108 protein-coding genes and 7 tRNA genes (2 of these 115 only partly in view) are annotated in these 115343 nt (G+C 53.9%); 48 read left to right on the top strand and 67 right to left on the bottom strand.

All coding sequences use genetic code 11. The features are described 5' to 3' along the window. Positions 1-937 carry the 3' portion of a long-chain fatty acid transporter FadL gene (gene fadL / locus G163CM_RS01555; RefSeq protein ID WP_015963593.1) on the top strand. 383 nt of this gene lie to the left of the window's left edge, so only the last 937 of its 1320 coding nucleotides appear in the window; its start codon lies off the left edge, out of view; the stop codon is at positions 935-937. Positions 938-999: 62 nt separating this feature from the next. Here the strand turns inward: fadL and mlaA are convergent, their stop codons facing one another. Further along, the gene (gene mlaA, locus G163CM_RS01550; protein ID WP_231826616.1) at positions 1000-1755 is read right to left on the bottom strand and encodes a phospholipid-binding lipoprotein MlaA; all 756 of its coding nucleotides are present in this window, start codon (positions 1753-1755) and stop codon (positions 1000-1002) included. A 288-nt stretch (positions 1756-2043) separates the two neighbouring features. Here mlaA and G163CM_RS01545 point away from each other — a divergent pair, with 288 nt between their 5' ends. Together G163CM_RS01545 and G163CM_RS01540 are read left to right on the top strand one after the other, a co-directional pair. After that, a complete protein-coding gene (locus G163CM_RS01545; protein WP_015963591.1) occupies positions 2044-2973 on the top strand; it encodes a formate/nitrite transporter family protein in 930 nt (309 codons plus the stop codon). Between the two features lie 75 nt (positions 2974-3048). Then, positions 3049-3123 (top strand) — tRNA-Arg (locus G163CM_RS01540). Between the two features lie 32 nt (positions 3124-3155). On the opposite strand, the gene pgtA is transcribed toward G163CM_RS01540, so the two are convergent. The 3 genes from pgtA to pgtC are packed head-to-tail and all read right to left on the bottom strand — an operon-like array spanning position 3156 to position 7610. Continuing rightward, entirely contained in the window at positions 3156-4403 is a 1248-nt protein-coding gene (gene pgtA / locus G163CM_RS01535) for a two-component system response regulator PgtA (protein WP_231828310.1), read from the bottom strand. Beyond that, positions 4393-6402 carry a two-component system sensor histidine kinase PgtB gene (gene pgtB, locus G163CM_RS01530; protein WP_231826615.1) on the bottom strand — a complete coding sequence of 670 codons (2010 nt, stop codon included), beginning with the start codon at positions 6400-6402 and terminating at the stop codon, positions 4393-4395. Before pgtB ends, pgtA begins: the two co-directional genes overlap by 11 nt. After that, a complete protein-coding gene (gene pgtC / locus G163CM_RS01525) occupies positions 6399-7610 on the bottom strand; it encodes a phosphoglycerate transport regulator PgtC (protein WP_231828309.1) in 1212 nt (403 codons plus the stop codon). Before pgtC ends, pgtB begins: the two co-directional genes overlap by 4 nt. Before the next feature lie 413 nt (positions 7611-8023). On the opposite strand from pgtC, the gene pgtP reads away from it, so the two are divergent. Both pgtP and G163CM_RS01515 read left to right on the top strand, forming a co-directional pair. Then, a complete protein-coding gene (gene pgtP / locus G163CM_RS01520) occupies positions 8024-9412 on the top strand; it encodes a phosphoglycerate transporter PgtP (protein ID WP_231826614.1) in 1389 nt (462 codons plus the stop codon). A gap of 269 nt (positions 9413-9681) precedes the next feature. Then, positions 9682-12087 carry a membrane-bound PQQ-dependent dehydrogenase, glucose/quinate/shikimate family gene (locus tag G163CM_RS01515; protein ID WP_231826613.1) on the top strand — a complete coding sequence of 802 codons (2406 nt, stop codon included), beginning with the start codon at positions 9682-9684 and terminating at the stop codon, positions 12085-12087. 93 nt (positions 12088-12180) lie between these two features. Here G163CM_RS01515 and catA read toward each other — a convergent pair whose 3' ends face one another. The 12 genes from catA to G163CM_RS01455 form a co-directional block, all read right to left on the bottom strand. Continuing rightward, complete coding sequence (catA, locus tag G163CM_RS01510; protein WP_015963584.1) at positions 12181-13107, bottom strand: catechol 1,2-dioxygenase; 927 nt, start codon at positions 13105-13107, stop codon at positions 12181-12183. A 3-nt stretch (positions 13108-13110) separates the two neighbouring features. Beyond that, a complete protein-coding gene (locus G163CM_RS01505) occupies positions 13111-14439 on the bottom strand; it encodes an MFS transporter (RefSeq protein ID WP_231826612.1) in 1329 nt (442 codons plus the stop codon). 20 nt (positions 14440-14459) lie between these two features. Next, entirely contained in the window at positions 14460-14960 is a 501-nt protein-coding gene (locus G163CM_RS01500; RefSeq protein ID WP_015963582.1) for a flavin reductase, read from the bottom strand. Positions 14961-14970: 10 nt separating this feature from the next. Continuing rightward, complete coding sequence (locus G163CM_RS01495; RefSeq protein WP_231826611.1) at positions 14971-15903, bottom strand: PDR/VanB family oxidoreductase; 933 nt, start codon at positions 15901-15903, stop codon at positions 14971-14973. Between the two features lie 9 nt (positions 15904-15912). Then, a complete protein-coding gene (locus tag G163CM_RS01490) occupies positions 15913-16653 on the bottom strand; it encodes an SDR family NAD(P)-dependent oxidoreductase (protein ID WP_231826610.1) in 741 nt (246 codons plus the stop codon). Between the two features lie 10 nt (positions 16654-16663). Next, entirely contained in the window at positions 16664-17143 is a 480-nt protein-coding gene (locus G163CM_RS01485) for an aromatic-ring-hydroxylating dioxygenase subunit beta (RefSeq protein WP_231826609.1), read from the bottom strand. Beyond that, positions 17143-18444: an aromatic ring-hydroxylating oxygenase subunit alpha gene (locus tag G163CM_RS01480; protein WP_231826608.1), complete on the bottom strand. Its 1302-nt coding sequence runs from the start codon at positions 18442-18444 to the stop codon at positions 17143-17145. The genes G163CM_RS01485 and G163CM_RS01480 overlap by 1 nt, the downstream gene beginning before the upstream one ends. A gap of 11 nt (positions 18445-18455) precedes the next feature. Further along, positions 18456-18968, bottom strand: a complete 513-nt coding sequence (locus G163CM_RS01475; protein WP_001088016.1) for a nuclear transport factor 2 family protein — start codon at positions 18966-18968, stop codon at positions 18456-18458. Between the two features lie 10 nt (positions 18969-18978). After that, the gene (locus G163CM_RS01470) at positions 18979-19329 is read right to left on the bottom strand and encodes an IacB protein (protein ID WP_189622734.1); all 351 of its coding nucleotides are present in this window, start codon (positions 19327-19329) and stop codon (positions 18979-18981) included. Between the two features lie 20 nt (positions 19330-19349). Next, positions 19350-20477 (bottom strand): acyl-CoA dehydrogenase family protein, encoded by a 1128-nt coding sequence (locus G163CM_RS01465; RefSeq protein ID WP_231826607.1) that lies wholly within the window; start codon positions 20475-20477, stop codon positions 19350-19352. A gap of 105 nt (positions 20478-20582) precedes the next feature. Further along, positions 20583-21704, bottom strand: coding sequence for an amidase (locus tag G163CM_RS01460; protein ID WP_231826606.1), 1122 nt, complete (start codon positions 21702-21704; stop codon positions 20583-20585). Positions 21705-22036: 332 nt separating this feature from the next. After that, the gene (locus G163CM_RS01455) at positions 22037-22510 is read right to left on the bottom strand and encodes a MarR family winged helix-turn-helix transcriptional regulator (RefSeq protein WP_015963573.1); all 474 of its coding nucleotides are present in this window, start codon (positions 22508-22510) and stop codon (positions 22037-22039) included. A gap of 297 nt (positions 22511-22807) precedes the next feature. Here G163CM_RS01455 and hpaX point away from each other — a divergent pair, with 297 nt between their 5' ends. Next, on the top strand, positions 22808-24193 hold the full coding sequence (hpaX, locus tag G163CM_RS01450) for a 4-hydroxyphenylacetate permease (protein WP_231826605.1): 1386 nt from the start codon (positions 22808-22810) through the stop codon (positions 24191-24193). A gap of 297 nt (positions 24194-24490) precedes the next feature. On the opposite strand, the gene arnF is transcribed toward hpaX, so the two are convergent. From arnF to arnB, 7 genes are read right to left on the bottom strand one after another with little or no spacing between them, the layout of a single operon-like run. Continuing rightward, complete coding sequence (gene arnF, locus G163CM_RS01445) at positions 24491-24871, bottom strand: 4-amino-4-deoxy-L-arabinose-phosphoundecaprenol flippase subunit ArnF (protein WP_231826604.1); 381 nt, start codon at positions 24869-24871, stop codon at positions 24491-24493. Beyond that, complete coding sequence (gene arnE, locus G163CM_RS01440; RefSeq protein WP_231826603.1) at positions 24871-25197, bottom strand: 4-amino-4-deoxy-L-arabinose-phosphoundecaprenol flippase subunit ArnE; 327 nt, start codon at positions 25195-25197, stop codon at positions 24871-24873. Before arnE ends, arnF begins: the two co-directional genes overlap by 1 nt. Further along, positions 25194-26840 (bottom strand): lipid IV(A) 4-amino-4-deoxy-L-arabinosyltransferase, encoded by a 1647-nt coding sequence (gene arnT / locus G163CM_RS01435; protein ID WP_231826602.1) that lies wholly within the window; start codon positions 26838-26840, stop codon positions 25194-25196. Before arnT ends, arnE begins: the two co-directional genes overlap by 4 nt. Then, the gene (arnD, locus tag G163CM_RS01430) at positions 26837-27739 is read right to left on the bottom strand and encodes a 4-deoxy-4-formamido-L-arabinose-phosphoundecaprenol deformylase (protein ID WP_231826601.1); all 903 of its coding nucleotides are present in this window, start codon (positions 27737-27739) and stop codon (positions 26837-26839) included. Before arnD ends, arnT begins: the two co-directional genes overlap by 4 nt. Next, positions 27736-29721, bottom strand: a complete 1986-nt coding sequence (arnA, locus tag G163CM_RS01425; RefSeq protein WP_231826600.1) for a bifunctional UDP-4-amino-4-deoxy-L-arabinose formyltransferase/UDP-glucuronic acid oxidase ArnA — start codon at positions 29719-29721, stop codon at positions 27736-27738. The genes arnD and arnA overlap by 4 nt, the downstream gene beginning before the upstream one ends. Then, positions 29718-30701, bottom strand: coding sequence for an undecaprenyl-phosphate 4-deoxy-4-formamido-L-arabinose transferase (arnC, locus tag G163CM_RS01420; RefSeq protein ID WP_231828308.1), 984 nt, complete (start codon positions 30699-30701; stop codon positions 29718-29720). The genes arnA and arnC overlap by 4 nt, the downstream gene beginning before the upstream one ends. Position 30702: 1 nt before the next feature. Further along, on the bottom strand, positions 30703-31842 hold the full coding sequence (arnB, locus tag G163CM_RS01415) for a UDP-4-amino-4-deoxy-L-arabinose aminotransferase (protein WP_231826599.1): 1140 nt from the start codon (positions 31840-31842) through the stop codon (positions 30703-30705). 359 nt (positions 31843-32201) lie between these two features. Between arnB and G163CM_RS01410 the strand changes: the two genes are divergently transcribed. The 4 genes from G163CM_RS01410 to G163CM_RS01395 all read left to right on the top strand — a co-directional run bounded on the left by G163CM_RS01410 (position 32202) and on the right by G163CM_RS01395 (position 33646). Next, positions 32202-32447, top strand: coding sequence for a histidine kinase (locus G163CM_RS01410; RefSeq protein ID WP_231826598.1), 246 nt, complete (start codon positions 32202-32204; stop codon positions 32445-32447). 162 nt (positions 32448-32609) lie between these two features. Next, positions 32610-32840 (top strand): 4Fe-4S mono-cluster protein YjdI, encoded by a 231-nt coding sequence (gene yjdI / locus G163CM_RS01405; RefSeq protein ID WP_108473500.1) that lies wholly within the window; start codon positions 32610-32612, stop codon positions 32838-32840. Beyond that, on the top strand, positions 32837-33130 hold the full coding sequence (locus G163CM_RS01400; protein WP_473223134.1) for a GNAT family N-acetyltransferase: 294 nt from the start codon (positions 32837-32839) through the stop codon (positions 33128-33130). The genes yjdI and G163CM_RS01400 overlap by 4 nt, the downstream gene beginning before the upstream one ends. Before the next feature lie 174 nt (positions 33131-33304). Further along, positions 33305-33646, top strand: a complete 342-nt coding sequence (locus G163CM_RS01395; protein WP_015963561.1) for a hypothetical protein — start codon at positions 33305-33307, stop codon at positions 33644-33646. 348 nt (positions 33647-33994) lie between these two features. On the opposite strand, the gene G163CM_RS01390 is transcribed toward G163CM_RS01395, so the two are convergent. From G163CM_RS01390 to G163CM_RS01375, 4 genes are all read right to left on the bottom strand, one after another. Continuing rightward, positions 33995-35173, bottom strand: a complete 1179-nt coding sequence (locus G163CM_RS01390; protein ID WP_231826597.1) for a cytochrome c biogenesis protein/redoxin — start codon at positions 35171-35173, stop codon at positions 33995-33997. Between the two features lie 99 nt (positions 35174-35272). After that, positions 35273-36613 carry an ATP-binding protein gene (locus tag G163CM_RS01385; protein ID WP_231826596.1) on the bottom strand — a complete coding sequence of 447 codons (1341 nt, stop codon included), beginning with the start codon at positions 36611-36613 and terminating at the stop codon, positions 35273-35275. Beyond that, entirely contained in the window at positions 36610-37341 is a 732-nt protein-coding gene (locus tag G163CM_RS01380) for a response regulator (protein WP_015963558.1), read from the bottom strand. The genes G163CM_RS01385 and G163CM_RS01380 overlap by 4 nt, the downstream gene beginning before the upstream one ends. A 10-nt stretch (positions 37342-37351) precedes the next feature. Next, the gene (locus G163CM_RS01375) at positions 37352-38368 is read right to left on the bottom strand and encodes an alpha/beta fold hydrolase (RefSeq protein ID WP_420851335.1); all 1017 of its coding nucleotides are present in this window, start codon (positions 38366-38368) and stop codon (positions 37352-37354) included. A gap of 318 nt (positions 38369-38686) precedes the next feature. On the opposite strand from G163CM_RS01375, the gene G163CM_RS01370 reads away from it, so the two are divergent. Further along, positions 38687-39430 (top strand): SDR family NAD(P)-dependent oxidoreductase, encoded by a 744-nt coding sequence (locus G163CM_RS01370; protein WP_231826595.1) that lies wholly within the window; start codon positions 38687-38689, stop codon positions 39428-39430. Positions 39431-39513: 83 nt separating this feature from the next. Here the strand turns inward: G163CM_RS01370 and G163CM_RS01365 are convergent, their stop codons facing one another. Next, positions 39514-40656, bottom strand: a complete 1143-nt coding sequence (locus G163CM_RS01365) for an IS481 family transposase (protein ID WP_420851090.1) — start codon at positions 40654-40656, stop codon at positions 39514-39516. A 404-nt stretch (positions 40657-41060) separates the two neighbouring features. Here G163CM_RS01365 and hpaD point away from each other — a divergent pair, with 404 nt between their 5' ends. The 4 genes from hpaD (at position 41061) to G163CM_RS01345 (ending at position 45867) form a co-directional block, all read left to right on the top strand. Next, entirely contained in the window at positions 41061-42077 is a 1017-nt protein-coding gene (gene hpaD / locus G163CM_RS01360; protein WP_231826594.1) for a 3,4-dihydroxyphenylacetate 2,3-dioxygenase, read from the top strand. Positions 42078-42167: 90 nt separating this feature from the next. After that, positions 42168-43403: an MFS transporter gene (locus G163CM_RS01355; protein WP_231826593.1), complete on the top strand. Its 1236-nt coding sequence runs from the start codon at positions 42168-42170 to the stop codon at positions 43401-43403. Positions 43404-43492: 89 nt separating this feature from the next. After that, a complete protein-coding gene (locus G163CM_RS01350; protein WP_231826592.1) occupies positions 43493-44785 on the top strand; it encodes an FAD-dependent monooxygenase in 1293 nt (430 codons plus the stop codon). Positions 44786-44820: 35 nt separating this feature from the next. Beyond that, positions 44821-45867 (top strand): amidohydrolase family protein, encoded by a 1047-nt coding sequence (locus tag G163CM_RS01345; RefSeq protein ID WP_231826591.1) that lies wholly within the window; start codon positions 44821-44823, stop codon positions 45865-45867. A gap of 63 nt (positions 45868-45930) precedes the next feature. Here G163CM_RS01345 and G163CM_RS01340 read toward each other — a convergent pair whose 3' ends face one another. The 7 genes from G163CM_RS01340 to G163CM_RS01310 form a co-directional block, all read right to left on the bottom strand. Then, entirely contained in the window at positions 45931-46797 is an 867-nt protein-coding gene (locus G163CM_RS01340; RefSeq protein WP_231826590.1) for a DUF2218 domain-containing protein, read from the bottom strand. An 87-nt stretch (positions 46798-46884) separates the two neighbouring features. Beyond that, positions 46885-47277: a RidA family protein gene (locus G163CM_RS01335; RefSeq protein ID WP_231826589.1), complete on the bottom strand. Its 393-nt coding sequence runs from the start codon at positions 47275-47277 to the stop codon at positions 46885-46887. Between the two features lie 137 nt (positions 47278-47414). Further along, entirely contained in the window at positions 47415-48593 is a 1179-nt protein-coding gene (locus G163CM_RS01330) for a hypothetical protein (protein ID WP_231826588.1), read from the bottom strand. A gap of 350 nt (positions 48594-48943) precedes the next feature. Then, complete coding sequence (locus G163CM_RS01325) at positions 48944-50170, bottom strand: DUF3500 domain-containing protein (RefSeq protein ID WP_231826587.1); 1227 nt, start codon at positions 50168-50170, stop codon at positions 48944-48946. Positions 50171-50182: 12 nt separating this feature from the next. After that, complete coding sequence (locus G163CM_RS01320) at positions 50183-51031, bottom strand: fumarylacetoacetate hydrolase family protein (RefSeq protein WP_231826586.1); 849 nt, start codon at positions 51029-51031, stop codon at positions 50183-50185. A 12-nt stretch (positions 51032-51043) separates the two neighbouring features. Next, a complete protein-coding gene (locus G163CM_RS01315) occupies positions 51044-51421 on the bottom strand; it encodes a nuclear transport factor 2 family protein (RefSeq protein WP_231826585.1) in 378 nt (125 codons plus the stop codon). Further along, positions 51421-52203: an SDR family oxidoreductase gene (locus tag G163CM_RS01310; RefSeq protein ID WP_015963545.1), complete on the bottom strand. Its 783-nt coding sequence runs from the start codon at positions 52201-52203 to the stop codon at positions 51421-51423. Before G163CM_RS01310 ends, G163CM_RS01315 begins: the two co-directional genes overlap by 1 nt. A 324-nt stretch (positions 52204-52527) precedes the next feature. Between G163CM_RS01310 and G163CM_RS01305 the strand changes: the two genes are divergently transcribed. From G163CM_RS01305 to ypdK, 4 genes are all read left to right on the top strand, one after another. Then, positions 52528-53205, top strand: coding sequence for a nucleoside recognition domain-containing protein (locus G163CM_RS01305; RefSeq protein ID WP_231826584.1), 678 nt, complete (start codon positions 52528-52530; stop codon positions 53203-53205). Next, the gene (locus G163CM_RS01300) at positions 53186-53647 is read left to right on the top strand and encodes a YjiG family protein (protein WP_015963543.1); all 462 of its coding nucleotides are present in this window, start codon (positions 53186-53188) and stop codon (positions 53645-53647) included. The genes G163CM_RS01305 and G163CM_RS01300 overlap by 20 nt, the downstream gene beginning before the upstream one ends. A 12-nt stretch (positions 53648-53659) precedes the next feature. Beyond that, positions 53660-54823: a beta-aspartyl-peptidase gene (iadA, locus tag G163CM_RS01295; protein ID WP_231826583.1), complete on the top strand. Its 1164-nt coding sequence runs from the start codon at positions 53660-53662 to the stop codon at positions 54821-54823. Between the two features lie 347 nt (positions 54824-55170). Further along, the gene (gene ypdK / locus G163CM_RS01290) at positions 55171-55242 is read left to right on the top strand and encodes a membrane protein YpdK (RefSeq protein WP_108473772.1); all 72 of its coding nucleotides are present in this window, start codon (positions 55171-55173) and stop codon (positions 55240-55242) included. Between the two features lie 48 nt (positions 55243-55290). On the opposite strand, the gene alaC is transcribed toward ypdK, so the two are convergent. After that, positions 55291-56529: an alanine transaminase gene (gene alaC / locus G163CM_RS01285; RefSeq protein ID WP_015963541.1), complete on the bottom strand. Its 1239-nt coding sequence runs from the start codon at positions 56527-56529 to the stop codon at positions 55291-55293. A 386-nt stretch (positions 56530-56915) separates the two neighbouring features. On the opposite strand from alaC, the gene G163CM_RS01280 reads away from it, so the two are divergent. The 3 genes from G163CM_RS01280 to G163CM_RS01270 all read left to right on the top strand — a co-directional run bounded on the left by G163CM_RS01280 (position 56916) and on the right by G163CM_RS01270 (position 60898). Beyond that, positions 56916-58616 (top strand): sensor histidine kinase, encoded by a 1701-nt coding sequence (locus tag G163CM_RS01280; RefSeq protein WP_231826582.1) that lies wholly within the window; start codon positions 56916-56918, stop codon positions 58614-58616. A gap of 9 nt (positions 58617-58625) precedes the next feature. Further along, entirely contained in the window at positions 58626-59363 is a 738-nt protein-coding gene (locus G163CM_RS01275) for a LytR/AlgR family response regulator transcription factor (protein WP_015963539.1), read from the top strand. A gap of 227 nt (positions 59364-59590) precedes the next feature. Further along, positions 59591-60898, top strand: coding sequence for a PTS sugar transporter subunit IIC (locus G163CM_RS01270; RefSeq protein WP_231826581.1), 1308 nt, complete (start codon positions 59591-59593; stop codon positions 60896-60898). 43 nt (positions 60899-60941) lie between these two features. On the opposite strand, the gene glk is transcribed toward G163CM_RS01270, so the two are convergent. Then, on the bottom strand, positions 60942-61907 hold the full coding sequence (gene glk, locus G163CM_RS01265; protein WP_015963537.1) for a glucokinase: 966 nt from the start codon (positions 61905-61907) through the stop codon (positions 60942-60944). Between the two features lie 361 nt (positions 61908-62268). Between glk and G163CM_RS01260 the strand changes: the two genes are divergently transcribed. Then, positions 62269-63507, top strand: coding sequence for an ion channel protein (locus G163CM_RS01260; protein ID WP_231826580.1), 1239 nt, complete (start codon positions 62269-62271; stop codon positions 63505-63507). Here G163CM_RS01260 and G163CM_RS01255 read toward each other — a convergent pair. Continuing rightward, a complete protein-coding gene (locus G163CM_RS01255; protein ID WP_231826579.1) occupies positions 63504-65165 on the bottom strand; it encodes an alpha-keto acid decarboxylase family protein in 1662 nt (553 codons plus the stop codon). The genes G163CM_RS01260 and G163CM_RS01255 overlap by 4 nt on opposite strands. A 175-nt stretch (positions 65166-65340) precedes the next feature. On the opposite strand from G163CM_RS01255, the gene mgrA reads away from it, so the two are divergent. From mgrA to G163CM_RS01235, 4 genes are all read left to right on the top strand, one after another. Next, a complete protein-coding gene (gene mgrA, locus G163CM_RS01250) occupies positions 65341-66330 on the top strand; it encodes an L-glyceraldehyde 3-phosphate reductase (protein ID WP_231826578.1) in 990 nt (329 codons plus the stop codon). A 136-nt stretch (positions 66331-66466) separates the two neighbouring features. Continuing rightward, a complete protein-coding gene (locus tag G163CM_RS01245; RefSeq protein ID WP_015963533.1) occupies positions 66467-66799 on the top strand; it encodes a DUF2502 domain-containing protein in 333 nt (110 codons plus the stop codon). Positions 66800-66958: 159 nt separating this feature from the next. Beyond that, positions 66959-68518 carry a PTS transporter subunit EIIC gene (locus G163CM_RS01240; RefSeq protein ID WP_231826577.1) on the top strand — a complete coding sequence of 520 codons (1560 nt, stop codon included), beginning with the start codon at positions 66959-66961 and terminating at the stop codon, positions 68516-68518. Between the two features lie 16 nt (positions 68519-68534). Continuing rightward, on the top strand, positions 68535-69881 hold the full coding sequence (locus tag G163CM_RS01235) for a class-II fumarase/aspartase family protein (RefSeq protein ID WP_231826576.1): 1347 nt from the start codon (positions 68535-68537) through the stop codon (positions 69879-69881). Here the strand turns inward: G163CM_RS01235 and G163CM_RS01230 are convergent. From G163CM_RS01230 to G163CM_RS23515, 3 genes are all read right to left on the bottom strand, one after another. Then, a complete protein-coding gene (locus G163CM_RS01230) occupies positions 69874-71421 on the bottom strand; it encodes a BglG family transcription antiterminator (RefSeq protein ID WP_231826575.1) in 1548 nt (515 codons plus the stop codon). The two genes, G163CM_RS01235 and G163CM_RS01230, sit on opposite strands and share 8 nt — an antisense overlap. A gap of 86 nt (positions 71422-71507) precedes the next feature. Beyond that, positions 71508-72749, bottom strand: a complete 1242-nt coding sequence (locus tag G163CM_RS01225) for an Nramp family divalent metal transporter (RefSeq protein WP_231826574.1) — start codon at positions 72747-72749, stop codon at positions 71508-71510. Then, entirely contained in the window at positions 72724-72786 is a 63-nt protein-coding gene (locus G163CM_RS23515) for a hypothetical protein (protein ID WP_420851433.1), read from the bottom strand. Before G163CM_RS23515 ends, G163CM_RS01225 begins: the two co-directional genes overlap by 26 nt. Before the next feature lie 297 nt (positions 72787-73083). Between G163CM_RS23515 and nupC the strand changes: the two genes are divergently transcribed. Next, positions 73084-74271, top strand: coding sequence for a nucleoside permease NupC (nupC, locus tag G163CM_RS01220; RefSeq protein WP_015963531.1), 1188 nt, complete (start codon positions 73084-73086; stop codon positions 74269-74271). A gap of 52 nt (positions 74272-74323) precedes the next feature. Here nupC and G163CM_RS01215 read toward each other — a convergent pair whose 3' ends face one another. The 3 genes from G163CM_RS01215 to G163CM_RS01205 form a co-directional block, all read right to left on the bottom strand. Further along, positions 74324-76507: a sensor domain-containing phosphodiesterase gene (locus G163CM_RS01215; RefSeq protein ID WP_231826573.1), complete on the bottom strand. Its 2184-nt coding sequence runs from the start codon at positions 76505-76507 to the stop codon at positions 74324-74326. Positions 76508-76697: 190 nt separating this feature from the next. Then, positions 76698-76773, bottom strand: a tRNA-Ala gene (locus tag G163CM_RS01210). Positions 76774-76813: 40 nt separating this feature from the next. Next, positions 76814-76889, bottom strand: a tRNA-Ala gene (locus G163CM_RS01205). A gap of 216 nt (positions 76890-77105) precedes the next feature. Between G163CM_RS01205 and G163CM_RS01200 the strand changes: the two genes are divergently transcribed. Together G163CM_RS01200 and G163CM_RS01195 are read left to right on the top strand one after the other, a co-directional pair. Further along, on the top strand, positions 77106-77468 hold the full coding sequence (locus G163CM_RS01200) for a YfeC-like transcriptional regulator (RefSeq protein ID WP_015963529.1): 363 nt from the start codon (positions 77106-77108) through the stop codon (positions 77466-77468). A gap of 5 nt (positions 77469-77473) precedes the next feature. Continuing rightward, the gene (locus G163CM_RS01195) at positions 77474-77872 is read left to right on the top strand and encodes a YfeC-like transcriptional regulator (protein ID WP_231826572.1); all 399 of its coding nucleotides are present in this window, start codon (positions 77474-77476) and stop codon (positions 77870-77872) included. Positions 77873-77899: 27 nt separating this feature from the next. Here G163CM_RS01195 and gltX read toward each other — a convergent pair whose 3' ends face one another. Next, positions 77900-79315: a glutamate--tRNA ligase gene (gene gltX, locus G163CM_RS01190; protein ID WP_231826571.1), complete on the bottom strand. Its 1416-nt coding sequence runs from the start codon at positions 79313-79315 to the stop codon at positions 77900-77902. 257 nt (positions 79316-79572) lie between these two features. Here gltX and G163CM_RS01185 point away from each other — a divergent pair. The 4 genes from G163CM_RS01185 to G163CM_RS01170 all read left to right on the top strand — a co-directional run bounded on the left by G163CM_RS01185 (position 79573) and on the right by G163CM_RS01170 (position 79970). After that, positions 79573-79648: transfer RNA gene (locus G163CM_RS01185), tRNA-Val, on the top strand. A gap of 44 nt (positions 79649-79692) precedes the next feature. Then, a tRNA-Val gene (locus G163CM_RS01180) sits at positions 79693-79768 on the top strand. Between the two features lie 46 nt (positions 79769-79814). Continuing rightward, a tRNA-Val gene (locus G163CM_RS01175) sits at positions 79815-79890 on the top strand. A gap of 4 nt (positions 79891-79894) precedes the next feature. Continuing rightward, positions 79895-79970 (top strand) — tRNA-Lys (locus G163CM_RS01170). A gap of 89 nt (positions 79971-80059) precedes the next feature. On the opposite strand, the gene G163CM_RS01165 is transcribed toward G163CM_RS01170, so the two are convergent. The 4 genes from G163CM_RS01165 to xapA are packed head-to-tail and all read right to left on the bottom strand — an operon-like array spanning position 80060 to position 83392. Further along, positions 80060-80992: a LysR family transcriptional regulator gene (locus tag G163CM_RS01165; RefSeq protein ID WP_231826570.1), complete on the bottom strand. Its 933-nt coding sequence runs from the start codon at positions 80990-80992 to the stop codon at positions 80060-80062. Positions 80993-81032: 40 nt separating this feature from the next. Then, a complete protein-coding gene (locus tag G163CM_RS01160; protein WP_231826569.1) occupies positions 81033-81191 on the bottom strand; it encodes a DUF1427 family protein in 159 nt (52 codons plus the stop codon). Between the two features lie 51 nt (positions 81192-81242). Next, the gene (xapB, locus tag G163CM_RS01155; protein ID WP_231826568.1) at positions 81243-82499 is read right to left on the bottom strand and encodes a xanthosine/proton symporter XapB; all 1257 of its coding nucleotides are present in this window, start codon (positions 82497-82499) and stop codon (positions 81243-81245) included. Positions 82500-82558: 59 nt separating this feature from the next. Further along, on the bottom strand, positions 82559-83392 hold the full coding sequence (xapA, locus tag G163CM_RS01150) for a xanthosine phosphorylase (protein ID WP_231826567.1): 834 nt from the start codon (positions 83390-83392) through the stop codon (positions 82559-82561). A gap of 248 nt (positions 83393-83640) precedes the next feature. Between xapA and G163CM_RS01145 the strand changes: the two genes are divergently transcribed. Beyond that, on the top strand, positions 83641-84405 hold the full coding sequence (locus G163CM_RS01145) for a nucleoside-specific channel-forming Tsx family protein (RefSeq protein WP_231826566.1): 765 nt from the start codon (positions 83641-83643) through the stop codon (positions 84403-84405). Positions 84406-84444: 39 nt separating this feature from the next. Here the strand turns inward: G163CM_RS01145 and G163CM_RS01140 are convergent, their stop codons facing one another. Next, a complete protein-coding gene (locus G163CM_RS01140; protein WP_015963521.1) occupies positions 84445-85371 on the bottom strand; it encodes a LysR family transcriptional regulator in 927 nt (308 codons plus the stop codon). Positions 85372-85460: 89 nt separating this feature from the next. Between G163CM_RS01140 and G163CM_RS01135 the strand changes: the two genes are divergently transcribed. Further along, complete coding sequence (locus G163CM_RS01135; protein ID WP_015963520.1) at positions 85461-86468, top strand: bile acid:sodium symporter family protein; 1008 nt, start codon at positions 85461-85463, stop codon at positions 86466-86468. On the opposite strand, the gene G163CM_RS01130 is transcribed toward G163CM_RS01135, so the two are convergent. The 3 genes from G163CM_RS01130 to zipA all read right to left on the bottom strand — a co-directional run bounded on the left by G163CM_RS01130 (position 86465) and on the right by zipA (position 89798). Beyond that, positions 86465-86677 (bottom strand): DUF3820 family protein, encoded by a 213-nt coding sequence (locus G163CM_RS01130; RefSeq protein WP_015963519.1) that lies wholly within the window; start codon positions 86675-86677, stop codon positions 86465-86467. The genes G163CM_RS01135 and G163CM_RS01130 overlap by 4 nt on opposite strands. A gap of 1 nt (position 86678) precedes the next feature. After that, positions 86679-88694 carry an NAD-dependent DNA ligase LigA gene (ligA, locus tag G163CM_RS01125; RefSeq protein ID WP_231826565.1) on the bottom strand — a complete coding sequence of 672 codons (2016 nt, stop codon included), beginning with the start codon at positions 88692-88694 and terminating at the stop codon, positions 86679-86681. Between the two features lie 72 nt (positions 88695-88766). Further along, entirely contained in the window at positions 88767-89798 is a 1032-nt protein-coding gene (gene zipA, locus G163CM_RS01120; protein WP_231826564.1) for a cell division protein ZipA, read from the bottom strand. 230 nt (positions 89799-90028) lie between these two features. Between zipA and cysZ the strand changes: the two genes are divergently transcribed. The 6 genes from cysZ to G163CM_RS01090 all read left to right on the top strand — a co-directional run bounded on the left by cysZ (position 90029) and on the right by G163CM_RS01090 (position 96544). Next, positions 90029-90790: a sulfate transporter CysZ gene (gene cysZ, locus G163CM_RS01115; RefSeq protein WP_231826563.1), complete on the top strand. Its 762-nt coding sequence runs from the start codon at positions 90029-90031 to the stop codon at positions 90788-90790. A gap of 167 nt (positions 90791-90957) precedes the next feature. Next, on the top strand, positions 90958-91929 hold the full coding sequence (cysK, locus tag G163CM_RS01110) for a cysteine synthase A (RefSeq protein ID WP_015963515.1): 972 nt from the start codon (positions 90958-90960) through the stop codon (positions 91927-91929). 380 nt (positions 91930-92309) lie between these two features. Further along, positions 92310-92567 carry a phosphocarrier protein Hpr gene (ptsH, locus tag G163CM_RS01105; protein WP_002913505.1) on the top strand — a complete coding sequence of 86 codons (258 nt, stop codon included), beginning with the start codon at positions 92310-92312 and terminating at the stop codon, positions 92565-92567. 44 nt (positions 92568-92611) lie between these two features. Then, positions 92612-94339: a phosphoenolpyruvate-protein phosphotransferase PtsI gene (ptsI, locus tag G163CM_RS01100; protein ID WP_231826562.1), complete on the top strand. Its 1728-nt coding sequence runs from the start codon at positions 92612-92614 to the stop codon at positions 94337-94339. A gap of 38 nt (positions 94340-94377) precedes the next feature. Then, positions 94378-94887: a PTS glucose transporter subunit IIA gene (gene crr, locus G163CM_RS01095; protein ID WP_008803873.1), complete on the top strand. Its 510-nt coding sequence runs from the start codon at positions 94378-94380 to the stop codon at positions 94885-94887. Positions 94888-94996: 109 nt separating this feature from the next. Next, entirely contained in the window at positions 94997-96544 is a 1548-nt protein-coding gene (locus tag G163CM_RS01090; protein WP_231826561.1) for an EAL domain-containing protein, read from the top strand. 16 nt (positions 96545-96560) lie between these two features. Here the strand turns inward: G163CM_RS01090 and pdxK are convergent, their stop codons facing one another. Further along, positions 96561-97415 (bottom strand): pyridoxine/pyridoxal/pyridoxamine kinase, encoded by an 855-nt coding sequence (gene pdxK, locus G163CM_RS01085; RefSeq protein ID WP_015963511.1) that lies wholly within the window; start codon positions 97413-97415, stop codon positions 96561-96563. A gap of 248 nt (positions 97416-97663) precedes the next feature. On the opposite strand from pdxK, the gene G163CM_RS01080 reads away from it, so the two are divergent. Together G163CM_RS01080 and G163CM_RS01075 are read left to right on the top strand one after the other, a co-directional pair. Next, positions 97664-98062 carry a YybH family protein gene (locus tag G163CM_RS01080; protein ID WP_231826560.1) on the top strand — a complete coding sequence of 133 codons (399 nt, stop codon included), beginning with the start codon at positions 97664-97666 and terminating at the stop codon, positions 98060-98062. 112 nt (positions 98063-98174) lie between these two features. Further along, the gene (locus G163CM_RS01075) at positions 98175-98546 is read left to right on the top strand and encodes a YfeK family protein (protein WP_231826559.1); all 372 of its coding nucleotides are present in this window, start codon (positions 98175-98177) and stop codon (positions 98544-98546) included. Here G163CM_RS01075 and cysM read toward each other — a convergent pair. The 9 genes from cysM to G163CM_RS01030 form a co-directional block, all read right to left on the bottom strand. Beyond that, the gene (gene cysM / locus G163CM_RS01070; RefSeq protein ID WP_015963509.1) at positions 98535-99446 is read right to left on the bottom strand and encodes a cysteine synthase B; all 912 of its coding nucleotides are present in this window, start codon (positions 99444-99446) and stop codon (positions 98535-98537) included. The two genes, G163CM_RS01075 and cysM, sit on opposite strands and share 12 nt — an antisense overlap. A gap of 119 nt (positions 99447-99565) precedes the next feature. Next, on the bottom strand, positions 99566-100660 hold the full coding sequence (cysA, locus tag G163CM_RS01065) for a sulfate/thiosulfate ABC transporter ATP-binding protein CysA (protein WP_231826558.1): 1095 nt from the start codon (positions 100658-100660) through the stop codon (positions 99566-99568). Next, complete coding sequence (gene cysW / locus G163CM_RS01060) at positions 100650-101525, bottom strand: sulfate/thiosulfate ABC transporter permease CysW (RefSeq protein WP_000852696.1); 876 nt, start codon at positions 101523-101525, stop codon at positions 100650-100652. The genes cysA and cysW overlap by 11 nt, the downstream gene beginning before the upstream one ends. After that, complete coding sequence (gene cysT, locus G163CM_RS01055; RefSeq protein ID WP_000458420.1) at positions 101525-102358, bottom strand: sulfate/thiosulfate ABC transporter permease CysT; 834 nt, start codon at positions 102356-102358, stop codon at positions 101525-101527. Before cysT ends, cysW begins: the two co-directional genes overlap by 1 nt. Beyond that, complete coding sequence (cysP, locus tag G163CM_RS01050) at positions 102358-103374, bottom strand: thiosulfate/sulfate ABC transporter substrate-binding protein CysP (RefSeq protein WP_231826557.1); 1017 nt, start codon at positions 103372-103374, stop codon at positions 102358-102360. The genes cysT and cysP overlap by 1 nt, the downstream gene beginning before the upstream one ends. A gap of 158 nt (positions 103375-103532) precedes the next feature. Then, a complete protein-coding gene (gene ucpA / locus G163CM_RS01045; RefSeq protein ID WP_015963504.1) occupies positions 103533-104324 on the bottom strand; it encodes an SDR family oxidoreductase UcpA in 792 nt (263 codons plus the stop codon). Positions 104325-104598: 274 nt separating this feature from the next. Next, positions 104599-105498 carry a Dyp-type peroxidase gene (locus G163CM_RS01040; protein ID WP_231826556.1) on the bottom strand — a complete coding sequence of 300 codons (900 nt, stop codon included), beginning with the start codon at positions 105496-105498 and terminating at the stop codon, positions 104599-104601. A gap of 98 nt (positions 105499-105596) precedes the next feature. Further along, positions 105597-106172, bottom strand: coding sequence for an RpoE-regulated lipoprotein (locus G163CM_RS01035; protein ID WP_231826555.1), 576 nt, complete (start codon positions 106170-106172; stop codon positions 105597-105599). 62 nt (positions 106173-106234) lie between these two features. Beyond that, positions 106235-106672 (bottom strand): DUF2919 domain-containing protein, encoded by a 438-nt coding sequence (locus G163CM_RS01030; RefSeq protein ID WP_231826554.1) that lies wholly within the window; start codon positions 106670-106672, stop codon positions 106235-106237. 148 nt (positions 106673-106820) lie between these two features. Between G163CM_RS01030 and G163CM_RS01025 the strand changes: the two genes are divergently transcribed. After that, positions 106821-107816: an alpha/beta hydrolase family protein gene (locus tag G163CM_RS01025; protein WP_231826553.1), complete on the top strand. Its 996-nt coding sequence runs from the start codon at positions 106821-106823 to the stop codon at positions 107814-107816. A gap of 45 nt (positions 107817-107861) precedes the next feature. Here the strand turns inward: G163CM_RS01025 and G163CM_RS01020 are convergent, their stop codons facing one another. Together G163CM_RS01020 and G163CM_RS01015 are read right to left on the bottom strand one after the other, a co-directional pair. Then, complete coding sequence (locus tag G163CM_RS01020) at positions 107862-108341, bottom strand: DUF2919 family protein (RefSeq protein WP_231826552.1); 480 nt, start codon at positions 108339-108341, stop codon at positions 107862-107864. Continuing rightward, positions 108328-108753: a GNAT family acetyltransferase gene (locus G163CM_RS01015; protein ID WP_015963500.1), complete on the bottom strand. Its 426-nt coding sequence runs from the start codon at positions 108751-108753 to the stop codon at positions 108328-108330. The genes G163CM_RS01020 and G163CM_RS01015 overlap by 14 nt, the downstream gene beginning before the upstream one ends. 214 nt (positions 108754-108967) lie before the next feature. On the opposite strand from G163CM_RS01015, the gene amiA reads away from it, so the two are divergent. Together amiA and hemF are read left to right on the top strand one after the other, a co-directional pair. Further along, complete coding sequence (amiA, locus tag G163CM_RS01010; RefSeq protein ID WP_015963499.1) at positions 108968-109834, top strand: N-acetylmuramoyl-L-alanine amidase AmiA; 867 nt, start codon at positions 108968-108970, stop codon at positions 109832-109834. After that, positions 109834-110733, top strand: a complete 900-nt coding sequence (gene hemF, locus G163CM_RS01005) for an oxygen-dependent coproporphyrinogen oxidase (protein ID WP_231826551.1) — start codon at positions 109834-109836, stop codon at positions 110731-110733. Before amiA ends, hemF begins: the two co-directional genes overlap by 1 nt. 29 nt (positions 110734-110762) lie before the next feature. On the opposite strand, the gene G163CM_RS01000 is transcribed toward hemF, so the two are convergent. Both G163CM_RS01000 and maeB read right to left on the bottom strand, forming a co-directional pair. Further along, positions 110763-111443, bottom strand: a complete 681-nt coding sequence (locus G163CM_RS01000) for a hypothetical protein (protein WP_231826550.1) — start codon at positions 111441-111443, stop codon at positions 110763-110765. Between the two features lie 192 nt (positions 111444-111635). Further along, complete coding sequence (maeB, locus tag G163CM_RS00995; RefSeq protein ID WP_231826549.1) at positions 111636-113915, bottom strand: NADP-dependent oxaloacetate-decarboxylating malate dehydrogenase; 2280 nt, start codon at positions 113913-113915, stop codon at positions 111636-111638. Between the two features lie 188 nt (positions 113916-114103). Between maeB and tkt the strand changes: the two genes are divergently transcribed. Beyond that, positions 114104-115343, top strand: the 5' portion of a protein-coding gene (gene tkt, locus G163CM_RS00990; RefSeq protein ID WP_231826548.1) for a transketolase. It continues 758 nt past the right edge of the window; 1240 of the gene's 1998 nt are visible here — the first part of the coding sequence; its start codon is at positions 114104-114106; its stop codon lies off the right edge, out of view.

The raw sequence follows: 115343 nt of genomic DNA, 5'->3' as shown, positions 1-115343 counted from the left end.
TCTGGCAACCGAGTTTAACGATACCTACGCCGCTGGCGCGTACGGTGGTACGACTGACCTCGAAACAATGAACCTGAACCTGAGCGGCGCTTATCGTTTGAGCCCTCAGTGGAGCTTCGGGGCGGGCTTTAACGCAGTTTACGCCCGTGCAAAAATCGACCGCTACGCGGGTGATTTAGGTCAGATCGTTGCTGGTTCTGGTGCTCTGCCACCTGCACTGGCAGGCCAGGTCAGCCAGATCCCGGCAAACACGAAAATTGCGCACCTGAAAGGTGACGAATGGGGCTTTGGCTGGAATGCCGGTATTCTGTTTGAGCTCGATAAGAATAACCGTTACGGCTTTACCTACCGTTCTGAAGTGAAAATTGACTTTGATGGCGATTATAAGAGCGATCTTCCGTCAGCCTATAACCAAATCCTCGGTAATTTCGGCCTTCCGGCAGGCACCAATGGCAGCACCACCAATGGTTCTCTGACGCTGAATCTGCCAGAAATGTGGGAAATCTCCGGTTACAACCGTGTGGCGCCGCAGTGGGCTATCCACTATAGCGCAACCTACACCAGCTGGAGCCAGTTCGAAGAGCTGAAGGCAACCAACAGCAGCGGCACGCTGTTCCAGAAAGACGAGAACTTTAAAGACGCATGGCGCCTGGCGCTGGGTACCACCTATTACTATGACGATAACTGGACCTTCCGTACCGGTATCGCCTTCGATGATAGCCCGGTTCCGTCTAACTACCGTTCTATCTCTATTCCGGATCAGGACCGCCTGTGGTTGAGCGCCGGTACGACCTATGCGCTTAATGAAGATGCGTCTGTCGATGTGGGCGTATCCTACATGCACGGTCAGAGCGTTAAATTCCAGGAAGGCCCGTACACCTTTAAATCTGAAGGAAAAGCCTGGCTGTTCGGTACCAACTTCAACTACCGCTTCTAAGTTTTCCCCAATAAAAAAGGTGAGCCTCAGTGCTCACCTTTTCTTTATCTATACCTTGCGATTTATTCAGAATCGATATCTTTCAAATCATCCTTAATCGCCTGGGCGTTCGGATTTTCTTCCGGTTTCAGCTTACCGCCATTGGCGATAAAGTCGTGGCGCTGGAAGTACGCTTCACGTACCAGAATATAAGGGTCGGAGGACTGACGCAGCAGGCCATCGGAGTCGAGCAACTGCGCACGCGTTTCCACGCCTTCCACCGCCCACTTACCGATGGACATCGGCCAGGTCAGCCAGGAGAGCACCGGATACAGGGTATCGGCCATATCGCCGCCCTCATCACGCAGGGTAAAGCTTCCGTAGAACGGCAGCTGCATATACGGGCCGTAGCCGACGCCATAGTGCCCCAGCGTACTGCCGAAGCGGTGCGGTTCTACGCGCTGCAGTTTCGGGTTTGCCATGCCGGCCACGTCAATAAAGCCGCCCATCCCCAGAATGGTGTTCAGGAAGAAGCGCGTAAAGTGCACCATCCCCTGATAGGGATCGCCCTGCAGGAAGTAGTTGGCCATCACGGCGGGCTCTTCCAGGTTACTGGTAAAGTTACCAAGGCCGGTACGCGCAGGCTGCGGAACATAGTCGCGCCACGCAACGGCTACCGGACGCAGCACATAAGGGTCCAGCACGTTAAAGTTGAAGTTGTACATCGAGCGGTTAAAACCTTCCAGAGGGTCTGACCGCCCTTGCTGTTCAGTGCCGGAACTCGCACACCCGACAAGCAGTGTGGTACCCAGCGCAACCGCCGACAGGCGAAGCTTCATAAGTGTCTCCCTGTTAATTATGGCTATCGCTGATTGCCATCCATGACGGAACTCATAGGGTCCGCCTGTTAAGGTGTGAGCGATTCTAACAGCACGTCGAATGATGTCTATATTCGCGGTCTCGTTGTTTTGATTTTAGCCTGGTAACCGCCGTCTCGTGGGTTTGTATTCTAACGAAATTGCTGACATTAAACGTTACCATTCTTGCCATTTCAGAATAAGTCCCGACCTGACTGTTACAAAAGCCGCTACGCTTTAACAGGTTTGTGTACAGAAAAGGACAACGCGATGGACAACCTCAAAGACGATAAAATTGACGCTCACAGCGACGAGCTGGAAGTCGAAAGCGAAGAGAAGCAAAGCGGGAAGAAAATTGAGATAGACGAAGACCGCCTTCCCTCGCGCGCGATGGCTATCCACGAACATATCCGTCAGGATGGCGAAAAAGAGCTAGAGCGCGACGCCATGGCGCTGCTGTGGTCCGCCATCGCCGCCGGGCTTTCAATGGGGGCATCGCTGCTGGCAAAAGGCATTTTTCACGTCCAACTGGACGGCGTACCCGGTGGTTTTCTGCTGGAGAATCTCGGCTACACCTTCGGCTTCATTATTGTCATCATGGCGCGCCAGCAGCTTTTCACAGAGAACACCGTCACCGCGGTTCTGCCGGTCATGCAAAAACCGACCGCGGGTAATTTCGGTCTGTTGATGCGCCTGTGGGGTGTGGTGCTTTTAGGCAACATACTGGGCACCGGCGTTGCGGCATGGGCGTTCGAGTATATGCCGATATTTGATGAAGAGACGCGCGACGCGTTTGTTAAAATCGGCATGGACGTGATGAAAAACAGCCCTGGAGAAATGTTTGCCAACGCGATCATCTCCGGCTGGCTGATTGCCACAATGGTATGGATGTTCCCTGCGGCCGGTGCGGCGAAAATCGTGGTGATTATTCTGATGACCTGGCTTATCGCACTGGGCGACACCACGCATATCGTGGTCGGTTCGGTCGAAATTCTCTATCTGGTCTTCAACGGCACCGTGCACTGGAGCGAATTCTTCTGGCCTTTCGCCCTTCCCACTCTTGCCGGAAACATCTGCGGCGGCACCTTTATCTTCGCCCTGATGAGCCACGCGCAAATTCGCAATGATATGAGTAACAAGCGCAAGGAAGAGGAGAAGCAGCGCGCGGAACAGGAAAAAATGTCGAAAAAACAGCGCTAAATGGCGATGCTTTGAGCAGTTAAGCGGCACGAGACTTACCCGACAGGGCAAAAAACGCTATACTCGTGCCGCTTCGTCCCCTTAGTTAAATGGATATAACGAGCCCCTCCTAAGGGCTAGTTGCAGGTTCGATTCCTGCAGGGGACACCATGTATCCCCTCCCTGCCATCGTTTTTGTTCCACTACATCTTGTAATGCTCTTTACTCAGACCATGCTTCTTCATTCGCAGATAGAGCTTTTTGCGCGGAATTTGCAAATACTCCGCAACTTCGTTAATTCTTCCCTGATGAATATTCAACGCCTCGGTAATGATCTGCCGTTCAATTTCGTCGATGCGACGATCCAGCGGCGTTGGCTCGCTGACATGCATGTGAGGATTAGCCACCTCCGCCAGTGGCAACACGCCGACCGCAAATAATTCAGCAGCATTTGCCAGTTCACGGATATTATTTGACCACCCCCGACGCAGCATTCTTTTCAGAACTTCGGCACCTACGTCCGGTACAGGATGATTAAGACGCTGGCAGGCCTTGTTTAAATAGTAATGAAATAGAGGCTCTATATCGTCCAGGCGCTGTGATAAGGGCTGACAGAAAATTTGCGTCATGGCGAAACAGTAATAAAGCTCAGCCACAATATTATTGGCGGCGGCTAACTCAACCAGAGAAGAGTGGCTGATGCCAATCAAACGGAACGGACGCTGTTCCAGGCTTTGAAGCTGAGCAAGCTGGTATTGCTGTTCACGGTCTAGATTTTCCGGATGACTTATTACCAACGTACCGCCATGAGCTCTGGCAATAACGTCCTGAAACTCAGCCCTGTTTTCAGGCATCACGTCGTGACAGATGAACGGCCCATCTGCATTGCGCCCTAATTGATGGAGATACCGCGCGCCGGTCATGCGCCCGGTTCCCGCCTCCCCGTGAAACCAGACGGCAATATCCGTTTCACTGAGTTGCTCCAGACGCTGCCGATAGCGCTGCGTCCATTCGCTTCGCCCCACCACCTCGACCTGTAATCGATGTTGGTGACGTAAACGGCGGGCGATAACCGACTTTCTTTGACGTAGGGCAGCATCAACAAGCGTCAGCAATTTACCGGGATCGACCGGTTTTTGCAGGAAGTCCCAGGCCCCCTTTTTCACCGCCTCTACGGCCATGGGGACATCGCCATGACCGGTAATCAGCAAGATGGGCAACTGTTTATCATCACGATGCAGTAGCGTCATTAAATCGATGCCGGAGCATCCCGGCATACAGACATCGCTGAGCACAATCCCAGGCCAGTCTTTCTGAATCCATTGCTGTGCATCCAGCGGGTTATTACACACAAAAATGCGGTAACCCGCCTGTTCAAGCAGAAGAGTATAGGCATCCAGCACATCAGCATCATCATCGATCAGCAGAATGGAAAACTCGTTACTCGGCATCATTTACTTCCATCATTTTAAATTGCAGCACCACGCAGGCATTTTTTGTTAAAGTCGATGCCAGACGTAGCTCTCCTTCCATTTGCGTCATAAGCGAGACGCAAATCGATAAACCAATGCCCAGCCCAACATCTTTACTGGTCGTAAAAGGCTTCAACAGCGTCGGCAGCAAATATTCGGGCCACCCAGGGCCATTATCGGCAATAAACACACAGAGTGTGTTTCCCTCTCTTTGCCAGCTTACGGTAATTTCCGCGCCGCCAGGACACGCATCAAGGGCGTTCGCCAGAACGTTCACCAGAACTTGTTGCAGGCGAACATCTTCTCCGGACACCCATGCATTTCTCTCGGGCAGATTCATTACTGCTTGCTGCGGTTTATGGCGCATAGCGAGTAATTCCCAGGCGGCATTAAAGGTCTGCATTAGGTCGACGGGCTTTAACGCTATATCCTGATCGGCACGCCGCGTGAATTGCCGCAATGACCGTATGATGGCGCCAATCCGGCTGACCAGCCCCTCTCCTTTAAGCAAGGTTGTTTTGGCCTGATCGGTTTGCCCCATATCAATAGCGCGACCCGCAGTATATAAATACATCGATAACGCATTCAGTGGCTGATTAATTTCATGCGCAAGCGTGGTCATCGTTTGCCCGACCATTGCCAGTTTTGCCGTCTGAATCAGTTCATCCTGTGTTGAGCGTAAATCCTCTTCGATGGCTTTTCGCTCGGTAATTTCCTGCTCCAGTTGCCGTTTTTGCGAATTTAACAAGCCAAGCGTATGACGCAGTAAACCGGCAATTCGCCCAAGTTCATCCCGGCCATATACGGGGATATCCGTCGTCGTTGTACCCAATCCAATCTGCACCACCGCCTGATTCAGCGCGGTAAACCGCTTAACCAGTCGCGATCGAATAAAATAATGGTTTAATGCCCATGCCAGCAACAGCGCGAGAAATGTCGCCACCAGAATTAATCCGCCGCTCACGCGCACAATCTGTTCCATTCGCTGATTAAACCGTTGCATTTGCTGATGGCTATTACCGAGCTGTGTCTCAAGCAATATTCGAAATCGCCCCAGCGTTGCTTCACGGGTATGGCTGACATCGATAAGCGCTTTTTGCGCGGCGACGTAATCACGCATGGTATTAGGCATATTGTTCTTCACCATGCCGATTTCCAGCAGCTCATCGATAGTTTGTCGCAGCGTAATGGTGCTGGGCCAGTCATCCAGCGCGCGGATATTTTCATCTGCCGTTTTCTTGAGGTTTTCAAGATAACGAATATGTGTCTCGACCAACATCCCGTCGTCATTCCCGGATTTAAGTTCGTTTAAGCGGTCACGCAGATCGTCAACAATCTGATTTTCAATTCGCGAGAGCGTATAGACCTGCTGTTGCTCATTCTGCACTTCTCGAGAACGCTTCAGATATTGTGTGGTATCACCCTGCCGTGTTTCTATTTGATCGAGCAATGTTCCCTGCTGCCAGGTGAAATCCTGCACCAGCGAATTAAGTTCGGTCGTAAAATCATCATGTAGCCAATCAATTCTGGCGGAGAGTTCACTCACTTTTTCACGCACCAGGAACATGTTATAGAGCGCCCTGTCCAGCTCGGATAACAATTTCCGGCTATCCTGCAAAATCATCGATAGCTGCTGATGCTCCTCGGGCGTCAGGCCCTGACTGAGCCGCTCAATTTTATCTAATTGCTGGATAATCTGCTTTCGCAGCTGTAAACGTACCGTGGTGTTGGGCGCCAGTAAAAACTCGTTTAACTGATCGACGGCCAGATTTAAGCTTCCTTCAATCTGAAAAGCAGAATGAATACGCGGGAAATACTCATCAAGTGAATAACGGATCTGCGAACTTTGTTCATGCCATGAGTAAAGACTAACGCTGCTGACAATCAGGGTAAGAAGCGCCCCCATTAAAAAAGCGCCACGTAGGCTATTACTGATGCTCATTTGCCGCAAACGTTGCAGAAGCGACCTACCCTTCATTTCAGCTCTTCCAGTTTATTGATTGCCTGGCGTTGGTTATTGAGAAACCAAAGCTGCCACTCCATCATTTGTTGCTCTGCAAAACTTTTATTATCGAACTGTGCCAGCCAGGCTTCATTTTCACTGTTCGCAGCATCAACCGGCACACGAGTAAGCAGCGAACGAATTTCAGGCAAGGGACGTTTAAGGCGCGCTTCAGCACTGTGAAGCGCTCGCCAGGCATCTTTGAGTTGTGCAAGACGAAAGCTAATCGCCGTATCAAACATGCGCTGCACCAACTGCTGACGTTTCAGTATCAGGCGATAGTTCAACGGCGGCTGATTCATCAACACGGCCTGCTGCGCGGCTCTGGGGTTGTCGGAACTCAGCGGTGTCACCGGGTATTTACCAGTATTGGCATCAGCCAGGATTCGCTGACCTTCCGGGCTGAGCAGGTAACGCATGAAACGCCTGGCTTCCGCCGCATGCTGGCTTTTCTTAAGCACCGCCACATAGGTAGGCGAGACCGCGGACTGTGGGAAATAGCTAAACGTCAGATGCAGATCGTTTAACAGCAAATTGGCATAGTTATCAATAACCGGCCCGGCGACGCCAAGCCCGCTCTTAATTTTATCGGCAACACCAAAACTTCTCGATGAAATCGTCACTAAATTGCCGGCGCTCGCCAGTAGCGTTTCCCAGCCCTGCGCCCAGCCTTTTTGCTGCAACAGCGCTTCAATCATCAAATGGTTGGTATCAGACCTCGACGGGCTACTCATCAGCAAAGCACCCTGGTAGCGCGGATGCATCAAATCATCCCAATCGGCGGGAGCGGGAAGATGACGTGCAGCCAGTGCCGAACGGTTAATCAACAGGCCAAACCCCGAAATCGCAACGGCAACGGAGGTGGAGCGAATCGATTCTGGCACCAGGCGCTGACTGTTCTGTGGAATGTCTTCCAGCGGTGCAAGCTTTTGATGTTCCTGAAGATGCTGTAGCAGCATCGGTGAGGAGGTCAGAATAAGATCGACATTCTCAGCGTTAGACGTATCCAGCAATTGCTCCAGCGAAGCGCTGGTACGGTTGAGTGTCCGGATGGTCACGGAATCAGGCTGCGTTTGCCAGCGCTGAATAATCCACGCGGTAGCGCCGGGTGAAAACGTTGTCGCCATCACAAGTTCGCCATGCTGCGCCAGCACCGGCCTGGAAAGCAGAATCAGCGATAACAAAACGCCGATTTTGCAGAGTGTTTTGACCCGGTGACAAAACACGATTGTGATCCCTCTCATAAATCTCAATTTCCCGCGAAATAAAAATTGTGGCAAAACTTACCCGTTTTCAATTATCCGTCATGACGTTGACGAATACGGAGATATCTTCACAAGCATTGATGAACCGTAATAAGGATACCAGATGATGGTTGCAGAATATGTTAATAGCCGCACAAGACGAAGATAAATCTGATATCAAAAAGAATAACAGGTCATTCACCCATTAATAATTGAGTCAAAAACATCCCTCTAGACTGTTAATTTGAGTCACTTTTGACACATTACATGAACTTGAAGACACACGGTAATTACCGCACTCTTTCTGCCGATTACTCCTGCTGTCTATATCAATTAAAAGTACAGGTGACGATATGTTATCAATATTTAAAACAGGACAATCCGCAGACAAAGTTCCTGCGGAGAAAGTTCAGGCAACCTATAATCGATACCGTATGCAAGCGTTGCTTAGCGTATTTTTGGGCTATCTGGCATATTATATCGTACGTAATAACTTCACCCTCTCGACGCCCTATTTAAAAGAGCAATTAGATCTCAGCGCGACGCAGATAGGTTTACTCAGCAGCTGTATGCTTATTGCCTACGGCATCAGTAAGGGTGTGATGAGTAGCCTGGCAGATAAAGCCAGCCCGAAAGTATTTATGGCTGCGGGTCTGGTGCTGTGCGCCATCGTCAACGTAGGCCTTGGTTTCAGCACCGCTTTCTGGATTTTCGCCGCTTTGGTTATTCTTAATGGCCTATTTCAGGGGATGGGCGTTGGCCCCTCTTTTATCACTATTGCCAACTGGTTCCCTCGTCGGGAACGTGGGCGCGTAGGGGCGTTCTGGAATATTTCTCATAACGTAGGCGGTGGTATTGTCGCACCAATCGTTGGGGCCGGATTTGCTATACTGGGCAGCGAGCACTGGCAAAGCGCCAGCTATATTGTCCCGGCCTGCGTGGCCGTCGTTTTTGCACTGATTGTGCTGGCACTGGGTAAAGGCTCTCCGCGTAAGGAAGGTCTTCCCGCGCTGGAAGAGATGATGCCGGAAGAAAAAGTGGTGCTCAAAACGCGCCATGCGGTCAGCGCACCGGAAAATATGACGGCGTTCCAGATTTTCTGCACCTATGTCCTGCGCAATAAGAATGCATGGTACGTCTCACTGGTGGATGTCTTCGTCTATATGGTGCGATTCGGTATGATCAGTTGGCTGCCAATTTATCTGCTGACGGTCAAACACTTCTCCAAGGAACAGATGAGCATCGCGTTCCTGTTTTTTGAATGGGCCGCGATCCCCTCTACGCTACTGGCTGGGTGGTTATCCGATAAGCTCTTTAAAGGGCGTCGTATGCCACTGGCGATGATTTGCATGGCGCTGATTTTCATTTGCCTGATCGGCTACTGGAAAAGTGAATCCCTGCTGATGGTGACTGTTTTTGCCGCCATCGTGGGCTGTCTGATTTATGTCCCGCAATTTCTTGCTTCGGTGCAAACCATGGAAATTGTGCCCAGCTTTGCTGTGGGCTCCGCCGTCGGTTTGCGTGGTTTTATGAGCTACATCTTCGGCGCCTCACTGGGTACCAGTCTGTTTGGCGTGATGGTCGATAAAATGGGCTGGCACGGTGGTTTTTATCTGCTGATGGGTGGGATTGTCTGCTGCATTTTGTTCTGCTACCTGTCACATCGCGGCGCGCTGGAACTCGAACAGCAGCGTAAAAAAGACGCCGAGGAAGCGTCCTCTCTTCAACTCGCTGACGCTTGATTTCATGCCCCTTGCAGGGAGGCTTCCTCACGGCTCCCTGCATTGTCCTTTCTGCACCGCCGCCTCTATTTGTTATACATTTAATGCTTATAAGTTTTACATTTATCTTACAAATAAATAAACTTCCTTACGTTGTAGGCGCAGGCACTTCCCCTTCGGATTACCCACCATAACAACAGGATCTCAGGCGGCTAACGTCCTGAACAGGATGATGCGCCAGCCCACTGAGCAAAAATGCTTCAATCGACTGACTTTGTATGGGATGCACAATGGACGAACAAAAAAGCAGAGGTGGAGGCGTGTTCTTTACGCTCTACCGCTTACTCTTCGTATTGCTCAGTGTTGGCACTGGGCTGTTTTTAACCATCTGGGGCGGTAAGCTCCTGTCGCTGGGCGGCAGCGCCTGGTATCTGGTCGCCGGTCTGGCGTATCTGATTATCGCCGCAGGCTACCTGCTGCGCCGTAAATTTGCCCTCCCCCTTTCCGTTATTACCTTTGTCCTTACCCTTATCTGGGCGCTCTATGAAGTGCAGTTCAGCTACTGGGGTCTGATTCCACGTCTGGTGGTTCCCGCACTCTTATTAATGCTCGCCCTGTGGCTCACCACCACGTTGCCCGTTCAACGCGCGTCGGTACGTGCGGCTAACCGCAGCGCAACGGTGATTTTCGTTGCCCTGCTGGCAACGCTGGTCTCGGCGTTTTTCCCGCACGGTGGCATTCATAATGGTATTGTCGATACCCACGCAGGCAAAGAGCCCACTCTGGCATCAAAAAGTGACAACTGGGAGTTCTTTGGCCGCGATGCCTCCGGTACGCGTTATGCGCCCTACACAGATATCACCCCGGAGAATGTAAAAGACCTGAAAGTGGCGTGGACGTATCACACCGGGCGTCGCTTAACCGGCCCAGGTATCGGCGTGGACGAAAATACGCCGCTGCAAATTGGCGATACGCTTTATTCCTGTACGCCGCTGAACGTAGTAACGGCTATTGATGCCGACACCGGTAAAGCCCGCTGGCGCTTTGATCCGCACGCGCAGACCGCTGAACACGTGACCTGCCGCGGCGTGGGTTATTACGATGCGCAAAAAGATGACTCGCTGAGTGCGGAAGAGAAATCCAGCCCGGCGCTTCTGCAATGCCCGCAGCGTATTGTCATCTCGACCGTCGATGCCCGTCTGATTGCCCTGAATGCCAAAACCGGCGAGCTGTGCGACAGCTTTGGCAACAAAGGCAGCGTCGACCTGAAACAGGGTATGGGCGATACGGAAAACAGTAAGCGCTATCACCCGACGTCTATTCCAATGATCATGGGGCACATTGCCGTGATTGGCGGCTGGGTGCGCGATATCGTACACGGTGAGCCTTCCGGCGTCGTGCGTGCGTATGATGTGCGTACAGGGGATGTGGTCTGGGCCTGGGATGTTGGCCAGCCGGAAAACATTACTGACCCGGAAAAAGCACGTGCCTATACGCTGGAAACGCCTAACGTCTGGACGGTGCCTGGCTTTGATAAAGAGCTGAATCTGGTTTATCTGCCAACCGGTAACGGCCCGCCGGATTACTGGGGCGGCGATCGTAACGAAGCCAAAGAGAAATACGGTTCGTCTGTGGTGGCAGTCGACGCCAGTACCGGTAAAACTAAATGGGTCTTCCAGACCGTTCACCATGATATCTGGGACTACGATTTACCGTCTCAGCCCGTTCTGTTCCACATGAAGAACGAAAAAGGCGAAGAAATTCCGGTACTGATTCAGACCACCAAAACCGGGCAAATCTACGTTCTCGACCGCCGTACCGGGAAACCGGTCACCAAAGTGGAAGAGATTCCGGTACCGCATCAGGGCGCGGAAGGCGAACGTCTTTCCACCACTCAGCCGTTCTCTACGGGCATGCCGCAGTTAGGCGTTGATCCGCTGACCGAGAAATCGATGTGGGGCGTCACGCCGTTCGATCAGCTGATTTGTCGTATCGACTTTAAAGAATCGACCTATCTGGGCATGTTCACGCCGCCGTCGGAAAAACCGTATATCGAATGGCCGAGCCTGCTGGGCGGCATGAACTGGGGCGGCATCACTATTGATGAACGTACCGGCACGCTGTTCGTTAACGATATGCGTATGCCGCTGCGGATGTCGCTGGTACGTCAGAAAGATATGGCGAAATACCACGTCTCAACCGACGAGGTACCGGGCTTTATGGGCACCGTGCGTCCGCAGGTCGCTGGCCCTTACGGCGGTGTGCGTATCGATATTCTGCAATCTGCGCTGGGCGTGCCGTGTAATACCCCGCCGTTTGGCACCATGAGCGCCATTGATCTGAATACACGCCAACTGGTGTGGCAGGTTCCGATGGGTTCAGTGGAAGATACCGGCCCGCTGGGGATGAAAACCGGCATGCATATTCCGCTGGGAATGCCAACGCTCGGTGGCCCAACCTCCACCGCCTCTGGCCTGGTCTTCTTTGCCGGTACACAGGATAACTACCTGCGCGCACTCGACTCCTCAACCGGGAAAGAGCTATGGCGCGCCCGTCTGCCGGTAGGCGCCGTTGCCGCGCCGCTGATTTATAAATCACCGAAAACCGGTAAAGAGTATGTCGTTATTTCCGCAGGTGGCGCCAGCCATTCACCGGATGTAGGCGATGACATTATCGCTTACGCGCTGGAAGATTAAGTTCTGACAGTAAAAGGCCGAAGAGTTTATTCCCTCTTCGGCCTTTTTATTTGAACGCGCACGTTATCAGCAATTTAATCCGACTGTGTGAGCTTACTCTTTCACGCGCATTCGCTTCCCGCGCGCTTCCTCTTCACTCTGCGTCGCCGCTACCAGCGTAAAATCAAAGTTCACTTCCGTATGCGGCTGGTGAATGCCACGCTCGTAGGCCACGGCTTCGTCGTCCACTTTCACCGGGTCAGCAATCAGCCCGTCACGGGTGGCGAAAGCAAAGTCATCCCACAGGTACGCATCGCCATTGAGGTTGATCTGCGTAGTCAGGTGCTTATAACCCGGCGCGGAGACAAAGAAGTGAATATGCGCCGGGCGGTTGCCGTGACGGCCTAAACCGTTGAGCAGTTTCTGCGTCGGGCCATCCGGTGGGCAGCCGTAACCGCACGGCACAATGCTGCGCACCGCATAATGCCCCTTGGCGTCGGTCAGCACGCGGCGGCGCAGGTTGTATTCGCTCTGAGATTGATCAAAGAACGAGTAACCGCCGAGCGTATTGGCGTGCCAGATATCGACAACGGCATTCGCCACCGGACGCCCCTGCTTATCTCTCACCACACCCTGTAACCACATGATTTCACCCTGCTCTTTACCATCATCCATGCGGGCAAAACCTTCACTCAGCGGCGCGTTCGCCACGTACAGCGGCCCTTCGATGGTGCGCGGGGTGCCTGTTTCATTGCCTGCCGCCGCCTCTTTTTCATCGGCGCGAATGTCGAGGTAGTGCTCCAGCCCCAGCCCCGCCGCCAGCAGCGCCGCTTCTTTGCGCTCGCCCAGCTCGTTGAGATAGTTCACCGCCAGCCAGAACTCTTCGTCGCTGATATCAAATTTTTTAATGGTCTGGCAGATATCGCCCAGCAGGTGATGCATGATCTCCTTAAAGCGTTCGTTCCCCTGTTGAGAGAGAAAACCGCTGCTGACGGCGAGTAATTTTTCCACTTCTGATGTAGTAACCGGATTCACTGACATTGCTTAGACCTCATTGTAGGGTAAGGTTTTTGTAGGTTGACTCAGGACAGGTGTCTCCTGCGAAGGCAGGCTCCACAACGCAATCCACGCCAGTAGCGCATAGGCAATCAGCAGCAGCGATACCGGCCAGGCGGCGTCAAACTCGATTAACAGTGCGACGGCGAGCATCGGCCCCAGCCCGCCGGAAAAGATAGATCCCACTTCATGCCCCAGCGCCAGGCCGGAGTAGCGCACGCGCACCGGAAACAAATCGCTCATAATGCACGGCTGCGTCCCCGTCATCGCCCCATGGCAGACGGGCAGACCGAGGAACATCGCCACCATGATCCCGCTGAATTCGCCACTGGAAAGTAGCCAGAAGAACGGGAAGGCCATCACCAGCAGGCCGATGACACCAATGTAGTAAACACGCTTCAAACCGATGCGATCGGAAAGCGCGCCCCAGAACAGAATCGAGAAAAACTCGACCACCATCGCCAACGTCACCGCACTGATGATGATGTCTGTGGAGATACCAATATGTTTGGCGTACACCACTGAAAAGGTGAAGAAAATATAGGATGCGCCATTCTCAGGCAGGCGCAATGCAATGGCCTGCATCAGCGCTTTTGGATGCTCACGCAGCAGTACGACCAGCGGAATTTTTTCATGTTTCTCTTCTGGTGTAGCCTGGCGAAACGCCTCACTTTCACGAATGTTTTTTCGGATATAAACGCCGACCAGAAAAATCAACAGGCTCAGCAGGAACGGCACGCGCCAGCCCCAGCTCATAAAATCGGATTCCGGCAGTTTCTGCACCAGATAAAAAGCGAATGCCGAGAGCACGAACCCACCAGCCACGCCCATCTGGCTCCAGGCGGTAAAGAAGCCGCGCCTTGAAACCGGGGCATTTTCACTCAGCATCAACACGCCGCCGCCCCACTCACCGCCCGAAGCCACGCCCTGCAAAAAGCGCAGGGTGATCAGACAAATCGGCGCCCAGATACCAATCTGGCTGTAAACCGGCAGCAGGCCGATGACGAAGGTTGTCGCGCCCATCAGCGTTAACGTCATAATTAACGTCATCTTACGACTGTAGCGATCGCCTAAATGACCGAAAGCAATCCCGCCGAGTGGACGCGCCAGGAAGCCGACCGCAAAGCCGGAAAACGCCAGCAGCGTGCCCTGTAGCGGGTCGCCACCGACCGGAAAAAAGAGCGGGCCGAAGACTAACGCCGCCGCCGTGCCATAGAGAAAGAAGTCGTACCATTCCAGCGCATTGCCCAGAACAGAGGCGATCACCAGTTTGCGCATTTGCTTTGGGTCGTGCGGTGCTGCTGCGGTATTGCTCATAAGCCAGGCTCCTCTATGGGTTAGGCTTTCACCTCAATATCGCCGCCTACCGTATGGTAACGACGGTTAAAATAGACCAGCCCGCGCGGCTGCTCGCTGATGCGAATCGCCTGCACCTGGCAATAAAATACCGTGTGGCTGCCCACTTCATGGCAGTCGTCAATCACGCAGTCAAAGCTGGCGACGGCGGAACTGAGTACCGGCGCGCCGCTCGCCATCACCTGCCAGCGGTCGTAAGCGAAACGCTCTTCGGAACGCAGGGTCGCATTGGCGAAAATACCCGATAACTCCTGATGCGCGCCGGAAAGCACGTTCACGCACAGTGCGCCGTTTTGCTTGAAGTGCGCATTGGCAAAAGAGTTGCGGTTCATACACACCAGCAGGGTCGGCGGTTGATCCGTGACGCTACACACGGCAGAGGCGGTAAAGCCAAATTTCCCCGCCGGGCCATCGGTGGTGATCACCGACACCGCGCTGCCCAGTTGCGCCATCGCATTACGAAACTCGGTCTGCAAATTCATGCTGAAATCCTCAGAGATCGATAATCAGACGGGCGCTTTTCGCCCGGGAACAACAGAGCAGGATCTGGTCGCCATCGGCTTTCTCCTCGTCTGTCAGATAGCTGTCGCGGTGATCCGGCTCGCCCTCAATCACATCTGTCAGGCAACTACCGCAAATCCCCTGCTTACAGGAGACGCACACCTTCAACCCGGCCTGCGCCAGCGCCTCGACAATGGTCTGGTTTTCCAGCACCCGCACGGTGATCCCGCTGGTTGCGGCCACCACGTCGAACGCCTTTCCGCTCACTTCAACCTCCGCGCTGAAACACTCCTGATGGACGTTTTCAGCCGCATAACCGGCGGCGTTTGCCTGCTCGCTCACCGCCTCCATCAGCCGCGTGGGGCCGCAAACATAGACATGGGTGTTAGCTGGTACATCACTCAATACCGCTGGCAAATCAATGCGTTGTTCATCGCTGAAATGCAGCCATACACGATCCGCCCACGGCGCTTTTTCCAGTTCGGCAACAAATGCCGCCTGCGGGCGCGAACGGGCGCAGTAATGCAGCGAAAACACGCGCCCGGCGGCGTGCAGCTCCGCCGCCATCGCCAACATCGGCGTGATGCCAATCCCGCCGCCGATCAATAGGCTGTGCGCTGCGCCCTCATCCAGGGCAAACAAGTTGCGCGGCAGGCTCACCTTCACTGATTCACCTTCCTGAAGCGCGTGCGCCGCCAGCGATCCCCCTTTCGACTGGCTATCTTTGAGAATGCCCAGTTGATAGCAGTAGCGATCTGCCGGATCGCCGCACAGCGAATATGGGCGCACCAGATCGTCAGTCAGATGCAGGTCGATGTGCGCCCCGGCGGTGAACGCAGGCAGTTCAGCGCCGGTTGCATCGGCAAGCGTCAGCAGAACAACATCCCCCTGAAGCTCGCGTTTCAAAATCTGAAGTGTCAGCATGGCAACTCCTTAACGCATGAACAGACCGCCGTTGATGTCCCAGGTCGCCCCGGTGACAAACGCCGCCTGCGGTGAAGCCAGCAGCGCCACGGCCTGAGCGATAAACTCGGCATCGCCCAGTTTACCCACCGGGATCATCTGTAACAGCCCGGCCATTTTCTCTTCCGGCACCAGCGCGTGAACGGACGGAAGATCCATCGGCCCCGGCGCGATGGCATTCACCGTTACGCCGGATTTCCCCAGCTCGCGGGCGAAGATTTTAGTCAGCGTCAGGATGCCGCCTTTCGATGCCGCATAGTGCGCCCCGGAGGCCGTGCCGCCGTTCTGCCCGGCGAGCGACGCCAGGTTGATAATTCGCCCGTAGCCTTTCTTCGCGAAGTAGCGCCCAATCGTCTGGCAGCCGACAAACGTGCCGCGCAGATTGGTTGAAATCACCTGGTCGAACTCTTCAACATCAATTTCCATCACCGGTGTCGCCAGCGTCAGCGCGGCATTGTTCACCAGCACCTCCAGGCTGCCGAAGCGGGTTTCAATCGCCTGTAGCGCCTTCTCAAACGCCTGCGGCTGGCGGATATCCAGCGCCAGCGCCAGCACATTGCCCGCGCCATTATCGAGTTTGTCCGCCGCCTGTTGCGCGCGCGCCAGGCTCACGTCCGAGAGCACCACCTGATATCCCTGCGACAACAGATGCGTGGCGATGACGTTGCCCAGCCCGGCGGCCGCGCCGGTGACTAATACGGTTTGCGTCATAACGCGCTCCTTACAGGATGTAGCCGATGCTGTGCAGCACATCGTCGCTATTGATAAGACGAATCACCTTTTGCTTAATCAGCAACTTGTCGCCCTGCGGTTGCAGGTGCCAGGTGATATCCGCCGCGTAGTGTCGGCTGTAGCCTTTGCGGTGTTCCCACAGCGACTGCGCGCCGCGCACCACGATGTCGTCCCCCTCGCCAGCCAGCAAACGGAAGCGGGAGAGCGTGCGCAACGTGCGGGCGCGCGGCGTGGTGGAGATAGACTCACCGCTGTAAAGGCGCTTCACCCGACGCTCGCGCATTTCGTGATCGTCGCAGGCGTAGTTGAGGGTATTTTTGAAATCGGTCTCCTGTGGATCGATTGGCACGATGTACAGGCCATCGCGCTGCCACAGTTCCAGCCAGGCATTGAACTCGCCCTGATCGAGCAAATCGCCTTCGAGATTGATAATTTCCATCGCGGAAATCAGAACCGTATCTGGCGTCATTATTCCGCCTCCGTCATCAGTTTTTTCCACTGTTGATACGCCGCGCGCATCCCCGTTTCAGCGCTCACGTCGCTGCGCAGGCCGTCATCGCTGCGGTATTCGCCCGCCAGCCCGCGGTTGAGCATGATCCACAGGTCGTTGCCCGCCGTTGCCCCGCGCTGCACGCGCTCCCACGCCTCGGAGTCATCCGGCGTGCCGAAGCCCATCGGCCCCTGGAAATGCTCGTGCAGACGCAGGCGCGCCTGGTTGGCAATTTCCGGGCCGCCGTCCATGGTGATCACCGCATGATGAATTTCGGTTTCGTTCACCGAGACGGGTTGCAGCACGCGGAAGAACGCCATTGAGCAGGCAATATTGGGGAAAATGTTGAGGTTAAAGCCGGAACCGCCGACGGCACGCACAATACGCCGCACCTGATCTTCATCGTGGTCTTTACGCAATTCGTCGGCCAGCGCGATAAAGCGCTCCGGGACAGGCGCATCGAGATTGGCTTCCAGATCCACCAGTTCCGGGATCATCACCATCACGCTATGGCCGTTGCCGAGATCTTCCACGTAGCCGCTGCCGTCAACGAAGTTGAGCATCTCTTCGGTCTGCTTATCGACCGAACTTAAAAACGAGCGGTGAACGACCGGGAAGTGGTAGCCATCGGTGGTATTTTCCAGTTGGATCTTCCAGTTGCCGGGGAAGCGGAAACGGTGCGCCGGGCCGGTTTTAATCGGATAACCCGCACCCTGCTTCATAAACAGATCCATCCACTTTTTCGCGGCGCCGAGGAAATCTTCCAGCGGTTCGATGTGCTCATTAAAGGTGGCGAAGATCATGCCGGCATACTGTTCGGTGCGCAGCGACACCAGCCCCAGCTCGCCTTTTTCCAGTTGATCGGCATAGCTTTCCGGGTGCGGCACGCCGCGCAGGCTGCCGTCCAGGGCATAGCCCCAGCCGTGATACGGGCAAACGAAACTGTTGGTTTTGCCAGTGCGGTGTTCGCACACGGTGGCGGCGCGATGGCGGCAGCGGTTGAGCAACGTGTGTACGTTGCCTTTGCGGTCGCGCACGACAATAACCGGCTGTGTGCCTATCTCGGTGGTTTTGAAACTGCCGGTTTCCGGAATTTCGCTGGTATGCGCCACCCATACCCAGGTTTTGCTGAAGATCCTGTCCAGCTCAAGGTTGAACAGGGTCTCGGAATTATAAAGTGAGGTATGCACCCGGTCAGACTGCACCAGCGCGGCGATTTCCGCGCAGTCGGGAACATTCGCTTCGATATTTTTTACGGGGATCTGGTTATCACACTGCATCGCTCGACTCTCTATTTATTGTCAGGTACAGGCAGCACATCTGCGGCGTGCCAGTGATCCACTGGCCTGCTGAACAGATTGCGCGTCGTGAAATGGTGCATCCGCATCACACCGGCTTCGCGGCGAAACTCCACGTTCAGTTCCGCCGCATTGAGATGCGATCCTCCGGCGGTAAAACTGGAGGTTTGCAGCATCAGCCAGCGCCCGAAAAGCAGGCCATCCGGCTGCTGGATGAGGGCTTCCGAGCACAGAAAATGGGCGTTCATCGCAAAATGCGCGGGCGTTTTGACGTAACCGGCCATCATGCTTTCAATGGCGTTGCGTCCGACATGCCTGCCAAGGCGTGTGGCATACGGTTCGCCCACGCCTTCCCAGCAGGCATTGGTGGTAAACAGCGCGCCAATCGCCCGCACGGTCGCCGGGGTTTCAAGCTGGTCGCACAGGCGCATATAGTTGCTGATGCATACCCGCGCATCCTGCTGATCTTCAAGCTGCTGCAAGCGCTGCGCATCCTGTGAGTTCATCGCCCGCTCCTTAATTCTGAATAATCAGTTCGCGGCCCACGCGCGCTTCAATCTTGCAGTACTTCCACAACTTGCTTTCACCGACCGGCGTGGTGCGGAACAGGTTGCAGACCGCCGCAACACTTTCCAGGGTGTCGGCATCCGCCAGCACGTAGGTGGTCCACGGTGCGGTGGTCGAGGGGCCGACCATCAACTGGTCGTCATCCATGTTGCCGATGACGCGGATGCCCGGCGTCTCTTCCATGCCTTTCATCATCACGCCGAATGCACCCCACACCTGTTTGGCTTCTGCCGGAGTCGCATCGAAAAAGTTCTGGTTCACACCGATACAAAACAGCACGCGTAATGTGTTCTGGCTCATTTGTTGCTCCTTTCAGAAATTCAGAGATAACCCGGCAGCGGTTTGCCGCCGAAAAAGACCGTACCGGCGTTCAGGTACGAGAGGTCGCCCATAAAGGCATGTTGGGTGATCACCATCGTGTCGCGCACATAACGCTGGAGCGGGCTGGTCATGGTGACGCCGCCCATCCCGTTAAGCGCCAGCGCCTGACGGGCAACGTCTGCCGCCACGCGGGTGACGTGCGTAGAGGAAAGACGCAGCGCATTGACCTGCTGCTGGCCCGGCTCATTACCGACCAGCAGACGCTGCCAGACGTCATCAATAGCCTCGTAAAACCAGGCGCGCGCCGAGCGGAGTTCTGCTTCACAACGGGCAATTTGCATCTGCGCCTGCGGTCGGTCGGCCAGGCGCGGCGCGCCGGTGACAGACTGCTGACGATGGGCAATCTGATAGATTTCATTCAGTGCCGCGCGGGCCACACCCAGCGCCACAACGGAGAGCACCTGCGTGGCGAGCGATAACACCGGATAGCGATACAGCGGGCCTTCCAGATTCAGCGCCCCGCCGCGAATAAATGTCCACTCCTGCGGTACATACGCGTCATCCACCAGCAAATCATGGCTGCCGGTTCCCGCCAGCCCGACCGTATCCCACACCGGGTCGATATGAATGCTTTCGCGCGGCAGCACCGCCATGCGCGGAAGCGCGTTCTCCCCTTCCGGTTGAATGCCGACGCCAAACACCGATGCGCCCATACTGCCGCTGGCAAAGCACCAGCGTCCGCTTACGCGATAGCCGCCATCGGCCAGTTGCGCGTTGTGCGTCGGATAGATGCCCCCGGCAAACACCACATCGGGGCCGTTGCGATAGAGTTCTTTCAGGGTATCCGGCGGCAGCGCGCCGAGATAAAACGGGCTCATACCAAAACTGGCGACCCAGCCTGCCGAGCCGTCTGCGGTGGCGATTTGCTCAATCAGTTCACAAAACTGCGCCGGAGAACACTCATCCCCGCCGTAGATTTTCGGCACCAGCGCACGGTAGACGCCTACCTGTTTAAAGCGGCTGATGATGTCGTCTGAAACATGGCGCTGGCGCTCGAAATCGGCGCTGCGCGCGGTCACTTCGGTCAATAACGGAACAAGCTCTTCACGGACGTGTACGACGGACATAGCTGACTCCCGAATAACGTGGGCGGGCGGCAAAAAGGTGCACGATGCCGCAACGCCTGAATGGCATTGAGTGGTCGGTTCAACGGTTTTATTACGCGATAAACGTCAGAGGCGGCGGCGTATCAGCCATTCGGCGGCCTGGACGAGAAGCCCCTCTTCGCCAAAGCCCGCCACCAGTTGTAGCGCGACGGGTCGGCCCTGAAGTTCGCCCATCGGCAGCGAGAGCGCCGGATGACCGCTGAGGTTGAAGGGCCGCACCAGCCGCGTCAGATTCACCACGCTAAGCGGATCTTCCGCCTCTTCCAGCGTCGGCGGCAGTTCCGGTAGCGTCGCCAATGCCAGCAGTGGTGTCTCTTCCAGCAGATCATTCACCTGAGCGGTGAAATGCGCGCGCACGTTTTCCGCGCAGGCGAGCTGTTCGCTGGTGATGGATTCTCCGGCCTGAATACGGCTGGCAACGTCCGGGGAAACCGCGTGGCTTGCCAGCAATGCGTTAAATGCCAGCCAGTTTTCGCGGTTGATGATGGTTAGCCCGGCGCGATGCGCTTCGCCCAACAGCGGCAGCGTCACGCAGTTTGCGGCGATGCCCAACGCTTCCAGCGCATCCACCAGCAGGGCGTCAATCTCCGGCTGAGCCGCAAAGATAAAGCCCATCGAGGGCAGAGACGCCAGCGGTGCATCAACCGGTAACGCCACGCGGGCCAGCACTTCGCGCAGAATACGCGGTTCGCGGGCAAAAATACCGACGCAATCGAGTGAGCTGTAGGCAGGTAATACACCCTGGCGGCTGAGCACGCCATAGCCCGGTTTCAGCCCCAGCACACCGCAGCAGGCAGCGGGCATTCGGACCGAACCACCGGTGTCGGTACCGAGGGCGAAATCGACATCGCCATTGGCGACGACGGTTGCGGAGCCGCTCGACGAACCGCCGGGAATCAGCGTAGGGTATTGAGGATTAACGGGCGTGCCGCTCCACGGGTTGATCCCGGTAACGCCAAACGCCAGTTCGTGCAGGGTGGTTTTGCCCGTCAGCTGGCAGCCGCTGTTGAGCAGCACCTTGACGATGCGGGCATGCTGCTTCGCTTTCGGCGCATCGGCCAGCGCCGGGCATCCGGCGCGGGTCGGGTGACCGGCGATATCCAGCGTATCTTTGACGGCGAACCGCAGCTCGCCTGAACCGAGCGTAAACTGCTCGACATAACCATTGCTCTCAAAAACTGGCTTCATGATTGATACCTTGACCAGAAAAAGTGAATCACATCCAGGCGAGCAGTCATCGCTGCTTTTTTGCCCTGAATGGCGATAAATCAATCATGAGATATTTACGTGAATATTCAAGTAATATTTCACGTTATTTTTACAATCCTATAACGCAAATATAACCATTTATTCGATATGGCTATTGCGTTATGTCGATGAATTACGGCAGAAAAAAGAGGGAAACGCACCAAAGTCGCCGTGAAAACTCAGGGCGACGGATAAGAATTAACGATAGGATTTACAGGGAGTTATAAGAAAAGTTTAGCGCGATCACAAATCTTAACGATCGCCCTCTGAGGCTACAGTTCGTTGAGGTTACCCAGCACTTTCGACAGCGACAGGTTCATTTTTTCCACCTGCGCGGGCGTCATTCCCTTGAACCCTTTTTCGAAAACTTTCTGCGCCAGGCGATGCGCTTCTTCAATTTTCGCCTTTCCGGCAGGCGTGAGCATCACCTCCGTCACCCTGGCATCCTGTTCGCTGCTGGCGGTGGTCACCATCCCATCGTCACGCAGGCGGCCAACAATTTTGGTGACGGTCGGCATTTTCGCCATCGCATATTCAGAAATTTGCGAGATGCTGGCCTTGCCGTACTGATGGGTAATCATCATCACCCGAAAGCGCGAAACGTCGAGCTGCACCTTTTTCAACGTCACTTCCATCACCTGGGTGTAGCGCGCATAGACGTTAACAATCCAGTAGAACGGGAACTCTTCACGATGAAAAGCCGCATCCGCGCTCTTCACATCCGCTGTTTTTTTGATTGCACTCATGAGCTTCCTTAGTCAAAAGACGTCGATACGCTGAGTATACCGGGTTATAAGTTCACGCTATAGCATCATCGCGCATTCGCTCTGTCATGAATGTTCTAAAACCCACTTTATGATTCATAAAACGCCACACAGATAACAATTCCGTCTCATTTTTTACGGATTCCATTGACACCTTATCAGGCTGTTACCTATACGTTAGCGCACGTGTTCGGATGGCCTCTGTCAATAAAACATTCTGAGCATGATAAATATTCGCCTGCTAACAAAATAATATTACATTGCAATGTGGAGCCCGACATGAATGATTCTTCGAGCGTATTATCGCCGCCTTCCGATACGCAGGATACACTGGACCCGCGACAACAAGCGGTGATAAAAAAGTTATTCCGCCGATTAATTGTTTTCTTATTTATTTTATTTGTCTTCTCTTACCTCGATCGCATTAATATCGGTTTTGCCGGTTTAACGATGGGCAAAGATTTAGGTTTAACCAGCACCATGTTTGGTCTGGCAACCACCCTGTTTTATGTGATGTATGTGATTTGCGGGATCCCCAGCAATATTATGTTAGGGATTGTCGGTGCCCGACGCTGGATTGCGGTGCTGATGGTGGTATGGGGAATTGCCTCGACGGCGACCATGTTCGCCACCGGGCCAAATAGCCTGTATGTACTGCGAATGCTGGTTGGGATCGCCGAGGCGGGCTTCCTGCCAGGGCTGCTGCTCTATTTAACCTACTGGTTCCCGTCGCAGTATCGCGCCCGCGCTAACGCCTTGTTTATGATAGCGATGCCGGTAACCATGGCGTTAGGTTCGCTGGCGTCAGGCTATATTTTAAATATGGATGGCTTATTAAACCTGAAGGGGTGGCAGTGGTTATTTTTACTGGAAGGTTTCCCCTCCGTATTATTAGGCCTGGTGGTCTGGTTCTGGCTGGATGATTCCCCGGCGAAAGCGAAATGGCTGACCGACGATGATAAAGCCTGTCTGAATGAAATGCTGGAAGCCGATAAACGCGCGGTTCAACAATCACAACGGGGGATCAGCAGCGCAATGGTGTCGCAGCGCAGTATGCTGCGCGAGTTATTTACGCCGGTCATTATGCTCTACACGCTGGCGTATTTTTGCCTGACCAATACCCTGAGTGCATTAAGCGTCTGGACACCGCTTATTCTGCGCAGTTTTAATCAGGAGAGTAATAACATCACCATTGGATTACTCAGCGCCATTCCACAGGTCTGCACTATTGTTGGCATGGTGTGGTGGAGTAAGCGTTCCGACCGGTTGAATGAGCGAAAAATCCACACGCTGCTGCCTTATCTTTTTGCCGCCGCAGGCTGGATACTGACGGCAACCAGTAGCAACCCGATGCTGCAATTCAGCGGTATCGTGATGGCATCCGCCGGGGCATTTGCCGCGATGGTGATTTTCTGGACCACGCCGGATCAATCCATCTCAATTCAGGCGCGCGCGCTGGGGATTGCGGTGATTAACGCTACCGGGATGACCGGCGCGGCACTGGGGCCACTGCTGATGGGCTGGATGAAAGATATCACCGGTAGTTTCAACGCCGGAATCTATATGGTCGCCGCATTCCTCGTGCTCGGCGCGATAGTGATTGCCTTCATTCCGATGAAACATCGTTCGATGGCAACACCAAACCGTAGGCCGGGCAAGGCGTAGCCGCCTCCGGCAATTCACGGCACACTGCCTGATGGCGCTACGCTTATCAGGCCTACCGCCGAAAAAATCCCCGATAGCAACACCGAACCGTAGGCCGGGCAAGGCGTAGCCGCCTCCCGGCAATTCACGCGCACACTGCCTGATGGCGCTACGCTTATCAGGCCTACCGCCGAAAAAATCCCCGATAGCAACACCGAACCGTAGGCCGGGCAAGGCGTAGCCGCCTCCCGGCAATTCACGGCACACTGCCTGATGGCGCTACGCTTATCAGGCCTACCGACTTACCCGTCACCAGGGTCACGCCCTGGGGCCGGGGGAAAATATCAACAACACGCCGACAAACAAACTCATCACCCCGGCAAAGGAGAGCCATGAGAAAGATTCATGCCATCCGGGTAACACTAGCGCCGCCGCCCATACCAGCACATAGCTCAGGCTCATCAGCGCATAGGCACGGGAAAGAGGCAGCCGCTGCAAAGCTAAAAACCAGCAGATCATTGATACAAGATACCCCACCAGCCCAGCCACCAGCGGCAACGTTCCTGGCTGGAGTGTCAGAAGATGGTTGCAAAACAGCCGCAGGGACGCCACAGGCGGCAGTTGCACCATGGCATAGCGCAGCGCCAGCTGGGATGTGCTGACGATAACCACGCTCAATAATGCCCAGATAACCCCCATCACGCATTCCCTCCCAGCAACAGAATACCGAGAATAATCAATGCAATGCCTATCCAGTGCCGCATGGTCACCGTTTCGCGCCAGATAAACTTTGCCGCCAGCGTCACCCAGACAAAATTCAGGCTTAGCATGGGATACGCGAGGCTCACCGGCACGCGTTGCAGCACCACCAGCCAGAGCAGCATTCCGGCGCCGAGCATCCCGACGGCAAGCGCCAGCCAGAGCACCAGCCGTTTTTTATCTGCGCGATGCGCGGCCTGTTTCTGACACAGCTGCCCGGCACTGCTCAACAGGCTTGCCAGTAACAGCAGCACGATCGTTATCACTGTGGGAGATACTCCAGATAAATAATGCGTGGCATTACGTAGACGTTATCCGCTTTAGGCAGGTCGAAATCCTCCACGGTTTGCCCACTATTAACCTGCAACACCAGAGATATCCTCCCCTGCTGGCGATGCGCCGCCAGCCAGTCATTGAACGCTTCACGAGGGATAAAACGATCTTTAGCATCCGAATAGCCAAGCCCATAGCGCAACTCGCCTCTTCCACCGTAAAGCAGAATATCCGCGCGTTTCAGCTCCCACGCTAACCCTGCTGCCAGCCCGACGTTGTTGGATAACACATATCGGCTGGGTTGCAGATCTTCACTCAGAATATCAATCATAAACTGCGGCTGCTTGCTGGCGACAACCCGGTCAGGAATCGCGTAACCGCACAGTAGAGCCAGCAGCAACGGACAACAGGCGGCCAGCAGTGTTCCCTGTCGCCCATTTTTCAATGACATCCATCCCATCAATGCCCAAAAACCAAACGCCACCAGCGCCAGCATGCTTTTATAAAGCTCAATGTAGGGCCAGATGGGATGTTTCATCCATCCCCAGGGAGAGACAAGAAACGCCGCAAGCGCGCCGCAGACACCAACCGCCAGGTTGATGATGCCGTTAGCCCTCATAACCAAGGGCGTGGCGTCACGCACATAACGCGCTATCAAAATCGCCAGCGGTGCGAAGCAAGGCAAAATGTAGGTGGGCAGTTTCCCTTTGGCGATGCTGAAAAACAGAAACGGCATCACCACCCAGCCCAACAGATACAAAAGCCCTTTCTCGGTTTTACGCCCTCGCCACCCCTGCTTCAGCGCGCCCGGCAGCAACGCCAGCCACGGCAAACACCCGGCGATAACAAACGGCACGTAATACCAGAAGGGCGCTTTATGCTGGGCATCGCTGCGCGCGAAGCGCTGGATATGCTCCACCCAGAAGAAATAGCGCCAGAAATCCGGTTCGCGAGAGGCGATGGTTAACCCCCAGGGCAGTACCGTTAATATGCAAACCGCGATAGAGAGCCAGCCCCAGGTCAGCACTTCCCGCCAGCGTTTTTCCGCGATAACCCACGGCAGGACGCCTAATACCGGTACCGCCAGCGCCAGAAATCCTTTGGTCATCACACCCATGCCGCAGGCAAAACCCAGCAGCAGATAACCACCGATTTTTTCCGCACGAATGCGCGCGTTAGCGCCATACCAGAAACCGCACATGCCCAGCACCAGCCACAGGGTGATCATCGGGTCCAGCACGGCGTAGGTGCCGATGCCATAAACCAGAAACATAGTCAGGAAGATGACTGCGGAAAGGATTGCAATACGTTTATCGCGCCACAGCATCCAGGCCATCCACGCCACCAGCAGGCCGGTGAGCGTTATCGACAACACGCCGCCAAAGCGAACAGCGAAGTTGTTGTGACCAAATAACCACTGCCCGATATTGTTGATCCAGTATCCGGCAACCGGTTTTTCGAAATAACGTAACCCCAGAAAATGCGGTACCGCCCAGTTACCCGATGCCAGCATCTCGCGGCTGATTTCCGCATAGCGCGTTTCATCCGGCTGCCAGAGCAACCGACCATTTAGCGGAATGAGATAGTAAAGCGCGTACAAGCACGCCAGTAGCGCGGCGTAAAAACGAGGCTTCATAGAGACGATTCCATAATATGTTCCACACCTAACCAGCCTTCCCGACCGGCAATTTCACCGCGTTCAATACTCCCCACCGGCAGCCTGCTGATGTCATCGGGCAGAAGCTGGCTCAGGGGGCAAAAGTGGATGTTGTTTTCACGCGCGAGTGTTAATAACGCATCAAACTGCGCGGCGAAGGCAATGCCTTCCACTTCGGCATGAATGGTATAAACCGGCACGCCCTTATCCTGTTGAATGCGTTTCATCAGATAATCGTTGAACGCATCCGCGCTCACCTCGCGCCCAACTACTTCATCCCAGGTCGGAAGTGTTACCGGGATCTGCACCGTCCCGAGCGTGCCATTTTCAAGCCGTGGACGGAAAGGACGATGACCGCGACAGTCGCTGTTATAGAGAAAATTAAACGGTTCCTTGGCCGTCACAACGCGGCTATCAGACCGCCAGCCCGCCACCGCCGAGCACGATACCGCGGCCCCGAGAATGCGCTCCAGCTCAACTAACCCGCGCCCAATCTCCTGGACCAGCCTTTTGTTGCCCCAGCGCCCACTGCGGGCCTGCCAGGCATGATGATCCCACGCATGTAGCCCCACTTCGTGAAAAGCCGCTGATTCACGTATTATCGCTTCATTACCTGCGCCAATTTCACGTCCGGGCCAGGCGGTTCCTGCCAGTAAAATATCCCAGCCGTACAGCGAGGCCGCGCGAGAGCGCAGCATCTTCCACAGGAATTGAGGTTTCACCAGCCGCCAGAGGTGCCTGCCCATGTTGTCAGGCCCGACGCTAAAAAAGAAGCTGGCCCGCACGCTGTGTCGCGCAAGTACAGAAAGCAGTTGAGGAACCCCGTGACGGGTTCCTCTGAAGGTATCGACATCAATGCGTAAGCCGACTTTTTTCATGATGGTTCGTCACCACCCAATTCGACGGTGCGCAGGAAGAAGTCCAGCGTCTCTTCCACCGTTTGCTGCATCGCAATGCCCGGTTGCCAGTTCAGGCAGCGTCGGGCGTTACGAATACTCGGTTTCCGGTGTTCAACATCCTGATACCCTTTGCCGTAGTAATCGCTGCTTTCCACATCACGGAATCCGGCAAACGGTGGGAAGTGCTGACGGAGCGGGTGACGCTCAAAACAGTCAAGCAGCATTTCCGCCAGCTCTTTGATACTGGCTTCGTTGTCCGGGTTACCGATGTTGATAATCTGCCCGTCGCAGCGGTTATCTTCGTTTTCGATAATTCGGTAGAGCGCCTCAATGCCATCGCTGATATCGGTGAAGCAACGTTTTTGGCTGCCGCCTTCGATCAGTTTAATCGGCGATCCTTCCACCAGATTCAGGATCAACTGCGTGATGGCGCGCGAACTGCCAATGCGGGCAGCATTCAGGTTATCAAGGCGCGGCCCCATCCAGTTGAAGGGGCGGAACAGCGTAAATTTGAGCCCCGACTTTTCGCCGTAAGCCCAGATCACGCGATCGAGAAGCTGTTTGGAGACCGAGTAAATCCAGCGCTGACGATTAATCGGCCCCACCACCAGGTTAGAGTTATCTTCGTCGAAGTCTTTATCCGTACACATACCGTACACTTCCGACGTTGACGGGAAGACGATACGTTTGTTGTACTTCACGCAGTCACGCACAATTTTGAGGTTCTCTTCAAAGTCGAGCTCAAAGACGCGCAGCGGATTGCGGGTGTACTCAATCGGCGTGGCGATCGCCACCAGCGGCAATACCACATCACATTTTTTGATGTGGTATTCAATCCATTCAGAGTGAATGCTGATATCGCCCTCAACAAAGTGAAAGCGCGGGCAATCCATAAATCGGCCAATGGCGTCAGAGCCGATATCCAGACCGTAGATTTCATAGCGATCGTCTTTCAGCAAGCGTTCGGTAAGGTGATTGCCGATAAACCCGTTCACGCCAAGGATCAGCACGCGCGTGCGGCGTTTTAACGCCACTACCGGCTTACTGCTCAGCAGTGCGCCCGTCACCAGCCCCAGCGACTGCGCCAGTTGCGCGCCCTGCATGTAGACGCCCTTCTCGGTCTGCCCGGTTTGGATCTCCAGCGCCCCTTCACCGCAGGCAATCATCAGCGGTGCAACGGAAAGTACCGTGCCTGCACGTGCCGTCACCGGCTGCGGATGAACGCGCGATTTCCAGACGATGAATTTATGCTGCCCAACAAAGCTGAACGCTCCAGGCCAGGGATCAGAGACGGCGCGAACCAGGTTATGTAGCTCGTTCGCGGTTTTTTCCCACTCCAGACGCCCATCTTCCGGCGTCCGGCGACCCACATAGGTGGCCTGACTTTCATCCTGCTTGCGCTCATGGGTACGGTTTTCGTGGATTTGTAACAGCGCATCATGCAACAGCGTCTGCGAAGCCGCACACAGTTTACGATGCAGGCTCAATGCGTTATCACTCTCAGCGATAGCCACTTTCTGCTGCGCGACAATATCCCACGCATCCGCGCGTTTCACCATCCGATGCAGCGTAACGCCGGTCTCTTGTTCCCCATTGACCAGCACCCAGTTCAGGGGCGCACGTCCCCGGTATTTCGGCAGCAACGAACCGTGCAGGTTAAACCCGCCTTTAGGCGCAAGGCTGAGAACGGCATCGCTCAGCAGATTACGGTAATAGAAGGAGAAAATAACATCCGGGGCCATTGCGCGAATACGGTCAATCCACAGCGGATGATTCACATCGTCAGGCGCATACACCGTAATGCCATGCTCCGCTGCGAGACGCGCCACGGAGCCAAAGAAGTGATTCTCCTGCGCATTATCCGGGTGAGTAAAAATCGCCGCGATTTCATATCTCGCGTCAAGCAACGCCTGAACACCCGTACATCCAATATCGTGATAGGCAAAAACAACTGCTTTCATGGCTGATTTTCCTCATCTGTTGCCGTTTCAGGCTGACGTATAACGCGTTGAATAAAATAACGAGGGCGGGCGCGGACATCGTTGTAAATGCGGCCAATGTATTCACCCAACAGCCCCATGCCGACAAACTGCGCGCCAATAAACATGAACAGCACGGCAAAGAGCATAAAGACCCCTTCCGCCGCCCATTGCGGGCCAAACATCAGGCGCAGCAGCACAAGCAGCACAGAGAAGCCGAATCCCAGTAGCGCAATCACGCTGCCCACGACGCTCAACAGACGCAGCGGCGTCGTCGTCAGGCAGGTCACCAGGTCGTACATCAGGTTGATAAGCCGCATAAAGCTGTATTTCGAATCGCCAAACTCGCGCTCGGCATGATGCACCGGGATCTCAATCGCCCGCCGGGCAAAGGTGTTCGCCAGAATGGGAATAAAAGTGCTGCGCTCGTGACAGTTGAGCATCGCATCGACAATGTGGCGGCGATAGGCGCGCAGCATGCAGCCGTAGTCGCCCATCGCTTTGCCGGTGGTACGCTGGATCAGGCGGTTAATCATTTTTGACGCGGTTTTGCGAAAGAGCGTGTCCTGGCGGTTTTGCCGCACCGTCCCCACCACGTCATAGCCCTCTTCGGCTTTTTCGACCAGCCGGGGGATCTCTTCCGGCGGGTTCTGCAAATCAGCGTCCAGGGTAATAATCAGATCGCCCGTCACATGGCTGAAACCGGCCATAATGGCGGAGTGCTGCCCGTAGTTACGGTTAAGCAGCACCGCCACCACATGGCTGCCCGGCATGTCCGCCGCGTCGCACAGCATGCGGGCAGAGTTATCGCTGCTGCCGTCGTCCACCAACAGGATTTCATAGTCGCGATGCAGTAAGGCGCAGGCCGCATCAGTTCGGCGAATTAATTCCGGCAAACTCTCCTGCTCGTTGTAGACCGGAATGACCACCGACACTTTTTTTATCTGCGTAACATCAAACATCTCAACGTCCTGCCAGTTGATGGAGTGCCGCAATAACGCGGGTTGTGTCGTCATGAGTCATATCCGGGAAAAGAGGAAGGGAACAAATACGCGCGCTGTTCCATTCGGTATTGGGCAGCACGAGATTGGGGTAACGTTCACGATAATATTTTTGCGTATGCGCCGCGCGGAAATGCAGGCCGGTGCCAATTCCCTTCGCTTTTAGCTGTTCCATTAATACGTCACGGCTGATACCACAACGCGCTTCATCCACGCGGATAATAAAAAGATGCCAGGCGTGCTGATGCGGCCAGGCCGGAAGAGCAAGCGGCTGAAAAGGCGTATCGGCCAGTTCCTGTAAATAACGCTGCGCGATGTTGCTGCGTTTTTGATTGGCCTGCGGCAATTTTGCTAATTGCGCCAGTGCCAGCGCGGCGTTGATATCGGCGAGGTTATATTTGTAACCGGGCGAGAGCACTTCCGCCTGCGGGGCGCGGCCATGGGTTTGTCGGTCGAATGCATCCACGCCCAGGCCATGAAATTTCAGGCTGCGGATCTGTCGGGCAAGGTTTTCATCATCGGTCACCACCAACCCGCCTTCGGCGCAGGTCATGTTTTTAATGGCGTGAAACGAGAAAATAGCCGTGCCTTTTCCGCCAACATGATGGCCTTTATAGGCCGTGCCTGCGGCATGAGCCGCATCTTCGATAACCGCAATACCGTGGCGATGCGCCACGGCATAAATGGCGTCGAGATCCACCGGCGCGCCTGCATAATGCACCGGCACGATGGCTTTGGTTCGCGGGGTAATCGCGGCTTCGATCGCCTGCGCGGTGACCATCAGATTATCGCGATCGACATCAATCATCACCGGCGTAGCGCCCAGCAGCTCAATCATATTCAGCGTGGAAACCCAGGTCAGCGAAGGAGTGATGACCTCATCGCCCGGCCCAATTCCAAGCGCCATCAAGGTGACGTGCATTCCGGCAGTAGCGGAACTGACGGCTATCGCAAATCGATTGCCCGTTAGCGCGCAAAATGCCTCTTCTAACGCCTGATTTTGTGGCCCGGTCGTTATCCATCCTGACTGCAAGACGGCTTTTATCGCCTGAAACTCCTCATCCCCCATAGAGGGACGGGAAAACGGTAAAAAATCATCCATTTTGAACACTCGCTGACGTAGCCCCACGGCGCATGGCATAACATGCAATGCCTTTTTCGGGGAGGAGAGGTTCAGAATAGAGAGCTTGTATTAGCGCAACATTAAGAAAGTGAAATATCCAAATAAATTATTTGCAATTAATAGTATTAAAACGCAACCATTTGATATATTTAGAAATTCTATATTCTGCTATTTCCTGTGTTTCCTCATGTTTTTCCTGAATATTTTATTTGGTGAGCACGATCACTATTTACTGCGTGACAAAAGTAGTTTCGCTCACTCATTTACCGTATGTTTAGGCTCTTGCCCTGGTGGGCTGTGCTAATATACGAACACACAAATTATTTGGGGATATATGCATGGAATGGCAGGTCATTGACGTCTCAAAAACTGAAAAACAGGATATTTTTTCAGTGGTCACCCAATGCGGCAAAATTAAAACCATTACTAAAATCAAATCAGCCTTCAGCATTAACAAAGGTGATGTTCTTACACCAACGCTTAATGCCACTTACTACATTAATAACAATAAAAACCGCACCATTGAGATTCTCTCTTCTGTCTGCTTTTCCTCCGAAGCGTGGGCCGCGTTAAAGTTGCGATAGGGCGATATGACAGAGTTGAGAATAATTCTTAAAAAGCTGCGACAGCGCTGCAATATTTGTTAGCAACTCATCCCCTATCAATCAGTAATTCCTTTCCCTCCGCATGCCATGACAGGCTATGATTAGCACAGCCAGTACTCTTATTTGAATTGAGGCAATGTCATGGATAAAGAACTTCTCGACGCCGGATACCGGGTCTACACCGGTGAAAAGATCGACGTCTATTTTAACACCGCCCTGTGTCAGCACTCGGGCAACTGCGTGCGTGGCAACAGCAAGCTCTTCAATTTGAAGCGCAAACCGTGGATTATGCCCGATAATGTAGAGAGCACCGTGGTGCAACAGGTCATCGATACCTGCCCCAGCGGCGCGCTGAAATACCGTACCAAATAACCCATAGCGAGAAAAAAATGGAAATTCTGGAAGGTAACAACCGTTTTTACGTTAACGATGCTGACGGTAATCAACTGGCGGAAGTGGTTTTTGTTCCCACCGGCGAGCACCTCAGTATTATTGAGCATACCGATGTAGATCCAAGCCTGAAGGGCCAGGGCGTTGGCAAGAAACTGGTGGCAAAAGTGGTGGAAAAAATGCGTAACGAGAATCGCAAAATTATTCCGCTGTGCCCCTTCGCTAAACACGAATTTGATACCACCCCGGAATACGCCGATATTCGCGCCTAATCTACAGCGCTCTGCGGAGCGCTGCCCTTCATTGCCCCCGACACAGATCGCAAAAAAAAGAAAAACTCCCCTTAATGAAATCAAAACCCCGTTTTAGTTGACTGACATCAATTTTGTAAACTTTCCGTTACGGTAAAAAGCCCGTCCCGTATAAGAAAAGTCCTACATAATCCTATGAAAAAATTGTTTTTTATTGCTGCACTGGCGACGCTGACCTCCCCTGCCCTTGCGCTTAATTTCAACTCGACAGCACTGAAGCTGAAATGCCCCTCGCGTGGGCTAATCGAAATCACGCTGCATGCCTTTGGACACATCTCCGAGTTGTGGAAGGGACATTATTATGTGGGCTCAGGGCATGAGGTACACAACGGTACGGAATATTTCAAATTCAGTAACGGCGATACCTTAATGCATCATCCAAAGAGCGATAAGTTCATGTTCTATTTTGCCAAAAGCCACACGCTGAAGGCCTGCCAAAAACTTTCTGAACAGCCGATTAAGGTCGCCTTCAATTAAGAGAAGAGCGACGAAACGGCAGCGGATGTTTCCGCCGTTTCGCCCCTGTTTTCAGTAGCCTGAGCAGCGAAATTGCCGGATGCGGCTGCGCCTTATCCGGCCTACGGTTAGACGTTTCCACCGGGCATTGTGCGGCCTAATTGTCGGGTGGCGGCTGCGCCTTATCCGGCCTACGGTTAGGCGTTTCCATCGGGCATTGTGCGGCTTAATTGTCGGGTGGCGGCTGCGCCTTACCCGACCTACGGTTCGGCGTTTCTGTCGGGCATTGTGCGGCCTAATTGTCGGGTGGCAGCTGCGCCTTACCCGACCTACGGTTCAGTACTGGTAGGCCTGATAAGCGCAGCGCCATCAGGCATGGCTCTCCTGTAACAACGTCTTTATCGCCGCTTCCTGCTCGGCATAGTTACCTTCACCAAAGAAGGTGTACCGCAGCTGCCCGCGCGCATCAAACAGGTAGTGTGCAGGCCAGTACTGATTGCCGAACGCATTCCATATACGGTAGTTATTGTCCATCACCACCGGGTAATTCAGCCGCCATTTTTTCACCGCCGACTTTACCGCATGCTCTTGTTTCTCATGGGGATATTCAGGCGTGTGTACGCCGACTACCGTCAGGCCTGGGTATTTCTGCGACCATTCGCGAACATGAGGCAACGTGTGCTGGCAGTTGATGCAGTCAAAGGTCCAGAAATCAACCAGTACCACCTTCCCTTTCAGCGAGTCAGCAGACAGCGGCGCGCTATTGATCCACGCCGTCCCGCCCGTCAACGGCGGTAGCTGACTGCTGGGTGTGGTGTCAACCACCGGCTGCAAATGTACGGATTGTTCAGGTAGCAAGCCCACCAGACGCTGTTCCAGCTGCTGTGAAAACGCACTGGCACCCTGAAGCACGCTGGTAGTACAGGTGGCAATCAGCGCCACCGACGCCAGCATTGCGACACCTGCCCCCTGACGCAGACGTTCCACCACCGCCGTTTTTGCCCGCAGCCAGTGCATCACACGTTTACCACCAAACCACAACAGGGCCAGCATCGCCGCGCAGCCGCTTCCGTAGGCTGCCAGCAATACACTGCCCGAAACGCTGCTCTCCTGAAGCAAACTCAGGCTGAGAATGGCCCCCAGCACCGGCCCGGCGCAGGGTGCCCACAGCAGGCCGGTGGCAAAACCGGCTAGCAGCGCGGCAACGAGCCCACGATTATGGTTGCTTTGATCGTTCACCTGATTGCCCAGCCGCACCACCGGTTTCGCCAGCCACTGCGCCACGCGTGGGAATATCAGCGAAAGCGCGACCGCGCTCATAAACAGTAACGCCAGCCAACGCCCAACGGTGGCAACCTGAGCCACCCAGGCACTGGCCACGGTCACCAGCGATGACACCAGGGTAAACATCAGCACCATCCCGGTTAACATCGCCGCCAGATGACGTTTCTGCCCTTTCACGCTGGCAAATAAAAACGGGATAACAGGCAGCGTACAGGGGCTTAACAGCGTCAGCATGCCGCCGACAAACGCAATGATAATAGCCATATCTCACCTCACCTTTAAGTTGCCTGGGTATCAGGCGGTGAGACGATTTAACCGCGTCGATGTGTGCGGGGTGTGTCGGCGGAAGGCCGTTTTGTCTCGTTAGTTGTCGCGAGAGGAAGAGGATACAGAAGGATACAAAACGCGCGGCAAACGCAAAGTGACCACCAGACCGCCGTCGGGATGGTTGTGTAAATGCAACTGACCATGAAGCTGCGTCGCCAGTTGGGCCGCGATCGCCAACCCCAGCCCGGTACCGCCGGTGTGGCGATTGCGCGAGTTTTCAATACGGTAGAAAGGTTGTAGTACCGCATCCTGCTCGGCCTCATCAATACCGGGGCCGTTATCCCGCACCTGAATTTCCAGCCACTGCGTATCATGCAAAAGCAGATGAACCTGCGCTTCACTGCCGTACTTCAGCGCATTATCAAGCAGATTGGTCATGATGCGCCGTAGCGCCTGCGGCCGGATCTCCAGCGGGGAAATCGTTGGGGCGGGCAAGAAGGTGACTACCTGCCCGGTGTCCGTATAGTCGCAAACGAGGGTGTCGAGAAAGGCATTGAGATCGAGCCGATGCGTGGGCTCCAGCAAGGGTTCAGCGCTTCGGGCATACGCTATGCCCTCGCGTACCAGCCGCGTCATATTCTCGAGATCCTGCATGAGCTTATCGCGAAGCATCGGCTCCTCGCTCATCTCCACGCGCAGTTTCATCCGCGTGATGGGCGTTTGCAGGTCGTGGGAAATTGCGGCGAGAATTTGCGTGCGTTCTTTCAAATAACGCTGGATACGCGCCTGCATCGCATTAAATGCGCGGGCCGCCTGCGCCACTTCCCGTGGCCCCTGATCGTCCATTAGTCGCGGTTGTGTTGCGGCGGGTTCTAAGGCTTCCACCGCGCGGGTAAACCGCGATAGCGGGCGAATCACCTGGCGTACCGCCAGCCAGGCGCAGAGTAAAAGCAGCAACGGCTGGATAACCAGCACCACCGGCAGCCAGCGCGCCAGCGCGGGCAACTGCGGGCGCAGGTCTATCGTCAGCGGGGAACCATCAGCTAAGCGCAGATGCGCCTGAATATGCTCGCGCGGGCCGGGAATGGCGCTCATTGTCAACGCGTATTGCCCGCCGAGCGCCTCCTGAAGCGACGCCACAATCGAGCGCGAGCGCCAGCTGTCAGGTACGGGGCCCGGCTCACCGGCATCGGTTTGGTAGTGGTAATTGCCTCGCGCCAGCCTGGGAAGCCACGCGGCGCGTTCGTCTGCAGGAAGGTGGTCAAGAATCGCCACGCTGGTCGCCACGTCATAACCCAGGTTATCGAGCATCACCGTGCGTGCGCTGCTCATACGCTCATACAGTAGCAGTGAAAGCGTCAGGCCGTTCGCCAGTAACAGCCCGACCAGCACCAGCAGTACCAGCCGATACAGCAGCGTTTTCGGCCACAGCCTCACTGACGAATCTCCACCGGCATCGCCAGCACATAGCCTTCGCTGCGCACAGTTTTGATGTAAGCGGGCTCGCGCGCGTCATCGCTCAGCCGTTGACGCAGACGGCTGACCAGCAGGTCGATGGAGCGTTCAAATAACTCCGCATCACGCCCCTGAGTAAGGCTTAATAACTGGTCCCGATTCAGGACACGCTGCGGGTGATCGAGAAAAACCCGCAGCAGGCGATATTCCGCCCCGCTGAGCGCGACAACCAGACCGTCATCGTCGATCAAATGGCGAGCGGCGGTATCCAGTTGCCAGCGGCCAAACGCAATTAGCCGCCCGGCATCGGTGATTTGCAAATTCGGCGGCAAGGCCCGATAGCGCCGCAAAATAGCTTTAATCCGCGCCAGCAGTTCACGCGCAACAAACGGTTTCACCAGATAATCATCCGCGCCCATCTCAAGGCCGAGGATTCGGTCCGCGTCATCGCTGCGGGCGGTGAGCATCAGCACCGGCAGATTTTGATGGCGATCGCTGCGCAGTTCGCGGCACAACGTCAGCCCGTCATCGCCCGGCATCATGACGTCCAGCACCACCAGATCCACCTGGTGGTGAGCCAGATACGCCCGCATCGCCTTCCCGTTGGCGGCTCCCGTCGCGCGATAGCCCGCGCTATTAAGGTAGTCGACAACCAACTCTCGAATATCGCTGTCGTCATCGACCACCAGCACCGTGTCGATATGTTCCATCGCGGCCCCGTTACAGTTTATCGGCGTCAACCACCGCCTGAGTGAACGCCACCGGGTCTTCCTGCGGCGGATTATGACCGACATTCGCGCCAAACGTGCGGTGCTCATACTTGCCGGTAAAACGGGCGGCATAGGTTTTAGGGTCCGGATGCGGCGCGCCGTTGTTTCCGCCTTCAATGGTGATGGTTGGCACGGTGATAGCCGGAAGCGTCGCCAGTTTTTGCTCGTATTTATCGTACTTCGCTTCACCCTTTTCGAGCCCTAAACGCCAGCGGTAGTTGCTGATAGTGACCGCAACGTGATCCGGGTTATCCAGCGAGGCAGCGCTGGCGGCAAAGGTTTTATCGCTAAACTTCCAGCCCGGTGATGCCTGTTGCCAAATGAGCTTCGCAAAATCATGGGTATTTTTCGCATAGCCCGCTTCGCCACGCGGGGTGGCAAAATAGAACTGATACCACCACAGCAGCTCTGCCTGCGGCGGCAGCGGTTGCTCACCAATTTTCTGGCTGCTGATAAGATAGCCGCTCACCGACACCAGCGATTTAACCCGCTCCGGCCACAGTGCGGCGACGATATCCGCCGTGCGCGCGCCCCAGTCAAAACCGGCAACGTCCGCCTGCTTAATGTTCAGCGCATCCATCAGCGCCACAATATCCGCCGCCATTGCCGACGGCTGGCCGTTACGCGGCGCAGTGTCAGAGATAAAACGCGTCGTGCCGTAACCGCGCAGATGCGGAACGATCACCCTAAAGCCTTTGCTGGCGAGGGCCGGAGCCACCTCTACGTAACTGTGAATATCGTAGGGCCAGCCGTGCAACAGTATCACCGGCTGCCCGTCACGCGGGCCGATATCGACGTAGCCGATATTCACATCACCGGCGTTAATCTGGTGGATGTTATTGAACTCGCTGGCGTAATTATCAGCCGCCAATACCGGAAGTACAGGCGTCAACAACATAGCGAGCAGAAGAGCAGATTTTACCGTTTTGTTTTTTAAAAATTGAACCGGGAGGGCCGACGTATTCATTTTTGACTCCTGCGCATGGGCATGGATGAGAGATCGATAAAAAAGCAAAAACGATAGTTAGCGAAGGAATTATAGTGAGTAAATTCTAACCAGTCGGGACTATTTCTTTTCGCCCTATCGCCTGACTATCAAAACAGCCGCATGTGTCGGGGATATTCCGCCGTTCCGCCCTTTTTGCCTGCCTCTGTATCTCCATTTACGCCAGATACAGTGTGATACACAGTGACGAAAAATCAGTCTTGACGCTCAGGGGCGTTGAGGAGGAGATTAAGCCTGCAAGATGGTCATTTTTTAACCTCCCACACAAGGTGTAACGCAATGGCTCAATCACTGGCAGGAAAAAAGGCTCTGGTTATCGGTGGCTCGCGCGGTATTGGCGAAGCGATTGTCCGCAGGCTTAGCGATGAAGGCGCAACCGTCGCCTTCACCTGGGTGTCATCCGGCGAGCGCGTGCAGCAGCAGGTAGATAATTACCGACAGCAGGGAAAAGCGGTGCAGGCGTTTCAGGCCGACAGCGGCGATGCGGCGAAACTTACGGAAGCCGTAAACCAGGCGGCTCAGGCGCTGGGCGGGCTGGATATTCTGGTCTATAACGCGGGCGTTTTGCGGATGGGCGATATCGCGACGTTTTCGCTGGAGGATTTCGACCTGAGCTACAACATTAACGTGCGCGGGCCGTTTGTCGCAGTGCAGGCGGCGTTGCCGCATTTTCAGTCCGGTGGGCGGATTATCACCATCGGCAGTATCGTCAGCAGCGCAGGCCGGGGGCCTGGCTCCACGGTGTATGGGGTGACCAAAGCCGCCGTCGCCCGTATGGTGCGCGGGCTGGCGTGGGATTTGAGCGAACGCAAAATTACGGTGAATGATGTTCAGCCGGGGCCGGTGGCGACGGATATGAACCCACTCGACGGGGAGCATGCGGAGTACTTAATCAACGCCAACCCCATGAAGCGTTTTGGCGAACCGCATGAAGTCGCTAATCTGGTTGCCTGGCTTGCCGGGCCGGAATCGTCGTACGTAAATGGCGCGTGTATGGCGGTGGATGGCGGGTTAACGGCGTAGTTTTTTCCCCTCACCCTGACCCTCTCCCTCTGTACGGTCCGGGGACATGGTAGACAGGTGTTCGGGGACATGGTGAACACTTTTTAACATCCTTTACCCATGGTGATCGACTTTTTCTTCAGGTCGATCACCCCCACTTTCGTACTGTACCACCACACTTCATAGCAGCCATCCTCCTGCGTCTCCTTCAGCCCGACCCGCTCTCCCCTGAACGCATTGCCTGCCTTCAGACTGATACCTTTTATGCTCAGCTTCCCGCTGATATCGACCTTCCTCACCATCACCCCTTCATCATATTCCGGTGGCGTAATGCTGTCGCTGTACTGCCTTGCAGACGGCTGATACCGCGAGGCCGGAACGGCCATACCCAGTGCTTCATGGGGCCGTTCAAGGTTATACACCGTACGCCAGTGGTCGAAAGCTCGCTGCAGCTCACCGCTGTCTGTGAACCACTTACCCTGCAGTACTTCCGCCTTCAGGCTGCGGTGAAAACGTTCCAGCTTGCCCTGTGTCTGCGGATGGTATGGCCGGGAATGCCCCACCCGGATACCCTGGCGCATCAGCCACAACTCAAGTGCCGTCCAGGTGCCGGTGGTGTCGCCCCACGGTGAGCCGTTGTCCATCGTCATCCGATCTGGCAGCCCGTAGCGTTCAAACACGCTGACCAGCTGCTGCTGCACGGTCTCACGGCGTTCATCGGTGCAGGGTGCCAGACACAGGGAGAAACGAGAGTGGTCGTCCAGCAGGGTGAGCGGATGGCAGCGGCCCCCGCCGAAGGGGAAGTGGCCCTTAAAATCCATCTGCCAGAGCCGGTTCGGCGCGTCATGTTCGAAGCGCCCTGTGGCCGGAATGCCCGGAGCCGTGCCCGGTAGCAGACCGTGACGGGCCATCAGGTTATGGACGGTGCTGAAGGCGGGCATACGGTGCCCCTGGTCTTCGAGCCAGCGCTTTATCTTGCGGGCGCCCCAGCGCTCATGACGGGCATGGGCGATGCGCAGCAGGTCAGTGATATCATCCGGAGAACGGTTGGGAGAGTGATGAGGTACGCGGGGACGGTCCAGAAGACCGGATGCGCCTTCCTCAGCCCAGCGACGAAGCCACTTGTAACCGGTGGCGGGAGAAATGCCGTAGTGACGGCAGAGGGAACGGATGTTCGCCCCGTCTTGTGAGGCGAACAGAACAAACTCGGAACGTAATGACATGGTATCTCTCGCATCCCAGGGCATAAGCGACTCCATAAACGGATTCTTATGCCTTAGTTGTAAGTGTCTACCATGTCCCCGAACAAGTGTTCAATATGTCCCCGGACTGTACACCCTCAAGGGAGAGGGAACTGACCGAGCCAAAGGTTAAGTGTGTGCGTTTTTCTCCCTCTCCCTGTGGGAGAGGGCCGGGGTGAGGGCATCAGCGCGCACATTTCCCCCTGGCCGCACTTCCCCCCAAATTATTTGATCCCCTTCGCACATTTTTCTTCTGTTTCCTCTTTTGTTCGTTTCTTACGCGTTTCCTCTTGCCCTTTTTCCATCTCTGGCTAATATCAAAAACGTGTTTGCGATATATCTTTTTTAGCGATATATCTTAAAACAAAAAAACGCTAACACACCCTACGACTGAAAGAGAGAACACAACAATGCAGCACATCAATGATGTCATTCTGGATCCTCCTTTTACGATTACGAGGGCCAGTCATGTTGTTTTAAACGTTCGCGACCTTGAAGCCAGCAAGCACTTTTACACCGAGCTGGTGGGGCTGGTGGTCAGCGACGAAGATGACTCCGCCGTTTATCTGCGCGGCCTGGAGGAGCGCGGCCACCACAGTCTGGTGTTACGCAAATCGACGGAAACCACCTGCGCGCGTATTGGTATGCGGGTGCTGCGCAATGACGATATCTTCAACGCACAGGACTATTTCGCCCGCGCCGGATACACAACAACGCTGGTTGATGTTCCCTTCCAGGGCCCGACGCTGCATGTTTCCGATAGCATCGGCGTGCCGCTGGAACTGTGCGCGTCGATGGAGCCGCGCGAACGTCTGTTCAAGGAATATCATCGCTATCGCGGTGCCTGCGCTCAGCGTCTGGATCACTACCAGTTGCAGGCCAGCGACGTACGCAAAACCCTCGCGTTCTATCAGCCGCTGGGGTTTCGGGTGAGCGAGTATACGTATTCGAAACTGGATGATGGTCAGGACCACTTGTGGGGCGTGTGGCTGCAGCGTAAAGGCAACCCGCACGATATCGTCTTCACCAACGGCGTGGGCCCGCGTCTGCACCACTTCGCCTACACCCTGCCCGACACCAATGACATGATCCGCGCCTGCGACGTGGCCGGGGCGTTAGGCTACGCGCCGCAGCTGGAGCGCGGCCCCGGTCGACACGGCATCAGCGGCGCACTGTTTGTTTACTTCCGCGATCCAGATGGCCACCGCATTGAGTTGTTCAACACTCATTACCAGCATATCGATCTCGAACCGGCGCTGGGCTGGGATTTGAGCGATCCCAAGCGTGCCGATCAGTGGGGCATGCCTGCGCAGAACAAGTGGTTTAACGAAGCCACCGAATTTGCTTCGGTCACGCCGTCATCGCCAAACCTGAAGGTCGATCCTCCTACTCTGGAGCGCTTTCTGGCGATCGCCAACGACGCATAAGCCCGAATACAGAACTGTTTAGTTGTCAGTTATCCGCCTGTCTTTCGCCTTTCGCGACGGACGAGACTGTTGTACGCAGGAGAAAGGATCATGACCACGGCAATACAGAGTCCTGTTGTAAGAATTTTGGTGACTTACGCCCTCGGGGTGATGGCCGCCATGACGGTGAGTGAAGCGGTTACAGAGCTGGGCGCGATTGCCCGCGAATTTCATATTGTCGATCACAGTAAACCGGGGCTAATTATGTCGCTGCCCTCGCTGATGGTCGCGCTCGGCGCGCTGCTGGCAGGCTACATCGTTGACCAGGTGGGCGATCGCATTGTGCTGCTGATTGGCGCGGTAATTATTATCGCTGGCGATATGTTTGTCATCAGCGCCAGTACCTTCAACTGGCTGCTGATAGGCCGCATGTTGACGGGCGTCGGCTACGTGCTGGCCGCGGTGTCGGCGGTAACGTTGCTTATCCGTATTACTACGGGTAAGCAGCGCACCATGGCGATGGCGTTATGGTCGACCTTCGTGCCGGTGAGCTTCCTGCTGCCCTTCCTGTCTGCGGGTCTGGCGGAGCATTTCGGCAGCTGGCGCGCGGCGTTTATCGCCCACTCGGCGCTGACGCTGGCGTTGCTGGTGATTGCCGCCTTCAGCCTGCCTGCCCGCACCGCGCTGGAAAAAGCACAGTTCTCCCGCACTCGCGGATTAAGCGCGGTGCTGAAAAGCCCGCTTCCCTGGCTGTTGGGGATCTCGTTTGGCGCTGATGCCTTCCTGCAAACCGGGATGAGCGCCACCCTGACGCCGTATCTGTCACGCGTCTACAGTGTGCCGCCGGTGGATGTCGCCCATATGAACGTCTTCGCCATGCTGCTCAACGCGGTGGGCTGTTTGTCGGTGGGAGCGCTGCTTAACCGGGGCGTGAAAGCCTGGGTGATTGCCGCCTTCGGCGTGGTGATGACGGGCATCGCGGGCATTGCCATTTTCACCCTGCACCCGAGCTTTATGTTCTCTATCGCCGCCTCCTGGCTGTTTATGTTTGCCAGCGGGCTGTTGGTGGGCATGTGGGCGCTCGCGCCACTGGTTGCGCCCTCCCGCGAGAGCATCGGCGCCACCAGCGGGTTAATTACCCAACTGACGCTGGTCGGCGTGTTCCTTGGGCCGCCGCTGTTTATCTCCGGGCAACTGCACGGTAACAGCCACACCATGCCAACGCTGATTATCGCAGGCCTGGTGGTGTGCCTGGCCGGGATACCTATCTGGATCCGTGATGTGAACCGCCAGGCGTTACCCGGCGTCAACGCTGCAGACAGCGGTGCCGCCAAAAGTCATAGCTAACCCCGTTAACTGAACTGTTTACCGGCGATCGGAGACGATCGCCGAACGATGAACTGTACCTGAAATACAGCAAATAAGAGGAAGTCATCATGTTGGATATCGTCATTATTGGCGCAGGCCCTGCGGGGCTCGCAACCGCCCTGCGCCTTCATCAGAAAGGATTTCGCCCGCATCTGTATGAATCCGTCGCTGAGATTAAACCGCTGGGCGTGGGCGTTGACATCAAGCCCTACGCGGTGAAAGAGATAACCGAGCTGGGTCTGTACGACGCGTTCAAAGCCATCTCCGTCGAGGCGAAAGAGTCGGTGTTTTATACCGGCTACGGCCAGGAAATTTTCGGCGAGCTGTGCGGCAAGCATATGGGCTATGAGTACGACCAGCGCTTTGTCCATCGCGGTCATCTGCAAATGATGCTCTACAAAGCGGTGCAGGAGCGGCTCGGCAACGACGCCATTACGCTCGGTAGCCGCTGTACGGGAGTCGAGCAGGATGAAAACGGTGTGACCGTGCATTTTGATAATACGCTGAACCCCGCCGCGCCAACGCAGGTCCGCGCCGATGTAGTGATTGGCGTCGATGGTATCCGTTCGGTGGTACGCAGCCAGCTGCTGCCGGAATCCGTGCGCACGCACTTCTCTGGCCTGACGCTCTATCGCGGCGTGACGGTCATGAAGCCGATTAAAGCTGGGGGCACCATTTTGCACATCGGCGACCCCATTCGTCAGGGCACCATTATCGTCTATCCGATTCAGGACAACGTCGATAGTCAGGGCAATCAACTGGTGAACTGGGTGGTTGAGCAGGCCGAAAAACCGCAGACCGAAGAGGACTGGAACCAGGAAACCGGCGTACGCGACATCGAGCACGTGTTTGATGACTGCAAGCTGCCGTTCCTCGACGTCAGCGAAATGATCCGCAACGCCCGCGAATGTTACCTCTTCCCGCTGATCGACCACGACCCGCTGAAACAGTGGTCATTTGGGCGCATCACACTGCTCGGCGATGCGGCGCACGCCATGTATCCACGCGGCGGCAACAGCGTCTGCCAGGCCTTTGTCGACGCGTGCGTTATCGCCGAGAAACTGGCGGAAATAGACGATCCGGTTGAGGCGTTAAAAGCCTACGAACTGGAGCGCCGTGAAAAAGTGAACTGGCTGGTGCTGGCCTCACGCGGCGAAGGCCCGGAAGTGGTGCGTCGCATTGTGGAAGAGCGCAGCGGCGGCAAACCGTTTGAAGACATTGAAGATATTTTCCCACATGAAGAGGCGCTGTCCATCTTCAGCGAGTACCACGCCAAAGCGGGCATGAAAATTCCGGGGCAGAAAGAGAATGCCGATGCCCGCCAGTATCAGTCCGTTTTTACCGCAACACAAAACCAATAAAACAAACCGACACAACGTTAAAAAGGAAAAACACCATGAGTAAGATTATTGATGCAAACATGCACTGGCTGCCAGGCGACCTGTTCTCTGATAAAAACCTGCTGAATGCCTTTCTGGACTGCGTGCCAAAACAGTACGGCGTGCATACCCGCGTGGAAAAAATTGAGGGCAAAGACTTAAGCCAGCTGATCATCGAGCAGCCTAAGGGCTATGTAAACCTGAACTACGCTGAAGGCCAGTACACGCTGGAAAGTCAGCTGGCAGACATGGAAAAAGCGGGCGTCGACCACGCCATTTTCCGCCTGCCGGTGTGGCAGGAGTGGCTGGATCTGGAGACCTGTAAAAAAGTGAATGACCGCATGGCGGAGTACGTAAAACGCAGCGGCGGTAAGATGTCGGCGCTGGCGGTGGTTCCGCCGTGGGGAACGGACGCGTGCCTGCGTGAAGTGGATCGCTGCCTGAATGAGCTCGGTTTTCGTGGGGCGCAGATTGTCGCCCACTACGGGCAAATCTATCTCGACGATCCGGCGTTCCGCCCGTATCTGAAGTACCTTAACAGCCTGAACGTGCCGGTGGTGGTTCACCATACGCCGCTGCCGGTCGATTATCACTCCGTCCTGCCGTATACCAACCAGCGTCGCCAGTTTGGCCGCTGCATCGATCAGGCCACCGCCGTGGGCCGCGAGCTGTTCAGCGGTATGTTTGATGAGCTGCCAAACCTTAAGTTTATCCACTCTATGCTGGGCGGCGCGTTCTACGCCTTCGCCGATATGCTGGTGCCGCAGCAGCACAACTTTAACGACGCGGTGGATCGCTTCCAGGCGTCAACAGGCAACCTGCGCGCGCACTTCAGCAACAATATTTTCTTCGATACATCAGGCGCACCGCAGTGGGGTAAAGCGCAGCTGGAAGCGGCGGTGAAGGTGGTTGGCGGTAAAAACATTCTTTACGGCAGCTCCTACCCGATTCGTAAAGACTGGTTCTTCCAGGGGATTGAGACTATCGAGAGTCTGGATATTTCTGCCGAAGATAAAGCCAACATTCTGGGCGGCAACGCGGCCCGTATGTTTGGCATCGAGTAACACCCTCTTTTTACTCAGCGTTATTTTGAGAGCGGCGTCCCTGGAGCGCCGCCTTTTTTATGCTCAACGCTCAGCGCGCTGCCAGTGGATCTCCAGCACTTCCCGCACCGCCGTTTCCTGCAAATGCCGCACGATAATCTCTTCCATTTCCGGGATTTTCTCTGCTGAGAGCGCCGTTAACGTCACTTTAAAGAGGGCATCGCCCACCACTTCCATTCTCACTTCACCCATGCTCATTTTGAACTGGCCGCTCGTTTCATCAGAGACAACCGGCGTGCGATGGTGAAAGTGCGTGCAGAGTCGGCGCAGGTAACGTTGCGCGTTCGGCGTGGCAATTTCCGCGATGCTGGTCATCGCGCCTTTCGCCTGCGGTGGTGCCGTGAGCAGCGTTTCCAGTTGATCGGCCGCGCTATGAATAACCTCGGCCATCTGATCGATAACGCTATCCGCCACCGGGCCAAGTTTGATACGCAGGCTCAACGCGCGTTTGAGGTGATCCATCGCGCCCACCAGCTGTTTCGGCGATTTGCTGTTGCCCTTCGGCGCAACCCGCGCCATCAGCATGTCGCTCACCGCCTGATTCGCCGCCAGAAACGCGCGACCTTCATCGGTAATGCTGTAGCGCTTGCGCCCGCCCTTTTCCAGCTCGATAACCGCGTAACTGCGGTCATACAGCCAGGTTAAGGTGGGGTAAATCACGCCGGGGCTTGGCTTATACATGCCGCCAAAGCGTTCTTTAATTTCGTTAATCAGTTCATACCCGTGACTGGAACGTTCCGCCAGCATTGCCAGCAACAGCAGTCGCAGTTCGCCATAGTCGAAGATACGGCCACGGCGGCTACCTTTACCGCTTTTTTGCGTATCGGCCGTCTCGGCCTGATGTGCGTCCGCGCCTTCTGAAGGGCGGTCAGAGCGTTTTGTCTGCACCATCCAGTACTCCATCTTATGTATTTAAAACATAACGGGGTTTCGAATATATCGAAAATGAGCAAATTATGCTCGTGTTTCTGTGGATATTCAGCGCGTTAAAACCGCGACAAAATCACATTGAATCAGAATAGTGCCGGGAAAGGTGCCGTCGAGGGCGTGACGCGCGGGGCGAGAGTGCGGGTCGGGAAAAACGCGTTCCCAGTGGCGGTTCACCACCTGGCGCTGGGATTTATCTTCCATCCAGAGAGTCATTTTGATGACATCCTCCAGCGTGCCGCCCGCGGCTTCGATAATGGTTTGCACGTGGCGAAACATCAGCGCGCACTGGGCGTCGAGGCTGTAAGGAACCTGTTGCGTTTGCGGGTCGCGGCCATAGATCACGCCGGAGTAGAGCATGTTGTCGATACGGCAGGCGGCGGGAATGGGGTTGGCATGGGGAAAGGCGTCGATATAAATACTTTCTCTGCGAGGTGATGACATGCGTTTGCTCCCGATAAAGGTCAGCGCCGTGGTATTGCCGGGTGGCGCTTCGCTTACCCGGCCTACAAGCTCGGTAGGCCTGATAAGCGAAGCGCCATCAGGCATTTTTCACAGCGCTAACGCTATAAACACAATAATTAATGGTATTTTTCTGGCATCTCTTTACCAAATTTATACACCAGACGCAGACGCTCGGCATGATAGTTACCGGTTTGCGCAGAAGGCGAATCAACATAATCAAATTCGAACTCTGCGTGCAGGCGTTCGGTTATATCATAGCCAAGGATCATGAATCCGGCGTCGATATTTTTGGCGGGCAGCGGATAATAAATTCCGCTGGAATCCTTCAGGTCAAGATGGGTATAACCCAGCACCGTTAAAAAACGGTCACTGTGATAAACATAACGCGCTGCCAGCGTATTCCCTGGCTGGTTGGAGGTCACCATTGAAACTAACGGCTGACCGCTTTCCAGCGGCGTCTGATTATAGATACCAAAGCTGTACGGTGAGAAATAAGCACCGTTCAGGAAAGCATCCTCTTTTTCCGGAACGCGGGTCGCGGCGACGTAAAAGGTATGGTTACGTGAGCGAATACCTATACGCGCGGAATAGAGATCGGTATCAATATTCTGGTAAGGAAATAATTGATCATCCGCGTCCCATTCATGCAGATACTGCGCGCCAATATAGGGTGTCCACTGGCCCATTTTGAGCGGCTGGATGGGAATTTCCGTACCGGCGTAGGCCATGCGTGCGCGACGGTCGAAATCATAATACCAGGCTTCCGCCGTTGCGCCGTACAAGCGGCCATAGCGCAGGCCAAAGGTCGTGAAGCCGTCGCTTGATACGCCGGGCATACTGGTGTCATCCACTTCCGGCGTACCGGTATCGGTTTTCACAAAGTGCTCTTCACTCATCGGTTTAAAGCGATAGATACGATAGCCGTGCAGTTTAATATCCTCGTTAAACGGCATCGAGTAATTACCGCCAAAACCTTCGTACAGCGCCGGGATCATCGTCCAGCCCTGCACTTCATTAGCAAACGGCGTATCCAGCCCAATCCGCCCGCCTTTTAAATCAAAACCATAATTATGATAGCGAATAAATGCCTTACCCAGCACATTGGTATTGTCCGATGGTAAATAGCCCTCCCGATTTTCCGGGTCGTCCGGATTCATGCCTAAGTTAAAGGCCATATATTCACCGAGGCCGAAACTAAAGCCGTTCCATTCCGGGCTGCGATATTGTAATTCGCCGCCAAAAGAGTGGGTGCGCTTATTTTCTACAGTACCCGTGAACTCCTTATAAAAATGCATGGTTTTTAATTCGCCATACAACGATCCTTGCGATAACCAGTCGCTAAACGATTCTGTTTGCGGTGTGAGTGTCGCGGGCTGAGCCTGCGCTAAACAATCGCTACAATAAATAACCAAAGGGATTGTACTTAACGTCGTAATCCGACGAAATAACGTAACGTCCATTCCTGATAACCTCGCTTATTAGAACTTACAGTTTTCATTGTTGTAATGACTGATCGTTTTTTTGCGCACGGAATGACCGTCTGCTATCTCCAGATAAAGCGGACTTTCCGGGTTGTTATTATTAAATAGAGTACGGTGCTGCTTTATTGCCGGATGGCGCTTCGCTTATCCGGCCTACAATCGGCCTACGTATTGCTCTCCTGATTAAGTAGCGCCTTACCATAATCATTGCCATTCGGGATACGCATAATGGTATGAATATGAAAACGCGCCGGTGCTTCGTTGGTCAGCCACATGCCGCTGTGATGATCAAATTCCAGCATGATGACCGGGCTCTGGATGCGATAATAATAAACATCATTATCGCCGCAGCCGCCAATCCAGCACCACCAGGTGTCATCCAGATAACGCTCTATCTGCGTCATCTTTGCCGCGCGCGGGCCATCCGGAAGCACGTTGATAAACGATTCAATCGTTTCCAGTAAATAGGCCCGCTGCGTTGGGGTAAATTCCGCCGCACAAATCCCCTCCAGCGGAATAACACGATTATCCTGAAACGCGCCGCCGAGATGACGCTGATCGGCAAAATTGAAACGCTCCGGCGGCATCGCCGGGTCTTCCATCTGGCTGAAAATCGTCGCCCTCGCCTGCTGATCCGGATTCAGCGATTGCATGAGTTTTAACCCCAGCCGCTCCTCTTCGGTAAACAGCACACAATCAGTATCATCGCCACGCGCAATGACGTTGGGCTCCACGCCCATAAACGTCGGGGCAATCACCAGTTGCCGTCCCACGATAAAGCAGCAGAACGCCACGTGATGACCGTAGATTGTCCAGCCCCAGGGCGCACTGGCAGACGGTTCGCCGAAGACCATAAAGTGGAAGCTCCAGCGATTCATAATGTTGTTCAAATCATAAAGCTCGCCGAGGAAATGGTTGGCATCCATAAGCTGGCGTACCTTCTCAAAGCCAACATCGCTGGTGCAGGCGCGCAGCAGCTGCCAGAACGCCTCGCGTGTTTGCGAATCAGTATCTTCCAGACGAACACCCAAATCATTAAACGGGATTTCCGGGTTATACCAGGCCCGCCAGGCGTTATCGTCTATCGGCCGGCAAACGCGTTCACGTTGTGAAATCGATAATGTGCCCAGCAGCTCGCTTGCCGCCGTCACCGCCTCTTCAACGGCAAAACCTTCATCCTGGCGCTGAAACAGCCCTTGCTGCACATTGCCGTCGGTAGTGATGCCACGGAAAGTTTCATTAAGCATCGCCTCCCAGTGCGCTTTCAGGTCACGCGCTTTTTCAGTCGCCAGCATGCGTTCTGCGTAGGTCGCCACGCTTACGCCCCGCGCGGCGAGAATGCGCGGCGCATCTGGCGGCAGCAGATAATCACGGAAGTTTTGACTCACCATTTTCGCTCCTGTTTAGCGCTCGGCGATCACCGGGTTCTCAATCTTTCCCAGACCTTCAATTTCCAGACGCATCACATCGCCCGGTTTGAGGAACAATCCCTTTGGTGCACCGATACCGGACGGCGTGCCGGTCGCCAGGATATCGCCCGGTTCAAGCGTCATCACCGTCGAAAGGTATTCAATTTGCTGGTAAAGGTTGTAAATCATGTCGCCAGACAGCGAGTGCTGACGTAACTCATCGTTGATGTAGAGCTTCATCTCCAGCGCCAGCGGGTCAGCGATTTCATCGGCGGTGGTCAGCCACGGTCCAATCGGGCCAAAAGTGTCGAAGGATTTCCCGAGCGTGAAGGTCGGCGATTTATGCAGCCAGTCGCGGGCCGAAACGTCGTTGACGATGAGATAACCGGCAATCACCGACGCGGCATCTTTTGCCGCAATATGGCGACAGCGTTTACCGATAACCACACCCAGTTCGATTTCGTAATCCATTTTGTCGCTGGCCTGCGGTTTTTCGACCTCATCAAACGGGCCGACGATGCAGGAAACCTGCTTGTTAAACCACAGCTGACTTTCCGGTATCGGGATCCCGGCGAGCCTCGCTTCTTCGGCGTGCTTGCGGTAGTTCATGCCGATACCGAGGAATTTTTGCGGATCATGAATTGGCGCTTCCAGACGGACGTCCGCCAGCGGATACGCAGGGCCATTCACATCTTCCAGCGCCGCGCGCCGCTGCGGGAGATCGCGAATAACCTGGCACATGGACGTTCCCACGCCCACAACATCCGATAAATCAATCACCTGCTGGCCTTCTACCTTGCCAATACGGGTGCGTCCCTGCGCGGTAAAACGAACAAGCTTCATAATGATTCCTTGTTAACTTTTATAAGGCGTGAGTTGCGAAAGAATGATTTCCCAGCCCGCGAGCGTGCGCCGCAGCACCAGCGTCGAAAACCCGTGGCGGACCATCACCTCTCCGCTTTGCAGCGAACGCACCGTATTACGGGTTTCGCCCGTCAGCACGGCAATATCGCCTGCCAGATGAATGCGCGGCTCATCACGATCAATTGCCACAAAGCCGCCCATTTTTCGCAGGTGTGCTAACAGCTGCGCTTTGTCATGCACCATACCGGTGCTGTGGATGTGAATGAGGTCGCTCGCCAGCATGACGTCCAGCGCGTCGATATCGGCGGTGATAAAAGCCTGCTGGCGACGGCGTTCGAAGGCCAGCAATGCCTGATGTTGCGTGTTCATCACATCAGCGCCTCGCAGGAACCGCCATCGAGCTGTAAATTCTGCCCGGAGATAAACGATGCCTGCTGGCTGCACAGGAACGCGCAGGCTGCGCCAAACTCCTCGGGGCGACCATACCGTTTCGCGGCGATCGAATTGGCATTGCGCAGGCGCGCTTCTTCACGGCCAATGCCTTCCTGGGCCATCAGGCGTTGCAGCATAAACTCCTGACGCGGCGTATCCACGCGCTCTGGCAGCAGGTTATTCAGGGTGACGTTATCCGCCGCCACTTCGCGGCTAATGGCCTTGCAGATAGCCGTTAACGCCGTGCGGGCAGAGGTCGAAAGCCCCATCATGTAGTGCGGCGATTTCACCATTGCCGATGTGATGTTGATAATCCGCCCAAACCGGCGCTGCTGCATGCCCGGCAGCCAGCCGCGAATCAGCTGAACGGCAGGAATAAAGTTGGCCTGCATCGCGCCCAGCAGCGCACTTTCATCCCAGTCGGCGAGCTCGCCCGGCGGTGGCCCGGCGTTGTTAGTGACCAGGATGTCTACCTCAGGCACAGCGGCGAGGATCAGCGCTCGACCGCTCACCGTGGTTAAATCAGCCACCACGGAATGCACCTGAACATCAGGAAATGTCTGGCGCAGCGTGGTCACTACGTCGTCCAGCTTCGCGGCGCCCCGCCCGTTCAGCGTGATATTGACCCCTTCCGCCGCCAGCGCGCTGGCGCAGGCCAGACCAAGGCCCTGCGATGACGCGCAAATAAACGCGCGTTTCCCCCGAATACCCAACTCCATCGTTATCTCCTGCATTTGCCATGAATATGTCTGGATTGGCAGCAAAGCTGCCTGCAAAGTGCGCAAAAACTAACGTGTCTTTCACCATCAGAATGCAGAAAGAACACATATAGAGATATATCTACACTTGCGATATGTCTAGACAGGTGCAGAGGGTTAAGATGAAAGTCAGAGATCGGTCACGAAAAAGACCCTGCGCGGAGGATCGACAGGATCGTTCCCGTCTTTATGAATTCTGAAAAATTTCTCTTAGGGTTCGTTTCCCACGGCGGTTCATCTACTTTGGAGATTGCGTTTCAGGGATAACGTCAACCGGAGGGAAGTATGGAAAAAACATCCCCGATACAGAAGAAGGTCAGTTGGGTGGGTTATCTCGCCTTTTTTATGACCGTCATTTTCTTTTCAGGCTTTTTTGCGAAATCCACCGAATGGTGGCGGGTATTTGATTTTACAGTGCTGAACGGCACCTTTGGCGCGGTGAACAGCGCCGGGCAAAGCATCGTGTCGTTTCGCGGAACAGGCGGGACGGGGGCGAAGGATGGTTTTCTCTTTGCCCTTGAACTGGCGCCTTCGGTGATTTTGTCGCTTGGCATTATTTCCGTTACCGAAGGGTTAGGCGGGTTACGCGCCGCGCAGCAGCTCATGACGCCCATCCTCAGGCCGATTCTTGGCGTGCCGGGTATTTGCTCACTGGCGTTGATTGCCAACCTGCAAAACACCGATGCCGCAGCCGGGATGACCAAAGAACTGGCGGAGGAAGGTGCGATCAGCGACCAGGAACGCGCAATATTCGCCACCTTTCAGACCAGCGGCAGCGCCATTATTACTAACTATTTTTCCTCTGGCGCGGCGCTGTTTACGGTAATCACGGTTCCCGTAATCACCCCTCTGGCGGTGATTCTGGTGTTTAAGTTTGTCGGCGCCAACCTGCTGCGGTTGTGGATCACGCAAATCGAAAATCGTCAGCGCAAGGAGGCCGTGGATGAGCACGCACGCCCGTAAGAACGTGATGGATCTGTTTGTCGAGGGTGCCCGGCGCGGTTTCACCATCGCCACCACCAGCCTGTTGCCCAACGTGGTGATGGCATTTGTGATCATTCAGGCGCTGAAGGTCACGGGCTTACTGGATATTGTGGGTAAGGTTTTCGAACCGGTGATGGGGCTGTGGGGCCTCCCTGGTGAAGCCGCTGCCGTGCTGCTGGCCTCGGTGATGAGTATGGGGGGCGGCATCGGCGTTTGCGCGAGCCTGGTGGTTTCTGGCGCACTCAATGGCCATGATGCAACCGTATTGCTTCCCGCAATTTACCTGATGGGCAACCCGGTGCAGAATACCGGGCGCTGCCTCGGCACGGCGGGGGTTAACCCGAAATATTATCCGCACATCATCGCCATTTGCGTCATTAACGCCCTGCTTTCCCTTTGGGTAATGCAATTGCTTGTATAGGAGAGGTTTTATATGGAAATCACCCTACCCGGCCTGCGTCTGTTTAAGCAAGCGCATCTCTATGCACCGGACGATCGCGGCGTGCAGGATTTTCTGATCGCCGCAGGAAAAATTGTCGCCATCGCCCCGGAAATCGACGCCAGCGGGCTGCCTGGCTGCGAGGTCATTAATCTGCAACAGGCGATTGTCTGCCCGGGTTTTATCGACCAGCACGTACACCTGATTGGCGGCGGTGGCGAGGCCGGGCCGCATACGCGTACGCCAGAAGTGCGGCTGTCGAAACTGGTCGAAGCAGGCATTACTTCCGTTGTCGGTCTGCTGGGTACCGATGGCATCACCCGCCATCCGGAATCGCTGCTGGCGAAAACCCGGGCGCTGGAAAATGAAGGCATTAGCGCGTGGATGCTGACGGGCGCGTACTCCCTGCCCTCGCCAACCATCACCGGCAGCGTGGATCGTGATGTGGCACTCATCGATAAGGTGATTGGCGTGAAATGCGCAATCTCCGATCACCGCTCCTCCGCACCGGGAAATGAGCAACTCGCCAATATGGCGGCACTCGCGCGCGTCGGTGGTTTACTGGGCGAAAAAGCAGGCATTAGCGTATTTCATATGGGCAACAGTCCGCGCGGGCTTGCGCCGCTGGAGGCCATCCTGCAACATGCCGATGTACCGATAAGCAAGCTGCTGCCTACCCACGTTAACCGCGCCGAGCCGCTGTTTGCACAGGCAAAGGCGTTCGCGCGGAGGGGCGGCTATATCGATATCACCAGCAGTATTGAGACGCCCATTGATGCGGCGACCGCCATCGCCAGCGCCCTTCGCGACGGCGTGCCGCTCGCGCGCATGACGGTGAGTTCCGACGGTAACGGTAGCCAGCCCGTGTTTGATAGCGAAGGAAAACTGACGGGGATTGGCGTCGCGGGATTCGAATCGTTGTTATCCACGCTTCAACAGCTGGTTCATCGCCATCAGCTTCCACTGGAACAGGCCCTGCGTCCGTTCACGCAAACCGTCGCCGAATTCCTCGGTTTTGCACATAAAGGGCAGCTGGCAGAAGGTTGCGATGCCGATTTTATTATCCTCACGGCAGGCTTACATATCGACGAGGTCTGGGCGAAAGGAAAAATGCTGGTGCGCAATGGCTATGCCTGCGTGAAAGGAACGTTTGAGTAATGTGATGCAGGCGGGAGAAACACTCTCTCCCGCCCGTGTTTTTGATAAAATTAACCATTAAATCAATGTGGTTTACTTAGAATACATCCCAAAAAAAGCCCGTCGCTGAAAGGCAATATATTACCGTAAGAAATTAATGTGTCGCCGATCCACGACAGTTGTAAGTAACTAAAAATTAATAAAAAAATCTCACTTGTCACCCCCTAAAATTAAGCGTACATTAGCGCCATCTGGAGCAGTGATGCACCAAATTCTGAGGTGATGCCGATGTGCGTCAGCTCACAATGTCACAACAGGACATGTTTTCGTTAGAGCGTATAAACGTGAAGTACGCGGAGAGATGAGTCGTGAAATATTTATTTATGGGTGTGTCGTTTATGGTCATCGTGTGGGCCGGTACATTTGCCCTGATGATCTAATCAAGAATGCATAAAAAAACAGGAGCCTTTTGGCTCCTGTTTGCGTTTTTATTCGGCGTTTTCCGCCGCGTGCTTTGTGCCGGAAGGCAGCAGGCCATCGGCGCGGAACATCGCTTTTATTCCCCTCACCGCCTGACGAATACGGTCACGGTTTTCAATCAGCGCGAAACGCACGTGGGTATCGCCGTAATCACCGAAACCAATGCCCGGTGACACGCACACTTTCGCGTCCTGCAGTAGCTTTTTGGCAAACTCCAGCGAGCCCATCGCAGCATACGGTTCCGGGATTTTCGCCCATACGTACATTGACGCTTTCGGGCACTCGACCATCCAGCCCGCTTCATGCAACCCTTTCACCAGCACGTCACGGCGACGTTTATACTGCGCGGCAATATCGCGTACGCACTGTTGATCGCCTTCCAGCGCCGCGATGGCCGCAACCTGCAACGGCGTAAAGGTACCGTAGTCGTGATAGCTTTTGATCCTGGCCAGCGCGTTAACCAGCGTTTTGTTACCGACCATAAAGCCGATGCGCCAGCCCGCCATGTTGTAGCTTTTCGACAGGGTGAAGAATTCAACCGCGACATCGCGCGCACCCGGCACCTGCATAATCGACGGCGCTTTCCAGCCATCGTAGACGATATCGGCGTAAGCGAGGTCGTGCACCACCAGCACGTCATAGCGTTTCGCCAGCGCGACCACTTTTTCGAAGAATTCCAGCTCAACGCACTGAGCTGTCGGGTTCGACGGGAAGCCTAAAATCATCATTTTTGGCTTCGGGTAACTTTCACGAATGGCACGCTCCAGCTCGTTGAAGAAATCGACGCCTTCCACCAACGGCACCGAGCGCACCTGTGCGCCGGCAATTACCGCGCCGTAAATGTGAATCGGATAGCTGGGATTCGGCACCAGCACCGTATCGCCATGATCGAGCGTGGCCAGCATCAGGTGCGCCAGCCCCTCTTTTGAACCAATGGTCACAATCGCTTCGCTTTCCGGGTCAATTTCAACGTCGTAGCGATCCTGATACCAGCGCGAAATGGCGCGACGCAGACGCGGGATCCCGCGCGAGGTTGAGTAGCCGTGCGTATCCGGACGCTGGGCGACGGTACAGAGTTTTTCGACAATATGCGGCGGGGTCGCACCGTCCGGGTTACCCATGCTGAAATCGATAATGTCTTCGCCGCGCCGACGCGCAGCCATTTTCAGTTCAGCGGTAATGTTGAAAACATACGGGGGTAAGCGATCGATACGCGTAAAACGGCGTTCAGGACTGAATTCAGCCATAGGTTCCTCAGATTCACGTTAGCGCCCGGACCGTCCGAGCGACGCTGCCACGACAGTGGCGTGTTTAGAAAATAGCCTGAAAAAAAACCGTCTGTCGAGGGGTAAGGCAAAAAATAGTTCTGGGCGAAAAAAGAGGAAGTTAAAAAAAACGAAAATTCTACCTGCGTTCACAAAGGGATTTTTAACAACATTTAGTTAACTCGATATTATCTTATTGTTCTCATGAGAAATTCTTAAAAATCCCCTTTTCCCGATTGATTAGCCGATTATCGATTAATCCCCTTTTAATTTTGTGGATTACGAATTTTCATCCTCCTATCCAGACAACTGGTCATCTGCCGCGGGGTTTCTTATCATAAGACTTTCCTGATAAACCCGGCGTTCCCATGCACGAAATTTTCAACATGCTGCTGGCGGTGTTCGACCGCGCAGCGCTGATGCTGATCTGCCTGTTTTTTCTGATTCGCATCCGCCTCTTCCGCGAACTGCTGCACAAAACGGCCCACACGCCAAAAGAGCTGCTTGCCGTCAGCGCGATCTTCTCACTGTTCGCCCTGTTCAGCACCTGGTCAGGCGTACCGGTTGAAGGTTCGCTGGTCAACGTGCGTATTATCGCGGTGATGTCCGGCGGCATTCTGTTTGGGCCCTGGGTCGGCGCCATCGTCGGGCTGATTGCCGGGGTGCACCGCTATCTGATTGATATTGGTGGCGTTACTGCCGTGCCTTGTTTCATCACCAGTATTATTGCCGGGCTGCTTTCGGGCTGGATCAACGTCAAAATCCCTAAAGCGCAACACTGGCGCATCGGTATTCTGGCCGGGATGCTGTGTGAAACGCTGACCATGATTCTGGTGATTGTCTGGGCGCCAACCACCGCCCTGGGTATCGATATCGTCTCTAAAATCGGCATTCCGATGATCCTTGGCAGCGTCTGTATCGGCTTTATCGTGCTGCTGGTGCAGAGCGTCGAAGGAGAAAAAGAGGCCAGCGCCGCGCGGCAGGCCAAACTGGCGCTCGATATCGCCAACAAAACGCTGCCGCTGTTCCGTCATGTGAATAGCGAATCTCTGCGCCAGGTGTGCGACATCATTCGCAACGATATCCACGCCGATGCGGTGGCAATCACCAATACTGACCACGTATTGGCGTACGTCGGCGTGGGGGAAAATAACTATCGCGATCAGGACGATATTATTAGCCCAACCACATTCGAAGCGATAAGCAGTGGAAAAATCATTATTAAAAACAATGATGAGGCTTATCGTACCCCGGAAATTCACTCGATGCTGGTTATTCCCTTGTGGGAGAAAGGCGTGGTGACCGGGACGCTGAAAATCTACTACTGCCATGCGCACCAAATTACCTCATCCTTGCAGGAGATGGCGGTTGGCCTGTCGCAGATTATCTCGACGCAGCTGGAGGTCTCGCGCGCCGAGCAGCTGCGGGAAATGGCAAATAAGGCAGAGCTACGCGCCCTGCAAAGCAAGATTAATCCCCATTTTCTGTTTAACGCCCTGAACGCGATTTCGTCCTCCATTCGCCTGAATCCGGACACCGCGCGCCAGTTGATTTTTAATCTGTCTCGCTATCTGCGCTATAACATTGAATTGAAAGACGATGAGCAGATTGATATCCGCAAAGAGCTGTACCAAATCAAAGATTACATCGCCATTGAGCAGGCGCGATTTGGCGATAAGCTGACGGTTATCTACGATATCGATGATGAGGTGAATTGCCTGATCCCAAGCCTGCTGATTCAGCCGCTGGTCGAAAATGCCATCGTCCACGGCATCCAGCCCTGTAAGGGCAAGGGCGTGGTCACCATTAGCATCACCGAAAGCGGCAACCGCGTGCGCATCAGCGTGCGCGATACGGGGCACGGTATCGACCCACAGGTCATCGCCCGCGTTGAAGCCAATGAAATGCCAGGCAATAAAATTGGCCTGCTGAACGTTCATCACCGGGTAAAATTGTTGTATGGCGAGGGGCTGCACATCCGCCGTCTGGAACCCGGTACGGAAATCGCGTTTTATATTCCTAACGCGCGCACGCCGGTAACGGCTCCCGCCACTCTGCTGCCGTTATAGGGAGAGAAAATGAAAGTCATCATTGTTGAAGACGAGATTCTGGCGCAACAGGAACTGACCTGGCTGATAAAAGAACACAGCCAGATGGAGATTGTCGGTACGTTTGACGACGGCCTCGACGTGCTACGTTTTTTGCAGCACAACAAAGTGGACGCCATCTTCCTTGATATCAATATTCCTTCGCTGGATGGGGTGCTGCTGGCACAAAGCATCAGCCAGTTTGCCCATAAGCCGTTTATCGTGTTTATCACCGCGTGGAAAGAACACGCGGTAGAAGCGTTCGAGCTGGAGGCGTTTGATTACATTCTTAAGCCTTACCAGGAATCACGCATTATCAGCATGTTGCAGAAACTGGAAAGCGCCTGGCAACAGCAAGCGGGCGGCAGTACCGCGATACCGGGAACAACTGCGCGCGAAAACGACACCATCAATCTGATCAAAGATGAACGCATTATCGTTACCAGTATCAACGATATTTACTACGCCGAAGCGCACGAGAAAATGACCTTCGTGTACACCAAACGCGAGTCGTACGTGATGCCGATGAACATCACTGAATTTTGCAGCAAGCTTCCGGCAACGCACTTCTTCCGTTGCCACCGCTCCTACTGCGTGAATCTGGATAAAATCCGCGAGATCGAACCCTGGTTTAATAACACCTACATTCTGCGCCTGCGCGACCTTGATTTTCAGGTGCCCGTCAGCCGCAGCAAGGTGAAAGAGTTTCGTCAGTTAATGCATCTCTAATCCCCTCCAGGAATCGCCTTAGGCCTTTATGTGGTGCGCATCACAGGAGGCCTTTTTTGTACCCGTCATAGCCAGAACTTTCGAGACGGCTCACATTTTTCTGCTGTTTTTTTGCGATATTAGCGCAGACAACCAAATGACTAGTCATATTGTTTATATGACTAGTCATTTGCGAACACTGACGCCGGCATTGCCTGGCAAGGTTCAGGATTAAAAAGGGTTCTGCTATGTCTGAAATGAGTATGCAGTCTATAACCGATCGCTTTGTCGAAATCTCCGCCCGCATTGCCGGGCAGGTGCACCTACGCTCTCTTCGAGACGCGTTTGCCGCCATTATGCCGATATTCATTCTGGCAGGATTGGCGGTGCTGATTAATAACGTGGTGTTTCCCTGGATACTGGAAGGCGAAGCACTAACAAAATGTAAAGTGTGGGGCGATGTGATTATCAATGGCACGTTGAATATCGCGGCGCTACTGATAGCCCCTATGATCGCCTGGTCTTTAGCGCGCAATAAAAACAGCACCAATCCTGTGTCGGCAGTGATTATTGCTATTTGTAGCCTGATTATTATGATGCCGATTCAAATAGAGCTTGCGCCTATCGGTGAAAAGACAACGGTTTCTATCACGCAGGTATTAAGTTTCTCTAATATTGGCACCACCGGCATTTTTGCCGGCGTTATCATTGGATTGCTCTCGACAGAACTGTTCCTGCGAATCTCGGCCATTAAGAGGCTGCAAATTTCCCTGGGCGAAAACGTACCGCCAGCCGTCAGTAACTCTTTCACGGCGCTCATTCCAACCATTCTGACGCTTTCCCTCTTTGCGCTTGCCGCAGCGCTATTAACTAATTTTCTGCATACGGACCTTATTCATCTCATTACCACATTAATCCAGCAACCTCTGCGCCTGATCAATACCAGCCTGCCAGGCACGATTTTTATTTATAGTTTTGGTAACTTTCTCTTCACGCTGGGTATTCATCAGGCCGTAGTGAACAGCGTGATTCTGGAACCGTTCTTGCTGATTAACACCAATGAAAATATGCTCGCCTTTGCAAATGGCGAACCTATTCCGCATATTATCAACAATATATTTGTACCGACCTTTGGGATGATTGGCGGGACAGGCAGCACCATTTCGTTGCTGATCGCTATTTTTATTTTTTCACGGCAAAAAGCGGCTAATCAGGTTGCACGCCTGGCAATCACACCCGGCTTATTCAACATCAACGAACCGGTTATTTTTGGTTTACCTATCGTATTTAACCTGCCCCTGATGATACCGTTTGTCCTGCTTCCGGCGATAGGGATCTACTTTGCCTGGGTTTGTACTTCTCTTGGATTGATATCGCGCTGTGTGGTGATGATCCCATGGACTACCCCGCCCATTTTGAGCGCCTGGCTGGCAACGGCGGGTGACTGGCGTGCCGTGGTGGTACAACTCATCATTATTGTGTTCGGCGTATTTTTCTATCTGCCGTTCCTGAAAGTGGCAGAAAGGGTTGCGCTGCGAAATAGCGCGATAAACTGAGGGAAAGCTGGCCGGGCAACCGAGGGTTGCCCGGCCAAAGAGATTACAGAATTTGCCCCAGCGTCTGGCGCAGGTGCGCCCCGGAGCCGAGCAGGCCAGGGTTATCGTGAACAATCAGATAGACCGGGATATCCTGCACGTAGGCTTTGAAACGGCCTTTATCCTCAAAACCGCCACGGAAGCCGGACGCTTTAAAGAACTCAAGGAAGCGCGGCACGATGCCGCCCGCGATATAGACGCCACCAAAAGTGCCGAGCGTCAGCGCCAGGTTGCCGCCAAAGCGGCCCATGATGACGCAGAACAGCGACAGCGCGCGGCGACAGTCGATGCAGGTATCTTCCAGCGCACGCTGAGTGATGTCTTTCGGCTGTAAGTTTTCCGGCAGACGACCGTCAGATTTCACAATCGCGCGATACAGATTCACCAGCCCCGGTCCGGAAAGCACACGTTCCGCAGAGACATGACCGATTTCCGCCCGCAGCTCTTCAAGGATAATCCCCTCTTCTTCGCTGTTTGGCGCGAAATCGACGTGGCCGCCCTCGCCCGGCAGGCTGACCCAACGCTTGTCAACGTGAACCAGATGCGCGACGCCTAGCCCGGTGCCGGCACCATAAACCGCAATCGGTTTGCCCTCTACCGGTTCCGCGCCGCCGAACTGAATCAGGTGCTCTTTTTTCAGCATCGGGATAGCCATCGACACGGCGGTGAAATCATTAATAATTTCCAGGTGCGCAAAGCCGAGATTCTTCTTCATTTCTGCAATGGAGAAAGCCCAGGTGTGGTTGGTCATCGCCACCCAGTCACCGGTAATCGGGCAGGCAATGGCGATGCAGGCGTCTTCCACTTCCACATTGTGTTCTTTGAGATAGACGCGGACCACCGCTTCGAGGCTTGGGTAATCCAGGCCTGAGTAGGTCTTCGCCTGCGAGATTTCTCCCGTGGCGAGGTCACATAACGCTAAACGCGCGTTGGTGCCCCCGACGTCTCCTGTTAATGCAAACTTTGTCATTCCGTTACGGCTCCGCTAAAGTCAGGATAATTCTATATACCCAAAATAATTCGAGTTGCATGAAGGCGGCAAACGAGTGAATCCCCAGGAGCGTACATGAGTACATGACTGGGGTGAGCGAGTGCAGCCAACGCACAGGCAACTTAAAGTATGACGTGTATATCACAGAGTAAATTCAAGGCGCTGTAACAACAATGACGATTGTGTGAGCACCCCTGGATTATCGATCTACGTCACATAATTTTATGTATCAACCTTAAGGATATCTCTGTTTCGCCGTATCGTTTCAGCATCTATTGCGCTGAAGGCTTTTACAGAACCCGGCAAAGTGATGCCAGCTTTTAGCCAAAAGGAAATCATCATGCTCCATCCGCGAGCCCGCACGATGTTATTACTCGCCATTCCGGCGATGGTTATTGGTGTTGCCGCCAGCCTGATGTTAATTGTGGTGATGAAACTCGCCTCAGTATTGCAGCACCTGCTGTGGAGCACCCTCCCCGGCGCATTAGGCGTCTCATGGGATTCACCGTGGTGGATAACACTGGTACTGACACTGACCGGCCTGGCGGTAGGCCTGGTGATTCGCTTTAGCCCAGGTCATGCGGGGCCCGACCCGGCAACCGAACCCTTAATTGGCGTGCCCGTCGCATCCTACTGTTTGCCGGGGTTGATCCTCGCGCTGGTGATTGGCCTGGCAGGCGGCGTTAGCCTCGGCCCGGAGCATCCGATTATGTCGGTGAATATCGCGCTCGCCGTGGTGCTGGGTGCGCGCTTTTTCCCGCGCGTCAGCTCCCTTGAATGGACAATCCTTGCCGCCGCAGGCACCATCGGCGCGCTGTTTGGCACGCCGGTTGCCGCCGCGCTGATTTTCTCGCAAACCCTGAATGGCAATAACGATGCGCCCCTGTGGGATCGCCTGTTTGCACCGCTGTTGGCGGCGGCTGCCGGAGCGCTCACCACCAGCCTCTTCTTCCAGCCGCATTTTTCGCTGCCGATCCCTCATTATCAGCAGATGCGGATTATCGATATTTTCAGCGGCGCGGTGGTTGCCGCGATCGCTATTGCGGTGGGCATGGTGGCGGTGTGGTGTCTGCCTCGTCTGCACGCCCTGATGCATCGCTTAAAACATCCGGTTCTGGTGCTCAGCGCAGGTGGTTTTTTGCTGGGCCTGCTGGGGGTTATCGGCGGACCTATTACGCTGTTTAAAGGGCTCGACGAGATGCAGCAGCTCGCCTTTAGCCAGACGCTGACCAGCAGTGATTTTATGCTGATTGCCGCCGTGAAGCTGGCAGCGCTGGTGATTGCCTCGGCCAGCGGTTTTCGTGGTGGTCGCATCTTCCCGGCGGTATTTGTCGCCGTGTCTTTAGGGCTGATGCTGCACGCTCACGTCGATGCCGTTCCAGCGGCAATTACCGTTTCCTGCGCGATTCTGGGGCTGGTGCTGGTGGTAACGCGTGATGGCTGGCTGAGCTTGTTTATGGCCGCCGTGGTGGTGCCGGATACCACGCTTTTACCGCTATTGTGTATTGTGATGCTGCCCGCCTGGCTCCTGCTGGCGGGCAAGCCGATGATGATGGTTCCGCGTAAGGATAAGCTCTAGCCCTTACTGTTGCGCGTCTCGAGCGCCTGAGTGACAGCACGAAGCAGGTCAGGAATGTCCTGCTTCGGCAGCACCACTTCCACCAGCGTTAAGCGTTCAATTTGCGCGGTTTTCGCCAGCACCTCGTCCAGTTGAACACTCTCCGTCACCCGCCAGCACTGGGCCTGGCTGTCGAGGTTCAGCGCCTGCGGCAGCTGCGTCCAGTTCCACAAACTGATGTCGTTATAGCGCGCTTCGGGGCCATGGATCGCCCGCTCCACCGTATAACCATCGTTGTTGAGCAGCAGAATTAACGGTCGCAGGCCATCGCGCAGCATTGAACCCAGCTCCTGAATCGTCAGTTGCGCCGCGCCGTCACCAACGATCAGCACCACGCGTCTTTCCGGGCGAGCGGTTTGCGCGCCAAACGCGGCGGGTAGCGTGAAACCGATTGAACCCCACAGCGGTTGTACAATCAGTGAAGCATCACTGGGCAGCTTAAGGGCCGCTACGCCAAACGCTGCGGTACCCTGATCGCCCAGAATGATGTCGCCAGGCTGAAGATGTTTTTGCAGCGTTTGCCAGAAGCGCGCCTGCGTTAACTCGCCCTCTTTTCCGGGGGCAAGCGGCGCTATGCAGCGTGTTTCCGTGCGCCATTTTGCCGACAGCTCATGGCTCACGGCAATTAACGCCTGCGTCGCCTGTACCATCGGAATACCGCTAAACCAGCGATCGCCGACACGCGCGGCAAACGGTTGAATTGAAATCGATTTTTTGTCAGGGATTTTGTGAGTAAAGCCTGCGGTGGTGGTATCCGTGAAACGCGTGCCAATACACAGAATCGCCTCCGCGTCCTCTATCGATTCGCGCGTTTGCGATAAACTCGCCACACCGCTGTAAATACCCACGAAGCCCGGTTGCTGCTCATCAAACAGACCTTTGCCCATGAGCAACGAGGCGTGCGGAATCGGCGTCTTTGCCATCCAGTCGCGCAGCGTTTCTTGCAGGCCAAAGCGCAGCGCGAGAAAATCCGCCAGCAAAGAGACTCGCCGACAGGGTTGCAGCAGGTCGCGGACGGCTTGTGTAAAGCGCTCAATCTGGCCGTCGTTAATAGCGGTATCTGTAAGCGTTAGCGCGTTCACCGGACGACTGGTCGGCGCTTTCGCCACATCGGCGGGCAGCGAGAGATAGCCCGGACGGCGATGTTTGATCATTTCAGTCAGTACGCGGTCGATTTCATCCGTCGCATTGCGGACGGTTAACACGCCCTGCACCACGGAAATCGGCGCGCTCATCTGCCGAAAATGGTCGAATTTTCCGTCGCCCAGCGTATGGTGCAGCAGCTCCTGACGCTGCTGCGACCCGGTACAGGGCGCACCCACAATGTGCAGCACCGGCACATATTCGGCGAAGCTTCCCGCTACGCCGTTTAACGCACTCAACTCTCCCACGCCATAGGTCGTCAACAACGCGCCGCAACCCTGAACGCGTGCATAGCCATCGGCGGCATAAGCGGCATTGAGTTCATTGGCGCAGCCAACCCAGCGCAGCGCAGGATGCGCAATCACATGGTCGAGGAATTGCAGGTTGTAATCTCCCGGCACGCCAAACAGATGGTCCACGCCGCAGTCGGCGAGGCGATCCAGTAGATAATCCGCAACAGTGTAAGACGTTTGCATGATAAGTACCCTTTAGCCACTTGCTCATCTCTGAGTATTGAAGAAGCGGTTCGCCTGTCCAGACAGATACGAAAATGCTATTGGAAAGTAAAATTTACAGCGAAAGGGAGTATACGGCGGCAGCAACAATGCGTAGTGTAAACGCATACACTACTGATGCTTTGCGGAGGAACTTATGGTTTATCAGGCAGATCCGTCACGCTACAACACGATGGAATATCGTCGCTGCGGCACAAGCGGGCTAAAACTTCCCGCCATTTCGCTGGGCTTATGGCATAACTTTGGCGACGCCACGTTAATCGAAACCAGCAGGCAACTGCTGCGCCATGCCTTTGACCTCGGTATTACCCATTTTGATTTAGCCAACAACTATGGGCCACCGCCGGGCTCGGCAGAGAGTAATTTTGGCCGCATTCTGCGGGAAGACTTTTTACCCTGGCGCGATGAGCTGATTATCTCCAGCAAAGCGGGCTACACCATGTGGGATGGGCCTTATGGCGACTGGGGATCGCGTAAGTATCTGGTCGCCAGCCTCGATCAAAGCCTGAAACGCATGGGGCTGGAGTACGTGGATATCTTTTATCACCACCGTCCGGATCCGGATACGCCGCTGGTGGAAACCATGCGTGCGCTGGATCACATCGTACGTCAGGGCAAAGCGCTGTACATCGGGCTTTCCAACTACCCGGCTGACCGTGCGAAAGAGGCCCTTGCGATTCTGAACGATCTGGGCACTCCCTGCCTGATCCACCAGCCAAAATATTCCATGTTTGAACGCTGGGTGGAAGATGGGCTGCTCGATCTGCTGAAGCAGGAAGGCGTTGGCAGTATCGCTTTTTCACCGTTAGCGGGCGGGCAGCTTACGGATCGCTATCTCAATGGTATTCCGACAGATTCCCGAGCCGCCAGCGGCAGCCGTTTTCTTAATCCGGAGCAACTGACGGAAGAGAAACTCGCGAAGGTTCGCCAGCTCAATGAGATTGCCAGGCAGCGTGGGCAGAAATTGTCGCAGATGGCGCTGGCCTGGGTATTACGTGACGACAAAGTGACATCTGTATTGATTGGTGCCAGTAAAACGGCGCAACTGGATGACGCCGTGGGCATGTTGAATAACAGACACTTCAGTGCAGAAGAACGCGCCGCCATAGACGCAATTCTTGGTTAGCGCAAATTAGCAGCACTTTTGGCAAAAAGTGCTGCCCTTTACGATTTAGGAGTTACCCCGATGATACGGATATTTACTTGTTCGTAATATAGGGTTAACAGGCCGGGTAAGGCCCCGATCGTGAAGGAGATAAACTATGTTCAGGTCACTGATTCTGGCTGCAGTCTTGATGGCCTCAGCAGCACCAATGATTGCTAACGCTGGTGAAATCACCCTGCTGCCATCAATAAAATTACAAATTGGCGATCGTGATAATTACGGTAACTACTGGGACGGCGGCCGCTGGCGCGACCGGGACTACTGGCATCGTCACTATCAATGGCGTGACCGCGGCTGGCACCGCCATGACAATGGTTGGCATCGCGGTTGGGATAATCGTAAAGCTTACGAGCGCGGTTATCACGATGGTCGCCATGACGGGCGTGGACATGGCCGTGGTCACGGACATGGGCACGGGAAGCATCATTAATTTCCCCCAACGCTAATGACTTTAAAAAGGGTTTCTGTATATCAGGAACCCTTTTTTTATGGTCAAATCCTGCGCTTTTTATTCATCACTATTTGCCCTTGAGCAAAAAGGTGCTCAACGTATCTTAGCGTGACGGTATTTCACGTCAGGATTACTATCATGAATGCACATTTTAGAGATGAAATTCAGACATTCGGTCGTTCACTGTTATTACCTATTGCCGTACTGGCTCCGGTTGGCATGGTAATGGGCATTAGTTCTGCTTTAGGTCAGAGCTATATGATCGATAAGCTGCCTTTTTTAGGTAATGACATATTCAAAGCCGTTTTATCTTCCCTGGGATTAATCAGCAGTGTGATATTTAATAATATCCCACTGCTTTTCGCGATGGGCGTCGCGTACGGCATGTCGAAGAAAGAAAAAGGGATTGCCGTATTTGCCTCCGTGGCGGCGTATCTGACATTGCTTATCGCCATGCATGTGCATTTAAAACTGGCGGGTGACCTGGCTAAAGGCGACCTTTCGCTTGCAGGCCAGGGGATGATTTTAGGGATCCAGACGCTGAAGATTGAGGCGCTGGGCGGAATTATCGCGGGTCTGCTGGCAGCGAAAATAACCGACCGTTTTTACCGCTTACAGCTGCCGCTGGCGTTTGCTTTTTTTAGCGGTAAAAAGTCAGTGGCTATTTTGACCATCGCCTTCGCGATCCCGGTGGGCTTAATCATTCCGTTCATCTGGGAGCTTTTTACTGCCGGCATGCGCGCCGTCTCAACCATTATGATGGCACCGAACGTCGGCGCAGGAATTTATATGACGCTTAACCGCCTGCTCATTCCCTTCGGCCTGCAGCATGTGCTCAGCTCAACCGTGCGCTTCACCGCCGCTGGCGGCACCTATCTTATTGACGGGCAAACTTACGTTGGAATTCTGCCCGCAATGAATAAGATTCTCTTCGACCTTGGCCCTGCCCATCCGGCCTGGAAAGAATTTATGCCCACACTGACCAGCTATCTCGCCTCCGGGCAAATGTTAACCACTCTGTTTCGTGTGCCGGCAATTGGCCTTGCCATGTACCACACCGCCTATTTCAAAAATAAAAAATTCGCCAAGGGGATGATTCTCACCGTGGTATTAACGGCGATGCTCGGCAATATTACCGAACCGCTTGAATTTTCCTTCCTGTTCATCGCACCAAAACTGTTTATTGTGTATGCCGTACTGTGCGGTTTATTGACTATACCGCTGCAATTACTGGACGTATCTATTGGTTATATTCGCGGTACTGTTTTTGACTTCGGCATTTTTGGTTTGATGTACGAGCACACACAGTGGCTAAATTTAATTCTGTTGGGTGTAGTTAACTTTGTCGTGTTCTATTTTGTATTTCGCTTCGCGATTAGCAAGTTCGATATTAAAACACCAGGGCGTGAGAGTGAAACGACCGATAGCACCCTGCTGAATAATAAAGAATACGATAAAGTCGCCGAACTGGTGATTCAGGGGCTCGGCGGTAAAGAGAATATCAAACGCGTTGAGAACTGCGTTTCTCGTTTACGCATCGATTTGAGTGACCAGAAGAAAATTGATATGGCATTGCTGAAAGATTCCGGCGCGCTGGGGACATTTATCCCCTCCAGCAACCACATCCACGTGGTCTTTGGCCCACATGTTGAGTTTGTCCGTAACGCGGTAGATGACCGTCTTGCGGGCGCGAATTAAAAACAAGGAGAGAATAATGCGCGCACTCTATGATTCAAAAAGCAAAACGCTTGATGATCGCGGTCTGAAAATATGGCTTAGCCAACAGGCGCGAGTGCAATCCTGGCTGGACGTTGAGGCTGCGCTGGCCCTGGCTCAGGCGGAGCATGGTGTGATCCCCGCCAGCGCGGCTGAAAATATTGCCGCCAATTGCCGGGTTGAACGCATCGATCTATTGGAAATGGATCGCCTGCTGCGTGAAATTGGCCACGGTTTTGTGCCGGTGCTGAAAGTGCTGGTGAAAGCCTGTGACAGTGAAAGCGGAAAATACGTTCATTACGGCGTGACAACACAAAATATCCAGCAAACCGCACAGCTCTATCTGGCGAAGCAGTTCGATGCGCAAATACAGACATTCCTACGCGATATATTACACAACCTCGCCGCTATGGCGCGCGCGCATCACGATACACTCATGGCGGGCCGCACCCACGGGAAACACGCATTGCCCATTACCTGGGGCTACAAAGTTGCGGTGTGGATTGAAGAGCTTCTGAGCGCGCAAGAACGAATGCGCGAAGCCGAAAAGCGAATATTTACAGTGATGATGGGGGGCGCCGTTGGCGCCTTTCACGCTACGGGCGAGACCGGACAGAAAGTTCAGGAGAGCGTTGCCTGGCGGCTCGGCATGCATTCAATGGCGATACCTTCAAGAAATTCACGCGTGTACCGCATGGAGTACATCAGCAATTTGTGCTTGCTGGCCACAACCCTGCATAAGATAGCGGAAGAGGTCTATCAAACCTCCGGTGAGGAGTTTGGCGAAGTGTCGGAGGCCTTTACCAAAGGCACCGTCGGTAGCAGCACAATGCCGCAAAAAGTAAACCCGAAACTGGCCAAAGGGATTATCGGTAATGCGCAGAAGCTGTATTCCGTGCTGACCTCCTGTCTCTACGTCACCTCTCGCCCTTTCGAAGCAGACAGCTCCGCCTATTTTATTTTTGATGCCAATATTCAGGAGAGTATGGAGTGCATCACTGAGATAGTCATGCGTGCCGAGGAGCTGACGCGCACGTTGGTGATTCATCGTGAACGGATGCAGCAAAATGCGCAATTAACGCATGGACTCATTAACAGCGAGAAAATCATGATGCAACTGGTGGAGAAACTGGGCAAAGATGCCGCCCACGAGCGCGTCTATCAACTGGCGATGCGCAGTACCCACGAATCGCTGCCCTATGCAGACGTTTTACGTCAGGATAATGTCATACGTGAGCATTTCAGCGATGAAGAGATAGCGGCGCTGCTCGATCCGGCGCATTACCTCGGCCTTTGTTCGCAAATTGCGCGGGAAGCCGCCGACCGTGTCGATGCGCTTAAATAAAGATGTCGCCATAGCGGAATTCGAGAAACGCTTTTAACGCTTCCGGGCTCATGCCTTGTACCTGCCGCACAAATGTGTCGGCAGGTATTTTCTGACGCGCGGGGAGTAAACCGCGTTCACGTAACAGCCTGAAATCTTCCTGCGTCAGCCAGAAATTCACTTTCACGCATTCCAGTTCCGCATAGCGCAGATGATTGGAGATTTTGTTGGTGAATGTGATGAGCAGATCAAATGCCTCCTGCTTCAGGAGGTCTATTTCATTAATGTTTACGCATGCCACAACATCAATGTGAAACCGTGAGAGCAGCACTTCCCGAAAGTAACCCACTTTGCTTTCTGAGGAGTTTGTGACGATGATTACGCGTTTTTTCGCGTCACTCACTACGCTATTTCTCAGTTCATATTTCTTGATAATCAGAACCAACGTAGCCAGATGGACAGGCGAAAAAGAGACCTGCCACAGATGCTCAATCTCTTCTAACGCCTGCCGCACCTGTAGCCATAAGTCAGGGTACCGCCCTTCAACACCGTGTAATTTTTTATCATCAAACCACAGCCGCAGCGTGTTCTGAATAATTGCGGCATAAATGAAGTTATAGAGTTCTGCAAACCAGGCGTGAGGGCTATGAATGGTAACGTTCAGCTTGCGCGCCAGTATCGTACACACTCTTCTCACGCAGTGAACCAGCGCCGCATCATAAAGTGTAAAGGGACGGTATGTCAGCGTAAGTGAGGCAATCAACATATCCAGGCAGACGTTTTCCACGTCACTGTCCAGCGCCTGATAGGGATATGTTGTCAGGAACTGGACTGTCTCCGCGGGGGTAATCCTGTGTCCCCGCTTACTACGATGCAGCGCCAGGCTAAGATAAACCAGCAAATACTTTCTGCCATTATAACCGGGGCGGATTATTGGGCTAATGATGCGGGAATAACACTCTGCCGCCTGAACGATCTCTTCTGCGCATTCATCAAGAAATTGTTCAGCAATCGCCCGATTCGCCGGCTCGTTCGCCTGATGCGCCACTAACCGATGATTCGCGCCTATCTCAACAGTTTTTACTATCGCGATGCACGCAGCGACACGCAGACGAAATTCATTACCGACCAGCCGCGAACCTTTACGGGGAACGCTTACCAGAGACAACGCATGAACCTGCAACTGACGCTGTATCAGCGGATTATCGTTTTTTACCGTCCCGGCGCTAACGTTAAACTTTTTGTAGTATTCGTTTTTGTTCACCACATCGTGCAGGCAAAGTGTAACCAACAGGCAGCTTACGCGCTCTTCAGGCGTGGTGATATAGCGGCTGAACTGTACACGCTGCAAAAATTCGATGTATTCCCGATAACCAATGCGGGTGGCAATGAATTGATTATCCTGATGAAGCTGGACGTGTTCCGGCAGAAGATCGTTAATCTCCTTCATCGTGCGCTTGAGTGTAGAGAGTGTTTTACCAAAACGCTGCACGGCAGCATCGATGGCAAGCGGCGAGTTATCCTGGAGATATTTGAGAAAAGCGAGATCGAAATGATTCATGGATGCGCACCGATTAACAAGGCGCATCCATCCTATGGGAAATACGTAAGCAAAACCGTGACCTGTCGCGGGCCACGGATTTTATGCTAGAGCCCCAACAGCGTTCCCACCAGCAGCCAGCCGTTCAGCGCGACCACCAGCCCTACAATTAGCCAACCAACGCGTCTTACCAGTGCGGAGTTCACCAACTCACCCATCAGTTTTTGATTGCTGGTAAAGACCAGCAGCGGCACCAGCGCCAGCGCAATCCCGAAGCTCAGCAGCACCTGGCTCATCACCAGAATGCGGGTCGGGTCCATGCCCATCAGAATCACGATGAACGACGGCAGCATAGTGACGGAGCGGCGCACCCACAGCGGTATGTGGAAGCGAATGAAGCCCTGCATCACCACCTGCCCTGCCAGGGTACCCACCACGGTAGAGGAGAGCCCGGCGGCAATCAGGCTCAGGCCAAAGATAGTGGCGGCTGAATGACTGAGCAACGGTTCCAGCGTCAGATACGCCTGGTCGAGATCCGCAATTCCCGTATGCCCGTGGAAGTGAAACGCGGCGGCAGCGGTAGCCATCATCGCCAGGTTAACGAATCCGGCGATGGTCATGGCAATCGCCACATCCCAGCGCGTGGCGTTATAGCGTTCGCGCGCGCTACCGCCGTGCAAATTCTGCGTCAACGACGAGTGCAGGTAAATCACGTGCGGCATGATGGTCGCACCCAGCACGCCCGCCGCGAGGAATACGGCTTCCGAGGTGGGCAGAGAAGGAATAATCATCCCTTTTGCCAGCGGGGCCAGTGCAGGTTGCGAGAAGATCAGTTCGACGATGTAGGCTGCGGCGACAAACAGCAGCAGCCCGCCGATCACTTTCTCCAGCGGTTTTTGCCCACGCCGTTGCAGCATCAGGATCAGGAACGTGGCAATCCCGGTAAGTACCGCGCCCTGAAGCAGGGAGATACCCAGGATCAGCTTAAAGCCAATCGCCGCGCCGATAAACTCCGCGAGATCGGTCGCCATAGCGATGATTTCAGCCTGCACCCAGTAAAACCACACTACCGGTCTTGGGTAATGGTCGCGGATCTGTTCCGCCAGGTTTTTGCCCGTGGCGATACCGAGCTTGGCAGAAAGCACCTGAATCAGCATCGCCATCAGGTTGGCCCATACCACCACCCACAAAAGCTGATAGCCGAAGCTGGCCCCGGCCTGAATGTTGGTCGCAAAGTTACCCGGATCGATATAGCCGATGGCGGCAATAAATGCGGGCCCCATCAGCGCAAGCCTCATCCGGCGCGCTGTACGACTGCTGTTGTTACTTGCCACGCGACTCTCTGTCATTCTCTGCCTCAAAAACATAGCCTTTGCTATGTTTCATGCTACCAAAATGAGAATGATTATCAAGTTCATTTAGAGAGGTGATAATGATTGCTCTGATAGCCGAAACCGATAGTCGGGCTGGAGGTTGGGAAGGTTTGGTATACGCTTATTGTGAGGTTAGTACATTATACAATCTTTAAACACATTTACGTAACATAATAAAAATGTATGTTCGATCACTCTTTTTGAGATTGCTCACAGGTTCTGAATATAGTGCGACTTTGATCTCGTTTTATTTAGTTACGTTACATAGAATGTGCAAGAAAATTAAACCTGCCTCATATTTGGAGCAAATATGGACCGCGTTCTTCATTTCGTCCTGGCGCTTGGCGTTGTGGCGATTTTAGCGTTGCTGGTCAGCCATGACCGCAAAAAAATTCGAATTCGTTATGTAATTCAATTACTTGTCATCGAAGTCTTACTGGCATGGTTCTTCCTGAACTCCAACGTCGGTCTGGGCTTCGTGAAAGGCTTTTCCGAAATGTTCGAAAAACTGCTCGGATTCGCCAACGAAGGCACCAACTTCGTCTTCGGTAGCATGAACGATCAAGGCCTGGCATTCTTCTTCCTGAAAGTTCTGTGCCCTATCGTCTTCATCTCTGCGCTGATCGGTATCCTGCAACACATTCGCGTACTGCCGGTTGTTATCCGTGCAATTGGTTTCGTGCTCTCCAAAGTCAACGGCATGGGCAAACTGGAATCGTTCAACGCCGTGAGCTCGCTGATTCTGGGTCAGTCTGAGAACTTTATCGCTTATAAAGATATTCTCGGCAAAATGTCCCGCAACCGCATGTACACCATGGCGGCAACCGCCATGTCTACCGTGTCGATGTCTATCGTCGGCGCCTACATGACCATGCTGGACCCGAAATACGTGGTGGCGGCGCTGGTTCTGAACATGTTCAGCACCTTTATCGTCCTCTCTATCATCAACCCGTACCGCGTTGATGCCAGCGAAGAAAACATTCAGATGTCTAACCTGCACGAAGGCCAAAGCTTCTTCGAAATGCTGGGTGAATACATTCTGGCTGGTTTCAAAGTAGCGATTATCGTTGCGGCGATGCTGATTGGCTTTATCGCGCTGATTGCAGGTCTGAACGCCCTGTTTGCTGCCGTTCTGGGTATTTCCTTCCAGGGCATCCTGGGCTACATCTTCTACCCGATTGCGTGGGTGATGGGTGTACCGGCCAGCGAAGCGCTGCAGGTAGGCAGTATCATGGCGACCAAACTGGTCTCTAACGAATTCGTCGCGATGATGGACCTGCAGAAAGTGGCGTCTACGCTCTCTCCGCGCGCAGTCGGTATCATCTCCGTGTTCCTGGTTTCCTTCGCGAACTTCTCTTCTATCGGTATCATCGCCGGGGCGATTAAAGGCCTGAATGAAGAGCAAGGTAACGTAGTTTCCCGCTTCGGCCTGAAACTGGTTTATGGTTCTACGCTGGTGAGCGTGCTGTCTGCGTCTATCGCGGCGCTGGTGCTGTAACGCCTGACTGAACAGGAAACATAAAAAAACGGGACGATAATCGTCCCGTTTTTTATTTCTTCAATTCGCTGAGCGGTGCAGGTTTACCAATCAAATAGCCTTGCAGATAATCCACGCCCAGTTCGAATAACGTCTCTTTCTGCTCCTGCGTTTCGACATACTCGGCCACCAGCGTCAGGTTCTTCACCTTCGCCATGTCGCAAATCGACTTCACGATCAGTTGGTCCATTTTTTCGCTGACAATATCGCGCACAAAGCAACCGTCAATCTTGACGATATCCGCTTCCACACGCTTCAGGCGCTCATAGTTGGCGTACCCGGTACCAAAGTCATCGATCGCAATCAGGCAGCCATACGCGCTGAGCTGGCGAATATTCTGCAAACTGTTTTCCGAGTCTGAGAACGCCTGCTCCTCCGTGACCTCAATGGTGATGGCTTCAGGCGTGACGCGATAGCGTTTCAGCAGCCGAATGATTTCATCCGCCGCACCTTTCTGCATCAGGGTAAACGGCATCAGATTGATGGCGAAACGGTGCTCCGGATAGTGCTTCATCTTGCTGAGCAGCGTTTCCACTACCTGCATATCAAAGCGGTAGCTCAGGTTAAACTGGGTGATAATCGGGATAAATTTATCCGGCATAATCAGCTCGCCGTCGCACTGCAGGCGGCTGAGAATCTCATGGTAACCCTGACCGTTTTTATCGACGATAGGCTGCGCATAGAGAAGAATACCGCCATGCGCAAGCGCGCGTTTAACCCGATTTAACATTATGACGCGCTCAGTGGTAAAGCCGGAGACGGCCTCTTCCCGGCTATCCAGCGCCAGCACCTGGTGCGCGCTGCATGCCTGTTCGGAGAGCCAGCTCAGTTGCCCCAGCGTATGGTGCAGCTGGTTTTCTTCTTTGCCGTCGATGACACCCCAGGACGCGCCGAATTCCAGGTCGATCACATTGTTATTCCAGCTAATTTTGTGATTATTCAGGTATTCAACAATATGCGTCAGGCGCGCTTCGGTCTCCGGACCGGTCAATACCAGCAATAACTCATTGCCGGGGATCTGAAAGAGTTTTTCATCGTGAGTAAGAAGCGGCTGTAAATTTCGGGTGATCGCACGCTTACAGTGAATGCGCATCATCATGCCGTAGTGGCGGCTTAAGAACTCGAGGTTATCAATGCGCAGGCAGCAAACGGTCGCCTGCGGGTTCTCTTTTAACCACAGCTCAAACTCACGCAGGTTCGGCAGCCCAGTTAAGGGGTCGATCAGCGCCTGGTCGTGCCATTTGCGTTTCAGCGCCTCGCCGCGCGCGTAAATCTGTACCATATACAGAATACAAATCGTGAATGAGATCAGCACTGAGAGAACAAAAGCAACCGAGTAGGCGCTCAGCACGCCAAACAGGAAATGCTTGTTATTCAGCACCAGCAAGAATGCTGACACAGACCAAATCAGGACGATAAGTACGCCGCTTAAGCGACTGATTCCCGAAAAGAAGAGGATAAAGATAATGGGTACCAGGTAGCCGGCAATGTACTCCGTCTCATAAGGCGAACACAGTATGGTGAGCAGCGCCACAAGCCCCAGGACCCAGTACAGTACAAAAGTTCGATTCTGCGACGACAGGCAGGCGGCCACATGACGACGCCAGAAGGCTCTGGCATAGTGCGGGTTAAGGATCATCCGCATTGGATAATAGAAAAGCGGCGTAAATATCAGGGACGCACAAATGAGACTTTGCACATCCACAACGCCATAAACCAACGAATGGGTGCCAAAGTAGCTGGAGACGCTTACCGGAAAATCAAGGTAGTGACCAACCAGATACATAATACCTTTGATGATCGCCGGTGCCACAAAGCCAATCCAGAAGACTACAGCGCCCATATGGTGGCTGGGCAATCCGTAACGCCACCGTCGGCCAACGCTCCAGCGCAACATTACAGATGAAATCAGCACGCCCAGTAACTGGCAGGTAAGTAAAACAACTGCCTGGAAAAGCGTGAGATCGACAACGAAATTATTGACCACCAAAAAGCTAATGATCAAAGGAATAACGGCGTGACGACCAAACAGCAGAACGATAGCGAATGCTGCACTAAGCGGCAACCAGGCAAGATAAGCTTCAGTACCATCAATAACGGCTTTAGGCGAGACAAAGCGAGCAAAGGGAATTGCGATTAAAGAAAGAGCTAATGCTATAAAAAACTTGCGCGACAAAATATCTGTATTAAATCTCATTAGTATTCAGAACTGCATCCTTGTCGGTACACCTATAACCCAGAATGATACTATGGGCATTATTCGAGCGAATCAAGGTGCTAAAGGAGGAAATTCCGACTAAACAAGGCGGAATACGAATATTGTTGTGGCTGGTTTAGGAACAGTATAGACAAACAAAAAACCCCCGCCACAGGCGAGGGTTTGAATTTGGTGGAGCTAAGCGGGATCGAACCGCTGACCTCTTGCATGCCATGCAAGCGCTCTCCCAGCTGAGCTATAGCCCCAACGGTGCTTTTACGTTCCAAACCTGATGGGAGCAGGATTTGGTGGAGCTAAGCGGGATCGAACCGCTGACCTCTTGCATGCCATGCAAGCGCTCTCCCAGCTGAGCTATAGCCCCAACGTAAAGCGTGTCGTGTTGACGGGCGGCATAATATGAATTCCATTGCGAGGTGTCAACGGCAAAATGCTTTGCGGCAAGCTAATCGCTGAAAAAGCAGACAGATGAATAACATTCCGAGCACGCTCGCAGAGAGAAGTTAATCCTGTCACGCTTTCTTTTAAAATGATGCTATAACATGAACTCGTAATTCCACACTGCGATTCAGGAAATAGCATGCTCAAGGAACGAATGACACCGGAAGAAATCGCCCACCTGACTGGCTACAGCCGACAAACCGTTAATAAATGGGTGCGCAAGGAAGGTTGGCAAACATCGCCCCGTCCCGGCGTTCAGGGTGGAAAAGCCCGTCTGGTCCACATTAACGATCAGGTCAGGGAGTTTATCTATAGCGCGCAACGCGCATCCGACACCACCGCGACTTACACCACGCAGAGTGTGAATGACAATGCGTTTCACGGCCTGTTGCTGAATCTGGCGCAGGAAATGACGCTTGAAGAGCAGCGACAGTTAACCTCTTTACTGTTGCGTGAAGGGATCAGCGGCCTGCTGCAACGTTTGGGTATCCGTGGCGCATAATCGTAATGAAAAGACTCAAAGATAAAATGTCTACCGAAGAGCTGGCGCGCTGTCTGGGAATGACGCGTCAGACAATCAATCGCTGGATCCGCGAACAACACTGGCAAACCGAGCCGATGCCGGGCGTGAAAGGTGGTCGGGCAAGGTTGATACACATCACCCAGCAGGTGAGAGACTTTCTGGCTAATACACCTGCCCTGCTCCACGTTGATGAAGCCGACGTGCAAATGAATGAACCGGCGAAAAGCTACTCAACCAACGAAGCGGACGTTATCTGGCAGCAGATCAGCGACACCTTACAGGTGATGACGCCAGACGAGATGGAAAAGCTGAATGTTTTGCTGCGTCGTGAAGGCATTTGTGGGTTTATGTCGCGGCTTGGGTTGGCCGGAGCACAGGGATAAAAAAAACGGGCTTTCGCCCGTTTTTTATTACTGCTGGCTTTCGCGCTCGGCAATAAAGCCCAGCGCTTTGTTGATGCGCTCGATGCTGCGGTTTTTACCAATCGCGTGAACGGTTACGTCCAGCGCAGGCGATTGACCTGCACCCGTTACGGCTACGCGCAGCGGCATCCCGACTTTACCCATGCCCACTTCCAGCTCATCGGCGGTCGCCTGAATCGCGTGATGAACATTTTCTGCCGTCCAGTCAGTGATAGCAGACAGTTTATCGCGCACCACTTCCAGCGGCTGACGCGCAACCGGACGCAGGTGTTTTTTCGCCGCATCCGCGTCGAACTCAGCGAAATCTTCATAGAAGTAACGGCAACTCTGCGCCATCTCTTTCAGCGTTTTGCAACGTTCGCCCAGCAGTTTCACCAGCTCAGACAGCTGCGGACCCACGCGGGTGTCGATATTTTCCTGCTCAATATGCCACTGCAGATGCGTTGCAACATATTCAGATGGCAGATTGTTGATGTAGTGATGATTCAGCCACTGCAGTTTTTCAGTGTTGAAGGCGCTGGCTGATTTACTTACGGCGTTCAGGGTGAAGAATTTGATCATCTCTTCACGGGTGAAGATTTCCTGATCGCCGTGAGACCAACCTAAACGCACCAGATAGTTCAGCAGCGCTTCCGGCAGGTAGCCATCGTCGCGATACTGCATCACGCTGACTGCGCCGTGACGTTTAGAGAGTTTTTTGCCGTCATCGCCGTTGATCATCGATACGTGCGCGTAAACCGGTACCGGTGCATTCAGCGCTTTCAGGATGTTGATCTGACGCGGCGTGTTGTTGATATGGTCTTCGCCACGGATAACGTGGGTGATTTCCATATCCCAGTCATCGACAACCACACAGAAGTTATAGGTTGGGGAACCATCGGTACGGCGGATGATCAGATCGTCCAGCTCCTGGTTGCTGAACTCGATCGGGCCACGGATCTGGTCATCAAAGATAACCGAACCTTCCTGCGGGTTCGCGAAACGCACCACGCACGGCTCATCGTCAGCATGATGTTCGTGGCTGTGGCGGCAGCGGCCGTCATAACGCGGTTTTTCACCGTTCGCCATCTGCTCTTCACGCAGCGCTTCCAGACGCTCTTTGGAGCAGTAGCATTTATACGCGGTGCCCGCTTCCAGCATTTCGTCGATAACCGTGTTGTAGCGATCGAAACGTTTAGTCTGATAGTACGGACCTTCATCCCATTCCAGATTCAGCCAGTTCATACCATCCATAATGGCTTCAATAGCTTCCGGCGTGGAGCGCTCGAGATCGGTGTCTTCAATACGCAGCACAAACTCACCGTCGTGATTACGTGCAAAAAGCCAGGAGTAAAGAGCAGTACGAGCACCGCCGACGTGCAGATAGCCTGTCGGGCTGGGCGCGAAGCGAGTTTTGATTTTCATTAAATGGCCTTACGTTTATTAAAGATGCCGACAACCGGCAAAACCTGGAACTGAGAAGGGCAATATTCTATCACTCCTGGCTGATTCCTCAATCTTCATCCCTCATCATGGACAAAGTTAGCCGTTTTTGTATAGAAATCATGCGTGAGCGCATAAAACCCCACCGCATTGTCTAATTTTACGACGAACAAACAAATTCTTTAGAAAATGCGTTGACTCATTTTCAACTCTCCCTATAATGCGACTCCACACAGCGGGGGTGATTAGCTCAGCTGGGAGAGCACCTCCCTTACAAGGAGGGGGTCGGCGGTTCGATCCCGTCATCACCCACCAACTACTTTATGTAGTCTCCGCCGTGTAGCAAGAAATTGAGAAGTGGGTGATTAGCTCAGCTGGGAGAGCACCTCCCTTACAAGGAGGGGGTCGGCGGTTCGATCCCGTCATCACCCACCACTTTCTCGCCAGCTGGATTTCTTGCAAAAATGTGAAGTACCGAAGTGGGTGATTAGCTCAGCTGGGAGAGCACCTCCCTTACAAGGAGGGGGTCGGCGGTTCGATCCCGTCATCACCCACCACTTCGGGTCGTTAGCTCAGTTGGTAGAGCAGTTGACTTTTAATCAATTGGTCGCAGGTTCGAATCCTGCACGACCCACCAATGTAAAAAGGCGCCCTAAAGGCGCCTTTTTGCTATCTGCGATTTGAGAAATTGCCTGATGGCGCTTCGCTTATCAGGCCTACGCCGGTTCAAGATTTGTAGGTCGGGTAAGCGTCAGCGCCACCCGACATTCTCACCTGGTGCGTCAACGCCGCCAGCAGCTTAATCAGCGCGGGTGTCACCTGCTGCGTTTCATAAACAATATACAAATCTGCCGGAATGCGCTCCGCAAGTGGACGGAAAACGACACCAGGCCAGTTCATCTGCGCGTAACTGTCTGCTATCAACGTGATACCAATACCCATGCTGATCATCGCCAGCACCGTTTGCGGTTCATTGACCTCACGAATAATAACCGGGGAAAACCCAGCCTGCTGGCAAACACGTTGCAAAAAGGCCCAATCGGTATGCACGGGCGGCATGGTGACAAAATATTCATCGCGAAGCGCTTCCAGGGGAATCGCGGAGTATGACGTCAGATGATGCTCTTCAGGCATTGCGACCAGAAAAGCCGATTCATGCAAGCGTAAACTGGTAAAGCCTTCCGGCGGTTCTGTCGCCATCCGCCAGATCCCCGCATCGAGTTCCCGCCGCTCCAGCAGCGCCATTTGCATGGCGGGCATCTTTTCGCGAAACAGAACTTCAACGTTGGGGTTTTCTTTCAGGAACCGCCGCATGACAGGGCGCATACGCCCCCACATTGCCGTTCCCACTACACCAAGTTCAATCCGCCCCGCTTCTCCCCGGCCTATTTGCTCCACCCGAGCCAGTACCTGATTCGCATTAACCAGTAACCTGCGGGATTCTTCCATCAGGATTTTACCCGCGTGCGTCAGGGCAACGCTGCGAGAATGACGAATAAAAAGCTGAGTGCCGAGTTGATTTTCCAGCTCTTTAATATGGATGCTCAGCGGTGGTTGCGACATATTTAAACGCGCCGCTGCGCGCCCAAAATGCAACTCTTCCGCAACGGCAAGGAAATAGCGGAGCAACTTAAGATCTGTTCGATAAACACGTTCCATAATTAGGTGCTCCGCCTGAGAGTTATAAAAGATTAAATTATCATGGCATAAAGAACTTCACCACCAGATAACCTATATACATAAACACAATGGATAGTATTCCCGGCAATACATTTGGTACAGGAATGGGTAAACGTAATAATGTAAACAACGCACCGATGCCAAAACCGACACCAGAAGAAAATAAAATATCTTTCACAGAGCACCTTTTATCAAAAAGCAGCCCCGAAAATCGGAGCTGCCAGTTCTTTTAATGGGTTATCGCGCGATGCGCTAATTTCTCAGGATCATGTTTATATTTAAATCCGAAGAAAAATATCACTGCGAGGAACAATGCGTATGCAGCAAACACCAGCCAGATGGTATGCCAGTCTTTCACACCATCCACAGAGAAGTAATCCACCGCCATTCCACTCAGAATCGAGCCGACCCATGCGCCAACACCATTCACCATGGTCATGAAGAGCCCCTGAGCGCTGGCACGAATACTGGAATCAACTTCCTGTTCGACAAACACCGAGCCGGAAATATTGAAGAAATCGAACGCACAGCCGTAAACGATCATCGACAGCAGCAGTAAAATAAAGCCGGTTGGCGATGGATCGCCATAGGCAAAGAAACCAAAGCGTAGCGTCCAGGCCACCATACTCATCAGCATGACGGTTTTAATGCCGAATCGCTTTAAAAAGAATGGGATAGTCAGAATAAAGCCCACTTCTGCCATCTGTGAAACCGACAGCAAAATGGAGGGGTATTTCACCACAAAACTGTCAGCAAATTCCGGATTACGGGCGAAATCATGCAGGAACGGGTTGCCGAAGACGTTGGTGATTTGCAGCACCGCTCCCAGCATCATCGCAAACAGGAAGAAAACCGCCATGCGGGGGTTTTTGAACAGGACGAAGGCATCCAGACCGAGTTTACTGGCAAGCGAAGTGGTCGCTTTTTTCTCCGCAACGGGAATCTTCGGCAGCGTAAGTGCATAGGCAGACAACAGCAGCGACGCACCGGACGCGATATACAGTTGCAGACTGCTCAATTCCAGATGCAGTAAACTTACCGCCCACATCGCGATGATGAAGCCCACCGTACCAAAAACGCGAATGGGCGGGAAAGCCGTCACCGGGTCAAGCCCCGCCTGGGCAAGGCAGGAGTACGAGACACTGTTAGATAACGCGATGGTCGGCATAAATGCCATCGCATTGACTAACATCACCCAAAACATGGTATCCGGATCGCTAACAGATGCCGCATAAAAAAGTACGCCAGCGCACACCAGATGGCACAGCATGTAGGCACGTTCCGCGCGCAGCCATTTGTCCGCAATGATCCCCATAATACCAGGCATAATAATCGCGGCGATACCTTTGGAGCTGTAGACCATACCGACGTTAGCGCCGGTGAAATGAAGGGTATTAATCATGTAAGAGCCGAGGGTAACCAGCCAGCTCCCCCAGATAAAATATTGCAAAAAGGACATTACCTTTAAGCGCATAGCGATGCTCATAATCGTTTCCTTATCGCATCATATGGCCTCACCCGTGAGGCCGTTTCTTGTTGTTTTACTTAGGCAATATTGCGCAGAAAGCCACAAATAAGGTTGATGAAGTTCTGCTTAGAGAGCTCCGCTGCTGCCAGCGTTTGAGCATGCGAAAGCTTCACATCACTAAGACCTTCCGCCATATTGGTGATAGCAGAGACTGCAACCACTTTAAGGTCGCAATGGCGTGCTGAAATAACTTCAGGTACCACAGACATACCAACAACATCCCCACCAATAATTTGCATCATGCGAATTTCAGCCGCAGTTTCGAAATTCGGGCCCGGATACGAGACAAACACGCCTTCCGTCAGAGGGAAACCCTCTTCTTTCGCCACTTTTTGCAACAGCGCGCGGTAATCCGCATCGTAGGCATTCGCCAGTGAGAAGAAGCGTTCCCCAAAGCGTTCATCGTTAAGACCCACCATCGGCGTACCTGGCATGGTGTTAATATGATCTTTCAGCGCAACCAGGCTGCCCGCCCCAACTTCCGGACGCAGTGAGCCTGCCGCATTAGTGCAGAACAGCAGTTCGCAGCCCAGCAATTTAAAAGTACGTATCGCGTCGGTCATGATGGTCATTCCACGACCTTCGTAGAAATGCCCCCGACCTTTCATGCATGCCACCGGTACGCCCTGGAGATGACCCAGCACTAACTCCCCCGCATGACCATGTACCGTGCTTACCGGGAAGCCCGGCAGCTTTTCATAGGAAATTGCGACGGCGTTCTCAATCTGATCGGCCAGCGCGCCCAGCCCGGAACCTAAAATAAATGCCACTCTTGGAGTGAAATCAGGTTTATAAGCCCGGATAATATCGACGCAAAACAGCGGGTTATGAGAAAATTGAGCCTGAGACATATATATCCTTTTTCTGTAGGGTTGAATCTAACGCCTTTTTATAGCGAGGTTGTCCCGGCTCTTACCAATACACTTTTCTCACGCATTCAATAGCGATTCGGTATCGATAGATTTATATCTTTTCACTATTAATCCACTGTAAAAACTGTATTGGCGACATCTATTCCTTTGCATTAACAATATGCCGTTTTTTACAAACCACTTTATTAAGCAATCTACTAATAACGATCGGCATAGGGAATTATGCTATGAAAAAACATCTTTTAACTCTGACGCTCTCCTCTATATTAGCGATACCTGCAGTATCCCATGCAGAATTTAAAGGCGGCTTTGCAGATATCGGCGTGCATTACCTGGACTGGACCAGCCGGACCACCGAAAAATCCTCAACCAAATCGCATAAAGATGATTTTGGTTATCTCGAACTGGAAGGTGGCGCCAACTTTAGCTGGGGAGAAACCTACGGTTTCTTTGATTGGGAAAACTTTTATAACGGTCGTCACGATAAAGCAGGAAGTGAGCAGCGTTATACTTTTAAAAATACCAACCGCATTTATCTCGGGGATACCGGATTTAATCTCTACCTGCACGCGTATGGCACCTACGGCTCGGCAAATCGGGTAAATTTCCACGACGATATGTTCCTGTACGGTTTTGGCTACAACTTCACCGGCAACGGTTGGTGGTTCAAACCTTTCTTTGCCAAACGCTATACGGATCAAACCTATTACACGGGTGATAACGGCTACGTAGCCGGTTGGGTTGCGGGTTACAGCTTTACACTGGGCAGCGAGAAATTCACCCTCACCAACTGGAACGAGTACGAGTTTGATCGTGACGCTACCTATGCGGCGGGTAACGGGGGCAAAGAGGGGCTCAATGGCGCAGTTGCACTCTGGTGGAATGCAACATCACATATCACCACAGGGATTCAGTACCGCTATGCGGATGACAAACTGGGCGAAGATTTTTATCAGGATGCGATAATCTACTCCATCAAATTTAACTTCTGATCCTTTTTCTGCCGGCGCGTCCGGCAGAAATTACGCGCTCTAAATCCGATACAGCGGATTACCTTCACGCCCCGCCATTAAGGCACAGCCTTCGTCACGCACCACGTCCCATAATGCTTCAGCGGCGGTTGAAAGCGACCGGTTTTTCCTGCGTGCCAGCATCAGCTGGCGCTCCACCACCGGCGTGATACGCTTCACCACCAGCGGGCTGCCCTCGGGTAACGGCAGCGCCAGCGCCGGAAGAATGCTGATGCCGATACCGGCAGCCACCATCGGGAACAGCGTCGCCGGGTGACCAATCTCCTGCACGATATCCGCCTGAATACCGTTGCGCGCCAGCGCGGCATCAATCAACGGTCGGCTGCCTGAAGCGTAATCCTGCAAAACCAGTTTTGCCCCCTGTAGCGCCTGCCAGGGCACATAATCCTGGGCTGCCAGCGGATGTTCGCGATGACAAAGCAGGAAAAACGGCTCGGAAAGAATCGCTTCACACTGCAGATCGCCCACCGCGCCGGGATCGATAACGATCCCAAAATCCACATCGCCCTGGCGAATACTCTCCATCACCCACTGCTGGGGACGATCGTGCAGAACAAACTGAATATCCGGATAGCGACGATGACTTTCGGCAATGCATTGCGGAATAAGATGCGCGGATATGGTCTGGCTGGCAGCAACGCGGACTTTTCCACTCAACTGCTGGCCCATACGCCCGGCGTCGCGCAGGGTGCTGTTCAGTTCATCCAGCAGTCGTTCCAGACGCAAAGCCAGCTGTTGCCCTGCCTCAGTGAGCACCACTTCGCGCGTCGTTCTGTCCAGCAAACGAACGCCAGTATGATGCTCCAGCTCCTTCACGCTGTGACTTACCGCCGACTGGCTCAGGCCGATACGCTCTCCCGCACGGCTGAAACTTTTCTCCTGCGCCACCGTGACGAATACCTTTAATTGCTTTAGCGAGTAATTCATCTATTTTCTTCATGAATGGATGCAATAAATCAATTTTATTTCTCAAACTGAAAGAAGCACAATAGCGCCATCGATTTTCAGGAGTCTTTATGAAACTTTTTCGTATTCTTGACCCGTTTACGCTGACACTCATTACCGTGGTGCTGCTGGCCTCTTTCTTCCCGGCACGCGGCGAGTTTGTCCCCTTTTTTGAACATCTGACCACCGCCGCGATTGCGCTGCTGTTCTTTATGCACGGTGCAAAATTGTCTCGTGAAGCGATTATTGCCGGGGGCAGCCACTGGCGATTGCACCTGTGGGTAATGTGCAGCACCTTCATTCTCTTCCCGGCGCTGGGCGTGCTGCTGGTGTGGTGGTCCCCGGTGGCGGTGGACCCGGCGCTGTATACCGGTTTTCTCTATCTGTGTATTCTGCCGGCAACCGTCCAGTCAGCCATCGCGTTTACGTCGCTTGCGGGCGGGAACGTTGCGGCGGCGGTCTGTTCTGCGTCAGCGTCCAGCCTGCTGGGGATTTTCCTCTCGCCGTTACTGGTTGGATTGCTGATGAACATGCACGGCGCGGAAGGCAGCCTTGAGCAGGTCGGCAAAATCATGCTGCAACTGCTGTTGCCGTTCGTGCTTGGGCACCTTTCTCGCCCGTGGACCGGCGCATTTGTCGCGAAGCATAAAAAGTGGATTGGCAAAACCGACCAGACTTCTATTCTGTTAGTGGTTTACTCGGCATTCAGCGAAGCGGTGGTGAACGGTATCTGGCACAAAGTGGGGCTGGGTTCGCTGCTGTTTATCGTGGTGGTGAGCATTATCCTGCTGGCGATTGTGATTGCCGTGAACGTACTGGTGGCACGTAAAGCAGGCTTTAATAAAGCGGATGAAATCACAATTGTTTTCTGCGGCTCGAAGAAAAGCCTGGCGAACGGGATACCGATGGCGAACATCCTGTTCCCGACATCGGTTATCGGCATGATGGTACTGCCGCTGATGATATTCCATCAGATCCAACTGATGGTGTGCGCGGTACTGGCGCGTCGCTACAAACAGCAGGCAGAAAAATTGCAGGCCGAAGAGCAGGCCCGCGCGGTCAATACATCCGACGCTTAACGCTTCAGGGGCTGCACCAGCTGGGTCAGCCCCTCTGTTTTAATCAGCAGCGTTAAGGCCATTAGCTCGCCCAGATGCCCGGCAGGAAATTGATCCTTACGGGCAAACCAGAGCAGATACTCTTCCGGGACGTCAATCAACCGACGCCCTTTGTATTTACCAAACGGCATTTCCGTATTGGCGATTTCAATGAGCTGCGCCTTATCCATATCAGACGCCTAAAAGCCGTAGCATTTCAGCTTCATCAATCACCTCAATCCCCAGCTCCTGCGCTTTTGCAAGCTTAGAGCCTGCCGCTTCCCCGGCAATCACCAGGTCAGTTTTCTTCGACACGCTGCCCGCAACTTTGGCACCAAGCTCGACTAAACGCGCCTTTGCATCATCGCGCGACATCTGGCTCAGGCTGCCGGTCAGAACAACCGTTTTCCCGGCAAACGGGCTGTCGATGTCTTCAGCTTTAATCATAACCGCCGCAGGCCAGTTCACGCCCTCTTTCAGCAACTGCTGGATGACGTCGCGATTGCTCTCTTCAGCAAAGAAGTTGAAGACATGCGTGGCAACCACAATGCCGACATCCGGCACTTTTTGCAGCTCTTCAATCGATGCGGCTTCCAGCGCCTCAAGGGTGCCAAAATAGCCCGCCAGCCCGGCAGCCGTGGCTTCACCCACTTCGCGGATACCGAGTGCGTAGAGGAAGCGTGCAAAGGTGGTGTTTTTCGCTTTTTCCAGCGCGTTAACCACATTTTGCGCCGATTTCGGCCCCATACGATCGAGCCCGGTCAGCTTGCCTGCGGTTAACGTGAACAGATCGGCAGGCGTATGGACGTACTCTTTTTCCACCAACTGGTCGATGATTTTATCGCCCATGCCGTCAACATCCAGCGCGCGGCGGGAGACAAAGTGTTTCAGTGACTCTTTACGCTGCGCCCCGCAAATTAGTCCGCCAGTACAGCGCGCCACCGCTTCGCCTTCCACACGCTCGACGTCAGACTGACAAACCGGGCAATGGGTCGGGAAAACAATTTCCTGCGTCTCGTTCGGGCGCTCAGAGAGCACCACATTCACCACCTGCGGGATAACATCCCCGGCGCGGCGAATCACCACCTTATCGCCAATACGTAACCCAAGACGCTCGATTTCATCCGCATTATGCAGCGTGGCATTGCTCACCAGCACGCCTGCCACCTGCACCGGTTCAAGACGTGCAACCGGCGTAATTGCCCCGGTACGGCCTACCTGAAATTCTACGTCGCGCACAAAGGTCATTTGTTCCTGTGCCGGAAATTTAAAGGCCACAGCCCAGCGCGGCGCGCGCGCAACAAAGCCCAGCTGTTCCTGTAGCGCCAGCGAGTCGACTTTAATCACCACACCGTCAATATCAAAGCCGAGCGTCGGGCGGTCTTCCTCAACCTTGTGATAGTAAGCGAGTACTTCCTCCGGGGAGTTGCAGAGTTTTACGCGATCGCTCACCGGCAGGCCCCAGGCTTTAAACTGTTGCAGACGCCCCATATGGCTGGCGGGCAGTTCACCGCCCTCCAGAATACCCACGCCGTAGCAGAAGAAAGTAAGTGGTCGCTTCGCCGTAATACGCGGGTCAAGCTGACGCAACGACCCCGCCGCCGCATTACGCGGGTTGGCAAATAATTTGCCGCCGGTACGTCGCGCGTCATCATTGATTTTTTCGAACCCCGCCTGCGGCAGGAACACTTCACCACGCACTTCGAGGCGCGCCGGGATATTGTCTCCGCGCAGTTTTAACGGGATCGCGCGAATAGTGCGCACGTTAGCGGTGATATCTTCCCCGGTGGTGCCGTCGCCGCGCGTCGCCGCCTGCACCATGACGCCGTTTTCATAAAGAATACTCACCGCCAGGCCATCCAGCTTCAGCTCACAGCAATAGACCAGCGCGTCGCTGCTTTTCAGTCGGTCCTGCACGCGCTTGTTGAAGGCGAGGAAGCTCTCTTCATCAAACACGTTATCCAGCGACAGCATAGGCACTTCGTGACGCACCTGGCTGAACGCGGCCAGCGGCGATGCGCCCACGCGTTGCGTCGGCGAATCTGGTGTAATCAATTCGGGATGTTGCGCCTCAAGCTCGCGCAGTTCGCGCATCAGGCGATCGTACTCGGCGTCCGGCACTTCCGGCGCATCCATAACGTGGTAGAGATATTCATGATGGCGAAGCGTGGTTCGCAGTTCATTCAGTTGTTGTTCGATCGGTTCCATATCACACCATCAATGATAAAAAACCCCCGACAGGCGGGGGTTCAGGGAGAGTTGATAAAACGCCAGCCGTGATTAGGCGTTCGATTCCAGCACGTCGCGGATGCGGTCCTGGTATTCGCGCAGTTTCTGCGGCGTCATCATCCGACGTTGATCGTCAAGCACCACACCGCCCACTTCATCGGCAATGTACTGTGCCGATTGCAACATCAGCTTGAAGTTTTGCAGTGCATCGCCGTAAGCCGGTACCTGCATAAAGATAGTGATACCAGGCGTCGCCATATCAGCCATATTTTCCGGGTCGAAGGTGCCGGGTTTCAGCATATTCGCAAGGCTGAAAAGCGCAGGGCCACTGCCATCAGGGCTTAAGTGGCGATGGAAAATATTCATATCGCCAAATTTGAACCCGGCCTGCTGAATACTGTTCAGCAGCAGCTCGCCGTTGATCTGCGTCCCCTGGTGCGCGGAGACGTTCATCACGATGACGGTCTCTTTACGCTCAGGCTTCGCGGGCGCTTCTTCAACCGGCTTAGGCTCTGGCTGCTGTACAGCGGCTGGCGCTGGTTGCGGTTGCGCGACCTGAGGTTCTGGCGCGGCAGGCTGTGGCGGAGCAACCGGTTGAGGCTGCGGCGCGGCGGGCTGCACCGGCTGAGGTGCGGCAACAGGCTGCGGCTGCGAATGAGGTTGTGGCTGATGAACCGGCTGCGGCTGCGCATGCGGCTGCTGGACAGGCGGTTGCTGCACGCGCGGCTGTTGAGGCTGCGGTGCGGATGGCCGGGCTGGCTCCTCGTGGCGCACAGGCTGTTGAACCTGACGCTCATAAGGGGGCTGGTACTGGTGCGAAGGCGCCTGATGAGGTGCGTCATGCTCCCCAGCTACGCCCGGGGCGTGATTGACCTTGTGGACACGAACTTCGCCCACGCCTTCATCACTATCATCGAAGCCATCATCAGACTCGTCGTCTTCACGAGACTTCATGCGTTTTAGTGGGCGATCGCGGAACATTGACGAGCGCTCTTTACGGCTGGTCCAGAAACCATGAACCAGAAGAGCGAGTATGGCGATCGCGCCAACAATGATTAATATCAGACGCAAATCCTGCATCATTATATTCTCTGTTGTTCTAACACCTTGCCACCACGGCAAACATTTACTCCCTAAGAGTATTTGCCCAACACGTCAAGTGCAAGTGCGCACATGACATTCCCCGCAGAAAGATAACCTAAATCGTGCTTTTTGCTGTTTTTTCGAACATTTCCTAACTGGTCATTCCCTGACAACCCGATAATATACGCAGGTAATTTCGTAGCTGTCAGACACAGGAGCATTTGCTGACCATGGTTTCATCATCCACCCCTTCCCCGCGCAGCGGTCTCTATTATTTCTCGCAGGGCTGGAAACTGATCGGGTTACCCGGCATTCGCCGGTTCGTTATTTTACCGTTGCTGGTCAACATTGTACTGATGGGAGGCGCGTTCTGGTGGCTGTTCAGTAAGCTCGGCGAGTGGATCCCCTCGCTGATGGGGCAAATCCCTGACTGGCTGCAATGGCTGAGCTACCTGCTGTGGCCGGTGGCGGTGATTTCGATTTTACTGGTGTTCGGCTACTTCTTTTCGACCATCGCCAACTGGATTGCCGCGCCGTTTAACGGCCTGCTGGCGGAACAGCTTGAAGCGCGCCTGACCGGCGCAACGCCGCCGGATACGGGCGTATTGGGTGTGGTAAAAGACGTGCCGCGCATCATGAAGCGCGAATGGCAGAAGTTTGCCTGGTATCTGCCGCGCGCGCTGGTGCTGTTGGTGCTCTATTTTATTCCCGGTATCGGGCAGACGGTCGCGCCAGTATTGTGGTTTCTATTCAGCGCATGGATGCTGGCGATCCAGTACTGCGATTACCCGTTCGACAACCATAAAGTGCCGTTTAAAACCATGCGCACGGCGCTACGCGAACGCAAAGTGCTGAACATGCAGTTCGGCGCGCTGGCGAGTCTGTTTACCCTGATCCCGGTATTAAACCTGGTCATTATCCCGGTCGCCATCTGCGGCGCAACGGCGATGTGGGTCGACTGTTATCGCGATAAACATGCGATGTGGAAGTAACCCCTTCAGGCGCTCACGCTCGTGAGCGCCGTTATGCTTTCCTTATTCCATCCTGACAGCCATTATTTCCCTTCTGAATATAGATATGCTAATTACTTACTTCCGCAGATTCTTTAAGCAGGTATGCTGGGGCAGTACCCCAAATTTCATACAGTTAAGGACAGGCCATGAGTAAGATTTTTGAAGATAACTCGCTGACTATCGGTCACACGCCGCTGGTTCGACTGAACCGCATCGGTAACGGACGCATTCTGGCGAAGGTAGAATCACGCAACCCAAGCTTCAGCGTTAAGTGCCGTATCGGTGCCAACATGATTTGGGATGCAGAAAAACGTGGCGTGCTGAAACCGGGCGTAGAGCTGGTTGAACCGACCAGCGGTAACACCGGTATCGCGCTGGCCTATGTCGCCGCCGCACGTGGCTACAAACTGACGCTGACCATGCCGGAAACCATGAGTATTGAACGTCGCAAGCTGCTGAAAGCGTTGGGCGCAAATCTGGTGCTGACCGAAGGCGCGAAAGGCATGAAAGGCGCGATTCAAAAAGCTGAAGAAATTGTTGCCAGCGACCCGGAAAAATTCCTGCTGCTGCAGCAATTCAGCAACCCGGCAAACCCGGAAATTCATGAAAAAACCACCGGCCCGGAAATCTGGGAAGATACCGATGGTCAGGTTGACGTATTTATCGCAGGTGTCGGTACCGGCGGTACGCTGACCGGCGTGTCGCGTTACATCAAAGGCACAAAAGGCAAAACCGACCTGATTTCCGTCGCGGTTGAACCGACAGACTCCCCGGTCATTGCTCAGGCGCTGGCGGGTGAAGAGATCAAACCGGGCCCGCACAAAATTCAGGGTATCGGTGCCGGTTTCATCCCGGGCAACCTCGATCTTAAGCTGGTTGATAAAGTTGTCGCCATCACCAATGAAGAAGCCATTTCCACCGCGCGCCGCCTGATGGAAGAAGAAGGTATTCTGGCTGGCATCTCTTCCGGCGCAGCCGTTGCGGCAGCGTTGAAACTTCAGGAAGATGAAACCTTTACCAACAAGAATATTGTGGTTATCCTACCGTCATCGGGTGAGCGTTATCTGAGCACCGCACTGTTTGCCGATCTCTTCACAGAGAAGGAACTGCAACAGTAGTGCCAGCATGTTAAAAGCGCGTAAAAAAGCACCCTTTTGGGTGCTTTTTTGTGGCGTGCATCAAACTTTTACCCCCCCTGCCATTGCTTCACCGCATCAGGTCTGGTATTTAACATTCAGATTTATTTTGATGCGCGAAATTATTCATTTCCGGATTTGCACAAGCTGAATCGATTTTATGATTTGGTTCAAATCTCTCTTTCGCGGCATAATGTTTAATGATAAGCGAAGCGCCGAAGGCCAGAAGCGCACGAATCGGAAAGTATTATACCGATTCCGGCGTTCAGAATCGTGACATCGCTGATTACTACAGGCTAAAGTCAGGCCGCCAGGCTAGACTTTAGTTCCACAACACTAAACCTATAAGTTGGGGAAATATAATGTTCCAGCAAGAAGTTACCATTACCGCTCCGAACGGTCTGCATACCCGCCCTGCTGCTCAGTTTGTTAAAGAAGCGAAAGGCTTCACTTCTGAGATCACTGTGACCTCCAACGGCAAAAGCGCCAGCGCAAAAAGCCTGTTCAAACTGCAGACTCTGGGCCTGACTCAGGGCACCGTTGTGACCCTTTCCGCTGAAGGTGAAGACGAACAAAAAGCAGTTGAGCATCTCGTTAAGCTGATGGCTGAACTCGAGTAAGTTCCAGAGTTCTTTTTCATATCAGTCACAAGTAAGGTAGGGTTATGATTTCAGGCATTTTAGCATCCCCGGGTATCGCTTTCGGTAAAGCACTGCTGCTGAAAGAAGATGAGATTGTCATCGACCGGAAAAAAATTTCTGCCGATAAGGTTGATCAGGAAGTTGAGCGTTTTCTGGCTGGTCGCGCCAAGGCGTCGGCACAGTTAGAAGCCATCAAGACTAAAGCTGGCGAAACTTTCGGTGAAGAAAAAGAAGCTATCTTCGAAGGGCACATCATGCTGCTCGAAGATGAAGAGCTGGAGCAGGAAATCATAGCCCTGGTTAAAGATAAGCACATGACGGCTGACGCAGCGGCTCATGAGGTTATCGAAGGTCAGGCGACTGCCCTGGAAGAACTGGATGATGAATACCTGAAAGAGCGTGCGGCTGACGTACGTGACATCGGTAAGCGCCTGCTGCGCAACATCCTGGGTCTGGCAATCATCGACCTGAGCGCAATTCAGGACGAAGTTATCCTGGTTGCGGCTGACCTGACCCCGTCCGAAACCGCACAGCTGAACCTGAAGAAGGTGCTGGGCTTTATCACTGACGTCGGTGGCCGTACTTCTCACACCTCCATCATGGCGCGTTCTCTGGAACTGCCTGCGATTGTGGGTACCGGCAACGTCACCTCTCAGGTGAAAAACGACGACTATCTGATTCTGGATGCCGTAAACAACCAGGTTTACGTCAACCCGACCAACGAAGAGATCGAAAAACTGCGCGCCGTTCAGGAGCAGGTTGCTTCTGAAAAAGCTGAACTGGCAAAACTGAAAGATCTGCCGGCTATCACCCTTGATGGTCACCAGGTTGAAGTTTGCGCCAACATCGGTACCGTGCGTGACGTCGAAGGCGCTGAGCGCAATGGCGCAGAAGGCGTTGGTCTCTATCGTACTGAATTCCTGTTCATGGACCGTGACGCGCTGCCAACTGAAGAAGAACAGTTTGCTGCGTATAAAGCCGTTGCTGAAGCGTGTGGCTCTCAGGCGGTTATCGTCCGTACCATGGACATCGGCGGCGACAAAGAGCTGCCGTACATGAACTTCCCGAAAGAAGAGAACCCGTTCCTGGGCTGGCGTGCCGTGCGTATCGCAATGGATCGTAAAGAGATCCTGCGTGACCAGGTTCGCGCCATCCTGCGTGCGTCCGCTTTCGGTAAACTGCGCATCATGTTCCCGATGATCATCTCTGTTGAAGAAGTACGCGCCCTGCGCAAAGAGATCGAAATCTACAAACAGGAACTGCGCGACGAAGGTAAAGCATTTGATGAGTCCATCGAGATTGGCGTAATGGTGGAAACACCGGCTGCGGCAACGATTGCTCGTCATTTAGCCAAAGAAGTTGATTTCTTTAGTATCGGTACCAATGATTTAACGCAGTACACTCTGGCAGTTGACCGTGGTAATGATATGATTTCACATCTTTACCAACCAATGTCACCGTCCGTCCTTACGCTGATCAAGCAGGTTATTGATGCTTCTCATGCTGAAGGTAAATGGACTGGCATGTGTGGTGAGCTTGCAGGCGACGAACGTGCTACACTTCTGTTGCTGGGTATGGGTCTGGACGAATTCTCAATGAGCGCCATTTCTATCCCACGCATTAAGAAGATCATTCGTAACACGAACTTCGAAGATGCGAAGGTATTAGCAGAGCAAGCTCTTGCTCAACCGACAACGGACGAGTTAATGGCGCTGGTTAACAAGTTCATTGAAGAAAAAACAATCTGCTAATCCACGAGTTCGGCCCAATTACTGCTTAGGAGAAGATCATGGGTTTGTTCGACAAATTGAAATCTCTGGTTTCTGACGACAAAAAAGACACCGGTACTATTGAGATTATTGCACCGCTCTCTGGCGAGATCGTTAACATTGAAGACGTGCCGGATGTAGTTTTTGCTGAAAAAATCGTTGGCGACGGTATTGCCATCAAACCAACTGGCAACAAAATGGTTGCGCCGGTTGATGGGACTATCGGCAAGATTTTTGAAACCAACCATGCCTTCTCTATCGAATCCGATAGCGGCATCGAGCTGTTCGTTCACTTCGGTATCGACACCGTTGAACTGAAAGGCGAAGGTTTCAAACGTATCGCTGAAGAAGGCCAACGCGTGAAAGTCGGCGACCCGGTTATCGAATTCGATCTGCCGCTGCTGGAAGAGAAAGCCAAGTCTACCCTGACTCCGGTTGTTATCTCCAACATGGACGAGATCAAAGAGCTGATCAAACTGTCCGGTAGCGTAACTGTGGGTGAAACCCCGGTTATCCGCATCAAGAAGTAATTCTTGCTGAACAGAAAAAGGCGCCGAAAGGCGCCTTTTTTGTCTCTGTTATCCCTTCACTGGCTCGCTGACGTATACTTCCAGTTCATCAGACAAAAATGGATGGCAGATGAAAGCGGTCGGCACAAAACTCAGAACGTTCACTACCCTTTTCTGCGTGCTGATAATCCTCGTGGGTGGCGCGGTGTTAACCTGGTTTCAGGTGATTGCCGCGGAGCTTGAGCAGACCGCTTTAGTGGCGAAAAAGACCGTGCAAAAAATCGATACGCTGCTGAATGCCTCCCGACAGGCCGCCACAAAAGCGCATCCTCTGCTTTCACAACCCTGCACCGCCCAAACGCGTACCGAACTTGAGCGGTTGGTGGTTTCTGTTCCGCATATCCGCATCATCAATCTTTATAAAGATAAGATCCTGTTCTGCTCTTCCTATAATGATGCCAACGCCATCAATATGAATTATGCGGCGCATATCGCGCAGGAACTGAGCATCATCGATGATAAGACCATCTCACCAGGTGAAAAGGTGATTGTGTTACAAACGATATATCCGGAAGGGATGATTACCTCAAGCTTCAGTGGCCAGTGGCTGACCGAGGTACTGGAACTGTTGAGCAATCAGCGGCCTCTTACATTACATATTGGCGATACGGTAATGCGGCACCACGCCAAAAAGGTTCCGGACGATAACGTCAGGCATGTCATTGTGCAGTCGGATAAATTCCCCTACTCCGTCGATTATCCGGCCTGGAAGACGGTTCCCGTTTCGTTGTATCTGCAACAGGGTTGGCTGTCGTTACTGCTGACGCTGTGCCTGGCGCTAATCGTCGGGGTTGCGCTGCGGCGACATATTCTTCATCGCCCTACTCTGTATGAAAACCTTGAGCGCGCCATCGCTGAAGGAGAAATCGTTCCATGGTATCAACCGGTCATCCACAGCGGCTCAGGGAAATTCTACGGCGTGGAAGTGCTTGCGCGCTGGGTGACGCCTTCTGGCGAAATCATCTCGCCCGATAGCTTTATTCCGCTTGCTGAAGAGAGCGGGCTTATTGTGCCGTTGACACGCAAATTAATGGCGCTGGCAGGTGATGAACTGCCTTCCCTGCTTGAAGCGCGGCCCCAACCTTTTCACGTGAGTTTTAATTTCACCGCCTCACATATTCAGACACCCAACTTTATCGACGAGTGTCGTGCATTCCTGAAACGCTTCCCGGAAAACAGTATTCGCCTCACCGCAGAAATCACCGAACGTGAACCGTTTGAGAAAGTGAATGAGCTAAAAGAAACGCTGAGATTTCTCGAAAGCCGCAGCGTAACCATCGCGCTGGATGATTTTGGTACCGGTTATTCCAATCTGAATTTACTCACCGGGTTGCCGGTCGGGCTGATTAAAATCGATAAGCTGTTTGTGAACGGGATTTCCAGCGCCAGAGATTCCACCAAACTGATTGATTGTGTTATCGATATGGCAAAATCACTGGGGATGAAAATTATCGTTGAAGGCGTGGAAACGGAATATCAGGTGGCATATCTGACGCATAAGCAGGTCGATTACTTTCAGGGCTACTACTTCTCAAAACCCCTTCCCGTAAGCGAACTGGCTACCGTGGTGAAAAAAACGTATCGCATTCCGCAGCTTGAAGAGATTTCCCACGCCTGACGACGTGGGAAACGATTTACAGCGGGGGGAGCATCAGCTCATGACACTCGTGCTCATGGGTCCAGGTCATGACCTGCAATACGCGATTGGCCGCGCGTTCCGCCGCGTCGCCAAGCGATGCGCCTTCCAGCAGGCGACTCACCAACTCAGCACAGAACAGGTCGCCGGTGCCTTTCAGGTCGGTGACAATTCTCGGATGCTCAATGACGCGAATATCATCTGCCGTCACCGCCACCACCGAGATAGCCTCAGGATTTTTCGACGGTGCACTGGTGATAATTACCCATTTTAAGGTGTCTGAAAGGAGACTGCGCGCGGCCAGAATCGCCTCTTCAAGGGTATGACACGGCATATCGCTCAACATCTGCAACTCGAACAAATTCGGCGTAATGCCCTGCGCCTGCGGCAACAAATGCTGGCGATACGCGAGCGGAATCTCCGCCTTCACATACATCCCGCTATCGATGTCGCCGATAACCGGGTCGACCAATACAAAAATATCAGGGTGTGTTTGACGAATCGTTGCCAGCCAATCGGCCAGCAGGGCAATCTGTTCCGCACTACCCATATAGCCGGTGGTTACCGCTTTTAGGGTTTGCAGCGCATTACGCTCTTCCAGCGCCAGCAAATACCCCCGGAACCATTCAGCCGGGATCACCCCGCCATAGAACGTGTCGTAATGCGGCGTATTGCTGAACAAAACCGTCGGCACCGCCATAACCTGCCAGCCGTGCTGCTTAATGGCCGGAACCGCAATACTGTTGCCCACGCTGCCATAAATAACCTGAGACTGCACAGCAACGATATCCGCCTGCAATGCCTGGCGCGTGTCGCTAAACAGCACCGATTGTATGTCGTCTTGCTGGTCCATTCTTTCTCCTCCCGCTGGACGGCGGGTCATACGCTATCCACTTATCGCTCTATGTTATGCCAGCTAGCGGCAAAGGTCGATTCCCCCACGGGGTAATGATGCAGAAAGATGAAAATCCAAAAATGAAGAAACCATCACAAATTCAATGAGAAACCAGACAATTTAACCACGGTTTCTCACAGCCCACATATACTGAATAGCACTACAATTAATACGGTGAACCACGCCACCCCACGAGGCCCATCGCGATGACCCAGGTACAGACCCAAATCAAGGCCGTTATCGAAGCCTGTGACCAGGCCATTTCGCAGGAAGATTACGACACGCTGATGAACTACTACGCCGAGGACGCCACGCTTGTGGTGAAGCCGGAGATGATTGTGAAAGGCAAAGTGAATATTCATAAAGCGTTTATCGCTATCGCCGATTTCTTCCAGCATCGCCTGGTGGTGACGCAGGGGAAAATGGAGATTATCGAAGGCGGCGACACGGCGCTGGTGATTATGGAAACCCGGCTGGATATTCCAACGGAAGACGGCGGCAGCACTCAGGTCACCAGGCGGGCAACCTATGTGTTTGCCCACCGTGATGAGCGCTGGCTTTGTACCATCGACAATTCCTACGGGACGGATTTACTGAACCCCTGAGACCTCATTTTCGGAATTTATTGCCCCGCCAATCGCTCGCAAAGCTAAATTTTGCCGCGCTTTCGCGAGCACACTAGCGCCAGATTTATCACTCACATGGAACGTTATATTGATGAAAAGAATTCTCTGCGCGCTGGTCGCCCTGCTGCTTACGCTTCCCGCGTGGGCTAAACTCAATGCTCACGAAGAAGCCCGCATTAATGCCATGCTCGACGCACTGTCTCAGCAAAAAGAGTTGGTCTTTGTGCGCAATGGCGATGAGCACACCTGCGACGAAGCGGTGTCTCATCTGAAGTTGAAACTCGGCAACACGCGCAACCGCATTGATACCGCCGAGCAATTTATTGATAAGGTGGCCTCGTCGTCATCGATTACCGGTAAGCCGTATATCGTGAAGATCCCCGGTAAGAGCGATGAGAACGCACAGCCTTACTTGCACGCGCTGATTGCGCAGACGGATAAAACACTACCGTCAAATCCCTGAACCCTGGCTAAAGTGCTCTTCCCCAAACACCCCGGTGGAAAGGTAGCGATCGCCGCGATCGCAGATGATCGCCACCACTACCGCACCGGGGTTGGCTTTTGCCACGCGAATTGCGCCAGCGACCGCACCGCCGGAGCTCACGCCGCAGAAAATCCCTTCCCGCACCGCCAGTTCGCGCATGGTGTTTTCCGCATCGCGCTGATGAATATCCACCACCTCATCCACTAATGAGGCATTGAAAATCCCTGGCATATACTCCGCCGGCCAGCGGCGAATGCCCGGAATGCTGCTGCCCTCTTCCGGTTGCAGGCCAACAATCGTCACCGGCCTGGATTGCTCGCGCATAAAGCGCGACACGCCGGTAATCGTACCGGTCGTCCCCATGCTGGAGACAAAATGGGTGATGCGACCGCCGGTTTGCTGCCAGATTTCCGGCCCGGTGGTGGTGTAATGCGCATAAGGGTTATCGGGATTATTGAACTGATCGAGCAGCTTGCCTTCACCGCGATTCGCCATTTCGAGCGCCAAATCGCGTGCACCTTCCATGCCCTGCTCTTTGGTGACCAGAATCAGTTCCGCACCGTAGGCACGCATCGCCGCGCGACGCTCCTGGCTCATGTTGTCGGGCATCAGCAATTTCATGCGATAGCCTTTTAGCGCGGCGATCATTGCCAGCGCAATACCGGTGTTACCACTGGTGGCTTCAATCAGGACATCGCCCGGTTTGATTTCTCCGCGCTTTTCCGCCTCGACAATCATCGATAGCGCGGCACGATCTTTCACCGAACCTGCCGGGTTATTGCCTTCCAGCTTCACCCACACTTCACTGCCGTTATCCGGCCCCAGACGTTGTAATTTGACCAGCGGCGTATTGCCGATGGTTTGTTCTAATGTGTTCACGTTTTCTGCCCAAGAAAAAGCCGGGTGGCGCTTCGCTTACCCGGCCTACAAAACCACGACATACGCTGTAGGCCCGGTAAGCGAAGCGCCACCGGGCGATAAACCTGCAAATTAACCTATCAGGCCGTTTCCGCCAGAGCAAGCGTCTCATGAGACTCGATACGCTCGTCGCCGTTATACAACCGCGCATGTTGCAGCCCGACGAACAAACGATCGCCGCGCACTGGCGCGTCATCGCCACGCATCACCACGGTGAGTGGATCTTCATACCACCCCAGCGGCTGCACAACTAATTGGGTGTAGTGACCTTTCGGGCTGGCTTCCAGCACCTGGACCGGCAGCGGCGAATCGAGGCTGGTACGGCGGCTGATATCCACTTCCCACGGGCGCAGGAAGAGATCCACTGGCCCCTGATACACAGGCGTGTAGCCCAGCGGCCAGCGATGTGCGCCAACATGGAACTGCCCACCGCGAATGGTTCCCTGCAGGCGGTTCACTTCGCCCATAAACTCGAGCACAAAACGGGTCGCCGGTTCGCGCCATACCTGGTCCGGTTCATCAGCCTGTTCGATATTGCCCTGGCTCATCACCACCACGCGGTTGGCGACTTCCATCGCCTCTTCCTGGTCGTGGGTGACGAACACGCTGGTGAATTTCAGCTCTTCATGCAGTTGACGCAGCCAGCGACGCAGCTCTTTACGCACCTGCGCATCCAGCGCGCCAAACGGTTCATCAAGCAGCAGAATTTGCGGTTCCACAGCCAGCGCGCGCGCCAGCGCCACGCGCTGTTTCTGGCCGCCGGAAAGCTGTGCCGGATAACGATCCGCCAGATGCGCAAGCTGCACCATCTCCAGCAATTTTGTCACTTTCGCTTTGATCGCCGCGGCATTCGGGCGCTCGCGACGTGGCAGCACCGTCAGGCCAAAAGCGATATTGTCGAATACCGTCATATGGCGGAACAGCGCGTAATGCTGGAACACGAAACCGACTTTACGATCGCGCGCATGCAGGCGGCTGACGTCGGTACCGTGGAAACGGATATGCCCGCTGGTTTGATGCTCCAGCCCGGCGATAATGCGCAGCAGCGTGGTTTTTCCGGAACCGGACGGCCCCAGCAGCGCGACCATCTGACCAGAAGGAATATCCAGTGAGATATCGTTCAGCACCTGGGTGCGACCAAACGACTTCTTAATATTGGCAATCTCAATGCTCATGATGTTCCTCCTGCTGCGCGCGTTTTTCCTGATTCTCCAGGCGCCACTGCAACATACTCTTTAAAAACAAGGTGATAATCGCCATCAGCGTCAACAGCGCGGCGGCAGTAAAGGAGCCGACGGTGTTGTAGTCCTGCTCCAGCAATTCAATCTGTAACGGCAGCGAAAGTGTTTCACCGCGAATCGAGCCGGAAACCACCGATACCGCGCCAAACTCGCCAATCGCGCGGGCGTTGGTCAGCACCACGCCGTAAAGCAGCGCCCAGCGAATGTTCGGTAATGTGACGCGACGGAACATCTGCCAGCCGGACGCACCAAGCAAAATCGCCGCTTCGTCCTCCTGGCTGCCCTGGCTTAACATCACCGGCACCAGCTCGCGTACCACAAACGGACACGTCACGAAGATGGTGACCAGCACCATTCCCGGCCACGAGAACATAATTTGCAGGTTATGCTCGTCGAGCCAACCGCCCAGCGGGCCATTAGAGCCGTAGAACAGCAGATAAACCAGACCGGCAACCACCGGCGAGACGGCAAACGGAATGTCCAGCAGCGTCAGCAACAACTGGCGTCCGGGGAAGTTAAAGCGCGTCACCAGCCACGCCAGCAGAATGCCGAACACCAGGTTTACCGGTACGGCAATCAGCGCAATCATCACCGTCAGCCAGATGGCATGCAGCATGTCCGGATCGGCCAGATTCTGTAAAACTGGCATCAGTCCTTTGCTGAACGCCTGTACGAAGATGTAAATCATCGGCACCAGCAGAATGAACGCCGATACCAGCATCCCGGTGCCAATCAGAAACCATTTGCCCCAGTTAATCGGGCGCGCGTCATAACGCTTCAATTGGGTAACTTCCGCCATTAATGACCTACCACACGCCGACCAAAGCGACTTTGCAGAGTGTTAATTGAGAACAGCAGCAGCAGGGATGCCGCGAGGATCACCGAAGCAATCGCGCTCGCCGCCGGGTAATCAAACTCCTGCAAGCGCACAAAAATCATCAGCGACGTCACTTCCGTCTTCCAGGCGATGTTCCCGGCGATAAATATCACCGCGCCAAACTCACCAAGACTACGGGTAAACGACAACGCCACGCCCGCCACCAGCGCCGGAGAAAGCTCCGGCAGCACCACTTTGCAGAAACTCTGCCAGCGCGTTGCGCCAAGCGTTTCTGCCGCTTCTTCATATTCCGGGCCCAACTCTTCCAGCACCGGCTGCACGGTACGCACCACAAACGGGATGCTGGTAAAGGCCATCGCCACCGCTATCCCAAGCCAGGTATAGGTGACTTTGATATCAAACTTCGCCAGCCATTCACCGTAAAAACCGTTCACGGAAAAGAGCGAGGCCAGCGTTAAACCGGCGACTGCCGTTGGCAGCGCAAAGGGTAAATCCATCAGCGCATCAAGCAACGTGCGGCCAGGGAAGCGATAACGGGTTAAGATCCACGCCATCAGCAGGCCGAAAACGCCGTTAAAAATGGATGCCACAAACGCCGACAGCAGCGTCACTTTGTAGGCCGCGACCACCTGCGGGTTGGTAATCACCTCCCAGTACTGCGCCCAGCTCATCTCAGAAAGCTGCATCACCAGCGCGGAGAGCGGCAGCAGCAATATCAGGCACACAAACAGCAGACTAGTGCCAAGGCTTAAGGTAAAGCCCGGCAGCACGCGTCTTGAAGAAACTGCAAACATTACTTACGCCCCGCCGCTAACAGCTTGTCTAACTCGCCGCCGCTGGTGAAGTGGGTTTTCATCACTTCCGGCCAGGAGCCAAATTTGTCTTCCACGCGGAACAGTTCGGTCTGCGGGAATTTATCTTTCAGTTTGTCCATGACTTCCGGGTTATTCACGCGGTAGTAATAGTCGGTGATGATGGTCTGCGCCTGTGGGCTGTAGAGCCAGTTCAGGTAGGCTTTTGCGGCTTTTTCCGTACCGTTGGCCTGCACATTTTTATCGACCCACGCCACCGGGAATTCCGCCAGAATATTGGTTTTCGGGATCACCACTTCAAAGCCCTGTGCTTCATACTGTTTACGGATGTTGTTCACTTCCGATTCAAAGCTAATCAGCACTTCGCCCAGGCCACGCTCGGCAAAAGTGGTGGTTGCGCCACGACCGCCGGTATCGAACACTTCAACGTTTTTCAGGAACTGGGTCATAAACTGTTCGGTTTTGGCTTTATCGCCACCGTCAGCTTTATCCGCTGCGCCCCACGCGGCTAAATAGGTGTAACGCGCGTTACCGGAGGTTTTCGGGTTCGGGAAAATCAGCTTCACGTCGGAGCGCACCAGATCGTTCCAGTCGTGGATATTCTTCGGGTTGCCCTTACGCACCAGGAAGCCCATGGTGGAGTAGAACGGCGAGCTGTTATTCGGCAGGCGCGACTGCCAGTCCGCCGGGATAAGCTTGCCTTTATCGTGCAGAATTTGTACGTCGGTCACCTGGTTATAAGTTACAACGTCTGCTTTTAAGCCCTGCAAAATCGCCAGCGCCTGTTTTGATGACCCGGCATGAGATTGTTTTATCGTCAGTTTATCGCCGCCGTTATCTTTGGCCCATTGTTGCTCAAACGGCGGATTCAGGGCAGCAAACAGCTCGCGAGAGACGTCATAAGAACTGTTCAGCAACTCAGTTGCCTGCGCCTGCGCGACCAGCAACATGGAAGCTGCCAGCGTCAGGTATCCTTTTTTCAGTAAGTTAACGGCCATTCCGCACCCTTGTCGTGTGATGATTCTCTAAGCATCAGTGTATTTATAACGGGTGTGAAAGGAGTAACGGTTTTATATACCGTTTGGTGATTTGGAAGTTTAAAAGGGAATAAGGCTTAAAGCCTCTTCGCAGAACACGAAGAGGCGGGTCGTCAGACTCAGATACCGACGCTGACGCTTTCCGGCAGGGTACTACCGCCGTCGATGACATTCTGCGTGCCGGTCAGGTAGCTCGACTCATCAGAGGCGAGGAATGCGGCCAGTTCGCCGACTTCCAGCGGGTTCGCCAGACGACGCAGCGGAATGGCTTTCGCCATCTCCGTCAGCACCGATTCCGGGTCTTCCGGGTTCGACTGACGCGCGATGCTTTCCGCCATTGGCGTGCGCACATAGCCAGGGCAAATGGCGTTCACGCGAATACCCGACTGCGCGTATTCCACCGCCAGCGATTTGGTTAAGCCAATAATCGCCGCTTTCGACATCGCATACGCCGTTTCGCCTGGGTCCGCCACCATATCGCCCGTGACCGAAGACATCATCACGATGCGCCCATCGCCGCGCGCCACCATATCCGGTAATACGGCTCGCGTAACGTTCCAGACGCCTTTGATATTCACATCAATGTGGAAATCACGGTCTTCTTCACTCATTTCGAGGAAGCTGCCTAAGCGGCAAACGCCCGCGTTATTAACCAGAATATCGATTTTATTTTCCCGCTCTTTGGCCTGCGCAATAGCCGCCTGAACAGCAGCGAAATCGCGCACGTCGGCCTTCACGACAGTACAACGATAGCCACGTCCGGCCAGATCGTAGGCCAGTTTTTCAAGCTCATCGGAAATATCCAGCAGGATCAGGTTCGCGCCATGGCGAGCAAAGGTTCTGGCGATGCCTTCGCCAATACCCTGATACGCGCCCGTAATCAATGCTGTTTTACCCGTGAGTTTACCCATTTCAATGTTCTCCCTTTTGAAGATAGAGCCTTACACTCCATTAACAATGAAAATACATTAAAAACAAATGAATACTGAGGAACAGCTCACTAATTAGGGTAAATCTCAGGTAAAAAAAATCCCCGCGCGTGCGGGGATGGGCAGATTGGCCTGATAAGCGCAGCGCCATCAGGCATTGTGCGGGCGCTTTACCGGGTGGCGGCTGACGCCTTACCCGGCCTACAAGGTACGTGCGGTCCGTAGGCCTGATAAGCGCAGCGCCATCAGGCAACTGTTACAGTGCCAGCAAGCGATCCAGCGACGGCGCAAAGTAGTAGCCGCCGGTAACCGGTTTGGTGAAGCGCAGCATTGCGTCACGTTTACCGTCGGTGTCGCCGAACATACTCAGCAGTTGCTGTTCGATGTTGTGCAAACGCGCGCAGTAAGAGCAGAAATAGAGGCCATGGGTGCCGCTGGCGGTGCCGTACGGCAGGCTCTGGCGGACAATTTTCAGCCCTTTACCGTCTTCTTTCAGGTCAACGCGGCTCAGGTGAGAGGTCACCGGACGATCGTCGCCGTCGATCTCTTCGTTAGCTTCTTTGGTGCGGCCAATCATCATTTCCTGATCCGGAATGCTCATGCGGTTCAGCTGTTTAAGGTTATGTTCCCAACGCTGAACAAACACATAGCTGCCGCCCGCATCGACGCCGTCTTTAATGACAGCCACTTCGCGACGCGTTTCTTCACCCGCCGGGTTTTCGGTACCATCGACAAAGCCGCTCAGGTCACGTTCTTCCACCCAACGGAAACCGTGGATCTCTTCCTGTACATCAATGCTGTCGCCAAAGGCTTCAACCGCCGCCTGCGCAACAGAGAAGTTAACATCCTGGCGTAAAGAGAGAATGTGGATCAGCACATCAAACTGGGTTGCTGGCGCGAGGCCCTTGCCGTAGCCAGGGAAATCTTTCAGCTCTTCCGCACCCACGCCGCCGCTCAGATCGCGCCACACTTTGGGGCCGAATGCGACAACTGCGCCTAAATGCGCATCGGGGAATTTAGCCTGAAAACCAGCCAGTTTATCGGCGAAAATTTTGCTGCTCTGACGAAGGGCGTTTACATCCCCTTTAACATTGGCTTCAATCCAAATCGCCGCGCGGCAATGTTCCGGCAAAATGCCGCTCTGAACCTGAGACATCGCTCCTCCTTCACAAAAATGCCACGACATCGTGGCATTCAATTTATGAGGGCTATTGTACGCGTTTTTTCAGCACGAAGGATTAACCTTGCGCAAAATTAACGACGCCAGACGATCTTCTTCAGCGTCCAGTTTTTCAGCGCATCATCGGACGGCATTAAATCCTGCGGGCCGCTCCATTCGCCGGTGAAGAGATAACTAATGTGCTTGCTGCCTTCGGCTTTACATTCGACGCCCGCGCTGTCATCGCCGGTGGCTTTCTGACAGTGCCCGTAGGCTTTGCTGTAGATATCGCTGAAGGTCGAGCCAATTTCGACACCGCTGTCGGTTTTGATGGCGCTATCCAGAACGTCAATACGGCTTACACTGCCGTTTTCGCCGTTCACCACCAATGCCAGCTTGTCGCCATCAAGCGCTTCGAAGTAACGCACGATGGTACCGTTATCGGTTTTCATCCCGCTGCGCAGGCGATAGTCGCCGCCCAGTGCGTCGTTAATCGCCTGTTCATCCAGCGCGGTGGTGCTGGTGATGCCGCCGACGCCCTGCTCCGTGACTTCGGTCGAAGAACCAAACCAGTTCCACGGATTTGCCGCAGACCAGTTCACCGAAGAGACCGTGGAACAGCCGGTTAAGGCCAGTGGCAGGGCACATACAAGTAAACGCAGCGATTTCATCTCTAAGTCCTTTCTTATTTGTTCAACGCCTGTTGGAGTGTGCTCTCGGCAAAAAGTGCACTTTATTCTGTAATTTCCCGGAAACAGGCGCGTAATCGGGGATTGGTCATCAACCACCAGAGTGCAAACAGGTCGATGAGCACCAGGCTCAGGCCAATGCCGGAAAGCGGTTCGCCCTGAAGCCAGAGCCAGGGTTGCCAGACCAGCAGTACGCACTGGGCGATAATCAACAGCGGACGCAGCGCGCGCCAGCAGCGGGGAAAATGCTGCCGCCTGCCGCTCAACAGGAAAGTCAGCACCGCAGGTACGCCGGGCAGCAGGCCGAGCCAGAAGTTATCGTGATCGGGATAAAACAGCCCAAGCAGCGCGCCGCCCTGCTCGCGCGATGCGCCAGCAATCACGAACAATACCCATGTTCGGGCCTGTAGTAGCAAAATACACCAAAATAAAAAAGGGGTTTTTAAGAGCCCATTACGATCGTAATCAGAAGGATAATTCATACATCTGCCTGAAAATACAATGACATTGAACCCACCCTCGTAATGATTTTTCGCCCATCGCGAAAATCAGCGCTGAGTCCGCTTTCGGCCTTTCCACTGTGCATTCGCTTTCTCATAATAACGGGCATTTCATCGACAAGGTGTCTGTATGTCTTTTATTCATTATGGCCTGCTCTCAGTCATACTATTTTCCCTAACCGCCTGTAATGATGCCAAAGAGGTGATTACGATACCAGATACTGGTCATCAGGTTACCATCAGCGATCAATCGTTACGCGAAGCGCGAAAAGGCTTTACCACCCGCATAATCCAGAAAAGTTTCACCGATTCGGGCAATCTGGTCACTCCACCTCAAGATGTCTATGTACTGACAAGCTACCCGACGAAGATCGGAAAGATGGCCGCCTACATTACACCCGATCCCCACGATGGCAAACGCCACCCGGCGGTGATCTGGATACATGGCGGCTACGGTGGGTTAAGCGATGGTGAAGATTATTGGCAGCCGCAGCCCCACGACAATGACCAAAGTGGCAGCGCGTTTCGCAAAGCCGGGTTGGTGGAAATGCTACCGAGCTTCCGTGGCGAAGATAATAACCCCGGCAGTTATGAAATGTTTTATGGCGAGCTGGACGATATCGATGCCGCTTACGACTGGTTAGCGAAGCAACCCTGGGTTGATCCTAAACGTATTTATCTGGCGGGGCACAGCACGGGGGGGACACGTGTCTTACTGGCCAGCGAATACAGTGACAAATTCCGCGCTTATTTCAGCATCGGCGGCATTCCCGATCTAAAAGCCCGTGTTGAACACTGGGCTATGATGGTCCCAGTACCTTTTGAAAAAAACGATGACGAATACCGGCTGCGCTCGCCAGCCTCCTTCCTCACATCCATAAAAAAACCGACATGGTACTTTGAAGGCGGTGAATATTACTGGAAGGCTTTCGATAATATTGCCGCTTTCGTTAAAAAAGAAAAAATCCCACTTACTATTAATAGGATACCCAATGGCGATCATTTCACCATAGTCGCCCCGGTAACCGAAATGATCGCTCAAAAAATCCTCCAGGATAACGACGCGGAGTGCAATATCTCATTTAGCAAGGACGATCTGGCGCGCATTTCCAGCGAGTTCGAGTAACAGTCAATCCCCCTGGCTTTCGACGCGTCAGAGGGGATGCGTTATTTAATAATCTCTTTTTCTATAATGAAAGGATGGGTAGCCATACTCAGCTGTAAAGCAAGCCCACAAGCGTTGACTGTTTATGACCCACCACAACGCTACACTATCGGCAATAAAAAAACACACTGACATGACTGCTACTGGTTCACTTTGAATCCAGCTAAAAAATTGCCAGCCCAAGTGTAGACATCCACCAAGGATCAATAACCAGCGCCCGGTACACCAGAGTCCCCACCAATGATAGGGCCCCGGTTGTCTTGGCTGGATAAAAAAAATAAAAACCAGGAATGCAGGTATACCTGGGGATAGGGCAATGAAAAGAGCACCATCTGAAAAATGAACGTTATCAAACGCAACAGCATGCATGACGACGGCGAAGGTGCGTAATTGTAATAACAACACCCCCCAAAATAGCCAGGGAAGTTTCAGCATTCCCCAACCATCGTAGTCAGAGGGAAACAAAAGCGGCTTAGTATTCTTCATCTTCAATCAGGCGCTTACCTAAATTCAGCACGTCGCTGTGCTCGTAGCCCAGGCGTTCATACATGCCCAGCACCACATCGTTATCTTCGCGGATCATAATCTGGATTTTCGGGCAGCCGCGCGCAATCAGCTTTTTCTCAAGACGATTGAGCAGCGCATTGGCAATGCCACGCCCGCGAAATTCCGGGTGCACGCCAAGGTAATAGGCCGAGCCGCGATGGCCGTCATAGCCGCCCATCACCGTGCCCACCACTTCGCCGTTTACTTCTGCCACCAGAAACAGGCTGACGTCGTGATGCACTTTGCGTTCGATATCCATTTCAGGATCGTTCCATGGGCGCAGCAGATCGCATCGCTCCCACAGGGTGATGACCTCTTCGAAATCGGCCTGGCGAAAAACGCGTATCTCCATGGTATCCCTGCCCCTTCTCGGGTTTAAAAACAGTGATTATGGCGTGATCGTCCGAATTAGCCAATATCTGGCGAAAATAGCGCAAAAAAATGCCATAATGCCGCTTCGTCACGTATTGAAATGAAAAGTAAAACAATTCTAATCTTCAGTTGTCGTAACGGGAAACGCGATACGATATAACATCTGGAACACTATTTTTTACAACTCAGGCCGAATGAGCACTTTTAAACCTTTAAAATCACTTGCTTCGCGCCGCCAGGTGCTGAAAGCCGGACTGGCAGCACTGACGTTGTCAGGAATATCCCAGGCGACCGCCAAAGAGGCGCCGTTAAAAACCAGCAACGGGCACAGCAAACCTGCAGCGAAAAAATCGGGTAAACGCATCGTGGTTCTCGACCCCGGTCACGGTGGTATTGATACCGGCGCGATTGGCCGCAACGGTTCGAAAGAGAAACACGTGGTGCTGGCGATTGCCAAAAACGTGCGTTCCATTCTGCGCAGTCAGGGCATTGACGCGCGCTTAACCCGTTCCGGCGATACCTTTATTCCCCTTTACGATCGCGTAGAGATCGCCCACAAACACGGCGCGGACCTCTTTATGTCGATTCATGCCGACGGCTTTACCAACCCGTCTGCCGCCGGGGCGTCGGTGTTTGCGCTTTCAAACCGTGGCGCGAGTAGCGCAATGGCAAAATACCTTTCCGACCGTGAAAACCGGGCGGATGAAGTGGCGGGTAAAAAAGCCACGGATAAAGATCACCTGCTCCAGCAGGTCCTGTTCGACCTGGTGCAAACCGATACCATCAAGAACAGCCTGACGCTGGGCTCGCATATCCTGAAAAAGATTAAGCCGGTACATAAGCTGCACAGTAAAGGCACTGAACAGGCCGCGTTTGTGGTGCTGAAGTCGCCGTCTATTCCGTCGGTACTGGTTGAGACCTCGTTCATCACCAACCCGGAAGAAGAACGTCTGCTGGGTACCACGGCGTTTCGTCAAAAAATCGCCAACGCGATTGCGTCGGGTATCGTCAGCTATTTCCACTGGTTCGATAACCAGAAAGCCCACGCAAGGAAACGCTAATGACCGTTGATGCAAACCAGGTAAAGGCCTTTTTACTGCAATTGCAGGACGATATCTGCCAGCAACTCTCGGCGCTGGACGGCGGTGCGTTTATTGAAGACAGCTGGCAGCGCGACGCGGGCGGCGGCGGTCGCAGCCGCGTGCTGCGCGACGGCGATATCTTCGAACAGGCGGGCGTTAACTTCTCACACGTTCACGGTGATGCCATGCCTGCATCGGCCACCGCGCACCGCCCGGAACTTGCCGGGCGCAGCTTCGAAGCGATGGGCGTATCGCTGGTGGTGCATCCGCGCAATCCGTATGTTCCAACCAGCCATGCCAACGTGCGTTTCTTTATCGCGGAAAAACCGGGCGCTGACCCGGTGTGGTGGTTTGGCGGCGGCTTCGATTTAACACCGTTTTACGGTTTCGAAGAAGACGCCATTCACTGGCATCGTACCGCACGTGACCTGTGCCAGCCCTTCGGAGAAGACGTGTATCCGCGCTATAAAAAATGGTGCGACGATTACTTCTTCATTAAGCACCGCAACGAGCAGCGCGGCATTGGCGGGCTGTTCTTTGACGATCTGAATACGCCCGATTTCGACAGTTGTTTTGCCTTTATGCAGGCGGTCGGCAACGGTTTTACCGACGCGTATTTGCCGATCGTTAAGCGACGCAAAGCTGCAATCTGGGGCGAGCGCGAGCGCAATTTCCAGCTTTACCGCCGTGGCCGCTACGTGGAATTTAATCTGGTCTGGGATCGCGGCACGCTGTTTGGTTTACAAACCGGTGGGCGCACTGAATCCATTTTGATGTCGATGCCACCGCTGGTGCGCTGGGAATATGATTATCAGCCGCAAGCAGGCACCCCGGAAGCGGCGTTGAGCGAGTTTATTAAGGTCAGGGATTGGGTGTAGCCCCAAAAATTCCTGACCAACTCTGATAATCAATAACCAATGTCAATTTCTTCAGGGATGAGATATTGATTGGTCTTCGAGTCAAATGGCACCGACCACTGCTCATTAATTTTCTCACCGGCTAATACTCCGGTAGAATGTAAAAGCATATTTGGATAGGTGCCAGTATATTTCTGCGCAAATGCAACCTGGGTATCAACGTTATCTGCCAGCCCATTGGCTTCGTTACTCGAATGGATGGGAAGGCTAGCAATACGTTGAATGTCCTTTCCTTTTACAACGTAAAATTGCTGAAAGGTTTGTTCGACACCTTGCATCATATAGCTTGATTCCAGAATCACGCCCCACTTTTCGCCAATTTTTACCGCTTTTGCATCACCAGATGCCCCCATACGACCATAGCCTTCCGTCGTTCTACGCGCGGCAATATTACTTCCGTCCAGATACCAGATATCAAATGGCGCAGAATCTGGTTCCGAAGCGTTAGTCATATAGCCACACATCACCACAATCTGCTTTTCAGTCGCTACCTGCTTATTCAGACAAATAGAGTATTCCAACTCGGGTTGCCCTTTTCTCAACCATATATATTCATGACTTTCATTATAAGAGGAGTGGTAATATTCCTTTAACGCGGTTGGAATTTCATCTTGCGCCAACACAGGCAGACTTGATGTGAGAAGGCAGAGGAACAGCAATCCTTTTTGCATGTTGAATTGTCCATTTTCAAAAAGTAGATGTTATCGAATGGACATTAATCAGAACATCCTCTGTATGAAAAATCGGAAAAAAGCCCGACAGCATTGCATCTGATAGAAGAGATCGAGCTCCATCAATTGCTGGACTAAATGAAAATAAAAAAGGCGCAGATAACATTCCGCGCCTGATATTAATTAAATCGCTTACAGCGGCTGCGTCTGCGCCTCAACTACCGCCAGCGCCACCATATTCACAATGCGTCGCACAGAGGCAATCGGCGTCAGAATATGGACCGGTTTCGCCACGCCCATCAGTACCGGGCCGACGGTCACGCCTTCAGAACTGGAGACGCGCAGCAGGTTATAACTGATACGCGCGGCTTCCATATTCGGCATCACCAGAATGTTTGCCGAGCCTTTCAGCGGGCTGTCCGGCATGCGGTCGGCGCGGATGCTTTCCACCAGCGCGGCATCACCGTGCATTTCACCGTCAATCATCAGCTCCGGCGCCCGCGCTTTCACGAGCGCCAGCGCGTCGCGCATTTTGCTGGCTGACGGGCAGTCAGACGAACCAAAGTTAGAGTGCGACAGCAGCGCCACGCGCGGTTCGATACCGAAGCGACGCACGCTCTCTGCCGCCATCAACGCGATTTCCGCCAGCTGTTCTGGCGTCGGATCGTTGTTGACGTAGGTATCGGCAATAAAGGTGTTGCCGCTTGGCAGCAGCAGGGCGTTCATTGCGCCTGCGGTGTGTACACCATCGCGATAGCCAAACAGCGGCTGAATCACGCCATAATGCTCATGATAGTCGCCAATGGTACCGCAGATCAGCGCATCCGCTTCGCCGCGATGAACCATGATCGCGCCAATCACCGTGGTATTGCTGATCACCGCGCGCTGTGCCTGTTCCGGGCTGATGCCACGGCGTTTCATCAGGTTATAGTACTCATTCCAGTACTCTTTAAAGCGCGGGTCAGATTCATTGTTGACGATTTCGAAATCGACGCCCGGTTTGATTTGCAGGCCCAGTTTCTGGACACGCATTTCGATAACGCTCGGACGACCGATCAGAATCGGTTTCGCCAGCCCCAGCGTAATCAGCTCCTGCGTGGCGTGCAGCACACGCGTATCTTCCCCTTCCGCCAGCACCACGCGTTTCGGCTCTTTACGCGCCTGGGAGAAAATCGGCTTCATGAACAGGTTGGTTTTGTAGACAAACTCGCTCAGTTTTTCAACGTAAGCGTCGAAGTCTTCAATAGGTCGCTTCGCCACGCCGGAGTCCATCGCCGCTTTGGCAACCGCCGGGGCGATCTTGACGATCAGGCGCGGATCGAACGGTTTGGGAATAATGTACTCCGCACCAAAGCTCAGATCCTGATCGCCATAGGCCGATGCCACCACTTCGCTCTGTTCCGCGTGCGCCAGCTCGGCAATCGCGTGCACCGCCGCCAGCTTCATCTCTTCGTTGATCGCCGTCGCGCCAACGTCCAGCGCGCCACGGAAGATGAACGGGAAGCAAAGCACGTTGTTGACCTGGTTCGGGTAGTCCGAACGACCGGTACAGATAATCGCATCCGGGCGCACTTCTTTTGCCAGCGGCGGCAGAATTTCCGGCTCCGGGTTAGCCAGCGCGAGGATCATCGGCGCGCGCGCCATTTTCTTCACCATCTCCTGGGTCAGCACTTTTGGCCCGGAGCAGCCGAGGAAAATGTCCGCATCGGCAATCACGTCATCCAGCGTGCGCTTGCCGTCATCGTCCACCGCGTAAGCCGCTTTGGTTTCCGCCATATTGGCTTCGCGGTTTTTATAGATGACGCCTTTAGAGTCGCAGACCACGATATTGTGTTTCTGCATCCCCAGCGCCACCAGCAGGTTCATACAGGCAATTGCCGCCGCACCCGCGCCGGACACCACCATACGCACGTCAGAGATATTCTTCTCAACCACGCGCAGGCCGTTGAGGATAGCCGCCGTGCTGATAATCGCCGTACCGTGCTGGTCATCATGGAATACCGGAATGTTCATGCGTTCGCGCAGTTTCTGCTCGATGTAGAAGCACTCAGGCGCTTTGATATCTTCGAGGTTGATGCCGCCGAAAGTCGGCTCCAGCGCCGCGACCACATCGATAAATTTGTCGGGATTGAGTTCGTCCACTTCGATATCGAACACGTCAATACCGGCGAATTTTTTAAACAGGACACCCTTACCTTCCATCACCGGTTTACCGGCCAGTGCGCCAATGTTACCGAGGCCAAGCACCGCCGTACCGTTAGACACCACCGCCACCAGGTTGCCACGGGCGGTGTATTTGTACGCGGCTAGCGGGTCCTTCTCAATTTCCAGACACGGCGCGGCAACGCCCGGTGAATAGGCCAGCGCCAGATCGCGCTGCGTCGCCAGCGGTTTTGTCGGAGAGACCTGAATTTTCCCCGGAACCGGGAATTCGTGGAAATCGAGGGCACTTTGTTTTAACTGCTCGTCCATTTGGGGTTCCTTTCACGTATCGAACTAAAAAGTGATGCGCCACGGCCGGGCCTGTGGGTTCACATTGTTATTGGTATATGAGGAACATGTTACCAACTATCGAAAACAATGCTATGCCTGTCTGCTATGCTTTTTTGTTATGCATCTCATAACTTATCAAGATCGCCACTTTTGCTAAGGAGTCGTTAATGTCACGAAGAGATCTCGCTAATGCCATCCGTGCCCTGAGTATGGATGCCGTTCAGAAAGCCAATTCCGGACACCCTGGCGCGCCGATGGGCATGGCGGATATTGCTGAAGTCCTGTGGAACGACTTCATGAAACATAACCCCACGGACCCAACGTGGTATGACCGCGATCGCTTTATTCTCTCTAACGGCCACGCCTCGATGCTGCTCTATAGCCTGCTGCACCTGAGCGGTTACGACCTACCGATTGAAGAGCTGAAAAACTTCCGCCAGCTGCATTCGAAAACGCCAGGCCACCCGGAGATTGGCTATACGCCAGGCGTTGAAACCACCACCGGGCCGCTCGGCCAGGGGCTGGCGAACGCCGTCGGTCTGGCTATCGCCGAACGCACGCTGGCCGCACAGTTTAACCAGCCGGGGCATGAGATTGTCGATCACTATACTTACGTATTTATGGGTGACGGCTGCCTGATGGAGGGGATTTCGCACGAAGTGAGTTCCCTTGCCGGGACGCTGGGGCTGGGAAAACTGATTGGTTTTTACGATAGCAACGGGATTTCGATTGATGGTGAAACCAAAGGCTGGTTCACCGACGATACGGCGAAACGCTTCGAGGCTTATCACTGGCACGTGATACATGAAATCGACGGTCACGATCCGCAGGCGGTGAAAAAAGCGATTGAAGAGGCGCAGAGCGTTAAGGATAAACCGTCGCTGATTATTTGCCGCACGGTTATTGGTTTCGGCTCACCGAATAAAGCCGGTAAAGAGGAAGCGCACGGCGCGGCGCTGGGCGCGGAAGAAGTCGCGCTGGCGCGTAAACAGCTTGGCTGGAATCACCCACCGTTTGAGATTCCAAAAGAGATTTACAAAAAGTGGGATGCCCGTGAGCGCGGTGAGAAAGAACAGCAGAGCTGGAAAGAGAAGCTCGCCGCCTATCAAAAGGCGCACCCAGAACTGGCGGCGGAGTTTATCCGTCGCATGAGCGGTGGCTTACCGGAAAACTGGGCGAGTACCGTGCAGGCGTACATCGAGAAAATGCAGTCGGAGCCGTCGAAAATCGCCAGCCGTAAAGCCTCGCAAAATACCCTCAACGCCTATGGCCCGATTCTGCCGGAGCTGCTGGGCGGCTCGGCGGATCTCGCGCCCAGTAATTTAACAATTTGGTCCGGCTCGAAATCACTCAAAGAGGATCTGGCGGGTAACTATATTCACTATGGCGTACGTGAGTTCGGCATGA

It is taken from the genome of Pseudocitrobacter corydidari, from assembly GCF_021172065.1.
GTDB lineage: Bacteria > Pseudomonadota > Gammaproteobacteria > Enterobacterales > Enterobacteriaceae > Pseudocitrobacter > Pseudocitrobacter corydidari.
This window is presented reverse-complemented; position numbering and strand designations above follow the sequence as displayed.

Bases quoted from the DNA above. Each gene is read 5' to 3' on its own strand.
- G163CM_RS01345 (WP_231826591.1), top strand. From the start codon at position 44,821: ATGAGTAAGATTATTGATGCAAACATGCACTGGCTGCCAGGCGACCTG.
- G163CM_RS01275 (WP_015963539.1), top strand. From the start codon at position 58,626: ATGAAAGTCATCATTGTTGAAGACGAGATTCTGGCGCAACAGGAACTG.
- hemF (WP_231826551.1), top strand. From the start codon at position 109,834: ATGACCGTTGATGCAAACCAGGTAAAGGCCTTTTTACTGCAATTGCAG.
- cysA (WP_231826558.1), bottom strand. From the start codon at position 100,660: ATGAGCATTGAGATTGCCAATATTAAGAAGTCGTTTGGTCGCACCCAG.
- ligA (WP_231826565.1), bottom strand. From the start codon at position 88,694: ATGGAACCGATCGAACAACAACTGAATGAACTGCGAACCACGCTTCGC.
- G163CM_RS01335 (WP_231826589.1), bottom strand. From the start codon at position 47,277: ATGTCATCACCTCGCAGAGAAAGTATTTATATCGACGCCTTTCCCCAT.
- cysW (WP_000852696.1), bottom strand. From the start codon at position 101,525: ATGGCGGAAGTTACCCAATTGAAGCGTTATGACGCGCGCCCGATTAAC.
- G163CM_RS01320 (WP_231826586.1), bottom strand. From the start codon at position 51,031: ATGAAGCTTGTTCGTTTTACCGCGCAGGGACGCACCCGTATTGGCAAG.
- nupC (WP_015963531.1), top strand. From the start codon at position 73,084: ATGGACCGCGTTCTTCATTTCGTCCTGGCGCTTGGCGTTGTGGCGATT.
- G163CM_RS01380 (WP_015963558.1), bottom strand. From the start codon at position 37,341: ATGGAACATATCGACACGGTGCTGGTGGTCGATGACGACAGCGATATT.
- G163CM_RS01035 (WP_231826555.1), bottom strand. From the start codon at position 106,172: ATGAAATCGCTGCGTTTACTTGTATGTGCCCTGCCACTGGCCTTAACC.
- G163CM_RS01145 (WP_231826566.1), top strand. From the start codon at position 83,641: ATGAAAAAACATCTTTTAACTCTGACGCTCTCCTCTATATTAGCGATA.
- G163CM_RS01515 (WP_231826613.1), top strand. From the start codon at position 9,682: ATGGACGAACAAAAAAGCAGAGGTGGAGGCGTGTTCTTTACGCTCTAC.
- pgtA (WP_231828310.1), bottom strand. From the start codon at position 4,403: ATGCCGAGTAACGAGTTTTCCATTCTGCTGATCGATGATGATGCTGAT.
- G163CM_RS01030 (WP_231826554.1), bottom strand. From the start codon at position 106,672: ATGAATTATCCTTCTGATTACGATCGTAATGGGCTCTTAAAAACCCCT.
- arnD (WP_231826601.1), bottom strand. From the start codon at position 27,739: ATGAAAAAAGTCGGCTTACGCATTGATGTCGATACCTTCAGAGGAACC.
- hpaD (WP_231826594.1), top strand. From the start codon at position 41,061: ATGCAGCACATCAATGATGTCATTCTGGATCCTCCTTTTACGATTACG.
- G163CM_RS01215 (WP_231826573.1), bottom strand. From the start codon at position 76,507: ATGAGATTTAATACAGATATTTTGTCGCGCAAGTTTTTTATAGCATTA.
- G163CM_RS01230 (WP_231826575.1), bottom strand. From the start codon at position 71,421: ATGAATCATTTCGATCTCGCTTTTCTCAAATATCTCCAGGATAACTCG.
- G163CM_RS01195 (WP_231826572.1), top strand. From the start codon at position 77,474: ATGAAAAGACTCAAAGATAAAATGTCTACCGAAGAGCTGGCGCGCTGT.
- G163CM_RS01470 (WP_189622734.1), bottom strand. From the start codon at position 19,329: ATGAGCCAGAACACATTACGCGTGCTGTTTTGTATCGGTGTGAACCAG.
- G163CM_RS01475 (WP_001088016.1), bottom strand. From the start codon at position 18,968: ATGAACTCACAGGATGCGCAGCGCTTGCAGCAGCTTGAAGATCAGCAG.
- amiA (WP_015963499.1), top strand. From the start codon at position 108,968: ATGAGCACTTTTAAACCTTTAAAATCACTTGCTTCGCGCCGCCAGGTG.
- iadA (WP_231826583.1), top strand. From the start codon at position 53,660: ATGGAAATCACCCTACCCGGCCTGCGTCTGTTTAAGCAAGCGCATCTC.
- G163CM_RS01505 (WP_231826612.1), bottom strand. From the start codon at position 14,439: ATGAGCAATACCGCAGCAGCACCGCACGACCCAAAGCAAATGCGCAAA.
- maeB (WP_231826549.1), bottom strand. From the start codon at position 113,915: ATGGACGAGCAGTTAAAACAAAGTGCCCTCGATTTCCACGAATTCCCG.
- cysT (WP_000458420.1), bottom strand. From the start codon at position 102,358: ATGTTTGCAGTTTCTTCAAGACGCGTGCTGCCGGGCTTTACCTTAAGC.
- G163CM_RS01370 (WP_231826595.1), top strand. From the start codon at position 38,687: ATGGCTCAATCACTGGCAGGAAAAAAGGCTCTGGTTATCGGTGGCTCG.
- pgtP (WP_231826614.1), top strand. From the start codon at position 8,024: ATGTTATCAATATTTAAAACAGGACAATCCGCAGACAAAGTTCCTGCG.
- pdxK (WP_015963511.1), bottom strand. From the start codon at position 97,415: ATGGACCAGCAAGACGACATACAATCGGTGCTGTTTAGCGACACGCGC.
- ptsI (WP_231826562.1), top strand. From the start codon at position 92,612: ATGATTTCAGGCATTTTAGCATCCCCGGGTATCGCTTTCGGTAAAGCA.
- G163CM_RS01260 (WP_231826580.1), top strand. From the start codon at position 62,269: ATGCTCCATCCGCGAGCCCGCACGATGTTATTACTCGCCATTCCGGCG.
- arnF (WP_231826604.1), bottom strand. From the start codon at position 24,871: ATGGGGGTTATCTGGGCATTATTGAGCGTGGTTATCGTCAGCACATCC.
- G163CM_RS01325 (WP_231826587.1), bottom strand. From the start codon at position 50,170: ATGGTGAGTCAAAACTTCCGTGATTATCTGCTGCCGCCAGATGCGCCG.
- G163CM_RS01410 (WP_231826598.1), top strand. From the start codon at position 32,202: ATGGAATGGCAGGTCATTGACGTCTCAAAAACTGAAAAACAGGATATT.
- zipA (WP_231826564.1), bottom strand. From the start codon at position 89,798: ATGATGCAGGATTTGCGTCTGATATTAATCATTGTTGGCGCGATCGCC.
- cysZ (WP_231826563.1), top strand. From the start codon at position 90,029: ATGGTTTCATCATCCACCCCTTCCCCGCGCAGCGGTCTCTATTATTTC.
- yjdI (WP_108473500.1), top strand. From the start codon at position 32,610: ATGGATAAAGAACTTCTCGACGCCGGATACCGGGTCTACACCGGTGAA.
- pgtB (WP_231826615.1), bottom strand. From the start codon at position 6,402: ATGAAGGGTAGGTCGCTTCTGCAACGTTTGCGGCAAATGAGCATCAGT.
- G163CM_RS01225 (WP_231826574.1), bottom strand. From the start codon at position 72,749: ATGACAGAGAGTCGCGTGGCAAGTAACAACAGCAGTCGTACAGCGCGC.
- mlaA (WP_231826616.1), bottom strand. From the start codon at position 1,755: ATGAAGCTTCGCCTGTCGGCGGTTGCGCTGGGTACCACACTGCTTGTC.
- G163CM_RS01305 (WP_231826584.1), top strand. From the start codon at position 52,528: ATGGAAAAAACATCCCCGATACAGAAGAAGGTCAGTTGGGTGGGTTAT.
- G163CM_RS01000 (WP_231826550.1), bottom strand. From the start codon at position 111,443: ATGCAAAAAGGATTGCTGTTCCTCTGCCTTCTCACATCAAGTCTGCCT.
- G163CM_RS01130 (WP_015963519.1), bottom strand. From the start codon at position 86,677: ATGGATAAGGCGCAGCTCATTGAAATCGCCAATACGGAAATGCCGTTT.
- G163CM_RS01355 (WP_231826593.1), top strand. From the start codon at position 42,168: ATGACCACGGCAATACAGAGTCCTGTTGTAAGAATTTTGGTGACTTAC.
- G163CM_RS01090 (WP_231826561.1), top strand. From the start codon at position 94,997: ATGAAAGCGGTCGGCACAAAACTCAGAACGTTCACTACCCTTTTCTGC.
- G163CM_RS01015 (WP_015963500.1), bottom strand. From the start codon at position 108,753: ATGGAGATACGCGTTTTTCGCCAGGCCGATTTCGAAGAGGTCATCACC.
- G163CM_RS01495 (WP_231826611.1), bottom strand. From the start codon at position 15,903: ATGCTGACACTTCAGATTTTGAAACGCGAGCTTCAGGGGGATGTTGTT.
- G163CM_RS01280 (WP_231826582.1), top strand. From the start codon at position 56,916: ATGCACGAAATTTTCAACATGCTGCTGGCGGTGTTCGACCGCGCAGCG.
- ptsH (WP_002913505.1), top strand. From the start codon at position 92,310: ATGTTCCAGCAAGAAGTTACCATTACCGCTCCGAACGGTCTGCATACC.
- G163CM_RS01300 (WP_015963543.1), top strand. From the start codon at position 53,186: ATGAGCACGCACGCCCGTAAGAACGTGATGGATCTGTTTGTCGAGGGT.
- G163CM_RS01200 (WP_015963529.1), top strand. From the start codon at position 77,106: ATGCTCAAGGAACGAATGACACCGGAAGAAATCGCCCACCTGACTGGC.
- G163CM_RS01315 (WP_231826585.1), bottom strand. From the start codon at position 51,421: ATGAACACGCAACATCAGGCATTGCTGGCCTTCGAACGCCGTCGCCAG.
- glk (WP_015963537.1), bottom strand. From the start codon at position 61,907: ATGACAAAGTTTGCATTAACAGGAGACGTCGGGGGCACCAACGCGCGT.
- G163CM_RS01330 (WP_231826588.1), bottom strand. From the start codon at position 48,593: ATGCATTTTTATAAGGAGTTCACGGGTACTGTAGAAAATAAGCGCACC.
- G163CM_RS01460 (WP_231826606.1), bottom strand. From the start codon at position 21,704: ATGAAGCCAGTTTTTGAGAGCAATGGTTATGTCGAGCAGTTTACGCTC.
- G163CM_RS01365 (WP_420851090.1), bottom strand. From the start codon at position 40,656: ATGCCCTGGGATGCGAGAGATACCATGTCATTACGTTCCGAGTTTGTT.
- G163CM_RS01390 (WP_231826597.1), bottom strand. From the start codon at position 35,173: ATGGCTATTATCATTGCGTTTGTCGGCGGCATGCTGACGCTGTTAAGC.
- G163CM_RS01455 (WP_015963573.1), bottom strand. From the start codon at position 22,510: ATGAGTGCAATCAAAAAAACAGCGGATGTGAAGAGCGCGGATGCGGCT.
- G163CM_RS01350 (WP_231826592.1), top strand. From the start codon at position 43,493: ATGTTGGATATCGTCATTATTGGCGCAGGCCCTGCGGGGCTCGCAACC.
- catA (WP_015963584.1), bottom strand. From the start codon at position 13,107: ATGTCAGTGAATCCGGTTACTACATCAGAAGTGGAAAAATTACTCGCC.
- arnT (WP_231826602.1), bottom strand. From the start codon at position 26,840: ATGAAGCCTCGTTTTTACGCCGCGCTACTGGCGTGCTTGTACGCGCTT.
- G163CM_RS01025 (WP_231826553.1), top strand. From the start codon at position 106,821: ATGTCTTTTATTCATTATGGCCTGCTCTCAGTCATACTATTTTCCCTA.
- G163CM_RS01545 (WP_015963591.1), top strand. From the start codon at position 2,044: ATGGACAACCTCAAAGACGATAAAATTGACGCTCACAGCGACGAGCTG.
- G163CM_RS01500 (WP_015963582.1), bottom strand. From the start codon at position 14,960: ATGAATTTGCAGACCGAGTTTCGTAATGCGATGGCGCAACTGGGCAGC.
- xapA (WP_231826567.1), bottom strand. From the start codon at position 83,392: ATGTCTCAGGCTCAATTTTCTCATAACCCGCTGTTTTGCGTCGATATT.
- gltX (WP_231826571.1), bottom strand. From the start codon at position 79,315: ATGAAAATCAAAACTCGCTTCGCGCCCAGCCCGACAGGCTATCTGCAC.
- arnB (WP_231826599.1), bottom strand. From the start codon at position 31,842: ATGGATGATTTTTTACCGTTTTCCCGTCCCTCTATGGGGGATGAGGAG.
- G163CM_RS01255 (WP_231826579.1), bottom strand. From the start codon at position 65,165: ATGCAAACGTCTTACACTGTTGCGGATTATCTACTGGATCGCCTCGCC.
- G163CM_RS01040 (WP_231826556.1), bottom strand. From the start codon at position 105,498: ATGTCTCAGGTTCAGAGCGGCATTTTGCCGGAACATTGCCGCGCGGCG.
- G163CM_RS01080 (WP_231826560.1), top strand. From the start codon at position 97,664: ATGACCCAGGTACAGACCCAAATCAAGGCCGTTATCGAAGCCTGTGAC.
- G163CM_RS01235 (WP_231826576.1), top strand. From the start codon at position 68,535: ATGCGCGCACTCTATGATTCAAAAAGCAAAACGCTTGATGATCGCGGT.
- G163CM_RS01485 (WP_231826609.1), bottom strand. From the start codon at position 17,143: ATGACGCCAGATACGGTTCTGATTTCCGCGATGGAAATTATCAATCTC.
- alaC (WP_015963541.1), bottom strand. From the start codon at position 56,529: ATGGCTGAATTCAGTCCTGAACGCCGTTTTACGCGTATCGATCGCTTA.
- G163CM_RS01240 (WP_231826577.1), top strand. From the start codon at position 66,959: ATGAATGCACATTTTAGAGATGAAATTCAGACATTCGGTCGTTCACTG.
- G163CM_RS01140 (WP_015963521.1), bottom strand. From the start codon at position 85,371: ATGAATTACTCGCTAAAGCAATTAAAGGTATTCGTCACGGTGGCGCAG.
- G163CM_RS01490 (WP_231826610.1), bottom strand. From the start codon at position 16,653: ATGACGCAAACCGTATTAGTCACCGGCGCGGCCGCCGGGCTGGGCAAC.
- G163CM_RS01245 (WP_015963533.1), top strand. From the start codon at position 66,467: ATGTTCAGGTCACTGATTCTGGCTGCAGTCTTGATGGCCTCAGCAGCA.
- cysK (WP_015963515.1), top strand. From the start codon at position 90,958: ATGAGTAAGATTTTTGAAGATAACTCGCTGACTATCGGTCACACGCCG.
- crr (WP_008803873.1), top strand. From the start codon at position 94,378: ATGGGTTTGTTCGACAAATTGAAATCTCTGGTTTCTGACGACAAAAAA.
- G163CM_RS01395 (WP_015963561.1), top strand. From the start codon at position 33,305: ATGAAAAAATTGTTTTTTATTGCTGCACTGGCGACGCTGACCTCCCCT.
- G163CM_RS01375 (WP_420851335.1), bottom strand. From the start codon at position 38,368: ATGAATACGTCGGCCCTCCCGGTTCAATTTTTAAAAAACAAAACGGTA.
- cysP (WP_231826557.1), bottom strand. From the start codon at position 103,374: ATGGCCGTTAACTTACTGAAAAAAGGATACCTGACGCTGGCAGCTTCC.
- G163CM_RS01135 (WP_015963520.1), top strand. From the start codon at position 85,461: ATGAAACTTTTTCGTATTCTTGACCCGTTTACGCTGACACTCATTACC.
- G163CM_RS01270 (WP_231826581.1), top strand. From the start codon at position 59,591: ATGTCTGAAATGAGTATGCAGTCTATAACCGATCGCTTTGTCGAAATC.
- G163CM_RS01075 (WP_231826559.1), top strand. From the start codon at position 98,175: ATGAAAAGAATTCTCTGCGCGCTGGTCGCCCTGCTGCTTACGCTTCCC.
- G163CM_RS01020 (WP_231826552.1), bottom strand. From the start codon at position 108,341: ATGAAGAATACTAAGCCGCTTTTGTTTCCCTCTGACTACGATGGTTGG.
- xapB (WP_231826568.1), bottom strand. From the start codon at position 82,499: ATGAGCATCGCTATGCGCTTAAAGGTAATGTCCTTTTTGCAATATTTT.
- G163CM_RS01165 (WP_231826570.1), bottom strand. From the start codon at position 80,992: ATGGAACGTGTTTATCGAACAGATCTTAAGTTGCTCCGCTATTTCCTT.
- G163CM_RS01465 (WP_231826607.1), bottom strand. From the start codon at position 20,477: ATGTCCGTCGTACACGTCCGTGAAGAGCTTGTTCCGTTATTGACCGAA.
- G163CM_RS01340 (WP_231826590.1), bottom strand. From the start codon at position 46,797: ATGGTGCAGACAAAACGCTCTGACCGCCCTTCAGAAGGCGCGGACGCA.
- G163CM_RS01480 (WP_231826608.1), bottom strand. From the start codon at position 18,444: ATGCAGTGTGATAACCAGATCCCCGTAAAAAATATCGAAGCGAATGTT.
- G163CM_RS01310 (WP_015963545.1), bottom strand. From the start codon at position 52,203: ATGGAGTTGGGTATTCGGGGGAAACGCGCGTTTATTTGCGCGTCATCG.
- mgrA (WP_231826578.1), top strand. From the start codon at position 65,341: ATGGTTTATCAGGCAGATCCGTCACGCTACAACACGATGGAATATCGT.
- ucpA (WP_015963504.1), bottom strand. From the start codon at position 104,324: ATGGGTAAACTCACGGGTAAAACAGCATTGATTACGGGCGCGTATCAG.
- arnC (WP_231828308.1), bottom strand. From the start codon at position 30,701: ATGTTTGATGTTACGCAGATAAAAAAAGTGTCGGTGGTCATTCCGGTC.
- hpaX (WP_231826605.1), top strand. From the start codon at position 22,808: ATGAATGATTCTTCGAGCGTATTATCGCCGCCTTCCGATACGCAGGAT.
- arnA (WP_231826600.1), bottom strand. From the start codon at position 29,721: ATGAAAGCAGTTGTTTTTGCCTATCACGATATTGGATGTACGGGTGTT.